Below are 115343 nucleotides of genomic sequence, written 5' to 3' on the forward strand. Positions count from 1 at the left end.
ATCAACCAAACAACGGCATACATGATGATTAGTCTCTACTTTTCATTTAGAATAAATTGCTGGATGGCTGGCAACAATTCTTTATGAAGTGGTAATATTGGGTCTGAATACGTCGCAAAATTTTTCGCGCGATCTGCTGGAGCATTTTTTAACACATGATTCATTTCGTCCATATATACAAGCTCGGCATCTGATTTTGCTTTCTTTAACGCTTCTGCATCAGTTACACCTACTTGTAAGTCGGTTGTTCCTTGGATAATTAATACTCGGCTATTCACTTTTGCTAATTCACTTGCAGGGTTATATTTTAACCATGAAATCATATACGGTTGAATGGAAGGACGGAAGAGAGACTGTAATTCTTGTGAAACGTTCTTAACTTGCTCACCTTTTTTCAACGATGCAAGAGCATTTGTTGATTCTTTTAGCAGCGCTGGTGTTAACTGAACTTTTAATTGCTCTAACAGAACTTCATCTATTGGTCTTCCAGTACCTGCTATGGAAACAAAAGATTCTACATTTGCTTTTTGTGCTGCTAGCAAACCGATCAGTGAGCCTTCGCTATGTCCAATAATATGAACATTTGAATATGCTTTATCCGCTAAAAGGGTATTAATTACTTGAACTGCGTCATCTACGTATTGGTCAAAAGTGATATCCTCTTCTTTTGTTAAAAGGGACTTGTTATCGCCAAGTCCACGTTTATCATAGCGGACAGTTGCAATACCATCTTTCGCCAACCCTTCCGCAATCATTTTTAAGCTATCATTTTTACCAGCCACGGTCGAATTTCCATTCTTATCAGTTGGACCAGAGCCTGCAATAATAAGTGCAACTGGAGATGGCTCGTTGCTTGCCTTTTGAAGGGCCACTGTTAACTCACCATTTTGAACGGGAACCTTCAACGTTTCATACGTAACGGGTTGCTCTTTGAATGGTTTTAAGATAAGTGGGAATTTGCCACCATTTTGTTGGAATATTGCGTCAATTTTCCCGTCTTTTAATGTTCCATTAATTTCAACAGCCGAGCCATTTAAGTTGATTGAAACATTCACTTGATCACCATTATATTTAATGCTTTTAAATGGATGATTGGTTAATCCTTGCGCTGGTACTGATAATTTCCCGCTATCTTTCTGCAAATCAACAATAATCGGAAGTGCTCCATTTGGTATCTCAATATTACCTTCCCATTTACCTACTAGCTGTTCATTCATTTTATTGTCCCCTTTCGTCTCTTTCTCTTTTACGTTATCTTCCTTCTGAGCACATGCTGCTAATAATAAGAGTGCGCAACATAAAAAGATTAGTTTTTTCATAAAATCTCTCCCTCTATTTGAAAATGACTAACAAGATTGGTAAAAATATGACAAGTATAATGATAAAGCTCCATTTATTTGCAAAATTCACAGTCCAACCAACACCGTATTTTTTTTGTACTAATAGTGAAGGATCATTTTTATTAAAATAAAAAATACCCCATTTCCAGTAGCGATCATCGGCTGAAGCTGTTTCGTTTGTATGTAAATCATCAAAGCGCTCATTACTTTTACTTAATTTCCAAATGAAGAGTATAAGTCCACCTAAAGAGACAATTATAAAAACAATAAAAAGAGGGAAGAAGTAAGGAGCTGTTTGATCTTCTAAAATCACTGTCGTGTAATGTAAAACAACAAGAAGAATGGTCATACTATAATTAATCACCGCTAAGTACCAGCTACCATATTTACGCTGTGCAAGCTCTCTATTGGCCGAAGCTTCTTTCGCCTGTGCGCTCAATTGTATTTTGGCACTTTTCATACCAATACTGATGATGAAAAAGCTAATTTGTGTCCCTAGTAAAATAAGCGGCATTACTATTACTGAAATCCAGGTTTTTTCAGTCCAACCGTCTACCTCACCTGCTGCATTCCAATGGGTAGCAAATACATCTGGGATGGCATTGTAATTCATGTAGGTAAAGGTAATCAATGCTAAAGTGATAATAATTGGTAATGTGAAAAATGTAGGTGAGAGCACTTCATCTCTATCTCGTATAGTTAAATCCGTCACATATACAGTTTTGACATGTGCTTCCCAATCTTCTTGTTTTTTTAGTTTTTTAGTTTTTATATGATAAGACATATAAAGAGCTGCTGATATGAGTAGCATGACATATAACAATATAAAGGATAGTAAAACAAATTTTTCTTTCTGAATGGACGTCAATAGTAGTAAAATTTGGCCTAAAAGAAATGTAGCTGCTATGCTCCCTACCAGCATGCAATAATGCTTTTTAAATAATTGTAATTGCTGATGTTGCACATAGGGCTCAGGAATTGAAACACCAAACACTGTTGTTTTTCTAGACAAAAATGGTGTTACTGTTTCCAGTACGCCTACAAAGATGAAGATGCTTATTATAAAAAGCATATTTCCCCTACTTCCATTGTTTTAAAATTCGATGAAACAAATTTGTCATCTGATCTTTTTCGAGGCCACGTGCAAATGCCTCTGCCATAATTGGCTTTAAAGCATTTTCTACTTTTTCAACTTCCGTCTCTTCCAGCTCTTTCTTTTGACCACCGATAATGAGAGCCTTTGCTTTCGGCTTTAATTCAATTAACCCTTTTTCTTCAAGTTCATGATAGCTTTTACTTACCGTACTAACATTAATCCCTAAATCTGCAGCCATTGAACGAACTGAAGGTAATGTATCACCATTTTTAAGCTCTCCCTTAGCAATCAACTCAATTAACTGATTTGCTAACTGTTTATAGAGCTGTAATTCACTGCTTGGATCTAAATGAATATTCATCTTACCCCTCCAATCTGTATCGCTTATCACCAAACAGAAATCTGTCATACTTAGAGTAAGACAGTTTTTCGAAAAAGTCAATTTTTTCTATAAAGTAAAAATTAATCTGTGGTTCTTCTTCATTACTCTGGCTTTATGACAATTATGCGAGATAAAAAAAGGACCCAGAAAAATTCTGGATCCAAGAACACTTATTTCTATTGATTTTATTTGTATCGGTTATTGCTTCTTCTTAAGATACAGCAAAACAGAATATCCTCTGCCTCACCTTTTCCTTAAGATTTTAGAAGCTCACCCTATACAGTTGTGGCGGACTTTCCTGAGATTCCTGGTCTTTGGGTGTTTGACTACTCATTCTACATCCTCCTAATCATATTAGATTAATAAGTGGTTCCGCTCTTAATATGAACCGTTTCACAGGAGTTTATTCATGTAATGCGTGCTTTTATTAAAGTGCCTTAAGATAGCATAAAACGCCAAGAAATCTAAGCTTCTTCTTTAAAGACCTGTTGAACTATAGTTAATGCATTTTGTACAAGCGGAAAACCTATGTAGGGCACTAATTGTAAAAGTGCTTCCACAATTTCTGTTTGAGTCAAACCTGCATGTAAACCTCGTTTAATATGTGTTTTCGTTTGTGGGGCAGCACCTTGAGTTACGACTGATGTAATGACAACAAGTGCACGTTTTTTTGCATCTAGCCCCGTGCGTGAATAAATATCCTCATAGGCAAATTCAATAATCATTTTTCGTAAATCTGGTGCGATGTCGGCTAGTGCATCCGCCTCAATCATTTTTACTGCTTCTTCCGTTGTCACATAATGCTTTATTGTTTCGAACCCCTTTGTAAAACGCTCATTCATTGAAAACACCTCCCATTATCATTTAATTACACAAAAACCCCAATTCCGCGTCTCCAGAATTGGGGATTGTCCTTCACCTATGTAAGGGGCTCTTTTACGTTTCACCCTCTGGCTCTAACGAAAAAGGAGAATGGTTTATCATAGTGCCTCACTGGACAGCTTTAATGAATATCTATGCAAAAGTCACAAGGACATGCACGCTAAAATAATTGTTAAATTAGACAAGCTTTTGCCTTTTGGATTTGGATGATTACTTGATCAAATCCTGTACCACCTAATGAATGACGACGACGAACGGCAGCTTCAGGTGCTAATACATCGTAAATATCCGCTTCGATAAGTTCACTTTCTTTTTTCATGTCTTCAAGCGGTAAATCTAATAAGTAGATGCCCTTTTGAATACATGTGAATACAAGTTTTCCAGTCACTTCATGTGCTTCACGGAAAGGCATACCTTTTGTTGCTAAATAATCTGCAAGCTCCGTAGCATTAGAGAAGTCAGAGTGTACTGCCTGCTGCAAACGCTCTGTATTGACAGTCATCGTGCGAATCATACCTTCAAAGATTTTTAGAGAACCAAGAATTGTATGGACTGTATCGAACATACCTTCTTTATCTTCCTGCATATCTTTGTTGTATGTTAACGGTGTTCCTTTAAGAACTGTTAATAAGCCCATTAAGTTCCCGTAAACACGCCCTGTTTTCCCACGAATTAACTCCGCCATATCAGGATTTTTCTTTTGTGGCATAATAGAAGAACCTGTTGAGAAGGCATCATCTAATTCGATAAATTTGAATTCATCTGTCGACCACAAAATAATTTCCTCTGCAAAACGAGATAAATGCGCCATTAATAATGATGAATTGCTTAAAAATTCAACGATAAAATCACGGTCACTTACTGCATCCATAGAATTCGCATATACCTCGCTAAAGCCTAAAAGTTCAGCGGATTTTAAGCGGTCAATTGGGAAAGTTGTACCCGCCATGGCACCTGCACCTAATGGCAGAATATCAATACGTTTAAGTGACTCCGTAAAACGTTGTTTATCACGCTCTAACATCCAGAAATAGGCCATTAAGTGATGCGCAAATGAGATTGGTTGTGCACGTTGTAAATGTGTATAGCCTGGAGCAATTGTTTCCACATGCTCCTCTGCCTTTTCTAGCAATGTCTTTTGGAATGTCTCTATTAAACCGATTGCTTCCTCCACACGTTTTTTCAAGAAAATATGCATATCCGTTGCTACTTGGTCATTTCGGCTACGGCCTGTGTGAAGCTTACCACCTACAGGACCAATTAAATCAATGAGCATTTTTTCTAGGTTTAAGTGAATATCCTCATTAGCAACTGTAAATTCAAGCTCACCTGCGATTGCTTTCTCTTGTAATTGTGCAAGTCCACCGAGAATTGTCTCTACGTCAGCTGCTGATAAAATTCCTGTTGCACCAAGCATCGTAACATGTGCAACGCTGCCTTCAAGGTCTTCTAGAACAAGCTGTTGGTCAAAGCCAATCGATGCGCCGAACTCGTCCACCCATGCTTCTGCTGATTTTTGGAAACGTCCGCCCCAAAGTTTTGTCATAACAGCTCACCTTTTCCTTCATTTCTTTTTGAACAGGTGCAGCACAGCACAAGTCTATACTACACCTTGCTTGTCAAAATTAATTTTTATTTATTTACAGAAGAGTTGACCACTGTTGGCAGACCCCATAGTTCGATGAAGCCTACTGCTGAAGCATGGTTGAATTGGTCTTCTTTAGAATATGTTGCTAGCTTTTCACTATAAAGTGAATTTGGAGATTTACGTCCTTCCACAATTGCATGACCTTTGTATAGCTTCACACGCACAGTTCCGTTCACAAATTTTTGTGATTCAGCTAGGAATGATTCCAGTGCTACACGTAATGGAGAGAACCATAAACCATCATAAATTAATTCAGATAATTTTTTCTCAATAACTGGTTTGAAGTGTGCTAACTCTTTTACAAGTGTTAAGTCTTCAAGCTCTTTGTGTGCCGTTAATAGCACTTTTGCTCCTGGAATTTCATATACTTCACGAGATTTAATACCAACTAATCGGTTTTCTACGTGATCGATACGCCCAACACCGTGTGCTCCAGCTACAGCATTTAGCTCTTGGATTAAATCAGCAAGCTTCATTTCCTTACCGTTTAAAGCTACTGGCTTACCAGCAACGAATTCAAGTTCTACGTATTCCGCTTCATCTGGAGCGTTTTCAACAGAAACTGTTAAACCGTATGCTTCTTCTGGTGGAGATACCCATGGATCTTCCATTACGCCCGCTTCATTTGCACGGCCCCATAAGTTTTGGTCGATAGAGAATGGTGAATCTAATGTTGCAGGAATCGGTACATTATGTTTCATGGCATATTCGATTTCCTCGTCACGGCTCCAGCCCCACTCACGTACAGGTGCTAAAACTTCTAAATCTGGATTTAACGCTTTGATGGAAACTTCGAAACGAACTTGGTCATTTCCTTTACCTGTGCAACCATGAGCTACTGCGTCCGCACCTACTTGATTCGCGATTTCCACTAATTTTTTTGAAATTAATGGACGAGAAAGTGCCGATACTAATGGATATTTTTGTTCGTACCAAGTATGCGCTTGTAATGAAATTAATGCATATTCTTCAGCGAATTCATCTTTCGCATCTACCATATATGATTCAATTGCTCCTACTTGAAGAGCTTTATTTTTTACGAATTCAAGATCCTTACCTTCACCAACGTCAAGACAAACTGCGATAACGTCCCAACCTTGTTCTTTTAACCACGGAATTGCTACAGAAGTATCAAGACCTCCTGAATATGCTAATACTACTTTTTTATTCGCCATAAGAAATGCGCCTCCATTTAATCTATAAGATATGTATGTTTATACATCCACTTAAAAGTTTATACACGAATAGTATCATGTTATAAAAATAAAAACAAGTGTATTTTTATAAATTAATAGACTTTTATGTTTATTGTAAAAAGTGTGTCATTCCAATACTTTAAGTGCTTGTACAAACGATCAATATTTTTACTCGGAAAAACGATTTTTTACTCGCAACATGAATGTATATAGTATTAATTTCCGTTTCGGATGTGCGCTTTCTTTAGGGTCGGAGCAACAGATGTTTTTTGCGCGATTGGGCACCATTGCACTTAGCTAGTGGTTCGCATATCCTAACGCCCACATACAAAAAAGAGTTGTCTCAGCGCAAGAGACAACTCTTTTCTTAATGTCGAGCCGCAAAACAGAATCGCTAAAGCTCCTTTCGTTCGTTTTATAGGAATACTTTGAAGATTTATCGAAACTATTTGAGCTTTTATCGAAACAAAATCTCATTTTATCGAAACTTTTTGGGCTTTTATCGAAAAACAAGCTCTTTCTATCATGTAGAGCCATAAAGTATGTTTACAGTTTGATTAATATTATTTAATTGAGTTTTTCGTTACTTCTTATTAAAAAATGATTTACCTAAAAATTCAACGGTTGCAGGTGCCATTGCATATAGCTTACTTGTTAACCCCATGATCCGCGGTAAATTTACCTCTCGCACAGGGCGCCCGATTGTTTTTATCGTAGCTTGAGCCACTTCTTCAGCTGTTAATAAAAACCTCCCTAAAGACTCTCGATAACCACTTTCATCACTCGCCTTGTCTAAAAAAGGTGTATCGATTGGACCTGGATGTATCGCTGTGACTGTCACATTATACGGAGCTAGTTCCATGCGAAGCCCATTTGTAAAGCCAACAATCGCATGCTTAGTAGCAGCATAAACACTTGCCTTAGGTGTCGCTACCTTTCCTGCCTGCGAGCCGATGAAGATGAGCTGACCTTGCTGACGTTGTATCATAGGCGCTGCTAGACGTTTTGCTAAATACATCGGTACACTAACATTTAGCTCTACCATTTGTCTAATAGCTTCATCTGTTAATTCAGGTGCAATACCGAATTTACCTACCCCAGCAGATAAAATAGCTACATCGAGAGGCGGTAGCTGTGCACATACTTCGTCGATAGTAGCTAAATCAGTTAAATCTGCTTGGATCACGTTTGCCCCTACGCGTTCTAATGCTTTCAATGCCACTGTATTGCGGCCTGTCGCATAAACGGAATGGCCTTGTGCTACTAATAATTCTGTTATTTTCAGTCCAACACCACTTGTTGCACCGGTCACGAAGATAGTCTTTTTATTCACGCTCATATTTACACCTACTTTCTATGAAATAAATAAATACCTTCTTCAGATTTTGTAGATGTAATCAAATTGTTGGCCTCTAAGTAATCTAAATAACCGAGCGTTTTAGACAGTGTCAGTCCAAGCTGTCGTTGAAAAACTGCTGGGTAAAAGCGCTTCGTTACTTGTACAGCAGTTAATGATTCATCACCAAATAATTCGCAAACCTTCAAAGCTTGCTGATGCTGACGTTCTAATCGTTTATCAATTAAATCAGGAATATTGTGCAACTCTGCGCCATGTCCTGTATACATTGTTTTAACTGGTAATCGTCGTAATATTTCTAGCGATTCATTATATTGTAGTAACGATTTCGTACGTCCTAATGTACGGTCTAGTGGTGGCTCAATTAACGGATTTGGTGTTATTTTTTCAAGCAATAAATCTCCACCAATTACATCGTGCGTTTTTTCATCCCAGAAGATTAAGTGACTTTGTGCGTGTCCTAAAGTTTCAATAGCCTTTAATCCAGGATGTCCTGGCACTTCATCCCCATCGTTAAGAATTTGTGTTAATGGTCGTTCACCTACAAGCTCTATTTCACGGCGGACATGTACACTCGGCTGGATATATTGTTGAGGAACACCGTGCTCAAATAAGCATTCACTGTAAAACTGCACATGGTAACGTAAAAAATCCTCGTCATGACGAAGCCATTTATCGTTATAGGCGTGCCCTAAAATTTCTGCGTTTGGAAAGGCATCCACCCAACCTGCATGATCTGGATGATGATGGGTTAACACAACCTGTTCAATATCTCGCATGTCAAAGCCCGCTGCGCGAATCCCCCATTTTAGCGCGTCATAGGCTTCCATTGTTTTTGGACCAACATCAAAAATTGTCAATGCATCGCCTTTGACAACAAATGCATTTACATCTCCTACATCATAGGGTGTTGGTATTTCTATTTTGTATGTAGACAAAAGCTGTTTCCCCCTTTATGCAACTAGTGAACACCGATTCATTCTATTTTACAAGTTTTTCTTCTTTTCGTCACCCTCCTGTTGACAGGTTGACGTCTTACCAATATAATTTTGAATAATCTAATTATTTTTATGCGTTGATGAAGCCAAGTACGTAATTGGTGAAGGTGTCTTAGAGAGTGTTACATTTGCTGAAAGTAACATCACCCACTCCCATTACCGAACCTACTTCTGAGCAGTTATGAAAACATAACCGTCTCCCTTGCGATAAAAGGGCTATGAGTTGTGCCAATTGGCAAACAAAGGTGGTACCGCGGAAACAACAGCGTTTTCGTCCTTCTTTATAAGGACGGGAGCGCTGTTTTTATCTTCATTCAGCAATTTTTTTAGTAGCGAAAGCGAAGCGACAGCTACAAATATCCAAACACCCGCTGAAATAGAGGAACTCAGTCTAAGAACGCCACGTCCTGTGGCAATTTATCTGTGCTAAAGCGAAGCGGCAGCAACACACGACTGAGTGACCAACATCTTGTTGGCCCAAAGCCTCCGGCGGATGTCACGGATTTTCAAAGGAATGAATATAAGGATGTTAGCCTAAAACCGTCGCTTCCTGCGACAATGGCTAACTGACCTGCGTCGTGCAGGCCTTAGCACAATTCAAAATCCTGACGCAGTTACGCCAAGGCGAAATTGAATTTGAACTGGAGGTTTTATCATGAAAAAAATACTATTTATAGGTGCAGGCTCTATGGCAGAGGCATTGATTCAGGGCTGGATAAAAGAAAAAGTATTTACAGCGCAAGAAATTTACGTCACCAATCGCTCAGACAAAGACCGCTTACATTTTTTACACGACACATATGGTATAAATTGCAATATTGACCATGATATTTACCAGCAAGCTGATTTAATTATTTTAGCGATGAAGCCTAAAGATGCCATTGCAGCGATGCGTGAGCTAAAGCCTAAAATTACAGAACAGTCAGCCGTTCTTTCTATCTTAGCCGGTATCGGTATTGCAACTATTATAGAACATTTAGGGGCTCGCCCAGTCGCTCGCGTTATGCCTAACACTTCCGCTACTATTGGGATGTCTGCAAGTGGAATTGCATTTAATGACAAAGTGACTTCGGAACAGCGCTCCATGTTCTTACAGCTTTTAGAGGCGGTCGGTTCAGTTATTGAGGTGGAAGAGGATCAATTACACGCTGTAACGGCACTTTCAGGGAGTGGCCCAGCTTATATTTATTATTTAATGGAGGCATTTGAACGAGTTGGTACAAAGGTCGGTCTCTCGAAGGATATAGTACGACTATTAATGACGCAAACGCTTGCCGGTACTGCAGAAATGCTGAAGCAATCCGTCGATGAACCTGATGTATTACGCCGTAAAGTAACAAGTCCAGGTGGTACAACAGAAGCTGGAATTAAGGCTCTTGAACAATATCAATTTAATGAAGCGATAGAAGCATGTATTAAAGAAGCAGAAGCTCGATCTCGTTTACTTGCAAATAGTAAATAATGGGTGCAAAATAAAAGTATATCACTAGGGATTAGGGGGCTTTATTTTGTCTAAATTACTCGAACCTTACCAATTACAAAATATCTTATTAAAAAATCGTGTTGTAATGGCACCGATGTGTATGTACTCGGCGCAGGAGGATGGGCTTGTCACACCATTCCATCAAGTACATTATGCAACCCGGGCTGCTGGTCAAGTTGGTTTAATTATCGTCGAAGCTACGGGTGTTGTTCCAGAAGGTCGTATATCTAGTAACGATCTTGGAATTTGGGATGATGCTCATATCGAAGGTTTACGTCAATTAGTTCAAGGAATGAAGGCATACGGAGCAAAAACCGGCATCCAGCTCGCACACGCTGGACGTAAAGCAACTGTAGATGGTGAAATATTCGCACCGTCAGCCATTGCATTTAGCGATGCTTATAAAACGCCTACTGAGATGACATTAGAAGACATTGAATATGTAATAGAAGCTTTTAAACATGCAGCTGTCCGAGCAGCTAAAGCAGGCTTTGATGTTCTCGAAATCCATGGTGCACATGGCTATTTAATTAGTGAATTTTTATCACCAGCAACGAATAAACGTAATGACCAATACGGTGGTTCCCAAGAAAATCGTTATCGATTATTACGTCAAGTCATCGATGCTATTCGCAGTGTTTGGGAAGGTCCTTTGCTTGTGCGTGTTTCCGCAGAAGATTATGCTGAAGATGGTACAACAATGGATGACTTTATCGTCTTCAGTCGTTGGATGAAATCACAAAGTGTTGATTTAGTGGATGTTTCTACTGGTGGTGTCGTGCAAGCACATATAAACGTTTTTCCAGGCTACCAAGTGCCTCATGCAGAAGCGATTAAGCATGGAGCTGATATTCCAACTGGTGCGGTCGGATTTATTACAACAGCCATTCAAGCAGAGGAAATTTTACAAAACAATCGTGCTGACTTAATTTTCCTAGCACGCGTTCTCCTTCGCGATCCCTATTGGCCACTTCATGCTGCTAAGGAAATAGGAGAAGCTGTTACACCTCCAGTGCAATACGTACGTGGTTGGTAAAAATAACGGGAGATAACCGCTATTCATCATAAAGTAAAAAACAGCTTGTTGATTTATGTTAACAAGCTGTTTTCATTCAATAAAGAGGATTTTGTATAATTTCTTGATCAATTGCCTTCACTAACGTCTCTGCATCATCTGCAGTAACGATTTCTCCATTGACAATGGCGAAGATCCCTTGCTCACAGATTTCACAATGTGATGTACAGCCCGATTCTTCTATTTCAATATCAGATCTTTCAACTAATACATCATAGGCATCTGCCGCACCTAGTGATAAGTTTGTCATACAAAACTCTACTCTATTTTTCAATTGCTGCGGCTCTTTCTTTTTCTTAAAAAAAGAAAATACCATCTTTTGATCTCCCCTCCTCTCTCAAACAAAAGTTTTCGAACTTTCCTGAAAAATAGTCGCTCTAATACTAAGGCTTATACACATCAGCTTCATTTGAGGGGACAAAGGTAATTCCCTTCAATTTAAGTTTTTCAGCCTCTTTTTTAAATTCTTCTGAACAAAACATCATACTGTATAGTCTAATATTATTAATTAGAAACACGTCAGGAAAAGTAATTGTACCTTTCAATTGTAAATCCCATATTTTTTTAAAACGTCCATTTTGCCTATAAAATTCAATATTTGATTTCTCCATATCTATTACATCTTCTAACTTATCAAAAAAACGCACATAAAAGTATTCCTTTGAAGATATACTTTCTTTATGCTTGTTCACCATATATACTTTAGTGTATTGAAAATTGTTAATTCCAAATTTCTGCAATAGGTTTAGAAATTCTAACGATACAAAAAATCCACCAACCTCACATCTTAAATCAAAATCATATTTTATATCTTTTGAAACAAACCATATTTCCTCTGGCAACTCTGTCACAATATTTCTTGAGCTCCTCCATTCCCCATCATCGGAGTCTCTTGCTTCAAAAGGATCTTTTTCAAAGAATTCTGTATGCATAATCCCCTCTAGGTAAGTAGGACAAAAAATACCTTCTTTTTTAAAAATCGCATATGTATTTCCCATATATAAAACGTCATTCCTTTCATTTAAGATAATCTACCACTCTACTACATGATGAGCAACAGCATTAATAAAGCAAATTATTGTCGTACTTTGTAATTAAATAAAGAGTTCATCAGCATTTTCTTTAACGCCTTCTCTTATTTAGATGGCATCTTTTTTTCACACCTATTAAACCATTCGTTAAAGGTTTCTCTTTGCCAGCCTGTCTTAAAAAAGAATGGCCGATACTACAATTAGAAGGTTTCGGAAGAAATGATCGGACTTTAAAGTTACTAAACACTTAAAAAATCAACGATCATTTTCTTTTCTAGATCTGGCATCATATGCATGTGTCCGCATCCTTTTAACATATGAGCAGTGTTATTTGGTATAATTCTTTTGGCTCTTGATAATACTTTTTTCGCTGGAAATAAACAATCTTTTTCTGCTGCCATAATAAGCGTCGGTGCTTTACACCGTTGCATTAATTGTTCACTCACATTGGATGGCATCCCTACTTTTGTTTTTACATGATCAAAACTATCTCTCACCATATCCAAAGTATCTTTATCAAGAACTTCTTCTCTAATAGCCATAAATAAAGCTGTTTTTTTTATATATTTTTCTTTCTTTGTTAGTTTATATTTGAGTAGTGGTATCATCATTTTTAGAGTACTGATTGGAAAGGCATTGTTAATACCTGATGGCACAATTAATACGGATTTTTTTATTTTCTCTGGTGCGGTACACATCAGTTTTGCCAGAACTCCGCCTCCAAACGAAACCCCAAAACAAGCTATTTTGTCAAATCCAAGCGCTGTTATCACATCATTTGCCCACTTTCCATAATCATCATTACGAGGAGAGAGATTAACCTCATCACTTTTTCCAGGGTGGCCAATAATATCAACCGCATAGATATGAAAATTCTTAAGCAGAAATCTGTACATTAATAAATTATAGGCAGTCGTACTATTCCCTCCATGAAATACTAACAATGGTTCACCCGATAGATTGCCAATTTCAATGATATGTGTTCTTCCAAAACGAGTATGAACGAAAACATCCTTATATGAATATTCCAATTTTTTCAATTGATTATCATAAAGCTTTAGTGACATTTCTCTTCCAAATTGTGTCTTGTATATACCCATATGACCCTCTCTTTTAAGTTATCTCATCCATTAATTTAATTACGATGCAGATGTTCCATTAAACGCTCCAACTACATCGGATGATTTTGAGACCACGTAATAGACTTCTCTATAATTTTTACATCCTTTGCTTGAATCCTATCACTTATAACAACTAGGAATATTGCCATCGCGCGTAATCATTCCCATCAACCTATTTTCATTTTTCGAAGGGCTGTTTATATAACGTTTCTATTTTTTTATGTAATCAAAGATCACGGCCCAACCGTCCCTAGGGCTACCATATCCCCATAGAGGTCCCGTCATTTCATCCAATTGATTGAGCTTTTCCTGATATTTTGTCACCATGGCTTGACGCTCTTCTTGCGTATACGCATTCAAACGTTCGTCACTTACCTTAAGTCGCATATTATGCAGGAAGTTGATCATGTCACAATAAAGTGAGTCATCCTCAAACGTAATGAAATCTGGGAAAATCGCAATAACTTCGTCAAAAGCATTCTGCAAATGCTGTAAACCAAATTTCGCTAAAACCTCGGAAATATACGGTACAAGATGCGGCTGATACGCGATGATACCGTCCCAGCCATCACACTGCCAGTTACCGATCGTATTGATGGCGATGTGAAGTTGAAATAACTCTGGCGACACCTTCTCTTGGATGGCATCCAGTTCGCCGATCTCCCATATTTTATCGGATAATTCTGCTAAATTCATTTCATCTGCTGGGATTTTTCCATCCCATATCTCATTCAATCCAATACTCATAGTTACACCTCTCTCGGAATTAGAATTCTGATTTCTCTTTCTTCGCTATTTCAATTGAGATTTTACATGTTTAGTTCTTCTAAAATCTCCTTGCATATCTTTGCAATTTCTCGCATATCATTTTCAGGGCAAAACTCCGCCAAATCATAACTTAAAGGGTAATGTATAAAATCTTCCAATACTCCCCTCAAAAAAGCCATTTCTTCTTTTTCTACTTTTAATGAAATAACAGCATTTTTGTCCATGATGCCGCCACCTAAATCCGTTAGAGGAACCTTACCGTTTTTTTGACATTCCAGAATAATAGCCGTAATATCGATCAACAAATTGATCACGCAGCCTATATCTTGAAAAAATTCTTTTTCTATAATACGGTAAATGTCTTTCGTTTGGCGTAAGTCTTTTATTTCCCTAGTATTATTCAGTTGAAAGTCTTGGAAAATATTTTTAACGTTTATTTCTGTTGGAATATCCGACTCAAATTCTCTGTCAACTAAATAGTCGATTAAAGTAAATGTATCATCGGTTCCTCCAATATAGTTACCCCACCATTTCTCAATGTACATCATCGCTTTTCTGGCCTCCTCAAAAATCTTGTTTGTTCAGCAAATTTGGAAAACTAGTTGTAATTGTTCCTCCATCCCCTTTATGTATCGCAGCAATATGATAAATTCTTCTTATTTATCTCGGCACTGTTCTCTAATGCCTTTAAAATATCTGTTATCTTCATCTTTTCCCTTTTTCCGAACCCAATGGGGCAAAACTGTAGCGCCTAAACTTTCAACAACTTTTACTTACTACTTTAAAAGATATATTAAGAATAAAATATTTCGAGATTTTCAAGCAAATAGAAATCTACTAGATTGGTACATTGTATCCGGTTTCCCCCAAGATCTGTCGTAGTTGCTGCAGAAGCTTAAGCCACTCTTTTATAAATAAATCTGTTTTCATCGTAATACTCCGATAGTCATCACGACTATTTTTTTTACCGATTAAATAGAAGTCGTTGGTCCAATAAAACATTATGTCTTTAGATTTATGTAGGTCATTGTACCATTCCGAAAGTGCTTGATTTAAAAGGGGAAGCTTACATTGTAATGTCACTTATGAACATCTCTTTTTCAAGCCCTTCAAAGTTGTGTTTTTCTAACGCCCTGTTTAGAAACTCTAAAAATAGATTCCCTAAATAATACCTTTGTCATGACACCTACCTCTTTCTAAACAGTGTATTTTATTGAAGTTACACACCCGGCTCACCAGACACTCAATTACTATGTTTCTACAACTATCCCGAGAAAGAACGAGCATCTCGTTTTCTATTGGTTTTCAGACACTTCATTTCCATATCCATAGATGAGGTGAACAAAATCCGGTTACAACATCTAATAATTCGAGTAGTAGATCTTCAGAAGAATCCTTCTTAAAGTCTCCTCTTAAACTTTCTAACACTACATATGCATCATTTTGCTTACCACCGGCATCTTTATATTCTTTAAGGATTTTATGTAAATCAAAAAATTTGAAATGATTGATTAAGCCATAGCGAATGCAGGTTTCCAATTTTTGATTATTACATTCTTTATTCACACTTTATCACTTTCCCTATTTACTTTGTATCTTAGATAAAGAATTTTGCTACTCACCTTAAATTACGTTCCAGCAGGAAATGTAGTGAGATATTATTTGTTTCTTTTAAATCTTTTTTCTAAACCAATTAATAATTATCTCTAATTTCAAGCGCAAAAAAAGCAGAAATTAACTCTGCTTTTCTATTGGAATACTAAAGACTTGGAATATATAATCTTTCTCTTGTTCTTTTGTAGAAATCCCAGTGGCTATACCACCTTCTTTTGTCCCTTGAATAAACCACATATCATTATGGTCTTTATCAACAGATTTAAAATCACCTTGTTTCCAACGATTTAATATATCTAAATATTTATTACTGTGTTCGTATCCATCTTTATTTTCCTCTACCATTTGTAGTAAAAGTTCAATTCTTTTCGGTGTAATCATAATGGATGATTCTTTCTCATCTGCAATAATCTTTTGATGTGACATTTCTTGAATAACTTCTTGCATTAGGTTATCAATAAAGGGTTCATCCCCACTTTTCCATTCATCAATCTTTTTGGAATACGTAGTATTTTCCCAACCAAAATTCGTATCCACTGTCGATACAAACTCTTCCTTAACATGTTCTTTTGAAATTGATTGACCGCTAGTTAAATCACTCTCGGCACTTTTAGAGTTTTCGCTTTCATCGTTCTTTTTCATAATCAAAAACGTCCCACTTACACTCAATAATGCGGTTAAAACAACCATACCTAAAACATGCATTCTCTTCATTTTTTTACCACCTTTATAAATAATTATCCCTAACATTATGTAAACATCAGCACAATAACAGACCAGATGGAGCCTTATCAGATGTCAACAAACGATACTTTTCTAAAACCCGTTGATACAAAAGGAATTCAAATCACATAAAAATTTTTCACCAATCTCGTTCTCTAAGAGCTTCTTCAATATCGATGTCAATCTCAAAATATTGTAAAATCTTTTCTACTGTTAATCCGATTGAATCTCGTGCAAACGTTTCAATTTCACTGTCATTTTCATAAAACTCATTTTGTAGCTCATTGATCGCTATAGTCATTTCGTCTAATTTTTCTTGAATCTCTTCTATTGTATAATTGTTCTCCTCAATAAAATGTACTACATTAACAATATGAGATTTAAGTTTATCGACTAAAAATGATGGAAAGAAAGAATCTTCATACATATCCTCTAGATAGTTGAATTCAGAATCAAGTTTCTTCACAATGTTTCCTCCTTTGAAAACTAAGCTATTTGTACCTATCTTATTATCTTTTCATACTATAAACCTTGCCTTTTCTGTATTTTGTAGATATAGAGACACATCTTAAACAAGAATTAAAATCGTTTATTTTTGCGGTTAAAGTCTTAAAAGCCCCAATCTGTTCAATTTGACCATCATTATTGATTGCCGTAATCATAACCACTACAACATATACTATAATTACCATAAATAGATATGGTTTTCCATAAGGATTATGTCATTGTTTTTTCCAGCTTTTCGATATAGACGTTTTAAGTAATATTAGTAGCCAAGATGCACTAAGCTTCTTGGCTACTAATATTACTTATTCTTTTTTAAGCACACTAAAAACTCAATCATGCCATCTTCTATTTTTGCTGTTGCACTTCCACCTAATTTTTCTGCTAGCAGCCTGACTATAGATAGCCCTAAACCAGTGCTTTTACGTCTGGAACTGTCTGTTGTATAAAATCGATCAAAAAGCTGGTTAGGATTTAGTTGAATATTTTCGTCAATCGGATTTTGAAAACAGATATAGGCATGTTCTTCTTCTAACCATAGCTTGATAGTTACGTCACCTTGCGCATGCATAATGCTATTTCGTACTAAGTTTTGCACAATACGTAAAAGCATTTCTTCATCAGAGTTTATAATGAGTGGCTCAAAATTAGGCAAATTGACGGCTATTCCTTTTTCTTCAAATTGTGCATAGGCACCGGCAATCTCTTCAAATACAATATTTGATATATTGATACGATTCTTTTTAGGTTGATCTTCATTACTATGCAAATAAGAATATTCAAAAAATGTTTCTACTAATTGCTCCAGTCTTCCAACATGTTTTTGTGCAACTTCAAGCTTTGCGAGCTGCTTTTCTGTTAAGGGTTCTTTTAAAAGCATTTGTTGATAGCCCTTGATTGCCGTTAGTGGGGTACGAAAATCATGAGAAATATTAGAAATCATTTCTTTATAGTATTTTTCTTCCCGTTTAATATACGACCTTGATTTTTGCGATTCTATTAAAATACGATTTATATTTACCACAAGTTGATTTACTTCTTTGTTTAAAAGTTCGACACTAATTGGCTGCGTATATTGCTCATGTAGACGTTGTGACAATTGTACATTTATCAATCGTAGTTGCCTTTGTATATAAAAAATATAAAACAGTAATCCTACAATGACTACAATTGCCACAATCCACATTTCCTACATCCCCTTATCTGATTTCTGCTTTTCTAAATGTCATGTATGTTAAATACAACACTACTACTATAAACATGGCACAAACGGAAACGGCCGAAATTATATCCCCTTTACTCATGCTTAAATTAAGCGTAATATACTCCACTGAATAGGGTGTAAAGGATAATATTTTATTCATCATCTCAAATGAATTTTGGAAGCTTGCCACCTGCCCAAAGAACATGGACATCATATAATACGCAGCTACTACAAGCACCGATTTTCTTAAGGCAAACGCAAGTAAAATACAAATCGTTAACTGAGCAAGGTAGACCATCATCATTGTGATCACTATTGTTACGTATTCACCAAAGATACCACTAGTAGTCAAAGTTAAAATGCTTAAAAAACCTGCTGCTTTCCCGCCCATACTAAACGTGCTGTCCATTGATAGCCCAATGATAGTCACGATGATATAAGGACTTACAAGAACAATAAGTAAGATCCAGAAAACAATCGCTTTACTTATGACAATTTGGATTCTTGCAAAGCCGCTTATAATAGGATGATGGATATTTTTTGTGTCAAAGTCTGAACAAATTAGTGTAGTGGCAAGTACTGCGCCTACTATGGACATCATATTCATATCAGATAATAAAAAACCTACGTTGCTGATGCTTTCATTAATTGCGTTATTGCCGATACCATAGGCAATACTAAACATTGCGATTGCAGAACATGTTGTAAGAGCCAGTAAGACCCAAAATATTTTAGATTTAGTTGTTTTATAGAGGTAAGCACGTACTAAATTAAACATGTCGCTCACCTCCAATTAGCGTAAGGAAGTAGTTCTCTAATGTATCTCCTTGTAGACTAAACTCCGTAAGTGTTATTCCATTTTCAAATAATGCTGTTGATACATCCCCAAGATCTTCTAAGAAATCATACAATTTAATCATTCTATTAGGCATGACTTGAAAGTTTTGTGTTTTAAGAATAGTTTCTAATACATGTGCACATTTTTCTGGAGCTGTACAACCAATGCGAATATAATGTCTACATTCTTCGTCGAGCTGTTGTTGAGTCATTTGTTTCATAATTTTCCCTTTATGAATAATGATATAATCAGTAGTTGTTTGATAAAGTTCCGGTAAATTATGACTCGAAATTAAAATCGTCATCTGTCGCTCTTCACAAAGACGTGTTAAAAGCTGACGAATTTCAACAACACCTATAGGATCTAACCCATTTACTGGCTCATCTAAAATCAATAGCTCTGGGTTCGTTAATAACGCAATGGCTATACCTAATCGTTGTTTCATTCCTAGCGAAAAATGCTTCGCTTTCTTTTTGTTTGTACTTGTCAATCCAACCAATTGCAGTATCTCATCCTCGAGCTCCTCATTCGGAATCCCCCGCATTAATCGATGATATTTAAGGTTACCTTTTGCAGTCATATCAGGGCTAATCGCTGGTTGTTCAATCATGCTGGCAATACGTTTTCGTTGCTGTTGGATCTCCTTGTCAGCTGATCTTCCAAATAACTCAAATGAACCTTCTGTTTGAAAACTAATACCAGAAATAATCTTCATTAAGGTTGATTTTCCCGCACCATTTTCACCAATAAGCCCATAAATACGTCCTTCTTTTAATTCGATTGATACGTCGTGAAGTACTGTTTGCTTTTTATATATTTTAGTTAATTGATTCGTTTTTAATATGGTTTCCCCCATATTTAGCACCTCCCTTTCATATTCATAGATTACTCATGAAAGGTATAGATAAAGTAAAGATGGCGTATAGATTACGGATAATTTATGGACGCAAACGGTACCCAAGCCCTCGAAGCGTCTCGATATAATCCGCCTGTGGATTTATTGTCTTTAATTTTTGACGAAGATTACTAATATGAATTTTAATAATATGTTCATCCCCTAAGTATTCTTCTTGCCAAATGGATTCATATAAATTTGCTTTCGTAAATACTTTCTCTTGGTTCGTCATAAACAATTCGAGCAATAAATATTCCTTTGCAGTTAGCAAGACCTCTACACCATTAACTTTAACTCGCTTAGCGATATCATCCAATACGATATCTTTATATTGGAGCTGCTTCATTGGTGTAGCTTGTTTTTTAACACGACGCAAAATAGATTCAACACGGGCAAGAACCTCGCCAAGGTCAAAAGGTTTCGTAATATAATCGTCCGCTCCTAAACGAAGCAAATCAATTTTTGTTGACACTAAATCTTTAGCTGAAATCATAACAACAGGTACATCCGAAATAGCGCGAATTTCTTTCAGTAATTCATCCCCGCTTTTATAGGGAAGCATGATGTCAAGAAGCACAAGATCAAACTCATTTTGCAGAAATGCCCGATGACCCTCTACCCCATCCATCACACTGGTTACCTGATAATCTGCTTGCTCAAACAATTCGGTTAGCATTGCATTTACATCTTCATGATCCTCAACCATTAAAATTCTCAATACAATCACACCTTTGTTAAATTATTCCTGTTCTTATTATATAAAACTTTATGTTATCCAGCATTAAACAATTTTAATAGCTATCATCATATCGTAGTTGATTTCCGTTCCGACTGGGCGCTTTGTTGCTAACGCTTCGCTTTCGCGCAGAGCAAAGCTTTCTGGGGGCAACTCGCTGAGTCACCCTTAGTTGCTAAAAACAGAAATTATTCCGATAAAAGTTATAATTGTTCCGATAAAACGAGATTTGGTTCCGATAAATCTTCAAAGTATTCATCTAGGATGTGATGGTTTTAGCCTTCACCTTCACTCCTCTATCGCTAATTCCAAGGAGTCGCCCAATCTCCACTCCAATCAACTTTACATAGCATATACAAAATGATTTCCTACTTTTGATATGAACCATTAATAAAGATACGACCTAGATAAATAATTACGAAATTGTTGACGATACTCACAAATAATCCCTCGTCTGAAATAAACATAATAACTCTTCTGGAACTCGGATCGATTCCTTATAAAAAAGGTATACAGGAACACTTGGTAAAGCTATCTCATCGAAGGGAACGATATTAAACCGACCTTCCATCCGCTCTCTTCTAACAATCATCCTTGGTAAAAATGACATACCCAGCCCATCTTTTATTAAGCGCTTTACCACATAGGATTGAGATATGGACACTTGCTTGGTAACTACATATTTTTCCTGTAGCTTATGTAATAATTCCTCCCAAATAGTTGGATGATGGTGTGTAAATAAAGTGTACGTTTGAAATAATTCCTCATAGTCAATATAAGCTCCCGTCTCATCATCAAAGGCATCTAGTGGAATAACCAATTCTAAAGGACTTTCTACAAGAAGTTCTTGGTTCCACTGCCGATAACGAGTTGGCAATAAAGAAATACCAATATGCGCCTGATCACGATTGATTAAATCCTCAATTTTTGCTGAATCCTCCACTAGAATCGATATTTCAATGGACGGGTGTTCATTGATAAACTGATAGATTACATGAGGTAATATCGTTTCCACCATTAAGGGAGTCATTGCAATAATTAGCTTTTCTTCAATTCCTTTTGTCGCTAACTGAAAACGTTCAATACTTTTATCCCATTGATGAATAATTTGCTGAGCTTCTACTAGAAAAAGGTGCCCTGCCTCCGTTAATTGCACACGTTTTTTTTCACGTTTAAATAATTTTACATTCAAAAATTGTTCTAAGTGATGAATATGAACAGTGATACTTGGCTGCGATAAATGTAGTTCTTCTGCTGCCATTCGAAAATTACAGGATTTAGCTGCAACTACAAAAGACTGTATCCATTTATAATCCAATATCTCATCCCCTTCAATTAATGTTTTTAATCAACTTCATTATCTATATTTAATTTACTAAATTATCCAATAATAATAAACTTAAAAATAGATCGATTACTTTTACACAAAGGGGAGAATCGTATGTTAGCTAAATTAAGGAAACAATTCCGTACTTTTGCAAAAAATGAATGTGAAAACTCAAGTCCACTGTACGAACATTTAGCGAATAAGATTGCTGATGACGATGAACTATTAAAAGTTGCGGCGTCTATACCTCAAGGACAACCCGTACCTAATTTTTTATTAGCTGGTGTTCAGTATTTACTGTCATCATCAAAGGACGATTTAGTTCATTTTTATCCATCTTTAACGACAGCACCCAAAGCAATAAGTGGAGTGTACCCAGTTTTTAAAGCATTCGTCTTGTCCCATTCAGACGAATTGAAGACTTTATTTCAAGAAAAACTTGTTCAGACAAATGAAATTCGCCGTTGTTCTTACCTTTATCCGATGATGACAGAAATTTATGAACACCACAAAAAACCATTAGCCTTCATAGAAATTGGTGCAAGTGCAGGGCTTCAACTTGGGATGGATCAATACAATTACTGCTACAATCAACAGCTTCACATAAACAATTCTAATAATGATTTCATTTTGTCATCAGAAAATCAAGGTCAGCTGCTTCCAACTTCTATTTCAAATGCTCCAGTTGTTTGTAAGCGAGTGGGCATCGATTTAAATCCTATTGATATTCATAATGAGGAAGAGCTACAATGGCTCCAAGCATTAATTTGGCCAGAGCATCAAGAACGTAGACTTTTGTTAAATCAAGCGCTCCCTATTTTAAAAGAGCTCGATTTACAACTGATAAAAGGAGATGCTATTAAACTTATTAAAGATATTAGTAGAGAAATTAAAGAAGAAGCGATGTTAGTTGTTTACCATACACATGTGGCCAATCAAATCCCAATGGAGTTACGCCTTGAATTAATGAAGCAATTAAAAGAGATTAGCATAGAACGACCTCTCTACCATTGCTATAACAATTTATTTGATATGCAACTGCATCAAGATTTCATTGAACAAGGAGAAATAGAATCTATACGGACAATGGAGCGCCCTGATGGCCATGCTCGATGGTTCAAGTGGTCCAACCAAAAATAAAAATATCACGAAAAAACGCTGTATAAGATTGCCCCCTTATACAGCGTCGAAATTTTATTAAATTAGTAATCTCTAAAAATCATATTCCGCATCTTTTTTAGCACGAATTTCTGCAAACGCATCACCTATCATCACTGTATCCTCAGCTAAACGTTCAAGGCGGAATAGGACGTCATCATTCACAATTTCCTTCCGTAAAAAATCCTTTTCCTCTATAAATACATACGTCGGAACGATATGAGCTTTCATATAAGCAAGAATTGGCTTTAACTGCTGCTCAATCATTAGATAGTGCTTCGATGTGCCAGCTGTAACAACCGTACTCACCACTTTATCGCGAAACGCATTGACAGGTAGTAAGTCAAAAATATTTTTCAACGTTGCCGGAATCGAAGCTTGAAATGTTGGCGTTCCAATGACAATTGCATCTGCAGCCATAATTGTTTCGGTCACATATTTCGTATCCCCATCATATTCAAAATAATTTCGTCCATCACTAAACTCCATTTTGTATTCAGCAAGATCTAGCAACACTACCTCATGCTCTGGATATTGATTTTGTATGATTTCAACCACCTTACTGATGGCTGTTTTTGTTTTTGAACCGACAATTGAACCAGCTAGTGCAACAATTTTCATGCTGAACACTCCCTATTTTACTGTATATTTTTTAATCGCAGGTAAAATATCGTCCCCTATAATTTCAATATTTTTCATTAATTTATCGAATGGCACACCGCCAAAATCAATTTGTGCCATAAATCGTTGCATGCCATAGAGCTCGTATTGATATAGTAATTTTTCAATAATCTGTTCCTTACTTCCGACCATTAAAGCGTCTCGTGTATCTGGCGCTTGTGCAAATTGTTGCTTTGGATAACCCGCGCCACGAATTGCTTGGAATCCACCATTTAAATGTGGATACATCCCTTGTAGTGCCTCTTTCGTCGTATCAGCAACATAAAATAGGCTTGTTGTAGCAATCGGTAAATCTTTCGGATCAAAGCCACTACGCTCTGCTGCTTCTCTGTAGGCATCTACTGATGGCTTAAAGTTCACAGCAGGACCACCTAATGTTGTTAACATCATTGGAATGCCCATATAGCCTGCTTTAATAGCACTGGCAGGAGGTCCACCGACAGCCCGCCAAATTGGCAAAGAGCCATTTTTAGGTTTTGGCATAATTTGCGCATTGTGAAGTGGCGCACGGAATTGCCCTTCCCAAGTGACAAGCTCATTGTCATTTATTTTTTTCAGTAGCTCTAGTTTTTCTTCAAAAATTTCTTCATAATCCTTTAAATCAATGCCTAGTAATTGATATGCACCTACTCGTGAGCCACGACCAGCAACTATTTCAGCGCGTCCATCTGAAATTAAATCAATCGTTGCAAAATCTTCATATACACGTACTGGATCAGAAACACTTAGTACCGTAGCGGAGCTTGTTAATTTAATGTTTGATGTAGCTTGTGCAATTGCTCCTAAAACAACCGTGTGTGCCTGTGTAGTAAAGTACGATTGATGGCTTTCGCCCACACCAAATACATCAATACCTGCTTGTTCTGCAAGCTGACTTGCTTCAACTAGCTCTTGGATTCGTTGCTGAGCTGAAACTCGTTCGCCTGTTAATGGATTTGGAATATGATCCCCTAAAGAATAGAGGCCAAATTCAATGCCTTTTGATTGGTCAATGCGGTATTTTTCCATAATTAAACCTCTCCTTAATCTAGTGGTTCTAAATTAGCTTCGATTTCTGCACGTCTTTCTTCTAAAAATGGTGGAAGATCAAGTTCTTTACCAAGATCCTCTACTGCCGAATCAACTGTAAACCCTGGACCATCTGTCGCCATTTCAAATAAAATTCCATTTCGGTCTCTAAAATAATGACTTTGGAAATAATAACGATCCACAACGCCAGTACTATCAAAGCCCCACTCTTTAATTTTGGCATCCCACTCTTGCAATTCATCCACTGTTCCAACACGTAGTGCAAGATGATGAATACTACCACGACCAGGTTTCTCACTTGGCCCTTCTAATTCTTTAACGACGATTTCTCCAAGTACTTCTCCAGGAATGGATTGCAATACTACCTCTTTTTCACTTTCTATAACAGCTGTATAATTAAATAGCTCTTTTAATAAGCTTACTGTCCGTTGTAAGTAACGAACTGTCATTTCAACTGTACCCATTCCTAAAATACGATGTTCCGCCGGGATATCAGAGCCGCCCCATGGTTGCCAATGCGCAGGTGTTTCGTGACCATGATTATTTAAAAGCACCATTCGTAACCCTTCATGGTCCTCAAAAAATAATGCATCTTTACCTGCATAAGTTGTTATTTCACTATGTTCAACTTCTAATTCTTGAAAACGATCTTTCCAATATTGCAGACTGTCATAGCTTGGCACTAGTAGTCCGATACGTGTAATGGCATTTGTTCCTCGAACTGTCCGTCCTGCTAGGGGCATTTCAAAAAAGGTTAATTCTGTACCTGCAGCTCCTGTTAGGTCTCCATAAAACAAATGATACATAGAAGGCGAATCTTGGTTGACTGTTTTTTTCACACGACGTAAGCCGAGAATTTTTGTATAAAAATCATTATTACGTTTGCCGTTTTTAGTTAACATTGATATATGATGATGTCCACTTAATTTGTTCATGAATGTTTCCTCCTCATTTTCACTTGACTAAGCAAGTGATGTTGCAAAAAAAATCACGCTGGGGGTAATTTTTTTCCACGACTATGCTTCTCTAATTTTGACATTAGTATATTTAAATTTTTCATTTCTTCTTCTGTTAATACTTCTTCAAAAAATGAAGATTGAAACTGTAGCTGACTTGGTGTTGCCTCATCAATCATTTGCTCGCCTTTAGCTGTGAGCGAAATTGTTTTAGTCTTCCAATTTTGCTTGCGTTCAATAAGTCCATCTTTTTCTAGACGAGCAAGCATTCGAGACATTCCACCTTGCGTCACTGTCACTTTCTCTGCTAACTGCGATTGCGTTAACGGTGCATATGTCTTTATTTGTATTAGGACATCAAACTGTGCAGTCGTTAAGTCAAAGCGCTTTAAAAACTCATTAGATAGCTGGTTGCTTTGATTGGTAAAGCGCATCATCCGAATCCATGTCAGTGATCCGAGTGTGTGTTTTCGCATGCTTCCTCCCCCTCTCAATCATCACTTTACCACGCAAGTGATAAACAAGCAAGGAAAATATCTCGAATCCAAGATATTATATAGTGTGAAGCTTCACACTATATAATGCCATGCGTCGTAATCGGATATAAGTTTCCTTTAAAGGCAAAAGAAATTCTCCCTGTTTCTTCAGACACTACCATAACAAGCGCATCACTTACTTCACTTAATCCTAATGCTGCTCGATGTCTAGTGCCTAATTTCTTTTCCCCCGTATGTCTGTCTGAAAGTGGCAAAACATTTGCTGCTGAATCAATTAGATTTTGGCTTATTAAAACTGCGCCATCATGCAGTGGATTTCCAGGAAAAAAAATAGATTCTATTAGGGAATGCGTTACTTCTGCGCCAATATGAATACCCGGCCGGATTAGGGTTGCTAGAGAATCCTCCCGTTCAATCACAATTAGTCCACCATGTCTCCTTGTAGACATATTTTGTACGCAATGCGAAAGCTCAGGATATTTTTCAGTAAACGGAGAAAGATAGCAATTTAAATAAAATGTTGCAGCTTTCATTTCAATCGCTACAAATTTTTCTTTAATTTTTTCAAAGTTCCCAAGAAGACAATTTGTATCAGTATCCATCGCTTCTACGCTTTGCTGTAATGAATGAATGACATGCAGAAGCTCTTCCTTTAAAGTTTGTTTCATTGGTGACATATCGCAATTAGTTGGATCCACAAAAACACCCCCCTTTTCAAATTTTTTATGTATTTTTTTAGTTTCTCTAGATGGAATTATTTTATTCGTCTTGGATTTCATTATGTCAATTTTTCTAAAATAATTGTTTCCGAAAATGTGATGAGGAATCGTGTAAATAACTTTACTTTTCAATTTTTTCAAATCTATTCAATATTCCCATTTTTTTATTTTATAATTAAATTAAAATGATTACTTATTGGAGGTGCTTTTTGAAACGAATTACGTTGTTGTCGTTTTTACTTTTACTTATGATTTCCCCATCTGTGCAAGCACTATCTTGGGCTTATCCTTTCGTCGTTTGGAAAGGAAACGTTTATGAAGTTAAAAGAGAAGAATTAATTGAAGATAATAAAATCGGTAAAATTATAGGAGAAGTAAAGACCAAGCCAAATAATATGACAGGAAATTATTACGGAAATTCCTCAAACTATTACCCAAAAGGGACAAATTATTATGAAATAAAAGGGGTATCCACTTCCAGCGCAATTGCAGTAAAAGAAGATCGTCACTGGGTGAAAGCTGTTTTTGTTCATAGAGCCCCTTTTCACATAATGAATATAATTTCTAACATTTACTTCATATCAATTGTTATTCTATTTGTAATTGGTGTTATATTATTCAGAAATAAAAAATTCTAAAAGTGTATCCATTAACTTATCTATTGAATACACTTTTTTTACCTTACATTTGTCCAGAACGAATTTTCTTAATAATGCTAAATGTTGTGTAGGCAGCAGCCGGCGCAAGCACAAAAATAAAAATAAGCCAAACATTTAAGTTGTCCGTAGCTTTTAGCGTGTCATAATTAGTGATAACAAAAAAGATAAGTCCAAATAATAATAAATAGCTCAGTACATTTGGAAAAATAACAATTAAACGCAATAGTGCTGGTGGCATTTTTTGCTGATTCATATTAATCCACTCCCCTTTAGTCAATTATACGAAAATCTACTACTTACTGCATCACTTTTCTCCAATATTCTAAATCTTCATATTATATTTTCCTCTACATTCTATTTGCTCTTTTTTCACTTGATAGGTTGAGACAATGTAAGTTAATTATAAAAATAGGCTGTTTTCGAAAAGGGTGTTGCTATTATTTTTTAGCAAAAAGAGGCTCCTTTATTGTTGCTTTGGAACAGTTATCTGAAGTAGTAATAAATGAAATTGGAAATGGCTCATTTAAGTTGAAATTTTTTAATGGGCAAGTTAAGGAATTTGAGTTTGAAGAAGAAACAAATTTGGAACAAGTTGCATTAATTTTTTATCCAATACAAGTGAAACATATCGATTTTTAGGGTAGTAGTGTTTCAACTAATGTGAGCGTTGATCTAAGAAGGATTAACGCTCTTTTTTTAACTATTATTATACTAACCAAGCAGGTAGTTCAAGAATGAGACTTGAATATCGAAATTAAAGAGGTGAAATTGTGAAGGTTAAACATTCTATTTTCATTATATTTATATTTTCTATTCAGGTTATTGCAGGCTGTTCTTCAAGTGCTGACTGGAATTCATCATTTGTTATTTGGGATGGATATATTTACGAAATCAGTGAAGAATATGTAATTGAAATAAATGAAGAGATTGGTCAAGTTACCAAGCATTCGGATAAGGAAGGGACTTACCCAGGAAACTTTTCAAATAAGTACAAGAAGGGGACTAAGTATTATTCGATAGAAGGCATTAATACGGATGAAGCGATTGCTATTGAGGAGGATGGAAAGTATCGAAAAGCAATTAGAAATGGAAAATATAGAGAAAAGTAATTTTTCTTCTTAAACAAAACGGGTGCTTTTATTTTAGAAAATAACGATACAAGAAGCAACCATCTTTGAGAAAACAGCCTGAAAATAAGAGCCTTGCTACATAATTGTAGTAAGGCTCTTTATCATTAGTATGAAATTAAAATGCAACAAGCCTCACCAAGTTGACTTCTGAAGTAAAACAACTAAACTCCATTCGTTGAAATATATACAATCACAAACTATTGTTTACTCTTTTTTTAGATGGAACAAATAAAGTTAAAACAAATGCGAGTATCGCTAAGATTGTCATGAAATAATAAGCATCACTTGAACCTAAAATGGAAGCAAGCGTACGTATACCTTCAGCCGTGGCATTCGGTGTTCCTACTAGCAATGTTTTTGCATGGTTTGCCGTTTGTGCTGTAAAAATTGTAATGACGACAGCAGATCCAATAGCACCTGCAATTTGTCGTAATGTATTATTCACTGCTGTACCATGTGTGACAAGTGTTTTAGGTAAGGCATTCAAACCAGCTGTGTTCAACGGCATTGTGATAAAACTCAACCCTATACGTAGAAAAATGGTACGTATCATTAAAAAGCTAAATGTTGTTGTTTCTGTTAAATCTGTTACAACCCACATGGAGGGAATGACAAAAATCAAACCAATAATAAATAACGGTTTTGCACCAAAGCGGTCATACATTTTCCCTGTCACTGGAGACATAAAGGCATTTACAAGAGCACCCGGTAATAATAATAAACCTGCATCTAATGCCGTAAACCCTCTTCCATTTTGTAAATATATCGGTAATAAAATCATATCCGCATACATCATCATTGTGACAATAATGTTGATGATGGACGTTAGCGTAAATACTTTATTTTTAAAAACGGATAAGTTAAGAAGTGGATCAGAAGATTTCATTTGTCGAAGACAGAATAATGCAGTAGTCATTATCCCCACAAGTATAGTGACGATTACAATGTTATCATCCCAGCCATGGCTACCTGCATTACTAAAACCATACAAAATAAGACCAAAGCCAATTGTTGATAAAATAACACTCATTACATCTAACTTCGTATTTGCAGTTTCTGAAACATTAATTAAATATTTCATTGCCATGAATATAACGATCACGACAAATGGAATTATCCCGATAAATAACCAACGCCATGAATAATAATCTATAACGAAGCCTGCTAAAGTTGGTGCAATGGCTGGAGCGAAAATCATAGCAAGCCCAATTAACCCCATCATACTGCCTCTTTTTTCAGGAGGGAAAATAAACATGACGATGCTCATTAGCAATGGCATAATAATTCCTGCTCCAACCGCTTGAATCATACGACCTATTAGTAAGGTTGTGAAGTTCGGAGCTACCGCACAAAAAATAGAGCCTACTAATAAAAACAGCATTGAACTGATAAATAATTGGCGAGTTGAAAAACGTTTCATTAAGTATGCTGTAATAGGGACTAGCACCCCGTTTACTAACATAAAACCAGTAGCTAACCACTGTACGGTTGTAGCAGAAACGGAAAAAACGCCCATTAAATTACTCAATGCAACGTTTAACAGCGTTTGATTAAGAGTAGATAAAAAACACCCGAAAATTAATACTGTTAATAATACTTTTTTATTTATTGATTCCGACATTTCATTCTGCCTCTTTCTACTTGTTTTATTAACACAATGTCAATAAAATAGATAATAACACGTTTATTTTTTCATTCCTATTTACAATTTTTCAAGAAGTGTCAATTAAACAACAAAAATAAAAATACTATTAATTAAATTTGTATTTAATAGATAAAGGAGAATGAAATTGACCATACAAAAAAAGCAAGACCCACGAGCAATTCGCTCTAAACGAGTCTTTAAAGAAGCTGTCGTAGATATATTAATTGAAAACCCCGATATTTCGAAACTTACAGTACAAAAAATAGCCCAACGTGCAGAGTTAAATCGAGCAACTTTTTATTTACATTTTGTCGATATAAATGATTTATTAAAACAAGTTGTTTACGATATTTTCGACGACTTGTTGTCGAAAATGTCTCCGTCTTTACAAATTGATAATTTGAATAATCAAGAACAACTAATTACGTTTTTAGATTATTTTTATAAGCATAGGAAAATTTTAGCTGTGCTATTTGAGCACCCTGGTTTCATTAAAAAAATGCATATGACATTAAAGGACTTGATTGTCATACAACGTAAAAGTGAAGGTGCTGATAGTACACTATCAATGGATATTCTCGCCTCTTCAATACTTGGGATCCTTATGTGGTGGCTCAGAAATGGGGTTCATTTTAGCTCCGAGTATATAGCAAATCAAATCGTTGAATTATATCGATAAAAAGGTCTCATTTAAAGTACACCTATTCTGCCCATGCTTTTGCAGAAAAAACTTTGCTAAATAAACATAAAAGTAGCTTTTAAATGAAGTGTCATTTAAAAGCTACTTTACGTTTTTGGATGAAAGAAGTTAAATTAACTTATTGTTATTCCATGTAAATACTGTTTGATCGGATGTAAGGAAGGTTTGTGGGAAAATCTCCTGTGCATCTGCTAAAAATTCCGGTAAATCATGTGGTAAAAAGCGTGCACTTAAATGGTTCAGAAGTAAATAGTTTGCGCCTGCTTGTTGTGCCACCTTAGCCGCTTCAACATTCGTAGAGTGTCCATAGCTCGCTGCTAAATCTGTCGTAGTGCCATCAAAGGTCGCTTCATGAATAACGATATCTGCTCCATTAGCTAATGAAACAGCCTCTGGACAGTATTTTGTATCGCCTAATATCGTGAGCGTAAAGCCTTTTTTCGGCGGAGCAACGACATCTTTTGCATAAACAATTGTGCCATCTGCAAGCCCAATATCTTTCCCAGCTTTTAGTTGTCCTAACATCGGGCCTTTAGGAACACCTAGAACCTGTGCTTTTTCCATTAACAATTCACCAGGTAAATCTTTTTGTTCAATACGGTAGCCAAAGCATGGAACTACATGTCGCAATTCACTTGCACTTACTGTGAAGTGTGCATCCTCATAAATAACACCTTCATGGACTTCAACAAATTGTAATGGATATGTTAAATGTGTCTTTGATAAGGCTAAGGTTTGCTCAATCCATTGCTGTAAACCTTGAGGGCCAAATATTGTTAATGGTTCATCCCCACCTTGAAATGAACGAGAGCTTAAAAAGCCAGGTAGTCCAAAAATATGGTCACCATGTAAATGTGTAATGAATATTTTCGTTACTTTACGTGGCTTTAACGATGTGTGCAAAATTTGATGTTGAGTTGCCTCTCCACAATCAAAAAGCCACATTTCCCCCAATTCATCTAAAAGCTTTACCATTAGGGCACTTGTATTTCGTTCCTTTGAAGGCATTCCTGCGCCTGTTCCTAAAAAATGTAGTTGCACATATGCCACCTCACTTCTATATCTATATCGCTTTATTGTACCCTATCGCTCCCAATAAAAAAAACCTTTGGTCACTAGTTTTGTCCAAAGGTTTAATAATTATTTCGGCTCCCATGTTACGAGTGCAGCATGGAAATCATGTCGATAATAATAACGTCCATTCTTTTCTTCAATAAACGGCATAAGCGACTCCTCGATATGCGCTCTATTAAAATCAGTATTTAATATTTTTTTACTTTGTGTTGTTACAAGCTGCTCATAGCTGTCATATTCATATACTCGTTCTAATGGGATGATTTTGCATTCGGCATAAATATCCATTTCATACAGCAAATTTAAAAATTCTATATAATCTCTTCGCGGAAATTTAATATCGTAGCCATACTTTTCGTATAAAATTTCATAATGGGGTTGAATCGGCCCTGTCGTCATGCCAATAATTGCACGCTTTTTAGCTAGACGATTCATATGGTAAAGTGCTGATTTGATGTCATACATACGATAAAAGCAATTGACACCGATGACGATATCGTGCGCTTCTACTTCATCTTCAGCAAGGTTTTCCCATTTTGCATGAAGATAAGAAACATGTTGCCTATCTTCCATGCAATTTTCTAGATAGCTAAGGATACTTGCTGAGCTATCTACACAAGTTAGCTTTCGCACATGATCAGCAAGCGGAAATGTATAATTACCCCAGCCTGGACCAATTTCCAATACCGATTGCTCGGGTTGAATACTTTTTTTAATTTCGTGAAAAATTTTTGCAGCATAAGGATCTGTTTGTCCAACCTTTTTACGGGCGATGGATTGCGCCCAAAACTGCTCCTCTAATTGATCATTGACCATTCTTTCAGGCATTTGGCCATGCCAGTCTTTCATACCTTCCTGCCATAACGCCTCATAATCAATGGCTAACGGACCTTTTCTTGTCATACAGGTACCTCTAAATTCATAATTTCGTATACTTTTTTCATATCAAGATTCGCACGCACATGCTTTGCCAGCATATTGTATGCGTCTTCTCTACGTTCTGCGTCACTTTTTACATCACTTGGTAAAGCAGCGAGGCCTTTTTTCAAGCGAATGTCGTTGATGAGCTGGCGTGTAAAGGTGCGATTATGGAATAAGCCGTGGAAATATGTTCCGACCACTAATTCATCTGCACTTACTGCCCCATCTACGCGCCCATCTGCAAGCTGTAAAAATGGTGATACTTCATCGCGTAAAATTTTTGTACGCCCAAGATGAATTTCATAGCCAGTAAACGTATCCTGCCCTCTTGTTCCTGTCATTTGAACTGTCTTTTTATCGCCAACAAATACTGTTTCCATTGGCAATAATGCTAGGCCTTGCCCTGACTCGCCATTTCCTTCTACTGCTTCAGGATCTAGCAACGTTTCACCAAGCATTTGGAAGCCACCACAAATGCCAATAATTTTTGTCCCTCGTGCACGTAAATTAGCGATCGCTTGATCGAAGCCCTGTGCCTTTAACCAAGCTAAATCATCCATTGTACTTTTTGTTCCAGGTAAAATAAGTAAATCGGGAGTACCAAGCTCATTGACATTGCCGATTAAACGTACACCAACCTCTGGCTCATCGAAAAATGGATCCACATCTGTAAAGTTTGAAATGCGCGGCAAGCGAATCATGGCCACATCCACTGCAAACTCTCCAGGCTTAGGCTTTTTAAAGCGTAATGAAGATAATGCTAGTGAGTCTTCAGCCTCTATATTGACCTCTACATACGGTACAACTCCAAGGACAGGAATCCCCGTTTCACGTTCTACCCATTCAATGCCATCATCAAGTAACTCACGCATTCCTCTGAATTTATTAATAATCAGACCTTTTACACGTGCGCGTTCTGCATCGTCAAGTAATGCGAGCGTTCCAACAATCGATGCAAACACGCCACCTCGATCGATATCTGCCACTAGCACAACTGCAGCATCCGCTAGATGAGCCATGCGCATATTGGCTATATCACGGTCTTTCAAATTAATTTCTGCCGGGCTTCCCGCACCTTCCAGGACAATAACATCATATGTATTTTGTAAAGTTCGCACCGATTTTTCAACGATTGGCATCGCTTCTTGGACGAATTGATTGCGATAGCTCTTAGCGTCCATATTTAAAAAATGCTTACCATGAACAATCACTTCCGATACCATATCCTGCTTAGGTTTTAGCAATATCGGATTCATATCCGTAGTAGCGACAACACGTGCCGCCTCTGCTTGTACACCCTGTGCACGACCAATCTCCCCGCCATCTTGAGTTACAAACGAATTCAGGGCCATATTTTGCGATTTAAACGGTACTACCTTTAGCCCATCATCAGATAAAATACGGCAGAGCGCAGTACATATCATGCTTTTCCCTACATCAGAAGCCGTTCCTTGAATCATGATAGATTTTGCTGGCATAATCTTCTCCCCTTCCTTATTTTTTGTTGAAGCGCGGGTATTCCGCTTCGTTCCGCGGGTATTTCACCCCAAATCGCGGGTATTCTTCCTCGTTCCGCGGGTATTTCACTTCAAATCGCGGGTATTCCGCCTCGTTCCGCGGGTATTTCTCCAAAGCGCGGGTATTCTGCTCCGTTCCGCGGGTATTTCACCCAAAATCGCGGGTATTCCGCCTCGTTCCGCGGGTATTTCTCCAATACACAGGTAAGCCTCCGACGCGCTGCGCATCAATTAAAACTCTAAACCTTTAACTGCTGGTATGCCTTCGTCATAATAGTGCTTTGATGCATCAATTGTTGATACTAAATCGGCCATGTCCACAAGTGCTGGGTTGGCGCTACGTCCGGTTACTACTAAATGCATGGTAGATGGGCGCTGCTGAATGGCTTCGATGACTTCGGCTATTGGAAGCACATCATCGATTGGAAATTTTGTAATAGCAAGCGCATTGTTGAGTTCATCTAATACGAGTACATCAATACTGTCGTCTTGCAGGGCAGCCTTTGTTTTTTCCCATGCCTTTGCTAACGCAGCACGATGCTCTTCTGGTGTTTTTGTCCAAGTGAAGCCGATTCCCATTTGCTCCATTTCTACGCCAAGCTTACGAAGAGCAATCTGCTCTCCGTATGTACGCTCTGGTGATTTAATAAATTGCATGTAACGTACATTAAGTCCTCGACCAACTGCGCGCAATGTGACGCCGAGAGAAGCCGTTGTTTTGCCCTTCCCTTCACCTGTGTAAACTAAAAACAAGCCTTTTCTAGCCATTTTTCAAGCCTCCCTTAAAGCCATGTTGTTTTTTCTTCAGATGGTGTACGTTTCTTGTCTTTAAGCTCTTGCTCTTCTGGATAGCCAATAAAGATTGTTCCTACTACCTTTTGTGATTCACTTGCGCCAATGAATGTATGCATACGTGGATCATGAACAAGCCCTACACCACGTGTACGCCATACAAAGCCAAGCCCTAGTTCCTCTGCTGCAAGCCACATGGACATGATGGCGCTACATACAGCAAAAACATTATCTGCTGTCGCATCTGCATCGTCTTCTACAATATCTGCTGTCACAACAATGGCCACTGGCGTTGTTTGAACAACCTTTAACGAGCTCTCTACTAAATTAGGTTTAGTTGGGAATCGCTCTTGCAAATAAGCACTTGCCATTTCTTCATAGCGTCTCATCGTATCATCTTGAATTACATAAAAATGCCATGGCTCACGCATACGGTCATTTGGAGCATAAGTTGCTGCTTGTAGAATTTGCTCGATTTTCTCTTTTTCAACAGGCTGCGTCGTGTAATTGCGAATCGCTCGACGATTTTTTAAAGCCTCGATTACTGTCATGGTCTATTTCCTCCTTATGCGCAAATACGTTTTATTCCCTTATGAAAGGGCTAGTCCCTGTTCTTCAAACCATTGAATTTTCTCGCGTACATTGACGACTTCCCCAACGACAATCATGGAAGGATTATGATAGCCTTCTCGTTCAATAATGCTTGCAATTTCATCAAGCTGTCCTGTAATGGTACGCTGTTGCTCTGTTGTTCCCCACTCAATAACGGCGACTGGAGTAGTTGCTTTGCGACCATTTTCGATGAGCTTTTTAGAAATATAAGCAATATTACCGACACTCATATAAAAGGCGACTGTATCGATCCCTGTTGCAAGTGCAGGCCAATTTAAAAAGTCTTGTCCTTTTTCCTCACGGCCATGTCCTGTTACAAGAGCGAAACTTGTCGCAAAATCACGGTGTGTTACAGGAATACCAGCATACGCTGGGGCAGCAATTCCTGCTGTAATACCAGGTACGATTTCATAAGCAATGCCATGATTTTTTAAAATTTCCGCTTCCTCTGCACCACGACCAAAGACGAATGGATCGCCACCCTTTAAACGTGTGACTATCTTGCCTTCCTGCGCTTTTTCGACAAGTAATGTATGAATCTCATCTTGAATTAAGTGATGCTTACCAGGTAATTTACCACAGTACACAAGTTCAGCATCTTTTTTCGCAAACTCTAGTAAATTCGGGTTCACAAGGCGGTCATATGCAATGACATCCGCCTTTTGAATACATTCGAGCCCGTACACTGTAATGAGCTTCGGATCTCCTGGTCCAGCTCCAACTAAATACACTTTTCCGTCTTTCATCGCGCTACTCCCATCAGTATTTGTTGTAAAAATGCTTCACGTCTATCAATCTCTCCATTGCGTGTCCATTCTAGTAAGCTTGGTTCCAGTAATGCTTGTAAAGCAGTACGTCTTTCTGGACCTTTTTCAAAGTTCGCAGCAATCATTAAACGTGCTTGCTGCAGGAAGCATACATAGTCATCATAGACTTCATCAAATTGCTCTTCGAGGTCATCTTTAATTTTACGCGCTAGCGCTGGACTGGCACCTGACGTTGAAACAGTTAACACTAAAAGACCTCGGCGCACTGTTGCAGGCGTTATAAAGTCGCTTTCAGCCTGTGCATCAGCGCGATTGATGAGCTGCCAATGCTGGGCTGCTTCTTGTACAGCCTCATTTACGGACGTATCATTTGTTGCCGCAATAATGAGCGATGCATCATCTAAATCACGCGGTTCAAATTCTTTTTCATGCCAAGTAATTTGACCGGATTCCGCAAGTGGCAACAATGAGTTATCTAGAGTAGGGCTTACAACGACAATATTCGCTTTAGCCGGTAGTAGTGATGCAACCTTCTGTGTTGCAACGTGCCCCCCACCAACAATTACTACGGTTTTATATTCAATGTTAATGTGAATAGGAAAATAATTAGTCATGATTTTTCACCTTCTTACAAGCTGTTAACCAATTGTCAACTAGCTTTGGGTTCGATACAAAATGAAAATGGGTGTAGCCAGCTACTAAATTTCCTGCTTGGTAGCCCTCTTGTTTGTTACCAAAACGTCCCTTCGTTTCATAGGCAGGCGTATTGTGTGAGCCGCTATATTTTGAATAGTGGAATTCATGCCCCTTCGCTTCTTCATCCGTACCTATTAAAAAATTTTGTTGTGTGCCAAAAATTTCACGGTAACCGAGAGCTGCTAGCTTTGTTTGCATCGCTACTTCTCCAGGAATAACACCAACCATGTCATAACGGTCACCATTACTATTCGTAATAGCCTCCGTCAAATACATGAAGCCTCCGCATTCAGCTAATGTTGGTAGACCTTTGGCAACCGCTTCACGAATAGACTTTTTGACATCCGAATTTTCCGCTAAAATATCTGCAAATTCTTCTGGGAAGCCCCCACCTATATACAAACCGTCTGCTTCAGCAGGTACAGGCTCATTTGCAAGTGGTGAGAAAAATTGAAGCTCTGCTCCTTTTGCACGTAGCAGCGCCAAATTTTCTTCATAATAGAAGTTAAACGCGGCATCCTTTGCTACGGCGATGCAAATATTTTGAGATGGTTGTTCCGCAAATAGTTGCCCTGATTCTTGTAGAACAGGTGCCTTTGTTAATTCAAGCAATTGATCTAAATCAATGGTCTCTGCCATTAAAGAGCCTAGCTTATCAAAAAATGTATCGAGTTCTCCTCGTTCGATTGCAGGGACTAATCCTAAATGTCGACTAGGAATATCAATCCCTTGTTCACGCTTCAAATAGCCAATCACAGGAATACCGCACTCCTGCTCAATAGCAGCCTTTGCAATTTCATAATGACCGACACTACCGACTTGGTTGGCAATGACACCAACGATATTCGGTTGATCTGACAACATTTGAAAACCTTTCACAACTGCTGCTACACTTCGCGCCATACTTGCACAATTGACAATTAAAATAACCGGACTTTCTGTTACAACACTAATGTCTGCTGCAGAGCCAGCATCCGATAGTGGACTTTTGCCATCATAAAAGCCCATTACTCCTTCAATAATGGAAACATCAGCATCTTCACTTGCGCGCGCAACTATATCACGCACTGCTTCATGTGAAAACATCCAGCTATCGATATTGCGTGATACCCGTCCTGTAACAGCAGTATGATAAGTAGGGTCAATATAATCTGGACCACATTTAAATCCCTGCACAATTTTGCCCTTTTCTTGTAATGCTTCCATGAGTCCAATAGTAAAGGTTGTTTTACCAACTCCACTGCCAGTACCTGCAAGTACAAAACGATTTGTTTGCATAGGCTTCCTCCTTAAAATGTTAATCTAGCAACAGAAATAGTAGCATTGCCTGATTTTTTCTTTTCTAGCACAAGCGACTCCACTTGCGCATAACGCATTGCAGCAGGCTCACTCACTCCGTATGCTCCGGTATATTTAAAAACGGTTTCCGAAGGTGATGGGAAATCAATTTCATTTAATTCCGTCGGCGAATATGTAACAAATTCCCAATCGTATCTCTTCGTTATTTCAAGGAAACATTGCTCGTCTTTCTTTAAATCAATCGTACATAACGCTTTGACACTTTTTTTCGAAAGCTTCAGCTCTGCAAGGGTTTCATCAATAACTTGCTCAATTTCTTCCACAGATGTCCCACGATTACAGCCCATGCCAAGCACGACGGATTTTGGTCGATAAATAACACCATTTTCAAGAAGCACTTCTTCCTCTTGTTCAATGATGCGGTCAGTAATGAGCAATGTCGCATGTGGTTTCACTTCAATCGCTGCATATGTTGATGGATAAATCTTAATTTGCTCTGGCATCGCTGTATCACGCATCCACCAGTCACGTTCCCCTGTTTCCTGAACGATTGCGACGTGCTCCTCGTTTACAACAGAGGCACTTACAGGTGTCAGTTTATCGGCACTATCCCATACCCATCCAAAACGTGCCCCAAATAAATCAACCGGAATCGTTTTTTGCACATCTGAAGCTGTCGTAATAATTGGATTTGCTCCAAGCGCTGCGGCAACTTCATGTGTCAGCTCATTTGCGCCACCAAGATGTCCCGATAAAACACTAATTACATTTTCACCACGATCATCAATAACAACTACGCCTGGATCTGTCTTTTTATCCTTTAAAATCGGTGCTATCATGCGGACAACTGCACCGAGTGAGATGATTAAAATTAAGCCTTTATATTGCTTAAAAAGAGTAGGGAGCAGTAAACGCACAGTACCTGTAAACATTTGAATATGCTTTTCTGCTTCATCCCCCTGCTCAAATTTGCTCATGTAATATAAGTCGCTCGCAGCAAAAGTATGCTGCAAGCGACGTCCAATTTGAACACCATGCTTTGTAATGGCGACAACTGCATAAGGATTTCGTTGGTCAACCTCTGGTAAGACGCCCTCTTGTAACTCAATCACTTGTCTTCACACCTTTTCTAAAGCCATGTGTGAAAGTAGCATCATATAATTTCGAACGATATTGATCTTTATCATGAATAGTCGGATCTAATGCCCAGCCAGCTAAAATCATCGCATGTTTACGAATACCGTTCACACGCATAGCTTCATCCAGTTCAATTAATGTTGTACGTACGATTTTTTGATCTGGCCAAGAAGCTCGTTGAATAACAGCTACTGGTGTATCATCAGCCCAGCCAGCACTTTGTAGTTCTTTTACTATTTTCTTCGTTAGCGTTGCACTCAGGAACAATGCAATCGTACAGTGATGACTCGCTAAATCGCGTAGCTTTTCGAATTCCGGTACAGGGGTACGTCCTTCGGCACGCGTTAAAATAAGTGTTTGTGTTAAGTCAGGAATTGTTAATTCTGCCCCGATTGCCGCTGCAGAAGCAAAGACCGAGCTTACACCAGGAATAACCTCATAACCAATGCCTTCTTTTTTTAATAGGGCCACCTGCTCCATGATCGCGCCATACATAGCAGGGTCTCCCGTATGCATACGAGCTACTACTTTACCAGCGTTAACACGATCTACCATGACCGCTACCATTTCCTCTAAATGCATACCCGCTGTACGAATAACTTCTGCATCTGGTTTTGCCTTTGCAATCAGGTCTTCATTCACTAAAGAATCTGTATACATAACAACGTCTGCAGTTTGCAGCATATGTAAGCCTTTAACTGTAATTAAATCTGGATCACCAGGACCCGCACCAACAATATATATTTTCTTCATTATTTACGCACCACCATTAACGTTAAATATTCTAGATCGACACCGTCTAGTTCGCGTACATCCCAAATGATTTCCTCATCGGATGTTACCTTCGTTACGACTGACGCTTTATCAAGTAAATCTAAATCACGTAGTACTTCAAGCATTAAATCAATAACCTTCGCTACTTTTATGAACACTACTGCATCGTGACTTTCAATCGCTTCACGCATAGCCTCATAGTCGTCATGAGCAGGTACAATGGCAACACGGTCATCGCCATCTGCGAGCGCAATTCCAAGTCGTGATGCTGAACCGTTGAACGAAGAAATACCAGGAACTGTTCGAATTTCAACTTCAGGGTGCATGTCCTGCATTAGCTTCATCATATGGATGAACGTACTATATAATAATGGGTCTCCTTCTGTTACGAATGCGACGTCCTTACCTTCTTTTAATTTTTCATAAACAAGTTGAACTGATTTCGTCCATTCACGTTCTAATACAGCTTCATCCTTTGTCATTGGAAATACTAAGCCAAGCATATCCTTTTCTTCTGGGTTAATGTAGACATCTACGATACGATGTGCGTAGCTTTTACTGCCTTTTAATTTTTTCGGATACGCGATAACAGGCGATTCCTGAATGACACGGAATGCCTTAACTGTAATTAACTCTGGATCGCCAGGACCTACGCCCAAGCCATATAAAATACCAAGATTACTCATGATTTTCTTCCTTTCGATATGCAGAAATAATGTAAATCGGATTTAATGGGACAAAACGTGTCATATCTAATATTGGTTTGCTGCGTGCAAGTTGTGCCTGCAATATGTCAACAGCAAAGCCACAAGATTTAAACGCTTCGACTGCCTTATATAAATTTTCAATAGTTGCAGCATTCAATACAATACGACCGTTTGGCTTTAAGCGTGAACAGCATAATTGTAAGAGCTCCACCATTTCTCCTCCTGTACCGCCGATAAATATCGCATCCGGATCAGGGAAGTTTTCAAGTCCTGCTGGCGCTTTACTATGAATAGCTGTAATATCTACACGAAACTTTTGCTGATTTTGCAAACAATTATCCAAATCAGGTGCGTTTTTTTCTACGGCAAATATTTGACCTTCTGGGGCAAGCTTTCCGGCCTCAATAGCCATCGAACCAGTACATGTACCAACGTCCCAAATGATACTATCCTTTTGTAGCTGCATCGCTTGTAAACTTAAGACACGAATTTCTTTTTTCGTAATTAAACCTTTATCGGGCTTACGCTGCGAAAATTCTTCATCATCAATACCGAGTGCATAGCGTCTCGGTACTGATGTTTGCTGTAAAATGACTACATTTAAAGGAGAAAAATCAGTCATTTCTAATTCATCAAGCGAATACCAGCCGATTTTTTCATTTGTGCCCTGTAAATTTTCTGCAACAAATGCACGGTATTCTGTCATGCCGAAATGTTTTAAATAACGTGCTAACACATTCGGATTATTCTCAACATCTGTTAGTAATGCCACTTTCTTTTTACCGTCAATACGTTGTGCTAAGCCTTTCATGGAGCGCCCATGAATACTTGTAACATAAGCATCCTGCCAGCTTTCCCCCATCTTTGAAAAAGCAATCTGGACTGAGCTCATATACGGATAAACTTCAATGTCTAGCTTTTTCGCTAAATAACCTCCGATTCCGTAAAATAACGGATCACCAGACGCTAAAATAACTGTATTTCTTGTTTCTGCAGATAATCTCTCAACAAGAGCAGATAGACCACCTTTAATCAACATTTTTTCACCAGTAAAGTTCGGGAAAAATTCTAGAACACGCTCTCCACCAACAAGCACCTCACAGTCGTCAATCCACTGTACATATTGCGGTAGTAAGCTATCTTGTCCGTTATCCCCGATCCCAATTAATTTCATCGATCGATGCAATGTCATCAGCCCTTCCTAATAATTGTCCCTGCATCGAATAGATCGATGTGGAAAGCGTTAAACCGCCCCTAATGTGATGTATTGATGAATAGCAGCACGCCTCACATAAGCGGTTGAAGAATGCATCATAGCCCTTTTCTGCCATAATTTCTCCGACCTGTGACGCAGTGTTTGCCTCTCGTACGTTTGTAACGGTTTCTTCATCTGCACCTATATCCACTGCTAATTGAGCTAAAAAGTTAAAATCAATAGGAGCACTTTTGGAGTGCACCATCATGACACCTTGTGCCACCTTCGAGAATTTCCCCATCATACCGACAAGCGATACTTGCTTCATACCAAGACGTTTACAATGCTTTAATGTAAAGCCTACAAAATCGCCCATTTCTATAAATGCTTCCTCTGGCAAATTAGGGTATTGTGCCATCGCATACTTTTCACTACGTCCACCAGTCGTAACAACTAAATGCTCACAACCAGCCTCTTTCGCAACACTAATCGCTTGAACAATACTAGCCATATAAGCGGAACTCGAAAAAGGCACGACGGTTCCCCTTGTGCCTAAGATGGAGATGCCTCCAATAATACCAAGTCTCCCATTTAACGTTTTTTTAGCAATTTCCTCACCTTTAGGGACGGAAATAACTACGTTAACGCCTCGTTTAATTTGAAATTCATCAAGTACGCCTTGTACAGTACTATGAATCATCTTTCGTGGTACTGGATTGATAGCTGCTTCTCCGACAGGTACTGGTAAGCCGGGCTTTGTTACGCGCCCGACACCAATTCCACCGTCTAGATGAATACCTGGACTATCCGCCCAGCTTACTGTGCCAACAATGAGTGCTTTATGGGTTGCATCTGGGTCATCACCAGCATCTTTAATCGTTTCACAGCTTACAGCTTCGTTCTGAAATGTACATTTTTCTATCGTAAAGGTTGCATCTCGCCCAATTGGTAAATGAATGGTACTTGTTTCTTGCTCTTCATTTGTAATTAAGGCAAGTAATGCAGCCTTTGTAACTGCAGTCGCACAGGATCCCGTTGTATAACCGTGACGCATGTCTTTTGGATCCTTTTTAGGCTTCCGCTCCATTATTTTTTCGCCTGTTCATCCGCTAAAAGTGAGACAGCATTCAATGCGGCAACCGTCACTGTACTACCGCCTTTACGACCAACATTTGTAATGTACGGAATACCTTCTATTTTTAATAGCTCTTCCTTCGATTCAGCAGCAGAAACGAAGCCAACTGGCATACCAATAATTAAATCTGGTTTCGCTAAACCTTCTTTAATTAAACGAATTAATTCAAGCAATGCTGTCGGCGCATTACCAATTGCGTAAATACCACCTTCATGTAATTTAGCAGCCTTTTGCATAGAGATAATCGCACGTGTTGTGTTTTGTTTTTTCGCTTCAATTGAAACGTCTTCATCTGCAATATAGCAGTGTAAATCGCCACCATGCTTTTGGAAACGTTTTTTCCCTGAACCACTTTCAATCATTTGCACATCTGCAATGACATGGCGACCTGCAAGAATTGATTTAATACCTGCTTCAATCGCTCCCGGTGTAATAATAACGCTACGTCCTAATTCAAAGTCAGCAGAAGCGTGAATGATGCGGCGTACAATTTTCCACTCGTCTTCTGAGAAATTATGCTCGCCCATTTCCTCTGCAATAATTGAGAAACTGTAATCGTAAATTTTATCCGGGTCTACTGTTAATGGTTTGAAATCTGTTTTAAAGTCCATCTAAAATGCCTCCTAATGTGTGTTTTGTACAGCTTGCAATACATCTTCAAATGTAGAATATTGCTGTCCGTATTTGATATTTGGTCTTGCAATTAAAATCGTTTCAATGCCACATGCAAGGGCAGCGTCCAGCTTTTCATCCACCGAGCCAACCTTGCCGCTTTCTTTCGTAATCATCAATGTCACATCATATTGACGAAACAGTGCTTCGTTTAATTCCTTTGAAAACGGACCTTGTATGGCAACAATATCTCTTTGTGCCACACCGAGTGCTTCGCATTTTTCCATATTATCGAGTCGAGGAAGCATGCGCGCGATCACTCGCGTATTTTCTAAGCCATGTAATACCTTTGTAAAGGACGCTAGCGTTTTACTGCCCGTCGTTAGCATAATTACACCACGTTTTTCAGCTGCTAAGTGGGCAGCCTCCTCGTAATCTTTCACAATCGTAATAAGTGGATGTGCATAATGCTCGTGGGCACGTTCATAGCGAATATACGGTACATTTGCTTGCTCGGCTGCTGCCATCGCATTTTTTGAAGCTTCTTCAGCAAATGGATGAGAGGCATCTACAACTAAACGGTTTCCTTGCTCCGTAATAATCGTCGCCATTTCCTCAGCCGTTAATCGACCGACTAAATGTGGTAGGCCTACTTCTGCAAGGCTTGAGGCTGCTGAATCAGTAACGACCGTTGCTGTCACAGCGTAACCTGCTGACTGTAATTCAAGTGCTAGATTCCTTGCATCGCTCGTCCCCGCTAACATGAAGATCATTGCACTGGCTCCTCTTCATGGTGATGGTGCTCATGGTCATGGTGGTGATGATGATGCGCATGTCCATGTGCTGCCGCATAAGCACGATAGTTCTCTAAATCTTGCATACCTGTTGATGTACCATTCACAGCTTGTTCAATTCGCTCTAATAACACATTTTGTAAACGCTCATGATAGCCAAAATAGTTGGCAATTTGAATATCACAGTCAGGATATTTTTCGTTAAATTGCTTACACATCCCATTCATTCGTTCCATTAAGATACCCGTGAATAAAAAGTACGGTAGCATAATGATTTTTTTAGCACCAAGCTTCACACAGCGCTCAATTCCTTCTTCAACACGAGGATCTGTAACCCCCATAAATGCGCTTTCTACATATTGAACCGGGAGTTTCTCCCATAACAGGCGTGTAATTTTATAAAAATCACCATTTGCATATGGGTCACTGCCACCTCGTGCAATTAATAAAACCGCGGTATCTTTATGTTCTTCTTCAGCATTAAAGCCTATTTCTGCTAAACGATCTTCTAAAATCGCAAATATTTCTTCATGGATACCGATTGTTTGACCATATGTGAACGTAATATTTGGATAATGCTCACGCGCATGTTCGATTTCTGCTGGAATATGCATTTTTGAATGTCCAGCATGAAGAAGAATAATCGGAATAACATGCACCTCTGTAGCGCCCTTCTTCACACAGTTCGTAATACCTTCTTCAATGCTCGGCGAGGCAAACTCTAAAAAACATGTTTCTACTAAAAAATTCTCATCAATACGAGGTTTCATTTGCTCGATAAACGTGCGTACCTCTTCATTTCCTGCTTCTAAACGGCTCCCGTGGCCGACAAATAAAATTGCTTTCATCTCATTACCCCTCACTAGTCGCCGCATGGAGCTGGCTCAACTTTTATTTTTGAAGACATATCCTGATACGTAAAATGTAGGATCTTTTTCACACGCTTGAAGTATTTAAACAAACGTTCATTTGGATGTGCATTTGCTTTATATTCTTCGATAATGTCGGTAATAAGCGGTATTAGCTGTTCAGGCTCTAATCCTTCAACAACAGGCTGAGCCGCATGTGCTGTCCGACCAACCGGCTTGGCACCAATAAAAACATCGAATTTACTTTTACGATAAACAATGCCAATATCATCAAATACGGCTCGATAACACGCCATACCACAGCCATTAAAACCAATATTCAATGTTTTCGGTAACGACATACCACCAAGCTTTTCTTGAATCTCTTCCGCATATGGAATCGAATCAGTTTTTTCTCCATAACAGAAATCACAAGCCTTTAACGAAAGTACGTCACCAATTGGTGTTAGTAAAAAGCCTACTTCGCGAAGCTTTGCTGTAATCTCTCCTGGCTCGGACGTAGGAATTTTCAAATGAATTTGGTGGTCTGGTGTATACTCCATCGTTCCTTCCTCACCAACTACCTCAGCTAATGTCATCATTTGTTGAGGCGTAAAAAACTTATTGGCTACCCCAGGACTAACAGCTAATTCAAAAACCGATTCGATTTTTTGTTGAACGAGCTTAGGTGTTACTTTCACAGCGCTAGTTCCCTTCACCTTTGCCAGAGCTGCTGTTGCCATTTCAAGCGATGACTTTTTAGGCTTTGGTTGTGATGTTATAGCTAAACTGGGCTTTATACGATTGGCATTCGGATCTGTTGCAAAATCATTTCGCGCTGCCCCGGTTTCTTGATTCATTGCCCATGGTTCATTTTCTTCCTTCAGTCGTTGATGTGGTCGTAACGGCTGTTTTTCTTCTCCAAGTGTATATTTACGCTGATAACCACGTGGTGTAATCATTTTATTGTCATAGAAAAATGTTGATGAATTCCCGATAATAACGGTTGTTAACATGCCGATATCATGTTCAAGCATTTCTGCTAAAGTCGTCATCGTAATTTCCTGACGGTCACGATACGCGCTTTTCACAAGGCCAACCGGTGTATCGGGCGAACGATATTCTAATAAAATTCGTTGAGCCTCTACGATTTGTCTCGTACGACGTCCACTTTTTGGGTTATAAAGCGCAATAACAAAATCCGCCATTGCCGCTGCTTCTACCCGCTTAGCAATTAAATTCCAAGGTGTTAAGTGGTCACTCAAACTAATAGTACAAGCGTCGTGCATAATAGGAGCACCTAGTAAACTTGCACACGAATTAATAGCAGAAATACCTGGAACAATTTCTACTTCGATACCAGTGGCTTCCGTCCAGCCTAGCTCGATTAATACTTCATACACTAATCCTGCCATCCCATAAACACCGGCATCACCACTAGAAATAACCGATACGATACTTCCAGCCTCTGCTTGACGTACAGCTTCCTGTGCACGTGAAACTTCCTCTGTCATACCAGTACTAATAATCGACTTTGCACTAACTAAATCTTGAATAAGCTCAACATAGGTTTTATAACCAATAATCATATGACTTTGTTGTAGTGCCTCTACAGCACGAGTCGTAATATGTTTAAAGTCTCCAGGGCCAAAGCCAACTACGAAAATCTTACCTTTTTGCGCCATTTTGCTACCCCTCTTTCACCTTTTCAATACCTTTAATGGCTGTTGTTTGTGCTGTACGCTGTAAAGATCCTTCACGTAAAGTAAAGACATGCTCATTATGTAAAGATTCATGATTTAAATCTTGTACGAGTGCCTTCGCATGCTCTGTTGTCGGCACGCGGTACCAATTCCCTTGAGGATAAGCAATGACAACACAAGCATCTTTACACCTACCATTACAGCGAGTCCTTGTCGTATGTATTTCCTTATCAAGTTCCAGTACCTGTATTTCATCACGAATTGCCTGAGTAATGTCCTCAGCATCTTTTTTCATACAGCTACTACCATTGCATATAAAAAGATGTGTTTTCATCCCTTCTAAATTCCAAGTTGTCATAGTTTTTCTCCCCTCATTTACTTTTAGGAAAAAGAAAAACCTTTACTCTAGACGAAGAGTAAAGGTTTAGTAGAAGCCAAATAAAAACGAATATATACAGGTACTCGCTCTCGCTTCAACTTCTCCCTCCGAAAAGTTTGCATGCATTATCACATAAGCAGGTTTCCTGACTTAAGCTTCCTTTTACTTTCGCGCCTTCCTAGTTCTCACTAGTGGCATCCGCGATTTCATCAGCTATTACAGTAGCGGGGGCTGTATCGGATTCTCACCGATTTCCCTATTATCTTGAAAATATTCAAGCACTTATGGATGTTTTATATGAATTTATTTTTTTGTAAAATTAAAAACTGTTTCTATCATAGCTTATTTTTTTAAAATTTCAATATTTCTTTCTAAATTTGTGACATTTTCAGTAATTTTTTAATGAAAAATATGACATTCCTTTTCTATTTATCCGAATTTTCGACATAGACACTCAATTAAAAATTTTTTCTTAAAAAGTATAGCATATATATGGAAATTCATGTTACACTTTGTCGTGAAATCACAACTTCATCTTTTTTCGGTGCGAATTGTTCATCATTTCGCTTAAAAGGGAAGCCGGTTTAAGTCCGGCGCGGTCCCGCCACTGTACTAGGGAGTTTTATAGATAATGTCACTGTCCAAAGGATGGGAAGGCCTATAAAACGTTGAACTAAAGCCAGGAGACCTGCCGAAAAATATGTGATCGTTTGAACCTACGAGGATAGGTGTGCGGCTGAGCAAATTAGAATTTTATTTGCATTTTTAGCTATGCACTTTTCCACAATTGGAGAAGTGCTTTTTTGATTTCGTATCGCATACTATTCGAACTATTTTAATGTGAGGAGGAGAAATTTTTGAAATTCTCAGGTTGGAAGCTTAGTTATTTCTTATTGGCATTTTTATTCGTACCAGACCGTGCATTTGCGATGCACATTATGGAGGGCTTTTTGCCAATTGAATGGGCGATTTTTTGGTGGGTCTTATCGATTCCATTTATTATTTTAGGATTACGTTCTATTCGTAAAACTATTGATGAAAATCCTGAAATAAAAATGATTTTAGGCCTATCTGGTGCCTTTGCCTTTGTACTATCAGCTTTAAAAATCCCTTCTGTAACAGGTAGTTGTTCACATCCGACAGGGGTTGGTCTTGGGACAGTTCTTTTTGGACCATTAGCGATGAGCGTTATCGGAACAATCGTATTATTATTCCAATCTTTACTTTTAGCACATGGTGGGCTGACAACTTTAGGTGCTAATGCCTTTTCTATGGCAATTGCTGGTCCTATTATTGCTTATTATGTTTTTAAGGGTTCTCAAAAAATGGGATTATCATTTTCAGTAGCCGTCTTTTTAGCAGCAATGCTTGGTGACTTAGGTACATATATTGTCACTTCTGTACAATTAGCGCTTGCCTTCCCTTCTGAGGTCGGAGGCTTTATGACTTCATTCACAAAGTTTGCTAGTATTTTTGCGTTCACGCAAATTCCTCTTGCTGTTAGTGAAGGCATTTTAACAGTGATCGTTATGAATTTCTTGAAAAAATACAATGTGAGTGAATTAAAAGCTTTACGCGTTTTCTCGGCAAAGGAGGCTCACTAACATGAAAAAAAATTTACTGCTCTTAGCAATTGTTGTGTTGTTAGCAATCATTCCCCTCTTCATTCAAAAAGGCGCAGATTTTGAAGGTGCTGATGGTGAAGCGGAGGCAGCAATTGGTGAAATAGATGCTAACTACGAGCCTTGGTTTGAAAGCTTATGGGAGCCACCAAGTGGTGAAATAGAAAGCTTATTATTCGCACTACAAGCTGCTATTGGAGCCGGATTTATTGGCTATTTCATCGGCTTAATGCGTGGTAAACATAAAGAGGGATAAGTGATGTTACTCATTGATAAGTATGCTTATATGAATAAACTAGCGTCTGTTCATCCGCTGGAAAAAATGACGTTATCCCTAGGATTGCTTTTATTGTCGCTTATCATGAGAGATGAACGAATTTCACTCATTACATTTATTGTGATGAGTGATTTTATCATTTTAGGTGCAAAAATCCCAGCTAAATATTACGCAAAATTACTATTGCTACCCGGATTTTTTTTACTTTCGAGTCTAGCATCCATTTTAATTTCTATAGCGCCAGCAACAAGCACACTACCTCCAACTATTTGGTCATTTTCTTTTCATCATTGGACAATATTTGTTGGCAGTACGAGCTTAGTGACAGCGCAACAGCTTTTTTTCATCGTCCTTGGCAGTATAAGCTGTTTGTATTTTTTAATTCTTACGACATCAGTCCAATCTATTTGTTATGTCCTGCGACAATGGCGACTGCCCACTCTATTCATAGAGCTAGTAGAACTAACGTATCGTTTTATTTTTATCTTTTTAGATAGTATGCAAAAAATTCATCTTGCTCAGCAGGCTCGTCTAGGGTACAGCTCCCCTATACAGTGGCTTCGCTCGGTCTCCATGCTGATTGCCGCTTTATTTGTCGAGATGTTCCAACGTAGTCTTGAACTAAACAATGCGATGGAAGCACGTGGTGGCGAGACGGTCTATTGGCAGGAGGAGATTACCTATAACATGAAAAATTGGCTAGGTATTGTTGCAATTTTTATACTCCTCATCATTTATGGAGGTTTTTTCTCATGACAGATTTGTACTTTGAATTAACACATTTATCCTACACTTATGTAGACGGAACTCATGCTTTAACAGACATTACACTCCAAATTCCAAAAGGGAAAAAAATAGCTTTACTTGGTCATAATGGAGCTGGAAAATCAACTTTATTCCAGCATTTAAATGGAATTTTGAAGCCTACAGCTGGAAGTATATCCTTTCAAGGCAAAGCACTTAACTATAGTAGAAAAGCATTAAAAGAATTACGTCAACAGGTTGGTATTGTTTTTCAGGATGCAGACAACCAGCTTTTTTCTGGCACTGTTAAACAAGATATTGCATTTGGACCTCTGAATCTTGGCTGGACAACTGAAATAATTGAAGAAAAAATTGCATGGGCTATCGCTCAAACCGAAGTTGAAGCATTGCTCGATAAACCGATTCATTTTTTAAGTGTTGGACAGAAAAAACGTGTCGCAATGGCAGGAGTACTTGCAATGGAACCTTCTGTTTTATTATTAGATGAACCGACCGCTGGACTAGATAATTATTATAGTGCACAAGTTTTACAATATTTAGCTACGTTAGAAAACGGTGAACGAACCATTTTACTAGCAACTCATGATATCCCGTTAGCCTATGAATGGGCAGATCAAATAGTCGTCATGGAAGCTGGGAGAATTATTTATAATGGCGATCCAGTTGAACTGTTCTTTCAAGCAGATTTGCTTGAAAGAGCCCATCTTGAACGTCCATGGGTCTTCGAAACGGCCATTGCTTTACAAAACAAAAAACTATTTGAGAAAAGCATCAAAATGCCTCGTTCTAAGGAAGATTTACACAAACTTATAGAGCAGCTTTAAAGTAATTTTTCCATAGTTTTATTTTTCTCACTATGGCTAATACACTCTTCTACTCAAATAAAACAGATCGAGTAGAAATGGTAGCCGTTATCTGGAAAGGATATGATTTTTCTTTAGTAATCCTAGGGAGATTCCATCAACTTCCTACAAATCTTTACGATGAGTAAAATATAATGGTAAAATATAGATTGGTAACTTTGAAAAATATATCCTCAATTATGAAACTTTTCTATTACTTATTCGTAATAGTATAGATGTCACAAATAATTAACGACCCAAGGAGGGAAAACAGTTGAAAAACTGGACGAAAAAATCAGTTGCTCTAGTAGCATCTGCCGCACTAATGGTTCCTGCTGCTTCTGCCTTTGCTGAAGCTCCACAAAAAACAGCAAAGAACCAAGATGTAGTGAAAGTAGCTAGCAATAAGGACCAAGCATTCAAAAATCAAAAAGAATGGATTAGTAAGGATACGATTATTGTTAAACATTCTGGTCTTGATAAGAGTGTGCATAACAAAATTGGAACAAAAGTGATCCGCTCTATTCCTTCTTTAGGTTACGATGTTATCCAACTTAACAAAGGTACAAATTTAGAAAAAGCAGTTTCATATTACGCTCAGCAAAAAGGGGTTAAAAGTGTATCCCCAAGCTATGTGTATCATTCCTTTGGTACGAAAACAGATCCAAAGAAACAGGATATGTACCATTTAAATCTACTTCAAATTGATAAAGCTCTACAATTAGCAGGTAAAAATGATGTAAAAGTAGCAGTTATCGATTCTGGTGTGGACTTTAAACATCCAGATTTAAAATCTCAAGTACTACCTCCATATAATGCTGCAGCACCTGCCAATACTTCTTATCCTGGTGACCATGGTACACATGTAGCAGGAATTATTGGCGCTGCAAAAGATAATGGTATTGGAGGACACGGGATTAATCCTAAGGCCAAGCTGCTTCCGATCGATGTATTTAACGGAAAAGATGGTGCTAATGATTTCGTCATTGCACAAGGCATCCTTTATGCTATCGAGCAAGGCGCTGATGTTATCAATATGAGTCTTGGCGGCTATGGTGAATCTCCATTAATGGAGGAAGCCGTTCAGAAAGCGATTGAAAATGGAGTTACAATTGTAGCTGCTGCTGGGAATGAATCGACAGATAATTACTCCTTCCCTGCTTCTTACGAAGGCGTTATAAGTGTAGGTTCTACGAATGATCGAAACAAATTATCAAGCTATTCAAACTATGGTCCATCAGTTGACCTAGTAGCTCCAGGTGAAGATGTTTACAGTACAGTTCATGATGAGAAAAAAGGATCATCCTTTGTAAAATTTAGTGGAACATCGATGGCATCCCCTGTTGTTGCCGGTGTAGCATCACTTTTAAAATCAAAATATCCAGATTTAAAGCCTTTTGAAATAGAAGCTATTCTTGAAAAGACTGCAAAGGATTTAGGTGAGACAGGCTATGATCTTACATATGGACATGGTCTAGTAGATCCTGTGAATGCATTACAGTTTAATATAAAAGATTTACCAAAACAGTATTCAGAAACAAAAGAAGAGAGCTTGAAGAACGCTAAAGTCCTAAAAAAGGATACATTAAATACTGAAAAAGGTTCATTCAGCCAACCGGACGAAAAGAAATGGTACAAGGTTGATCTTGATGAAAATGACTATGCTCAACTGACATTAAAAGGTGCAGACAAATATGATTATGCATTTGATTTGTACTTCTACCCTGAAGGTTCTAATAAAAAAGTAGAACCAATTAACGTCAATGATGTTCGTGTAGGCAAACAAGAAGGATACCTATTTAATGCAGATCAAAAAGGAACCCTTCTAATTGGAGTTAAAGACCATAATGGCAACTATAGCTCAAAAGGTGCTTCTAACTATGTCTTCACAGCTCAAACGACTAAAGAATTACCAATTGATTCATTAGATATGGAGCATATGGAGAACATTGAAAAATTCCCATTCAGTACAGAAGGGAAAAACTATACCCTACTTTCTAAAGATCATCTAGGTGACAAAGATTATTTTACATTTTCAGTAAATGAACCAACGACACTGAAATTTGATTTAACTGGGATTCCAGGTGTTACTGCATCCATGGAGCTTTATTTAAAGGAAGACTTCCCAACAGAGATAGACGATGCTGAAGAATTAGATGGGGCATATCCAATCCGAGCGTCTTACGGCACGGATACAGGCGATGGAGTAAGCTTAGTTGTCGATGCTGAGCCTAATGAAAAGTATGTAATCGGCGTCTCTAATGAAAACAGTAACAATTCTACACTTGAAATGTTCTATAGCGGCGGTATTGATACTGAAGCAACTGTTAGTGAATCCATCATTCCTTACACATTAAAAGGTGAAGTCGTTACCCTTCCTGAAGATGAAGACGGCCTTTCATTAGAAGGAATGCTAGAAAGCAGCGTAGAAGACGATGACGATCTTTTATCTTTTAATGAATATACAGCAAAAAAACGTAATCAAAAGAATGATTTTATGAATATGTTCATGAATCCAGATGCTATGGATCAGCCGGAAAACGTTGAGCAAATTATGGAACAAGCGATTGGTTTTAATATTGGTCAAGATCAAAAAGCATACTTCCAAACTGAAGATGATGAAGATTACTTCAAATTTACAGCTAAAGAAAATGCCGTTTATGGTTTCAACATTCAAAAAGGTATAAACCAATCACCAGCTGGTACTATATTTGAATACGATGAGGAAACAAAAGAATTAATCCCAGTTTCTTCATTAACTAACGATATGGGGTTACTTAGTCTACTTCTTGGGTCATCAATTGATGAAAACGAAGCGAAGACAATTGCATTGAAAAAGGATAAAACCTATATTGTAAAAGTAATGAATCTTGGTGACCGTTCTTCTGAACCGTATACACTTAAAACAAGTAAAATGGCAGCTATTCCAAAAGAGGATAATATCAATAATAATACACCAAAGACTGCTATTAAGATTCAACCTGGTACAACTTACAAAGATCATCTCATTTATCAAGATAATACAGATTTCTACTATTATAAACAATATGGCAAAGATGAAATCATAAGCCTTCTTATTTCTTCTGTACCATATACAAAAGAACAGCTAGATAAATTACCAAAAGAACTTCAAAATGACTTGAAGTTTTCAGGCTCCATTATAGAAGATACGAATGGCAATAAAAAAATTGATCCAAAAGAAATGGCAACAGAAATTCAATTTGGACAAGGTGAAGATCTCATCCAAATGCTACTCGGTCTTGGCGGGACAACAGATGTAAATACTTCTTTTAAAGCAAAACAGGCTCACGGGTATTTTATTGTTCTTAACGGAAGCAATAATGGACAATTATCAATCCAACCGTATAATTTAACATTGTTTGATCATAAAAAAGCTGATGAAGATGCAGATTCCAAGATAGTTAACGGTGTACCGACAAAACCGACTGTACTTACGAAAAAAGACGGTAAATGGGTAGCTAATCAATATTTAAATGCCGGTGTTCAATTTGGTGATAAAGACTATTTCGAATTTAAAAACGACAGCAAACGCGATGTGTCCTTCTCTCTTAAAACAGAAAAAGCACTAGATGGCGTCATCCGTATTATTGATGCAAAAGGAAAAACAGTAGAAACTTTTGATTATTACGGAGCTGGAGATGCTGAAGTAGGTACAATCACACTGGATAAAGGAACTTACTTTATTGAAGTAAGTGAATATTACGGCAAAGCTAGTTCTCAACCATATACACTTGAAATCAAATAAAATACACCATTGAACTGAGAAAAATAGAATTTTCAGTTGAAGAAAGTGTAAAAGAATTATCCCCTAGATGATGAAAAATCTAGGGGATTTTTTATGAAGCATTCGTGTTTTATTCACAATAACATGGGTTTATTTCCGCTCCAACTAAACACTCTTTTCAAGGGGTACTTATTTAAAGGTGTTGGTCACGAAGAAGCGTGCTTTATTCCCCTTCTAGCGACGAATGGTCGCACTGTTCTCGTTATATACTCCTCTTATTCGATTGGCTTTTCCTCTAAATATTCGGCTACTTTTTGCACAATATGTTTCCAATTTAATTCCGCTCTTGCGAAAGTCTGGAGGTGTTCACATGCATCTGCCAATAACCCTTCCTGTTTCGTTACTTGCTGTAATGTCCGCCCAACACTTTGCCAATCATGAGTCGGATGAATTATCCCGAAGCGCTGATTATGGGTAATATCTGCAGCCCCATCAACATCAGTCGTAACGATATAACAACCATTCTTTGCGGCCTCAGCAAATACATGAGCGTAGCATTCTACTAAAGAGGTAAGGCAAAAAATTTTAGCCTTTCTATACTCCTCTTCCAATTGCATCTTATCATAAATCGGTCCCAACATTATGACCTGTGCTGCAAATGGATTTCCATCCAGCACGTTCAATAGCTCCTGTCTAAACGCCTCTGACATTGGACCTATTAACCGAAACTCCCAATCTGCAAGCTGTGCTTCTAAAAATGCTTTGACTGCTAAAAGAATTTGTTTTTCAGGAGCATCTAAACGACCTACCGTTACTATTCTATTTTTTTTCTCTTGAAATGGAACAGGCTCTGTTTGAAACAGTTCATAAAAGCCATTAGGAATACGTTTAATATCCAAATTGGTAAATTCATGAATAGAGCTTTGAATGGATTCACATTCAGAGGAAAGCACATCACAAAGCTGGAGTAACTCCGAAAAATATGGATAGGTTTTTAATCGACTTAACCAAAACCGATTAACATCTAATTTCATATAAATTTTTCCGTTTGGATTAAACTTTTTATAAGTTTTTAAGATCGATAAATACGATGGATAAGGCCCTATCGCAAATGCAATATCTATGTCCTTCGCATGCTCTATTAAATAACTATTCATATTAGCAACATAGTCATCCTCAAACGGAATATGTTGAAAAGTGACAGAAGGAAAGGTTTGTTTCAATAATGCTTCATTCATTTCAGTCGTTAAAATTGTGACATCATAGCCTAAGTATTCACCTAACAAAATAGGAACAAGGCATAAATCTTTGAAAATATGTGCGTCGGAGAGCTTATACGATTCCACACTACATATGAAGGCTATCTTTTTTGACATAACATCCCCCTTTTTTAAATGAAGCGTTTCATTAAATTATGATTTCTTGTTCAATAATGTGAAAAGATTAGTATAAGTACTGTTATCACACTAGTAAAATCACCTTATTTTAAAGTGCTTTTCTCTCTTTTAAATAACTAACGAATGTAAGCAATTGCCTACAGAACCACTCTTGCAACGCATATTGTAATAAAGAATCCTTTATGTCAATCAAAGTAAAAAGTATAGACTTTATAAAACTTCTACTTACGCCTATTGAACATTTCTACTAACAATAAAAGAATCGAGGTTTTATATGAAAATCAGTTTTTTATCACCAGCCTACAATAGTGACGAATGGATATTGACATTGTTAGAAAGTATTCCTAAAGAATACGCCTATGAAATTATCGTTTGTGATGACGGCTCAACCGACAATACTTTAGCCCTATTAGAGGACTATCAAAAAAACTGTCCTGCCTTAAAAATAATTACTCATCCAACTAATTTGGGTGCTAGTGTAGCCTATAATCGATGTATCGCAGAAGCTACTGGTGACTATGTAGCTATCATAGATAGTGATGATCACTACTTACCCGCTATTCGAAACGTCTTAGCCCAAGTAGATGGTCAGTTTGATATTTACTACTACAACATGCTTACAAAGGCAGGCTATGCATTTATAAAAGATGAATCAAACCGATACACATTACCTGGACAATTTAAAATTATTCGAAGAAGTTTTATTGGTGATGCAACCTTTACCATAAGAAAAGATATTGCCGGGGATTGGGATTTTAATTGTGCTTTAATGGATAAGAACCCGACAAGTAAATATACAAATGAATTGGCATACTGGTATAACTTCCCAAGGGAGAATTCTGAATATGATTTACATCGAAGAGGATTAAAATAACGCCCTTATTTCCATGCATGCAGGAGGTGTAATTAACAATACAATGTTTAAAGATAAAGTTCTTCTCATTACTGGCGGCACCGGCTCTTTTGGTAATGCAGTATTAAAGAGGTTTTTAAATACCGACATTAAGGAAATACGCATCTTTTCAAGAGATGAGAAAAAGCAGGATGATATGCGGAAACTCTATCAACATCCTAAAATTAAATTTTTTATAGGCGATGTACGTGACATCCAAAGCATTCATAATGCGATGTATGATGTCGATTTTGTTTTTCATGCAGCCGCTCTTAAGCAGGTCCCCTCTTGCGAATTTTTTCCACTAGAAGCAGTTAAGACGAACATTCTAGGCACTGATAATGTTTTAACCGCGGGTATTCGAGCTGGTGTTAAAAAAATTATTTGCCTGTCTACAGATAAGGCTGCTTATCCAGTAAACGCAATGGGAATTTCGAAGGCTATGATGGAAAAAACGTTTATTGCTAAGTCTAGAATGGTTCATCCAGATAAAACATTGATTTGTGGAACACGATACGGAAATGTCATGGCTTCAAGGGGCTCTGTTATTCCTTTATTTATCGAACAAATTAAAGCTGGCAAGCCCTTAACGATTACCGATCCTAAAATGACACGCTTTATGATGAGCCTTGATGAGGCAGTAGAATTAGTTTTATACGCCTTCTCACACGCTGACAACGGGGACATTATGGTGCAAAAATCACCAGCTGCTTATATTGAGGATTTAGCACAGGCATTACTAGAAATTTTTCAAGCTCAAAATAAAATACAAACTATCGGAACACGGCATGGCGAAAAGATTTACGAAGTGTTATTAACAAAGGAAGAAGCTGCGAAGGCCATTGATATGGGGAATTTTTATAGAATCCCTGCAGATAACCGTGATTTAAATTATGGAAAATATCTTGATGAGGGCTCTCCTAAAATTACGTTAACCGACGAATACAACTCTACTAATACGAAAATACTATCCGTCGCTGAAATAAAAGAAAAATTATTAAAGCTTCCGCTCATTCAAGAAGAATTACAAAATTGGATGGGAGGAAAACCTTGAAATTTTTAGTACTTGGAGCTACTGGAATGGCTGGCCACACGATTTCACTCTATTTGTACGCCCAAGGGCATGACGTAACAACCTATTCGCGATCAGCCTTTTCTTGCGGAAATAATATTACGGGAGATATTACAGATACAAATTTTTTAAAAGCACTAGTTTTAGATCACGACTATGATGTTGCGGTCAATTGTATCGGTGTATTAAATGACGCCTGTGAAACAGACCGCGAGAAAAGTGTATATCTCAATAGTTATTTGCCTCATGCCATTGAATCTTTATTAACAAACAGTAACACTAAGCTTATTCATTTAAGTACAGATTGTGTATTCTCAGGAAAAGCCGCTCCCTATCATGAAAAAAGCCTTCGTGATGGGGAAACCTTTTACGACCGTACGAAGGGGCTAGGAGAAATTGAAAGCACTCAACATCTAACGTTTCGTAATTCTATCATCGGTCCTGATTTGAAGGAGGATGGTATTGGCCTTTTTAATTGGTTTATGAAACAACATAATACTATTCGCGGCTATACGGGTGCAATATGGACCGGAGTTACGACCCTAACATTAGCAAAAGCAATTGAACGTGCAGCACTTGAAGGTACAACAGGCCTCTACCACCTCGTCAACAATAGCAGTATTTCAAAATTTGAGTTACTGCAATTATTCAATACGCATTTCAAGGAAAATAAAGTAACGATCCAGCCATATCCCCCCGTAAACATTGATAAAACACTAGTCAACACAAGAAAAGATTTTTCATTTACCGTACCGAGCTATGAAGAAATGATCCTTGAGATGAAAAACTGGATATGGCAGCATAAAGATTTGTATCCCCATTATTTAAAATGAGTTTGGAGGTTCAGTATGCTTAAAAGAAAGTTCGGTGACCGTTCGGAATGGTCGCGGGTTATCGAAAGAAAGTATAGTCAGTCATACCTTGACACTAGAGAATTCAAGGGTTTTATAACTTTATTGAAAACAGTCCTAGTTACTGAACCTTTATTCGTGAATTATGGAGAGAAAAAACTATGTATTGTTGATAACGGTTATATATGGTTACAACAATTTCCCCTCGAAAAAAACCATTCTGTAACAACTATGTTTAATGCTAACGGAGAAATAATTCAATGGTATATCGATATTTGCCATAGAAACGCAATAGAAGATAATGTTCCTTATATGGATGATCTATTTTTAGATCTTATTTTGTTACCATCAGGAGAGTTGATTGAGAAAGATGCTGATGAATTAGAAGAAGCTTATTTGAATGGCATCATTGATAAATCTTTGTATGATTTGGCTTGGAACGAGCTAAACAGCATCAAAGGTGATATACGCAAAGCTGAATTTAAGTTAGTTAACCTTGCTATACAACATAAAAATATTTTAATAAATGAATCATACGCGAACAAGATGCTTAAATAAGCACAACATCCGGAACGACCAAAGGCTGTATTGTAAAAGGTATCTACATTTCAACATTGTATGAAGCTAACATCTTAAAGGTTAAAAAGATGGTATCCCTCCCCTCACTTACAATTGGAAATGGGATTATGAAGCAAAAAAGACACCTGCTACGGTGTCTTTTGGTCATGAAACTAGTATTTGATTTTGAGAGTATCCCCATCGACATAAACTGCCTCGGAACGGGAAATCGGTAGCTTTTGCTCTGCTGAGAAGCCAATCGTTTCTCCATCCCTTAAAGTGACATTCTCTTCTACAATATATCCGGAAATCGTAATCAAAAAATCACGCAGTTCGGCAGGAGTTGCTTGACTATCCAAAATTTCAATTTCATCCTTGCCAAAGGCTTTTAACCCATAAGTATATCCATCTACCCCTTTTTCCGTTCCGACCAGGCCGAAATAAACAAGATTCAGTAAAGGAAACATGTCGTCATTTTTCATGACTTCAGCCATATCCTGAAAAAGTTCAGGCTGGAATACGGTGCCAGATGTATAGATCCCTATTGCGTTAGGAAGCTTTAAACAACTTGCCGCCAGCTTAGTGTATAACCTGCCACTGTCCAGTGGGGAGCTGGAGCGGGTAAATGCAGCTAGGATGATTTGAGCTACATGCGTTTGAGTAACCTCCACGGCTTCCTTCCACATGTAATTTCCCTGTGCATAATATTCAGCCTCACCATCTGGTACGGGAGCTTCGACAAAGCTAACCGCTAACATGCAGTCGTCTACTTCAAAGACCAAGGTTCCTTCCTCTGTTTCTTCGGCGTTTTCCTCATCATCTACTGACGAGCAAGTGATGTTCCAATCATTCAAAAGGTTGGTCTTTATCTGATCAATATCACATTCTGCAGAGTTAAGCAGAACAAACCCGTTAAAAATACCAGAACCATTATCTTGCGTTTCCGTCTCATCCTCCATGGATTGAGCAGCTTCATATGCTGCAGCCTGCTGCATCCAGTATTCTCGGATTAATTCTACCATCTTTACAGCTTCTTGCTCTGCAGTCGCAGGGTCATAAGGTTGCATCTCGCTGAATACATGGCCGCAATGCTCAGTGTCAGACGGATCCTCATAGCCTCCGCATACGCCAAGGAGCCATTTTCCTAGAATAGTTTTTTTATACTTGAATATATAGTAGTGGATATCATATAAATCAAATTCTGCTGCAATTTCTATTTTCTTGGGCTCTTGCCCAAGTTCGTGTTCATCTGCTAGCCAGTCGATCATGGATTGCATTGCTGCCTGTTGTTGAGCTGTCATCAATTTCTCTCCTTTATGAATGTATGATTCTACAATTATACTACCAACTTTAGGAAGATGAATAATGAATCGAAAATTATCCCAAAAATTAGTGTTTTACTTCTATTTCTGCTTCTATTCCCCATGGGCTTTAGGCCAACAAATGTCTTACATGCGAAAGCGAAGCGGCAACAACAACAATAACAGTACGATGTTAAGTTCTTAGCCTGAGATTCCTCTATTTCAGCGAGTGTTTAAACACCCGCTGAGAAGAAGCTTAAATCCGCATTCATCTACAGCTCTTAACAAAGAAATAAAACCCTAATTTGTTGATATAGAAGTATTATTCAATGCTTTCATTTGGTTCCGTTTTTGTGAAAATACCTGCAATGATTACGATCATTCCACCTAACAATATAAGAAGATGAAAAACAATTAAAGAAGCGGTTCCTTCTAAACCATGAATCACCTTCGTTTCGTGTAACAAAGGTAAAGTAAGTGGATACGTCAAAACCGATAACAACAAAACGATTCCCGTTATTATTCTTTTTTTCTTTTTCCTTGTAGTTAGGCTTAAAGAAAACGTAACAATTGCAAGTGCTACAACGATAAAAATGATTAATATCATTTTAGGAAGCCTCCCTTTACTTTAATACGTTCCAGACTAAATTTTATTCCAATTATAAATAAATTTACCATTTCAAATCAAACTTCATCTGCCTATCACTTCGGTAGCTGGACCTTAAACTCTTGCCTTGGCTTGCATGAGGGACGACACAATTTCGGTTTATTCGGTTTGCCTTAGGTCGGAGGATTTTAAAAATGCAGGTCAGATTGCCGTTATCGCATGGATGCGAAGGTTTTAGACTAACATCCTCTTAGAACTTTTTTACGAACATTTGCTAAAAGAAGTTTAAGGAAGTTTTTCATCAAGTATTAAGTGCTAAGATGAGTAGTAATATAATCCCGACTTTTTTGTAATAAAAAAATCCTCCATTCAATTGAAGTGGAAGATAATTTCGACGTAATGTTCAGGGTATTAAAAAGGGATTCTACGTCAGTGACCGAATCCCTAATTTTTTAATGATTTGCATTTGTAGTTAAAGCTGCGAAATTTTGTAGATGTTCAGAACTAATACTATATGAAACAACCTTCTCCTTGTACTTCTTGACTACATCAACATGATTGTCGTAACTAAAAACAAAGAAATTAACATCTTTTTTGCCTCTTTTTACGTTCATGATAAATGGGGTAACATTAGTCTCTGGTTGTAAAAATAATTTTTCATTACCTGGAAATATATAATGTTTTTTCAAAAAGGAAGCTTTATTAAAATAGTCTGTAAATCTATTTTTTTCTTCCTCATCTAAATTATTTCCATTAAATGTTACCGTAACATCTTTTGAATCAAGTTTTTTATGAAGTTCAAATTTACTTACCCCCCATCCCACAGCTATACTGGGAGGGCTCATTATCAATTTAAGAATAGATCCAATCACTAGCGTAATAATCATACCTGTTGTCATATCATATCAACTCTTTCAATAATTTAAACATTTTAGTAGCAATTACTATATTATTATCTTAATTGCACATTGTTTCATAAAGAATAATTAGTAATTAAGCTATATCGATGCTTTAACATCCACCTCTTCATGATAAGGGATTACTATTTTTTATAACCATCCAATTCGATGTTTTTTTGACCATCCATTTACCGTAGGGATAAAAATATCTGGTGTGTTGATTTGCCATTTTTATACACCCGAAGAGACTGATTTCCGCTACGGGCTACTCGCTTTCCTACGGGAGTCGAGTAGCCCTACGCTACAATCAGTTAAAATGAAAATATATTAGCAAATAGGTAACAAAAAATCCTTTTACCGCTCAATAATAAACCTATTTTTTCCAAACAAACACACCTGTAAATATTTTAGCCATCCAATCTAACACATTTTTAGTCATCAAATTGTCTATATACTATTAAGGACTTCTGCAAACCTTTTGATTCCTTCATCGATTGAATCTTCATCTTCCTTCGCGAAAGTAAAACGAACAAAACCATCTTTGGATCCCAGTGTAGAACCAGGAACATAAATGACGCCTCTTTTAATGGATTCTTCAAGCAATTGGGTTTCATTATAATTTTTAAGTATTTTGCACCATATATGAATACCACCTTGAGGAATAGAATATTCCACCTGATTTTTTAAATAAGTATCGAGGCTTTCTATAATTTTATCTCTCCTTTTCTCTAATTCCTTAATTAAACTTTTTATATGAATTTGAAAATTTTCTGATTCTAAAAAATCATTCGCTACCCATTGTGTATAGCTAGAATGACCGAAGTCGATTTGTTGTTTCGCATCGGATAACCTTTCAATCACCGATGTTGGGCCAATAATCCACCCTATTCTTAATCCTGAGGCAACAATTTTGGACAAAGAACTAATGTATAATACGTTGCCATTCCTATCCATTGATTTTAGGGTAGAGATTTTATCTCCTGAAAAAGCTGTTAAACTATAAGGATCATCTTCTACTACTGGAATTCCAAGCTTTGAGGATATGTCTAAAATCGCTTCTTTTTTCTTTTTATTCAATAAGGAGCCCGTTGGATTTTGAAAATATGGATTTAAAAAAATCATTTTGATTCGGTGTTTTTTATATAATAACTCCAAATCTTCTGGGTTTATTCCATCCTTATCGACAGGTAGATAATGTATTTGTATACCTACTGATTTGAAAATTGGAAGATTATAATTGTAGGAAGGATCTTCTATTGCTATTGCATCTCCAGGCTTTAACAAACATTGCACAATTAAATGTAATGCTTGTTGCGCTCCTGATGTTATAAGTATTGAAGAAGGATTAGTTTCGATCCCTCGACTTTTTTTCACGTGTTTTGCAATAGTAGTTCTAAGGATTTCATTCCCCTGTGGATGATCGTATCCAAGGCTTCCAATAAAAGAACGTGTTGACGTTATCTCGCTTAAAATTTTTTTTGGGAAAAGCTCTTCTGACAATTCACCGGAAGCTAAATTTATTATTTTATGTTCAACAGCTTCTTTTCTTATTTTTTGCGTGACAGGTTGACTCGGCAGAAAAGAACCCGCCTCAATATACCTATTCCAACTAGGAATCCGCTTTTTTGTTATACCCCATATATCTTTACTAATGGTAGTACCGCTTCCTCTAGTCCTTTCAATTAGCCCCATCGATTCTAATTCGTCATATGCATGAACGACAGTACTTCTATTTAAATTTAAAGCACTCGCTAAATATCTCTCTGATGGTAATGGTTTATCAGGTGGAAATGTACCATCTGCAATGCCCTTTTCAATATATTCTGCGAGTTGTTTATAGATCGCCTTTTTCGCTTTTCTATCAGGTTTCCAATCCATATATATACACCTCATTAGTTCCTTAAAACTTGCATTTTCTTCTTATAACAGTGTTACTCCTGATAAAAAATTATATATTAATATTATTTCAATTGTAATGTACCATCCACTTTTTTGTTATTTTAGCCATCCACTAAAGAAATCAATCCTCATTTTCGTTTATGTTGATATTTGAATAAAACGAACCTTCGTTCTATAATGGTTATATAAAAAAGGACAAAAGTGCCAAGTTATCCTAATCGAATACCCTTTGTACAGATACTTAGCGGGCTTTCAAAACCTATGCAAAAGATAAAGGGTTAGAGCATTATCCCTCCAAATCGGATGGAAAGGAACGAGTAAAAGGACTTTACCATTTCCAAAATGCCAATAACTATCATAGCCGTCTGAAAGGCTGGATGAACCGTTTTAATGGTGTGGCAACAAAATACCTCAACCATTATTTGAGTTGGTTTCAATTCCTAGATGTAATCAGATTCCGTAATGATTCTATTTCTGTAAGCAAAAAGGGTGATTGATAGTTGCCTATTCTCAACAGATGCAACTTATAAAAAGCTCAGATTATTGAGATTTACTGTTTAAAGGGGTGATAAAATGATTGAAATAACTTATGATTTAAGTACCTTGGAAGACAATTGTTATATAGAGATTCTTCCTGATAAGTATAAAGTAAAATGTTGGAATACATCTTCAATTTTCTTTACAGAAGAAAACTTTGGCTATATTATGCCTGCCTTCGAAAAGTGCTATAAGAAATTCGATTATTATGATGCCAATGAAATAGATATAGAAACTTGGAAGTTAATTATTTGGGAATTAGAAAAAATGAAACAATATCTATCTGATAATCCTAATCCACATTCACTGAAGGATGTTATAGGGTTTCTGTTCCTCAATTCCGAGGAAGAATTTTTGAAAAACTATGATACAAACTTGAAGCAGCTTATCTCGATGATTACCGAATTTCATTCGTGGATAAATGAAAAAAGTGTCTCAACTAAGTTCATTACCGTTTTAGGAATGTAATTTATTGAGTACAAAGGACTTCTAAATACTGAAGTCCTTTGTAAATATTAAAAATCAACAATATTATTTAACAGAGCCTTATAAAAAAAATCAAAGCTGATGGAATTTTACTCGTCGTAAAACTTCACCAGCTTTTTAGATTTCAGAAATTGGTTTTGTCCCATCCCCTTGACGCTTACTATAAATAGACGTCCTCGATCATTCCTTAAAGTATGCTCAAACTTGTTTCCTTTATATCAGTGATTAGCATATGACCCGGTGCATGGGTAATTATAATAGAAGGTTTACTTTCCATTGCTACTGCCTGAGGTGTTACGCCACAAGCCCAAAATACTGGTACTTCCCCTGACTTAATGGACACGGCATCACCGAAATCTGGTTTTGAAATATCCGTAATACCTATCTGTTCTGGACTACCAATATGAATTGGTGCACCGTGTACATTTGGAAAGCGCGAAGTAATTTGGATTGCACGAATGGCATCCTCTGGAGTCATAGGGCGCATACTGACAACAGTTGGTCCTTCAAACACACCTGCTTTCTCACACGCGATATTTGTTTTATACATTGGCACATTACCATTCTCTTGAATATGTCTTATTGGAATACCAGCTTCAAGAAGAGATGTTTCAAATGTAAAGCTACACCCTATTAAAAAACCTACCATATCCTCCTCCCAATAATCTGTAATATCTAATACTTCTTCAGTTAAAATACCATCCCGATAAATACGATATTTCGGAATGTCCTTGCGAATATCTGCATTTTTTGCAATTTTTGAAGGTATAAATGATCCAGGTTCTGTCACGTCTAATAATGGACATGGCTTTGGATTTCGCTGACAAAATAGTAGAAAGTCAAAGGCATGCTCCTTCTTCAAAATCACTAAATTTGCTTGGGTAAACCCAATCGACATGCCAGAAGTTGGTCCAGAAATTTCTTGATTGCGAATTAGTTTTCGGATTTCATTCGGCTCTAAAGCACTATATGTTGTCATCATCAATTCACTCCTTATCAATTATGCCTTGGCGTAATTGCGTCCGGATTTTGAATTGTGCCAGCACAATTCATTCCTTTGAAAATCCGTGACATCCGCCGGAGGCTTTTATTTTTATTCAGTAGGTGTTTGGATACCCACTGAAAAGGTACAAAAATCGCATTCATCTCACCAACTATAGAGGTGGGAGTCTTCTGCTGAATAAAGATAAATTAACCATCCATGAAAAGATGCTCATGGATGGTTGTTTGGTTGTTAGATTAACTAAGAACTTTTGGAATTTCTTCAAATAATGTAACAATGCTGAGATATCCCATAAGAACAACTACCATTGCTCCAGTGACAGTTAACCAACGTGGATGCCTATATGTACCAACAATTTCTTTTTTGTGTGCAGCAACTAATATAATACCAAGTGATAATGGTAAAACTAGTGCATTTAATGCACCTACCAAAATTAACACATTAACAGGCTTTCCAACCAAGGCAAAAGTTGTTGTTGAAATGACGATAAATGCTATAATCACCCAATTATGATATTTTTCAATGTTAGGGTGGAATGAACGAATAAATGAAACGGATGTATAAGCTGCACCTACAACAGAAGTAATCGCTGCAGCCCACATAATCATACCAAACATACGATAACCGATATTACCCGCAGCTAATTGGAATACAGATGCAGGTGGATTGGCAGGATCAATAACTAAACCTTTTGAAACAACACCAAGAACAGCTAAAAATAAAGCAATACGCATTACGCCAGTAATCAATATCCCTGTCACAGAGCTTTTTGTTACTTCTGGCAAGGATTCTTGTCCTTTGATGCCAGCGTCCAAAAGGCGGTGACCACCAGCAAAAGTAATGTAACCCCCAACTGATCCACCAACCAAAGTTACAATCGCAAACCAGCTAATTTCTTTAGGCCAAACGGTGTTTACAATCGCATCTCCTACAGGTGGTGAAGTTTTAAAAGCAACGAATAGCATGAGGAGAATCATGACACCGCCAGCAATTTGCGCAACCTTGTCCATTGCCTTTCCTGCTTCTTTATAGATAAATATAAAAATAGCAAAAAGTGCACTTACAATGGCACCCATAATTGGATTTACGCCAAGCATTGCATTTAACCCTAATCCAGCTCCAGCAACGTTCCCAATATTAAATGCTAAACCACCTGTAACAATCATAATTGCAAGGATAACACCTAATCCAGGTAACACCTTATTGGCAATTTCTTGCCCACGCAAGCCAGAAACAGCAATGATTCGCCAAACGTTTACCTGTGCGACAATATCTAGAATTAATGAGATTAAAATTACAAATCCAAAGCTAGCCGCTAATTGCTGTGTAAATACTGTCGTTTGTGTTAAAAAACCTGGTCCAATAGATGAGGTAGCCATTAAAAAGGCAGCTCCTATTAACACACTTTTACTTGCTGTTTTCTTAACAAATTTACCTTTTTTCTCTTGCTCGATTCCCGCTTCACTAACTTCCGATTTTTTTGCTACCATTGGCTTACCCCTCCTTGATTGCACGTACTGATATTTGATGATCTGCTAATCTTGAATGAATATATTCTGCAAATTCTACAGCATGTTCCCCATCCCCATGAATACAAATAGTATTTGCCTGTAATGGGACATCGATTTTCTGTTGTGACAGCACAATTCCCTCTTTCACCATTCTCACAACTTGATTCACAGCTTGTTCTTTATCGGTAATCAATGCATCAGGTTGTTTACGAGATGTTAAAGAACCATCCTTCTGATAGGTACGATCTGCAAACACTTCATGGGCTGTTTGAAGCCCTACTTTTTCTCCGGCTTTTGTTAATTCACTACCTGAGAGACCGAATAACACAAGTGAAGGTGAAATATCATAAATGGCTTGTGCGATTGCCTCAGCAATCGCTGGATTTTTAGCAGCCATATTATAAAGTGCTCCATGTGGTTTAACATGCTGCATCGTTTCATTGTAAGTCGTTAGAAAACCTTGCAATGCTCCAACTTGATAAATGACCATATCATAGGCTTCCTGTGGTGTGATGTTCATCTCACGTCGTCCAAAGCCATTTAAATCCGGTAATCCTGGATGTGCCCCGATTTTCACACCATTAGCGATGGCTAGCTTAACTGTCTCTCGCATGACTGTTGGATCTCCAGCATGGAATCCACAAGCAATATTAGCAGAAGTTACATATTTTAAGATTTCTTCTTGCTCTCCAAGTCGATAACGACCAAAACTTTCCCCTAAATCACAGTTTAAATCAACTCGAAACATCTTCTTCCCCCATTTTCTTCCCACTAAAATAGTTACACTGAATACGTTTACAAACATTCTGTACCGATATTCGGAACTTAAGTTTTGAAATTTAAAAAAATCTTATCATATTTTATTATTACTGAAAAGTATAAATTTAAAATTTTGAGAAAGAATTTTTTTTTTGAAATTTTCATTTAAATTAAACTTGTTTTCGTTTATTGTTTAAATATAATATTAATAATCCGTTATTTAAAACTTACATACCGAATTACGAAACTTCAGGAGATGGTTTTTATGATGAATTTAAAAGAGAATGTACAGATAAGACCTTTGAGTGATTCTGCACTAGTTATACATGTAGGTGAAGGAATCAGTGAGGCAAATCACAACAAAGTTAAAAATATATTGAACTTATTAGAGAGAAATCCATTTAAAGGATTCATCGAAGTTGTACCTGCCTATAATAATGTGACGGTTTATTACAATCCGATTGAAGTATACTTTTCAAATATAGGAAAAGAAGGCGAAATGCCTTACGAAAAGGTGAAAGCAACAATTCTTTCTTTAATGAATCAATCTCACATAGTTGAAACAACGAAGGCACGTGTCGTAAAAATCCCTGTAGTATATGGTGGTGAAATGGGACCAGATTTAGAATTTGTAGCCTCTTATCATGGTTTAACACCTAATGAAGTGATTAACATTCATTCTTCTGTGGAATATCTTGTTTACATGATAGGCTTTGCTCCAGGTTTTCCGTTTATGGGAGGAATGGACAAACGGATAGCAACACCTCGTAAAGAAACTCCACGGTTATCGATTACTCCGGGGTCTGTTGGAATTGCGGGAAATCAAACAGGTATTTATCCATTAGAAACTCCAGGGGGATGGCAAATTATCGGACGAACACCTTCTCGTTTGTTTCTACCTGAACAATCTCCTCCAACCTTATTACAACCTGGTGATCGAATTCAGTTTGTACCAATTTCGTTGGAAGAATATAAGAGCGACTGGGAGATGAAAACATGGGCATAAAAGTATTACAGCCAGGTATGCTGGCAACCATTCAAGACCTAGGAAGATATAGGCTACAAAAGTTTGGTATTATCGTCGGAGGAGCAATGGATTCAAATTCCTTACGAATTGCGAATTTACTTGTTGGTAATTCGGAAGGAGAAGGCGCTCTTGAGGTGACACTTTATGGAACATCCCTTTTATTCGAAACGGATGAACTGATCGCTATTACAGGTGGTAATTTGCAACCTACAATAGACGGCAAAGAAGCACCAATGTGGCGACCACTTTTAATTCAAAAAGGATCTGTTTTGAAATTTAATACTGCGATTAGTGGTTGCCGAGCTTACGTATCAATTAGTGGCGGAATTCAAGTGCCCGAAGTGATGAACAGTAAAAGCACCTACATACGTGCTGGAATTGGAGGATTTCAAGGAAGAAAATTACTGAAGAATGATGTCTTTGAATTAGTTAGACGATCAGAGTTAGGAGAGGCTCTTTTTGAACAATTAAAAAAAGAACCAACGTACCTTCCTTGGTCCGCTGATTACACATCCTTTGTTTCATTAAAAAAAACACAAACAATCCGCTTTATAAGAGGCTCTGAATATGAGCATTTCGATGAGGAGAGTTTAAAAAAATTTCTTTCAACACCTTACACCATCACAACACACGCAGATCGAATGGGCTATCGATTAGAAGGAGAAGCTATTCAATTAAAAGAGCCATTTGAATTATTATCGGAAGGAGTTACATTCGGAACGATTCAAGTGCCCTCCAATGGGCAACCAATTATTTTAATGGCAGATCGTCAAACAACTGGTGGATATCCTAAAATAGCTCAAGTGATTGCTGCCGATTTACCATCATTAGCACAAATGCAAACAAATGGTCGAATCTATTTTAAAGAGGTCACTCTTGAAGAAGCTCAATTGGCATTAATTCATCAAGAAAGAAAACGAAATGAATTAGCATTTGGGCTCCGTTTAAAAAGGTTATAGCATATTTAGATAATAATATTTTCTAAAAATCAGCAACTCCAACACAAAATGGGTAATCTCAAATAACTTTTGAGACTACCCATTTTTTAAAGCTGTTCATACCCTAATTGTTTAGAAATTTGTGCGGTAGCCTTTTTAAGTTTATCGACGAAAATTTCAACGTTTTCCCCTTGATAATTGGTTTCTAGTCCCGCAATACTCATTGCCGCAACGACTTCCCCTTTATGATCGTAAATCGGTGCTGCAACAGCAGATGTATAATTTTCTAATTCTGAATGGCTGATTGTATAACCAAGTTCTCTAGCCTGCACAATCGTTTCAAAAAGCCTTTCCTTTCCCGTGATCGTCCCCATTGCAAATGATTTAAGTTCTACCGATTCGAGATATTCCTTTATGTCTGTATCCGGTAAAAAGGATAATACAGCACGAGGGCATGCTCCTGCATAAAGAGGACTTTTTCTACCAATAGCTGTGTAGAGTCGAACTTTTTGCTTCGTATCTATTTTCTCGATATAAACAGCATCGTCACCATCACGAACGATTAAATTTATCGCTTCTTTTACATCATTATGTAACTCATTCATAATTGGTTCTGCAATTTTCCGCACATCTAGGCGCATAGATACTAGATGTCCAAATTTAAGGAAGAGAACACCTAACCTATATTTTGAATCAGTTCCCTTCTCTAAAAATTTCATTTCCTCAAAAGATTTCAACATGCGGAAAGCAGAGGTTTTAGGAATTCCTGATAGCTCAATTACTTCTTGAAATGACAGTTCAGTATGATCGATAAATAAATTTAATATATCCATAGAACGAATAACCGTTTTATTATTATTTGTCAATTTAAGTTTTCTCCCCCTTCTATACTAGATTTAATCTAATCACAATTTTTCTTTTCTTAAATAATAATTATACCTAATATCTTACTGTTTTTATATACCCTGGCTCTTCATCAAAACGTGTGGTTGATTTCTTTGATAGAAAGAGCTTGTTTTTGATAAAAGCCCAAATAGTTTCGATAAAATGAGATTTTGTTTCGATAAAAGCTCAAATAGTTTCGATAAAGATCGATTTTGTTTCGATAAATCTTCAAAGTATTCCTATAAAACGAACGAAAGGAGCTTTAGTGATTCTATTTTGGGGCTCGACACGAAAACATTCACAAAGATTACCTTGATCATTTTGTTTTTCAATACTAAGAAAAGAGTTGTCTCTTGCGTCTGAGACAAACTCCTTTTTTGGCTCTTCCGACTGGGCGCTTTGTAGCTAACGCTACAGAAAACATTCGTTGTTGCTGTCGCTACGCTTTCGCACAGAGAAAGATTCCTGGGGGCGCCCAGCCGGAACGAAGAGCAAGTAATACAGGGCATATATTTTAAAAAATGTCATCCACAACTTTGGTGATAAGCCTCTACCCTATAAATCAGGTTGATAAAGGAATAAAAAACAAGAGCAAAAGAATGGTTGCTTTGCTTCATGCTCTTTACCCCTGTTTATTATTCTTATTAAAGCTCTGACGTTTTTCCTTAAATAAAATCACGCCAATCAAACCAACGATGGAGAAGATAACCGGCGTGATGAAACCATAGTAATATCCATCAAATAGATTTCCTGAAGTTGATTGAAAATGATCCAATATATAGCCAAAAATGATGGGTAGCAATACAGCACTTAGAAAGCCACCCGTATTCGCAATCCCTGAAACAATTCCTGATTCTTCAAGTTTAAAAGATTGACGTACAGCTGCAAAGGTTAATGCACTTGCCCCATATCCAAAGCAAATGATAAAGAAAATAATAATTAAAAAGCACCTCCTTTAATTGTTACGTCTATCGTACCGGAGGTGCCTGGTTGTTTATATTCGTTATTTGATTACGGTCTTACGCATAATCTAGCTCTTTCATGTGTTTTGAAAATTATCGAAATTTAAAAATAGAAAAGAAGGTGAAAGCTTGGTAGATTACGTACGTTCCCTACCAATTTTCACCTTCTGTTCATATCAAATAACATTATTTCTCTTATTCTATTTAACTGCTAACGCCGAAGTTGAATCTGCTGCTAATTCTACTTGTAGATCCGTATATGGTAATCCATGTGCATCAGCTACCGCTTTATATACTATTTTTCCATTTACTACGTTTATCCCCTTCGCTAAAACAGGATTATCTAAAGCAGCTTGGCGATAGCCTTTATTAGCTATTTGCAAACCGTATGGAACAGTTACATTTGACAAGCCCATTGTTGAGGTACGCGCGCAAGCACCTGGCATATTCGCAACTGCGTAATGCACAACCCCGTATACTTCATAAGTAGGATTACTATGAGTAGTAATTCGATCAATTGTTTCAATAGAACCCCCTTGATCTACCGCTACATCCACTACAACAGACCCCTTTTGCATCGTTTGAATCATTTCTTTTGAAACTAATTGTGGTGCACGTGAACCTGGAATTAGCACAGCACCAATTAACAAATCTGCTGTTTTCACTGCTTCAGCGATATTGTAGGTATTTGATGCAAGTGTACGAACACGTCCTTGGAACATATCATCTATTTGACTTAAGCGTGTAATATTAACGTCTAAAATTGTTACGTTTGCACCTAATCCTACTGCCATTTTCGCAGCATTCGTCCCGACAACTCCAGCACCTATAATCACTACATTTCCAGGTGCAACACCAGGTATACCACCTAAGAGAACCCCTTTTCCTCCTTTGGAATTTTCTAAAAACTGTGCACCAATTTGTACAGACATTCGGCCTGCAACTTCACTCATTGGCGTTAATAACGGTAAGGCACCTGAATCTAATTGAATTGTTTCATAAGCAATTCCAGTAACTTTACTTTCAAGCAAAGCTTTCGTTAATTCTGGCTCTGGAGCTAAATGTAGGTATGTGTAGAGAATTAGATTCTCTTTAAAATATTTGTACTCCTCCTGAATCGGCTCCTTCACTTTAATCACCATATCAACATCCCAAGCTTCCTTAGTCGATTTAGTAATTTGAGCGCCTACATCTAAATAATCTTGGTCTGTAAATCCACTACCTAGCCCTGCACTCGATTCAATTATTACTTCATGACCACCTTTTTTGTAAGCCACAACACCTGCTGGAGTAATTCCTACTCGATTTTCATTATTTTTTATTTCTTTAGGTACACCAATTATCATTATATTTCCTCCTACCTATTTTTTTATTAGTTTTGGTTTATAACTACAAGTTTCATTTCTGTCATTTCCTCAATTGCATACTTCAGCCCTTCTCTTCCCATACCACTTTCCTTTACGCCACCATATGGTAGATGATCTAAACGGAATGTAGGAATATCATTTATAATGACACCACCTACATGGAGTTTTTGCGTTGCCTGTAAAGCAACATGGATATTATTTGAATAAACACCAGCTTGCAAACCATATTTGGAGTCATTTACTTGTTCAAATGCCTCTTGAATAGATGAAAACTTCATAATAGATACGATTGGTGCGAATACCTCCTGACAGGAAACCTTCTGCTCCGGTTTTACATTTAATAGTACGGTAGGTTGTAAGATATTCCCTTCAGATTCTCCACCAGTTGCAATAATTGCCCCTTGCCCCTTTGCTTCTTCAATCCAACTTAATGTTCGTTTTACATCTTGTGGACTAATTAAGGCTGAAACATCCGTTGTAGGATCTAGGGGATCACCAAGTTTCAACTCTTTTGTAGCTGTTACAAATTTATCTACAAACAAATCATACATTTTTTCGTGAACATAGATTCGTTGAACTGAAATACATACCTGCCCTTGGAATGCAAATGCACCGGAAACGACACGTGGAATTAATTTATCAATATCAACATTTTCATCGATAATAACAGCCGCATTAGAACCCAATTCAAGCGTTACTTTCTTAAGACCTGCTTGATTGCGTATGCCAATACCTACAGCGGGGCTACCTGTAAAAGAAATCTTTTTCACGCGATTATCCGTGACTAATTTGTTACCAATTAAAGAACCTGCACCAGTAACGATATTTAACGCACCCTTCGGTAATCCTGCCTCTTCTAATAATTCACCAATAAAATAGGAAGTTAATGGTGTTTGACTTGCAGGTTTTAATACAACCGTGTTACCTGATGCTATTGCTGGCCCTACTTTATGAGCTACTAGATTCATTGGGAAATTAAAAGGTGTAATAGCTGCCACGATACCTAATGGTTCACGAACCGTATAGGCAATGCGCCCGTCTCCACCGGGGGCAGCATCCACAGGAATTGTTTCTCCGTGTATTCGCTTTGCTTCTTCAGCAGCAAATTTATACGTTTGAATTGTACGCTGAACTTCAGCTTTGGCGGTTGAAATAGGCTTGGCTGCTTCTAGTGCTATTAGCTCTGCTGCTTCTTCAGCACGTGCTTCTAATAAAGAAGCTAATTTTTCAAGAATAATCGCACGCTTATACAAAGGCATATTCGCCATCGTTTTACGTGCAGCATCGGCAGCTACTAAAGCTGCTTCTACTTCCTCGACATTTGCCTTCGGTATTTCTGCAATGACTTCGCTACTATATGGAGAGCATAATTCTGTATACTCTGCTGCTTCCACCCAATCCCCATTGATAAATAAATTTTTCCTCATTATAATTACCTCACCTTTCGTATTACAACTTATTTGCCAATACCTGATTCTCTACTTCTTGAATCGCCTTTTCTAGAATATCTAATAAATCTCTTAACTCCTTTTGGCTTATTGATAATGGTGGTGAAAATACAACAATATCTTGAGCATCTAGTACAACAGAGCGACATATTAATCCCAACTTTGCTGCCTCTGTCACTATTTGCGGAGCGAGGAGCCTTCCTTCATAAGAGATTTCTATACCTGCCATTAAACCTAAACCTCTTGCATCTACAATAAATTGATACTTCGCTTGTAATACTTTTAACCCTGCTAATAGCTCTTGACCACGAATTTCTGCATTTGCTACTAAATTATCTTTCTCTATAATTTCAATGTTTTTCAACCCAACTGCACAAGCCATTGGATGACCACTATAAGTGTATCCATGCAATATAGTTCCTTCTGATAACTCAGAAAATTCTTGGTGTATTTTCTCTGAGATCATTACACCACCTAATTGTGCATATCCACTAGTAACACCTTTTGCAAAGCACATCATATCCGGTACCACATTAAAATGTTCCATCGCAAAGAACTTACCCGTCCTACCAAATCCTGTGATAACTTCATCAGTTATCATCAAAATACCGTACTCATTGCAAATTTCACGAATTTCTTTGAAATAATTATCCGGTGCAACATGCACGCCCCCTGCACCTTGTACTGGCTCGGTGATGAAAGCAGCTATTGTTTCTGGACCTACAGTTTCAATCAAATCACGTAAAGCCTGTATGGAAAAATGATCTACGAATAGAAAATCCGGTGCATTCGAATTTGTAAAATCACGAAATCCTTTTAAACCCGTCGCACTTGTAGCACCGATTGCCACCCCGTGATAAGATCTCGATCTTGAGATAATTTTTTTTCGAGAAGTTTCCCCTTTTAATATCCAATAATGACGAGCCAATTTATAGGCGCTATCATTGGATTCGGAACCACCGGACGTAAAAAATGTAGTATTTAAATCACCAGGTGCTAATTCTGCTAACTTTTTTGCTAATAGAATAGCAGGCTCATTACTAAACGTTGCAAAACAAGAACTGAAGGCTAATTTATCCATTTGTTCTTTCGCTACTTCACCGAGTTCTGTTCTACCATGTCCGATATTCACATTCCAAAGTGAAGACATACCATCAATAACTTTTTTACCTGTAATATCATACAGATAAACACCTTTTCCTTCTGTAAAAATAAATCCCGGTCCATTTTCCGTCTTTACTGGTGAAGTAGGGTGTAGAAAATGCTTTTGGTCTAACACTTTAAGTTCTTCAACAGAATAATTTCTTTTCATAAAAATACATCCTCTCTTTTAAATGTTTTTAAACAATACACTCACAATTAATAAACAATAAGCTAGCCAACTACTAAAATGTGATTTACTTACATCTCGAAAATGAATTTATTTAATTTTCAATTAATTTTGAATACAGGAATTGTTTCGTCGATTTAATTGTTAAGAGAGATTTGTTTTATCAAATCATTTTCCACACTAATCCCGATTAAAAGTTTTTTTAGTGTAATTGCATTAACCCCCTTTTTCCATAACATTCCTAATCATTCAGCTACCCAAGTTAGAAGCATTACGAGAGATACTATATTAGTTTGAAATGGATATTCCCAAAAGTTAAAGATGATTAACTCTCGCTCCACTTAATAATATAATTTGCCAAAACATTAGCTACTTCTACTACGCTATCTAAATGAACACATTCATCTGGTCCATGCATATTTTCTCCAATTGGCCCAAAGCACAATCCTTGTTTTCCGTAATACTGAGTAAATCGTGCATCATTTCCTCCAGCTCTCCCAACCATTATTACTTTATGTCCCATAACATCTTCTGCATTTTCGATGAATAACTTTACAAAAGGGTTCTCAGGATCTTGGTACCATGGCTCCGTTGACCATCCAAACCACTCTATAACAGGTGGATTTTTATCCATCCACTCATCGCCTAAGACAGATTTCATAATCGTGTCTTGTACTAGTTGCTTAATTTCTTCGCGAGTTTCCCCTGGGATAAAACCAATTCTTCCTTCGAGGATCGCTTCCCCTGGAACTGTCGATACCCAGTCCCCAGCTTTTAGTACACCTAAGTTTAAGTGAACGGACTGTCCAGACCCCTTTTCAAATAAATCAAACTTAACATTTTTAGCACGCCATTCACTTAATTCATCCAGCGCACTAAGGATTTTCATCATTTTTGAAATAGCATTTATGCCTTCATGCGCTAAACCAGCATGCGCTGTTCTTCCCTTTACGTACACTCGGAAATACATAATCCCACCATGACTTATTGTCATATTCAAATTATGTGGCTCTGTCGAAATGTACCCATCTGTTACGAAGCCTTCCTCCAAACATGCTAAAGCTCCGCCTCCACCACCAGCTTCTTCTTCTATTACTGAATGTAGCTGAACATCTCCAGCAATTGGATAACCTAAATCAATTAATGTTTTCAATGCGAACCAATTTGAAATAAGTCCTGCTTTCATATCGGCAGAGCCTCGACCGTATAACTTGTTTCCAATAATATCTCCACTCCATGGGTCCATCGTCCAGTTTGAATATGGTTCTGGAGAAACAACATCTACATGCCCATGAATCGTTAATGACTTACCATTGGAGACACCTTTATGTATTCCAATAATATTTTTTCGGTCTTCAAACGGAATACCTGAATCAATAAACGCTTCATGAGCTGAAACCTTCTCATATTTTGGTTCAATCTCATGCAAAATCAAGTTAAGTTCTTCATATTTTTTTTTCATGTATACTTGCATCTCTTGTTCATTACCAACAACGCTTTTTATACGTACGACATCTTGAATTGTTTTAAATAATTCTTCTTTATTTTCTTCTATATACAGTCGAATTTTTTCTTTCAAAGCAATCACTCCTTTATTTACTTCTTGTGTCATTAAAAAGAGGAAGATTATCTAAGAGATTCTCATCCTCTAAATAGTTAATTCAAGACTTTAATCTTATCTTCATTAAAAATCTCTTTATCTAATGACTCCAAGTCATCAATAGAGTCCATGCTTCCAAGTTCTTTTTTAAAGAATCTTGTTATAAACAGCATGTAAATGATTCCGATTATAAGCCAAACGATTCCACCTATAAATGCATCAGCGTGTAAATGATACCAAAGAACTCCAGTAGCTAATGCTCCGAAAGAAGGCATAATTAAGTACTTAAAGGTTTCACTGCCTGATCTCCTTTTCTGACGAATATAGAAATGAACAATAACAGAAAGGTTAACGAATGTGAATGCAATTAATGCCCCAAAGTTAATGACTGAAGCAATTAATTCTAAATTTGGTCCTATTGCAAATAATGATACGATTCCCGTCAAAACAATCGTAAAAACAGGCGTTCTAAATTTAGGGTGTAAGTATCCGAAAGTTTTTTTAGGAAGTACACCATTTCTGCCCATAACAAACAGCAAACGAGATGCACTTGCGTGAGATGCAAGTCCTGAAGCTACAGTAGCAGCGAAAGCTCCTGCAATGAAAAGCAGTTGGAATAACTTCCCTCCTACATATAAACCAATTTCCGGCAATGTATCATCTACATTTTCGAACACAGAAACATCCGGGAATAATGCTTGTGTAAAATAAGAAGCAATAAAGAAAATACCCCCACCGATTAAAACAGTTAGAAGGATTGCTCTAGGAACTGTTGATGTATCCTTTGCTTCTTCCGTATACATTGTTATTGCGTCGAAACCGATAAACGAGAAAGCTACTACTGTTGCCCCAGTTAAAACTGCTATTAATTTCACATTTTCATGTGATAGTGGATGAATCGTGAATAAAGTACCATTTCCCATACCTTGATAAAGTTGTACAGAAGCAAGTATTATGAAGATACCTATTAAACAAATCGTGAAAACAACGAGTATAAAGTTTAAGCTGGATGTTGATTCCATACTATAAGCATTAATTGCAGTAACTACAATGACATAAGTAAATACCCAAATCCAAACAGGTACATTCGGAAACAGAGATTCCATATATATTCGAATAATTAATGCATTAACTAACGGTAATAATAAATAATCTAATAACGATGCCCATCCTACGAGGAATCCTAGGTGAGACCCCATTGTTTCCCGGGTGTATGTATATGCTGAACCAGCAGCCGGGAATACCTGTACCATCTTTCCATAACTAATCGCTGTCAATACCATCACTAACAAGGCGACTAAATACGCCATTGGTACTACACCATTTGTTAATTTTGATACAATTCCAAACGTATCAAAGACCACTGTAGGCGTCATATATCCTAATCCCAGTGCAACAATTGACCAAACACCTAATGACCTTTTGAGCGTAGTGTTATCTGTCATTCATCCATCCCCTTTACATATTTTTAGCTGCTTCATTAATGTTTTAAATTGCGACTAATTAATTTGATCTGTATTGAGCACTGGTGGTTTATGCTTAAGACCTTTTGTCATAAATAATAAATAAATAACACCAATTCCTAACCAAACACTACCAAGAGCAATCGAATAAACATCTAGGTTGAAAAGCAAACAAGTTGTAAGTACTGCTCCGATTAATGGAAAAATCAAATAGAAGATAATCCCCTTTAAGGAGCGTTCTTTTCGCTTACCGTAATATAAAAAAACAACGGATAGATTCACAGCAGTAAATGCAAGTAGGGCGCCAAAGTTAATGAAAGACGCGACAATGGTTAGACTTAAAAACAATGAAGATAATGATAAAAGACCAATTAATAAAATGTTGTTAACCGGGGTTCTCGTTCTTTTATTTAGTTTTCCAAAAAATTTTTCAGGTAATTGTCCATCTCTTCCCATTGCGTATAATACACGTGCGGCACTTGCTTGAGATGCGGACGCGGAACCAAATACAACCACTGCAGTTTTTGCTAGGAATGCTGCTTGTAGGGCATTCCCGCCTACTAGGAAAATAATTTCATAGGAAGCAGAATCAGCATCTTTAAAACTCGTATAATCTGGCCAAACATTATGTGCAAAATAAGATACGACTACAAAACATAATCCACCAATTATTGTTACTAAAGATATTGCACGCGGTATGTTTTTCTCCGGATTTTTTACTTCTTCTGAAAAAGTAGAAACTGCATCAAAACCGAGGAAAGAGAAACATAATAGTGCAGCACCAGCAACTATATACTTAAATGACTCCTCAGTATTAATAAAGGGATCAAGGTTAAATAAAATGCCAGTCCCGGTTCCAGTTACTATTGATTTAACTGATAAGATGCAAAAGACAATTAGAAATAATACCGATAAGCCTACTACAATCATGTTGATATTTGCGCTTAACTTTACACCTCTAACATTTACAAACGTCACAAGAACTACTAATGTAAGTATCCAAACATACTGTGGAACTTCAGGTATAGCAGCTGAGAAGAAAATACCAAATAGTAAAAAGTTAACCATTGGGATCAAGAGATAATCCATTAAAATTGCCCATCCCACTAAGAAACCAACATGAGAATTAATAGCTTTTTGCGCATAGGTATAGGCAGATCCCGCAATGGGGTACGCTTTTGCCATTTGACCATAACTATGAGCCGTAAACATCATCACAATTAATGCAATTACATACGATCCAGCGACCATACCATGAGATATTTTAGAGGCTATGCCGTATGTGCTAAACACTGTAGTTAAAGCCATAAAGGCCATCCCAGTAACAACAACAGACGTTAAAGAAAGCGATCTAGACAAATTAACTGGATGTTTTATTTTTTTCACTCCTCGAATAGTAATCAATTACGCCTTGGCGGAATTGCGTCCGGATTTTGAATTGTGCCACCACAATTCATTCCTTAAAAAAATCCGTGACATCCGCCGGAGGCTTTGGGCCAACAAGATGTTGGTCACTCAGTCGTTGCCACAGGACGTGGCGTTCTTAGACTGAGTTCCTCTATTTCAGTAGGTGTTTGGACACCCACTGAAAAGGTACCAAAATCGTATTCATCTCACCGCCTATAGAGGTGGGAGTTTTCTGCTGAATAAAGATAAAAAAATCTTCCCAGTAAAATGATCAATTAACTAAAATAGTAGGATAGTAGACTGATTCACTATAAACAACTTCACCATCCATAATTGTTAACAAAACTTTCGTTTGAAGAATTTCTTTATTTTCTACTTCAAAGAGGTTTTTATCTAGTACAATAATATCTGCTAATTTTCCAACTTCTAATGTACCCAAATCTTTTTCTCTGAATGTGCTGTATGCTGAGCCTTTTGTATACGCTTTCAACGCTTCTGCGAGTGTTATCTGCTCTTGACTATTCCACTCATAATCACCAGTAAAGTCTAGTCTCGTAATCGCATGAAAAATTTCTTTAAAAGGATCTAATGTTGCTATTGGATAGTCTGTACCAAGAGCAATATACTCGACTGCATCGTATAACGTTTTACATAAATACGTATAAGGGTCTTTCTCTTTACCGACACGCAAAGTATGACTTTCTTTTGGCATCAACGCTAGATGAGAAGGCTGTACAGATGGAACAACCCCCAATTCTTTAAATCTCTTAATATCTGTCGGATGAATCACTTCAATATGCTCTAGCGCATGTCGTGAATCTCTCACACCATTATCCATCCTTGCTGCTTCAAAAATATCTAGAGCAAGCCTAACTGCACCATCACCAATTGTATGGAAGCGAATTTGAAATCCTTCTTTGTCCGCTTTTGTCACCCAGTTTTTGATCGTTTCTACAGGAAAAGCAGTACTCCCTCGTGTTATAGGTTTGTCTAAGTAAGGATCTAACATGTATGCGGTATGTCCAGTTACAACGCCATCAATAAACTGCTTAAGTCCTGCAAGCTGTAATTTTTCGGAATTGTACTTTTCACGCAAGCTTATCGCTCTATCTATATCATCATTTAACTCAGGGTAAAGATGAATTCGAGTCGTAAGTTTTCCAGCTTCATCATATGCCTTATACATATCGAAACTATTTAACTTATCAAAACTACTTGCAAACAAATCATTTACTGATGTAATGCCTAATTGAGCTGATTTTTTTAAGAACTCTTCAAACAATTCTTCTTTCCGTTTATCCGGAAATGCGAGAGCAATATCCACAACTAAATTCATTGCTGTTTCAAGAAGAATTCCTGTGATTTCATTATTTTCATCTTTTTGAATCGTACCATTAGGAGGGTCTTCAGTTTCATTTGTAACCCTAGCATTTTCAAGTGCTAAACTATTAACCCACGAATAATGACCTTCAGCGTGGAAAAGAATAATCGGGCGATTAGGAACTACTTTGTCTAAAGAAAAACGTGTCGGCAGGCATTTCTCTGCCCAATTTGTATGATCCCATCCATAGCCTATAATCCACTCATCAGCATGCACGTTTTCCGAGAATTGCTTTACTAAACTAGCAACTTCTTCTTCCGAATGAGCATCCGATAAATTGATACTTGCATGCGAGAAAAGACTACCAAACATGAGATGAAGGTGCGCATCATGAAATCCTGGCATAATGAGTTGGTTGCCATAATGATATTCCTTCGTGTCTAAACCTATAAATGGTTTTATTTCCTCCATCGAACCTACCGCAATGATTTTGTTACCTTTAATCGCAATAGCAGCTGGCTTTGCTTCATTTTCTAAACCTGTAAATACTGCTTCACTCGAAATAACTTTATCAGCGATAACCATTTATAACTCCTCTCTTTACCTAAGATTTACTTCTAATGGAACTCTTACAACAATCTTTTGAAAGCGCTTACACAACTAAAGAAGTTAAATAATCTCAAAAAACAATGGGCATCCACTGTTCGCCTATTAAAATAGGCGAACATAACGGACAAAAGACTCATACTAATTTAAGCTTGTAAACTGGATTTTTCCATTCCAAAAGTGTTGCATATTCTAACGACTCAACATCCCCAGGTAAATAGCCTGGCATTACTTTATTTAATACGTATCCGTTTTTCATTTGGAATGTTAATACAGGATCATATATTTTCCCTTTCATTACCTCTAGTGCATACTCATCTGCACTCATCTGCTCAGCATATTTATAGTAAAAAGGTATACGACCACCTACTAAGATACTTTCTAAGTTAAGTTTCTCACATATTCTTTTTCGGCCATCATACAAATAACGCCCCAATTGTAACCCTCTAAAATCTTCGTGTACTCCAATTTCAATACCATATAGGTTTCTACCATTAGGGTTATGATTTCGAATAAATCCTAAATCACAGATTTGAAAATATGAGTGACTATCTCCGTAATCTTCAAAATTTACAATTAGACTTAAAGCGGTTCCTACAATTTTACCGTTATATTCTAGACAAATTTGACCTTCTGGAAACAACTCAATCTGACTTTCAAAATGCTCATATTTTAATGCCATATCAGGTCCAAAACACTTCATAGAAAGTGAGGCAACTTCAGCAAGATCCTCTTTTAAAATATTGCGGACAACTATTTCTTGTCCATTATTTTTTAAATTTACTTGAGACATAATAAATTCACCCTCTTATTTTATTGGAATTAAATTAAAGTTTATTACTTTATTAATTGTGTAGATTGTCTCCCATACATTCTTTAGAAACTATGTATGGGAGACATGGAGAATGTAGATAAGTCTACTACAATATAATTAGTTACCTAGATTAGTAACATTTTTTATTATTTTAAATAAATCGATACAAACTTCTTCTCCAAGTACTCCTCAAGTCCGTACCAACCGCCTTCTTTCCCCATTCCACTTTCCTTCATACCACCAAACGGAGCTTGTACAACCACTGGAGCTGGATCATTAATACCAACAATTCCGAACTCTAAAGCACGCATCATTCGTAAGCCTCGCCCAATGTCTCGCGTATAACAATAAGCTGCAAGACCATATTCAGGATGGTTTGCTCTTTCAACTACCTCTTCTTCCGTCTTAAATGTATAAATTGGTGCAACTGGTCCAAATGTTTCTTCTGTTGTAATCTTCATATTATCGCTTGCATATTGAATAACTGTGGGCTCAAAGAAGTAACCGCTACCATTATTTAATGTAAATACATTACCACCTGCAATTACTTTACCATCATGTTTCACAGCGTCTTCTACTTGACTTTTCACTTTTTCAAGAGCCACTTTATTAATTACTGGACCGACATTTACGCCATCTTCTAATCCATTTCCTACAACTAATTTAGATACCTTTTCAGCTAACTTTCCCGAGAATTCATCAGCTATAGTTTCTGCTACGTAAATCCGGTTGGTGCTGATGCAAGTTTGACCTGAGTTAATAAACTTAGACACTAAGATACCATTAACTGCTGCGTCAATATCAGCATCCTCAAACACAATATACGGTGCGTGTCCACCAAGCTCCATTGATATTTTCTTCACTGTATCAGACGAATCACGGATAAGTTTTTTCCCCACACGCGTCGAGCCAGTAAATGTGATTTTACGAACGTCTGGGTTACTCGTCATCTCGTTTCCAATTTCTTCAGCTGGGCCAATTACCAGGTTTGCAACTCCAGCAGGTAGTCCAACTTCATGAAAGCATTCGAATACTTTTATCGCCGAAAGAGGAGTTAAGTCAGCCGGTTTTAAAACAATCGTACAACCTGCAGCAAGTGCAGGTGCAATTTTTCTTGTAATCATCGATAACGGGAAATTCCATGGTGTAATAGCTGCACATACCCCAACAGGTTCGCGAATGACCATTAAGTGTTTATCAGCTGCAGATGCAGGAATTGTTTCCCCATAAATTCTCTTAGCTTCCTCTGCATACCATTCTAGATAGCCGATCGCACCTGCTACTTCACGAGTAGCATCTGGTAAAGGCTTACCATTTTCAAGTGTAATTGTTTCAGCTAATTCTTTTGTTTTTTCTTTCATCAATTGAACCACTTGAAACAGGTAGTTGCTGCGCTCATTTCCAGTTGTCTTACCCCAGAATTCAAATGCTCTCTTCGCACTTTCGATTGCTTCTGTAGTTTCAGTTTTACCACCTGTAGCAACAGTTCTTATTATTTCTCCTGTCGCAGGATTTGTTACATCTAATTTATTTCCTGTATCTCGCCATTCACCATTTATATAAAGCACTAGAGAACCTCCCCTTTTTTAACTATAACCACCACTACTCAACTTACTTTATAGGAATAGTTTAGTTGCGTGTATTTTTAAAAGCAGTAATCGAATCGTCTATAATTTGAATCATTTTTTCAATTTCTTCTTTGTTAATAATAAGCGGTGGTGCAATTGCCACAATTTGGTTATACGCTCCGAGCGCTCTTACTATTAATTGGCGATTGAAACATGCGTCAACTACCGCATTTGCTGGGAAAACAGTTGGATCAAACAATTTTCCACTTGTTGGATCTTCATAAAGTTCAAATGCAGCCAACAGACCAATTACTCTGCAATTTGTTACAATACTATGTTTTTCAGCTAAGTAATCTAAACCTTTTTTAAGTTCTTTCTCCATTTCGTTTACGTGGTCAATAATATTATCACGCTCTAGTATTTCAATGTTTTTCAGTCCAATTGCACAAGCAGTCGGATGGCCACTATATGTGAAACCATGTGGGATAACAGCATCGAAGTTAGCAATTGTTTCTCTAATTTCATCATTCATCATGACCCCGCCAAGTTGCGAATAACCACTCGTAATTCCTTTTGCAATTGACATCATATCAGGGACAACATTCCAGTTGTTTACACCAAACATTTTCCCCGTACGACCAAATCCACAAATAACTTCATCTGCCATGAAAAGGATATTGTGCTCGTCACAGATTTTACGAACTGCTTCTAAGTAACCTTCTGGTGGAATATTAACTCCGCCCGCACCTTGCACAGGTTCAATAATAATTCCGGCAATCGTCTCCGCACCTTCTCTTTCAATTGTTCCACGGATAGATTCTGCATAGTTTGGATCACTTTTATCACCTAACTCGCTGTTTAATAGGTGGGCTGTTGCACGAACAACTCCGTCTATATTTGATGATGCGAACTTGTGGTATGCTGCAAGACCAGTAGCTGTTTGCGCTCCTATCGTTACACCGTGATAAGCATTCGTTAGCGCAATAATCTTTCTTTTTTCTGATTTCCCTTTAAGCTCCCAGTAGAAACGAGCTAATTTAATTGCTGTATCATTTGATTCTGACCCACCAGAAGTGTAGAATACACTATTTAAATCTCCTGGTGCTAACTCAGCTAATTTTTCAGCAAGTAGAATGGATGGTTCATTTGAGAATCCTTTAAATGATGATGCATACGCGAGGGTAGATAATTGACTATTACCAGCATCTGCAAGTTCTTGATTCCCATGTCCTAAGTTCACGTTCCAAAGCATTGACATCCCGTCGATGTATTCCACATCATCCGTACTTGTAACTGTAACGCCTTTACCTTTAACAAAGATGATAGGCGGTCCATTGTCAATTAAAGCCTTCGGATTTGTAGCTGGATGTAGAAAGTGCTTTTTGTCCAGTTTAGCTAACTCTACAGTTTTTGATTGTTGAGTAATTTTAGTTGTCATTGATAAAACCTCCATTTATAAATTAATAATTTGCGATTGGATGGACACACTCTGGTATCAACTAACTTAAAACTAAAATACAGTTTAAAACCAATTTTTGAACTATTCTTAATTATGGAAATATTATATCTTTACATTTTTATAATGTAAATTATAATATTTATATGACTTCCATATATTTTATGAATACTAAAAGGAGGAGTTATCACAATGAACCTTCATCGTTTACATTGTTTTATTACAGTAGTTGAGGAAGGTAGCATTACAAAAGCTGCTACTGCACTGCAAATGACTCAACCCCCCTTAAGTATTTTAATTAGAAAATTTGAACAAGAATTAAATGTCACTTTGTTTAATCGTTTAGGTAGATCTCTTGAATTAACACCAAGTGGAGTATTTTTATATGAAAAAGGAAAAGAATTACTTGATTTATCTGAGAATACGGAGAAGCAATTAGTCGAGTTTCATGAAGGAATTAGAGGTACTGTGAAATTGGGTTGTACTACTTCAGCAAATCTATTTATTTTGCCAAATGTCTTAAAAAAAATTCAAAAGGAAACTCCTAACATAGTTACACATGTTCGCGAGGGTAATACATCATATATTTTAGAAGAACTAAGAAGTCATAAAATAGATATTGGAATTGTCCGAACTTCAGTGAGAGCGGAAGACATCCATACTTCAACACTACTAACAGAACCTTTACTTTTAGCTCTTCCCCCCAACCATCATCTATGTGAAAAAGATTCTATTGATATTGCAGACTTGAAAAACGAGCGATTTCTTTTAAATACAACATCTTATGGATCAGGTGTTGCTGATGATGTGATCGAGGCATGCCAAAAAAGTGGATTTACGCCTAATGTCGTTTACTGGGGGACAGAAACATTACCAACACTTATGATGGTAATGAAAGGCGCAGGAGTTTGTTTTGTACCTAGCTGTTTCAAGCTACTTAATTCTCCTGATTTACCGGTACTTAGACCACTAGCAAATCCAGTGTTACAAACAAAACTTAATATAATTACACTTAAGGATCGTTACATGACATCAATTTCCAAACGATTTCTTGCGATTACCGAAGAGGTTGCAGAGAAAATGACAAGCATTTTTAATGATTAATCTGACTACTCCCACAGCTAAAGCAGTGGGGGTTCTTATATACTTAAGAGAATCCTTACAAAGCTCTCCATAGATGGTGTTGCCATGCCCTGTGTACAACATCTTTGATTTATTTTCTGTTCTATAAGACTTTCTTATTTACACAACCGATGTTGTGTTAGCAATAAGTTTTAACGAAGGCAGGTAGCTCTATCTACGGAGGAATACTCCTCACTTGATTTGTTTGATATCCATGATAAGAGATTGCGTCCGGAATCGACCGAATGCTTTAACTTCTTTCAGTTGGTATTTGAACATCCGCTGAAAAGTAGTTTAAATCTGCACTCATCTCACCACTTAAAGAGGTAGGAGACTTATATAGCTGACGCTTTGCTTTCACTACAATAAACATTTGCTGAAAGAAGTTAAACTCCTATTTCATAAACTACATTCCTCTACTATTCTATCGATGTACCACCATCAAGGAAATTCTAGGGTGAATAGACAAAAAAACGAGGTGCTCAGTGTTCGGATTAGGATTTTTATATGCCCATTGTGCCTAATGTTTTGTACATGGCGGATCAGGTCATTATGTGTTACTTAATAGGTATGGCCAGACCAATACATGGAACATGGAGCCCAGAAAGAAAAAAAGCACCTCCACATACAATCCATTAGTACAGAACTTCGACTGACCGAGTACTGTAAAATTGAATCATAAGCGAAAGTGCTTATTTCTCTAAGTATAACGTTATACGTCCCAATTAAAACATCAGCATTTCCTTCACCATGGTTGCTTTGCTTCCATGCTCTTTACCCCTGCTTGTTATTTTTATTTACGTTCTGGCGTTTTTCCTTAAATAAAATCACTCCACTCAAACCAACGATGGAGAAGATAACCGGCGTGATGAAACCATAGGAATAGCCATCCAATAGATTTCCTGAAGTTGATTGAAAATGATCCAATATATATCCAAAAATGATGGGTAGCAATACAGCACTTAGAAAGCCGCCCGTATTCGCAATCCCTGAAACAATTCCTGATTCCTCCAGTTTAAAAGATTGACGTACAGCTGCAAAAGTTAATGCACTTGCCCCATATCCAAAGCCAATGCTAAAGAAAATAATAATTAGAAAGAAAAAGGAAGGATGCCCATTACATAAAAGGAAAGATAACCACCCTAATAAAACAACAATATGAACGATAATATACGGTTTTTTAATTGTTTCTAACCGACTTGAAATCCAACTAGCTAGAGGTGCCCCAATAAGAGCCCCAATAAGACCGATCATAATCAGCTGGCTCGCATCTGAACGAGTCATTTCATATATATTCATCCCATATGGTACTGCCCACGAACTGATAAATCCTACATAACCGCCGACTACCCCAAAATGGCAAAAGAATAGAGCCCACGCTTGCGGATTTGAAAATATTCTTCGCAGTAAAACTGACGTTTTTTCACGTTGCACTTCTGCTGTAGCTACTTCTTGCTCATCTCCAAAAACTTGTTTTGTTTTTTTTACAAGTACAAAATAAAGGAGAATGCCACATAAACATAATAGTAGTCCTACTGAGAAAAATGTTACCCTCCAACCAAATAAAAGTATCCATGTAGAAAAAGGTACTGTCGCCAATAAGAAACCAAGACTTCCTGTCATACCCGCCAGGCCAATTAATCGAACAAATTCCTTTGTATGAAACCATTGAGCCAAAATTAGCACCATGTTCACCCATATGGTCGCATCCCCTACCCCAGTTAGTATTCTGGCAAAAAACAGGACAAATTCATGTGTACCCATACTATAAATAATCGTCCCTAAACCTGTAAGGGTAGCACCAATAATTAGAAAAAAATTCGGCCCAAATCGATCAGCTAAAATCCCCATCGGAATTTGCAAACTCGTGTAGACAAAAAATTGTATACTCGTCAATAACCCAATCGTTGATGCTGTTACATTAAAATCATGCATCAATTGGTCTGTAATCAGTCCTGGGGCGGTGCGTTGACTCGCCATTAACAAATAAGTAAATAATACAGAAACAAATACAACCCATCTATATCTGCTATTTTGTTTGTCCAATGATTTCTACCCCTATTAGCTTTTACTCTATATATATATGAATTATAGGTAACGTTAAAAACCTGTTTTCTAAAGTAGTTTTATGATTCGAGTTTGGTTGAAAGTGAAGTTCTCAATGTTATAAGGCTTAAATTCTTTTTGAGTTTCAACATGTCTCCCTACACTTTTATGAACATACTTTTTTGGAGCTACAATGCGTTTTTTACTTAAACAAACAATCCATAAACCCTACTACTTTTTCTAAATCAATTAGAGCAGGTGCTTCTTCTTCAATTGTTTTATGAAAATTTAATTTTTCTAAGATAAGTTTATAATTTACTATATACTGAAAATGCATCCTCTATATTAAATTGCACAGTCTGAGAACTCCCTTCAGCTCCTACTGTCACAAGGATATATTCTTGTCCATTTATCTTAGCCAAACTCGCTAAACATAAAGCGGCTTCTTCTGTATAGCCAGTTTTACCGCCCAAGATTTCTCCTCGAGGCAATGCACTTGAGTTCATATTATGAAACATTTTATTCGTCAATACGATACCTTCTGGATGAAGATTTGTTGGCCTTATAAAATATCTTTCTGCTGTATAAACATTTCGAAACTCATTATCTTTTAACGCATATTGTAAGAGTAAAGAAAGGTCTTTGACAGTCGTAAAATGATCTGGGTGATGCAGTCCAGTTGTATTCATAAAGTGAGTATTTTCCATTCCTAGCTTTTTAGCCTTATCGTTCATAAGTTTTACAAATTCCCGTTCTGAACCAGCAACATATTTAGCTAAGCCGATTGTTGCCTCTGCACCTGATGGTAACATGGAACCGTACAATAAATCCTTTAAAGTAAGCTTCTCATTAGGGAGAAAACCTGCCACTGAAGCATTTTCTTTGTATAAATCATTAAATATTTCTCTTGGTAAAACTACATCGTCTTGCAAATTTTTAATATGTTCAATGGCAACTAATACCGTCATCATTTTTGTCAAAGATGCAGGATAAATAATTTCCTCGCTATTTTTATCCAATAGAACTTTGTTTTCATCCAAATTAACTAAAATCGCGTTGGAACTACGTAAGTCGACATCGATCATCCCATCACTATTTGTTGGTACGACTAATTTTGAAGAGGTAACGATCTCCTGGCGTAAAGACATAGGGGTTTCTTTGGACAGTATAAAATAAACAAATAACAAGATTAATATGGACAATATACTATAAATACTTTTTCTAGTGAAAATAAATAACAACTCCTTTTCTGTATGCTTCTATTCAAACATAAAAAAAGGAGCTTTATTTTAATTAACTATTAGTAAAATCTTAAGGTTTCTTAAGATTTGGTTGGAATCATGACAGTGAACACTGTTTTATCATTACTAGAAGTGGCTGAAATCGTCCCTCCGTGGGCTTGTACAATTTCATTTGAAATGGCTAAACCGAGTCCCGCACCACCTGTTTGTGTTGACCTTGCACTATCTAAACGGTAAAATTTCTCAAATATCATATCCAATTTTTCAGTGGGTATCGTTTTCCCCGTATTACTAAACGAAATAAACGTCTGATTATTTTCGCTTTTAGCACTAATTTTAATTGTACTATTTGGGTCACTATATGCAATTGCATTTTTCAAAATATTATTAAATACTCTTGCCAATTTATTTCCATCTGCATAAATATTGATTTCTCCATCTATATGGACAATTGCTTTTTGACCCTTTGGCACTAACAATGGGTAAAATTCATCGGCTACTTGCAATAGCATATAGTTTAGAGGGATAAGCTCTTTCTCTAAAATAATGGATTGTAAATTAAATCTTGTTATTTCAAAGAACTCATTAATTAATTGTTCAAGTCTATATGATTTTTCCAATGTAATCGTTACATATTTATCTTTTTGATCAGCAGGCATATCCTTTGCCTCATCTAAAAGGCTTAAGTAACCAATAATTGATGTTAACGGGGTTTTAATATCATGGGCTAAATAAACAACAAGATCATTCTTTCTTTGCTCAGCTTCTTGTGCATCCCTCGCTCGTTTTTCTAATTTATTTTTCACATTATTTAAATGCTTCTCCAAAAAGTCTAGCTCAGCAGGAAGGTGAATTTCCTTATCTGACTCATCTGAAAGCATACTAATACTTGTACTAATAAGATTAAAATAACGAGTAAAACGAGATAGGGCAATATAAAAAATGATAAGAAGTAATAGAATGAATCCTACAGCTAGCCAAAGAGATTTATTCTGTTGAAATATTATCAAATAAATTTTTTGTGCTGTGTACCAATCTAATTGCAGGACATTTTCACAAAAGGCAACGAAGGCATCCGCAAAAGGAGCTTGTAATATACCATCAAGTAAAGCAATACTAATTAAATAACCAATAACTATTGCTATCACTAAAATAAAAATAATTTGTACAATCATTTTCCTCTTCAGTCTGCCAAACTCATTTTTCAATTGTATACCCCACTCCCCAAACCGTTTTAATAAACTTTGGGTTTTCCGCAGAATCTTTCATTTTTTCTCGTAAATGTCTAATGTGAACCATTACGGTGTTATTGCTGTTAAAATACCTTTCTCCCCAAATTTCTTGGAATAATTGCTCTGAACTAATGACCTTCCCTCGATTTGAACATAAATACCATAGAATAGAGAATTCAGTTGGAGTAAGGGATAATTGCTTTTCATTTAAAAAGACTTGGCGTGTATCCTTATTCAAAACTAAACCTGAAAAGTCTATAATACCTTCATTTTGCTTAGAATCCTGATTATACAATGTAAATCTCCGTATTTGGGCTTTTACGCGAGCAACCAGCTCCAATGGACGAAAAGGCTTTGTTATATAATCATCCGCTCCTAGAGTAAATCCGTTTATTTTATCTATCTCTTCTTCTTTAGCAGTAAGCATAACAACAGGAAAATTATAATTTTCTCTAATTTTCCTTAAAATTGTAAAACCATCAATTTCAGGCATCATAATATCCAAAATAGCTAAATCTATATTTTCACTTTCAATACATTTTAGGGCATCTTTAGCTATGTAATACTTAAAGACATTATAATTTTCATTTTTTAGATAAAGCTCTACTAAATCAGCAATTTCCTTTTCATCGTCTAAAACTAAAATATTCAAATTCAATAATTGACCTCTCCTTACTATAAAAACCAAAAAACTTCTAATTGCAATAAAATTTTATAACAATCAGAATTAACCCGTCTATCTAGGCAATCAGGAGCATTCGCAACACTAAATGGGGACATAAATTTGCTTCAGTTCCTCTATTTGATTAGCGCCTTCTACTTCGTTTGACTTCAAATGGTTCTTTAATTTTTCTTATTGTGTAATACCAGGTTGTCTGTTGAAATCCTCAATTGCATCTTCCCATAGAATGTTACCCTTGTCCATTAAGAGTCTCAGTGCAGTACCTGTTCATACTATGCTTCATTTAATATACGAAAGCTCCATTTGACCGTATGCAATGAAGTCAAACACTTGCATAAATCTTGCATGATACTGCTCATTATGGCAACTAAAACCGTCAAAAAAGTTGAATTGTTTAGTATGAAGAAAGAAAAAATCACCAAAGAAGATAAAGTGAAGGTCATCTATGAATTAAGGCACAAATATTCGATGAAGGCGCTTGTAGCATACGCACAAATTCCACGTAGCAACGATTTCATAAAGAAGATAAACCGTCCAAATCCAAATGCCGATTTTTGAGATTTAAGCGATTTATGGAACATGAAGGTCGTTACGGATATCGCCGTATTCGCAATGAGCTGGACGACCGTGGGGAAAGCAAATCAAAAGAAGGAATAAACGTATTATGAAAAAGCTTAATTTAAGTGTGTTGTGCGATCAATTGTATGAAAGGACAGTGAGTAAAATTGCACCAAATATTTTAAACCGTCAATTTACAGCAGATAACCCAAATCAAAAATGGGGACTGATATTACTGTTGTGTTTAATTGCGAAATCATTATATATCCGATTGGCTCACGTCGAACATATTCTCTTGTATCAATAAGGTTGGAGAAAGTTTTAACATTCTTGAAACCACCAGCTACATGGAGGAATTCTTTGGCATCATGAATCAGAGTTTATATATCTTAAAAAATCTGAGAATGTGGAACATAAAAAAAAGTATAGAACGTATTAAAGAAAATAAAGGCATGAGTCCGACACAATATCGGACTCCCCATTCCTATCAACTTAAAAATATGACATTAGTTTTACAAATATCTTCCCTACTTTTATAGACAATAGTCAAAAAGTAAAAATAACTTCTTTTTTGCACTATGCACTAATTGATAACCTTCCCTTCTGGTAACTTACCATCCTTAATCCACTCTTCTACAAAACGGTTAAAGAACTCAGGGTTGGCTAATGAGACACCGTGGCCGATGTTAGATAGCACAATACCTTGACTATCGGGATTGCTATTCACAAGATGGAGAGCAGATTTTTTCATGTTGCCTTTCTCTTTTTTCACCGACAGTTACTAAAATATTACATTGCACTTTCGAAAAATCACGCGGGATAGCAAACGACATATTTTCTTTCAGTATTTTAATAAGTGTATCTACTTTCATCTTCGAACTATCTTCATAATATTGTTCAAAATATTCTTGATCGACATATAACGTTTTAGCTTGAAGCTTGGCGAATGATTTATTTTTTATTAAGGGAAAAGTTAGTTTTATCAATGGTCTAATCCATTTTTCTGCAATAGGGGAAGGTGTCACTAAAGCACTGTTGATGATGGCTGAATCTATTAATTGCGGCTTTAAGCTAACCATTTGAATAGTAATAGTAATTTGAGCTCCTAGTGAAAATCCGACTACTATGACTCGTTTATTTTTTGCTTTTTCTTCTATTAAACTTAGAAGCTTTTTTGCACTATCTTCAATTGAAAAATCAGATGTATTATTAGCCTCGTTATCTATTAATTCTGGTACAACGCAATGATAATCGGAAAAGTATTGGACTTGTTTATCCCACATCCACCCTCCAACACCACCTCCATGAATTAATAATATGAGTGGCTTATGTAGATTACCGTACTCCTTATAATGCATTACCACACCTTCTTTCTTTGATTTTGTATTCCCTGGGAAATACACAGATTATTCTTACATATTTTAAATCATCACCAAAAGTTGTGGATAACTTTTGTTAAAGTGTATGCCATATATATAAGTTGATTGGAGAGGAGACTGGGCTACTCCTAGGGTCAGCGATATAGAGGAACGAAGGCTAAAAACATCACGTCCTGTGATAACGCCTTCGTGACCAACATCGGTGCTGTTGTTGCTGCCGCTTCGCTTTCGCACAGTCCAAAACCTGTTGCTGTCGCTGCGGTTCGCACAAACAAAACCAAAACCCTCTGCTGCCGCTACGTTAGCACTACGCTTTCACACAGAAAACATTTGCTGCCCCAAGCGGCTCATCGGACGCCCCCCTGGCAGTCGAAACGGAAATCAACCACTCGTTAAGGTTATTAGCTATACTTTTACACATTGTATTTATTTTACCAATTTATAGTGTTTATGTGTCATATTTATATTTACTGTTGCATATATAATATTTGAAACACATTTAGCATTTTTGATGAAACATTGTAGCTCTTGGGATTGAGGAAGAAAGACAAAAAATAATAAACATGGAGGTAATAAAGATGGATCAAAACAAAACGAACGAAGCAAAAGAATTAGAAAAAGCCATTAGCCCTTCCAGTTTAGGAGAATTTCCCCTCGCACCAATTAGTGGCTTATATGCATGGAGTGAACAGCAAATCAGTGAGGAACTTCGTATCGATGTAGACGGATACTACCCACAAATGGTAGCAAGCGGAACTATTATTTCAAATATGTCTTCTACTATTCATTGGATTGCCAAGTTAACAGCTAACGGTCCAGATACTTGGACAGGCAATATTCGAAATAAATACTTAGATGACATACAATCATTTCCTTATACAAATGTAAAAATACAAGTAACACGCGGTTCAATCCCTGAACAGCATACTGCAGAAGTCGCATTTCTGATTGGAGGAGAGACAGACAAAACTAGCTCGTTCAAGTTTCAATCTCCTTACTTCCATCCTGTGGAATTTGAATTTGATGGTGAAGAAGGGACAACACCAGTCACAACCTATCAAACACACGCGCATCCAGACAAACCAGCATCTTTGCCGGATGAAACTTTGTCAATTTCAGAAGTTTTCAAACGCACTGGGTTTGATGTGAAAATATCAGACGGTAATAATATGGTTTCCAAAGACCATACAGGAACTGATAAAAAGTGGAACACCCAAGAGATGCATGATGCCATGCAGGTATATTGGTCACACTTTGATAATAAACCCCAATGGTCCATGTGGACATTCTTTGCAAATTCGGAAGCTGAAGAAGGCCATGGTCTGGGCGGTATTATGTTTGATAGTATAGGTCCGAATCATCGTCAAGGGACGGCCATTTTTAATAATTCATTTATTTCAGATCCACCTAAAGGTGACCCTTCCCCAGAAGCTTGGGTACAGCGATATCGTTTTTGGTGTGCTTGCCATGAGATGGGACATGCTTTCAATCTTCTGCACTCTTGGCAAAAACACTTAGGTCATCCTTGGGAACCGTTGGATCGCCCTCTTACCCCAGAACCTAAGGCTCTAAGCTTTATGAATTACCCTTTCAAATTTGATGGCAACCAACAGGAGTTCTTCAAAAACTTTGAGTATCGTTTTAGCGATCAAGAGCTTTTGTTTTTGCGCCACGCTCCTGAGCGCTTCGTACAAATGGGTAATGCTGATTGGGCTGTAGATCATGGTTTTGAGCAACCGGCCGTTTCTATTCACCCTTCATTTAATCTTGAATTGAGGGTTAACCGTAAAACATCTATATTCCAATGGTTAGAACCTGCAGTTATTGAAATCAAATTAACAAATACTTCGAATCAACCTCAGTCAATCAATAAACATATATTGTCCGATTTATACGGAATGACTGTAATGGTTAAAAAAGATGGAAAACAAGGACGTCGATTACTACCTCATGTTCAATATTTATGGAACAAAGAGAATAAGGTAATAATGCCTGGTGAATCACTGTACGAAACTTTTTTCGCGTCCGTAGGGAAAAATGGCTGGTTAATTGATGACCCAGGATTTTATAACATTCAAGTGGCTATGCAAATAAACGGCCATAACATCGTATCAAATAACTTAAGACTTCGAGTTTTACCACCTACCGGATACGATCAGGAATTCCTTGCTCAAGACTATTTCTCTGAAGAAGTCGGCCGTGTTCTTGCATTCGATGGCAGTCGTTATCTTGACAAAGGAAACGATATCCTTCGTGAGATAACTGAAAAACTTCCTGACCATGCTGTTGCTCTTCACGCCCATATCGCTCTTGCTAAACCATTGGCGTTCGATTATCAATTCCTTGACTTCACAGGAGACTCAGATACAAAAGGTAAAATCAAACTAATACCTGCCCAACCATATGAGGCACGTAAACAGTTTACTTGTGCGTTAACAGAGCACAAACAAGTAGCTGCTAAGACACTTTCCAATATAGATTATCATGATTATATGGGAACATTCAGTGAATTTCTAAGTAATCAAGAAGAAAACAAGGAAGCCGCACAGGTTCAAAATGTCCTTTATCAAACGCTAGCTGAACGGAATGTGCTAAATAGTGTATTAGAAAAAATCAAAGATCGCCGTGATAACTATGAACAAAAGGAAAATGAATTGTCTACGAACATATAGTATTTCCACTTAAATAAGCCGCTTTCAATCTGAATACAATTAGAAAACCGTCATTTCGAAAAAAGGTTGATCGAAATGACGGTTTTCTATTTGATTGTAAAGTTTGATCATTTATTCTACTTATGTTCGTCCCAAAAGTCCTTACTAAAACTCGTATTGGCTTGATATTTCCCAGCTGGTTTGGCAATATCTGAACCTCGCAAAATTGTTCCTTTTCCAAACTTTTGCTCGATTTGATCAACCAGTTTGATGATTGGCTCATCTTTTACATGCTCTTCAAAATTAAATAACGTTAGTTGTTGTGTCGTTTCTTTAATATCATTGACATTCGATACAGTAACACCCAGTAATCGTACTGGCTCCTCGTCCCAATGCTTATTAAAGAGATACCAGGCATGCTCAACGATATCTTCTTTTGAATGAATTGCGTTATTGATAGACTTACTTCGTGTACATGTTTCCCAATCAGCTGAACGAATCATGATACTTACAGTAACTCCAGCAAGTTTCTTGGCCTTTAATCTTTCCGCTACCTTTTCAGAAAGTGTTGCGATTACTTTATATAGTTCATCTCTATCTGTCGTATCACGGGAAAGTGTTGTTGAATTCCCTACACTTTTCGTATCATATATTGCTCCTGGATCAACTGGTCTGTCATCTTCACCATTTGCCTTTTGCTTCATACGCAGACCATTAATGCCAAAGTTTTGCTTTAATACATATTCTTCAGCTACAGCTAGTTCTCCAATTGTTTTGATACCTAATTTACCTAATTTCTCCGCCGTACTTTTACCTACTCCATGCATCTCAATGACTTTCAATGGCCACAATATTGCGGGAACATCGCGCTTTCGGAGTATGGTAATACCCATTGGTTTTTTCATATCACTTGCCATTTTCGCTAAAAATTTATTCGGTGCAATGCCGATTGAACAAGGAAGTTGCAGTTCGTTCCAGATTCTATCTTGCATATTTTGTACGTGTTGCAATACATGTTGGCCTTCAACTATAGGAAGTTGCAAATATCCTTCATCGATTGAAACTGGTTGGAGAATGTCGCTATACTCTTTTAACAAATTAAAAAATGACTTGGAGGCAGCTCTGTATCGTTCAAAATTAGGAGGAAGTACAATTAGCTCTGGACACTTTCGACGTGCCTCTCCGACATTCATCGTTGTAAAAACACCACTTGCTCTTGCTTCGTAGCTACAAGTAATAATAATACCTCTACGCTCTTTTGGATTACCTGCGATTGCCACAGGTTTCCCTTTTAATGAGGCATCGTAAATTTGTTCAACAGAGGCATAAAAGCAATTAAGGTCAATATGTAAAATGATTCTTCCTTTATTCATATTCTATCTCCTCATTTACTTTGGCTTACCCTGTATGCGCTATCGAATCGCCACATTTCTTTACATAACTTTATTATAAACCTTCCTTAGTTTAATCAACAAATGTATAATCCCCATCACTTTCAAGTAAATCCCTCAAAATAATGAGTGCTTGTTCAAGTTGGTTTTCAGGTGCCGTGATAGCCAAACGGACTGCATTTACTAGCTTCGCATTTCCTACGGCAAAACGTTCAGCTGCGTACACTTGCACACCCGCTTTCGCTGCTAGCAATTCAAACTGGATGCTAGTGAATTTTTCGGGAAGTATAAGCCATCTGAAAATACATTCCTCTTCTCCTAAAATGTTATATTCCCCTAAATATTGATTGACAAGGGCATTTTGTTGCTTAGCATACAAACGGTGCTTCTCTAAAATGGTTTGCACGACGCCATCATGAATCATCCTTGCCGTAAGCTCCACCATCATTAAAGACACTGAAATATTTATGTTATACAAAGTTTCCATTATTTTTTTTCGCAGTGCTGGCGGTGTAACGATATAGGATAGTCGTAAGCCCGGTGAAATAGTTTTTGAAACACTGGCAATATAAATGACCTTTTCTGGTGCGTAGGAGGCAATTGGTGCAAGTGGTTTCTCTTTAAGAAAACTATAGATCGCATCCTCAATAATGATTAAGTCTTTTTGCCTCGCAACTTCCGCTATCATTTTCCTTGTTTCCATCGACATTGTATGGGTTGTTGGATTATGAAAATCAGGAATAACATAAAGACCTTTTATATGCTCATTTTTACAAGCGTATAATAGCCCCTCTCTTGTCATTTCTCCGTTTCTTTGTTGGATTGCTACTAGTTGGATACCAAGCATATTTGCTGCTGTTTTTATACCTGCATAAGTAATGGGATCTGTACCAATTCGATCTCCTGGCTGAAACAATGCCGCTAGCGTACCAACAATGGCATTTTGTCCCCCTGCCCCAAGTAATACTGGTTGATCCGTTTGAAAGTTGACCTTTTCCAAAAGCTTCATGGCTGCTTCCGTTTGCCTCGCATTTCCTTCTGGTCGTCCGTATTGAAATAATTTGCTAAAATTAGGGTCATTCATCATCTTTTTCATATAACGTGTAATATCCTCATTCGCATGATTTTCTGGCAGCACAGAGCCCATTTCGATTATCTGAGTAGAATTACTTGTCGGTAATAAAATTTTATTCGTCGCCGCATCTGATGAAACGAATGTTCCACTTCCGATAGATGCATATATAAGCCCCTTCTGCCCACAAAGTTTAAAAGCTCTTGTTATCGTGCTTAAGTTAACATCTAAAAAATCTGCTAGCTCACGCTGAGGAGGCAGCTTTGTGCCTGGCGGTAATTTCCCATTTTTTATATCTTGTTCCAGTTGTTCAGCTATTGCTATATATAATGGAGCCGAACTTTCGCTAATATTCGGCTTCCAACTCATTGGATATTCTTCGAACGAATTAACTGGCATATTCTAAGCTAAGCTCCTTCTCTCTCATTTTTTGCATACAATATTTAATTGTCTTGCATACAATGATAATATTGTATGCATATGATGACAATGATATAATTTTTAAAAAATCAGAAAAAAGGAACGATAAATTATGGAATTTTCAGAAAAGATACTAAATACGCCATCTTCATTCATCCGAAATATTTTGAAAGTAACTGAATCAGAGGATGTCATCTCATTTGCAGGGGGGCTTCCAAACCCAATTTCTTTCCCAGTTGAAGCGTTAAAGGCATCTGCGAACAAAGCGATTTCGGAAAACGGTAGTCGTCTATTCCAATACTCAGGTACACAAGGTTATGCGCCTTTACGTGAGTACATTGCTGCAAAATACCGACGAGTACACGGACTAGATGTCCATGCTGACGATGTATTTATTACAACAGGATCACAGCAGGCTCTTGAACTAATTGGGAAAGTACTTATTAACAAAGGCGATGGTATCGTCATCGAGGAGCCTGGTTACTTAGGTGCTATTCAAGCCTTCACATTAAGTGAGCCAACCTTCTATGGTGTAACACTCGAAAATGATGGGTTAAACTTAGAAGAATTAGAGAATGCACTACAACAACCAAATGTAAAATTCGTGTATACAGTTCCAAATTTCCAAAACCCAACAGGTCTTACGTATTCTAAAGAAAAACGTCAGCAAATTTTCGAAATCCTATCAAAATATGATGTAGCGTTAATTGAGGATGATCCGTATGGAGAGTTACGCTTCCAAGGTGAGCCACTACCATACATTGGTGCTGGTAAATTAGAAAATAGTATTTTGCTAGGTTCTTTCTCTAAAACAGTCACACCAGGAATGCGTCTTGGCTTTATCATTACAAAAAATAAAGAATTATTGCAGCATATCGAAACTGCGAAGCAAGCAACTGACTTACACACAAATATTTTCTCTCAATATGTCATTTATGATTATTTAGCAAACAATGACTATACGGAGCACGTTCAGAAAATTATAGCGTTATATAGAAATCAAGCCGATGCTATGCTAAATGCAATGGAGGAGTTTTTCCCAGCACATGTGGACTACACACGACCAGATGGCGGAATGTTCATTTGGGCTACAATGAATAATGGAACTTCATCATTAGACGTCTTCCAAAAAGCGATGGAGCAAAAAGTTGCCTTCGTACCAGGCGATCCATTCTACACATCTAAAACAGGTGTTAATACAATGCGCTTAAATTATACAAATGCAACACCTGCAGTAATCCGCGAAGGTATTAAACGCTTAGGTAGCATTTTATAAAGTGAAACTTTAATCAGTGGGGATATTCTTTATCCCCACTGATTATTAGTTTTCACCAATCGGGCTTTTACGGGCAGTTCATCCTCTAGCTAATGCATTCGCTTTGAGGTTTGTACCTGATTCAGTGTAAATAAATTACTGCCCGTTAATGCGAGTTAAGTAGAATAAAAAGCCGTATGAGCACTTTTTATGATGTGTTCATACGGCTTTCCCATTTATACATTTAGTTTGGATAATAGATAGTCATACTTAATTTTGTTAACGTATCACCAGGATTCCTGTAGATATGTGGACGATCTGCTTTAAATCGAATGGAGTCACCACGCTTTAAGTGATACTCGTCTTCATTGACTCTCATCACTAGCTCACCATCAAAAACCATGATAAACTCCTCTGTGCCATCTTTATGAGCCTCAGCGCTTAATGTCCCTTCCCTTTCAATCTCCACCGTGTATATTTCAAAGCGGCTATCCTCTTGAAAAGGAAAGATTGGATACACTCTATATCTTCCATCATCTTCAGATAATAGTTGAACATCTTCTCTAATAATAATTTCAGTATCAGGCTGAGGATTATTAATTAACGTAGTAAAAGAAACCTTTAACCCATTCGCTATTTTCCAAATAGTTGTAAGAGTTGGACTGGACTCTCCCCTTTCAATTTGTCCTATCATCGTTTTACTTACTCCGCACAATTGAGAAACTTTCTCCAAACTTAATTTTTCTTTCTCTCGAATCATTTTTAAATTTTTTGCAAAAATAAGCTGAATTTCTTCCATTAAATATCTCCTCTTCAAAATGTACAATATAACGACCGTTATGTATAATAAAAAGACGTACGTTATATTGTTTATTTCAGACATTATAACAAACAAATTCAAAGGGGGTCCACAAATGCCTTTATTTTCTTTTTTAGTATTTGTAGTAATTACTAGCTTTACTCCAGGTCCTAACAATATTATGGCAATGGCATTTGCAAACAAACATGGATTAGCAAAAACTCTTCAATTTTGTATAGGTGTTGGGGTTGTTTTTTTTGCGATTACGGGCTTGAGTAGTTTATTTAATAGGGTCCTTACAAATATTATGCCAATGATCGAATTTCCTTTGACCATTCTTGGTGTGGGCTATATGTTATATTTAGCTATTAAAATACTAACGAGCACAGAGAATGAGACTGATGAAGAAGAGGATAACAAACGGAGCTTATTTTTAGTAGGCGTCTTATTACAATTCGTAAACCCTAAAGGTATTTTGTTTGGCATTACAGTAGTGGCAACTTACATTCTTCCCTATTATTCTTCCTATGTCAGCTACTTGCTTTTTTCGTTATTTTTAGGAATGGTCGGTATAATGAGCACATTCAGTTGGGCCCTATTTGGTTCAGCTTTTCAAAAAATTTTACTACAGTATCGTCAAACATTTAATATCGTGATGGCTCTTTTATTAGTATACAGCGCGATTTCAATTCTCCTTCATTAACAGGATAAAAAGCAACCCTCTTCGTGCGCTATAGCGCACGAAGAGGGTTGCTTCAATCAAACTTGCAATTATTTTGTGTATGTTAAAACGGCATGTTTCTTAAATTTCTCTAAAGCCTTTGTTGCCTCATCTTTGTTAGCATACTCAAAAATTCGAACGTCCTTTTTATCAAATACTGTAATAACCCACATCATAAAAACTCCCTTCCAATTTGTTTTTGTAATATAACAACCACCAAAAACCGTGATACTTTTCTAACTGTTTTATAACAACCCCTTACTTGATTCTTATTTTACGCCGATTTTTTATAAAATTAAAGCCTTATGTGAAGCCCTTCACAAACTGTTCAATTTCAAAACGCTTTCATTGAACAATTTGTGAAAACCGGATTTTTCAAGGCATAAATACAATCTTCATACCGCCCCGCCGCATTCCTACATTCAATACGAAAAGCCGTATGTACGCCTTTTCCACGACGCACATACGGCTTTTCAAATTCGATGATAATTAAGTAGTAGTAGTAGATTTTATTTCATAAGGTGAAACTTTAATCAGTGGGGTTTCTTATCCCGCACTGATTATTAGTCTTCACCAATCGGGCTTTTACGGGCAGTTCATTACCGCCCGTTAATACGTAGATAAGTTTTACTTAGCAGAATGCTGCTTCTTGCTTCTCTGATAATTCAATTTCAAAGCCTAAATCCTCAAGCATACGATAATCACTGTTTGCTTCTTGACCTTCAGTTGTTAAGTAATCCCCAACAAAGATACTGTTTGCTGCATATAAGCCTAGTGGCTGAAGTGATCCAAGATTAATTTCTCGTCCACCAGAAATGCGAATTTCCTTTGTTGGATTCATATAACGGAACAACGCTAAAACTTTTAAGCAATAACGTGGATTTAATTCTTTTGTCCCTTCTAGTTTCGTACCATCAATCGCATTTAAGAAGTTGACCGGAATCGAATCCGCGTCTAATTGATGAAGTGCACGCGCAATATTCACGACATCCTCTTTTGTTTCCTTCATACCAATAATGGCCCCTGAGCAAGGTGAGATTCCATGCTTTTTCGCAATTTCAACCGTATTCACACGATCTTCATACGTATGGGACGTAGTAATATAAGAGTGATGGCGTTCAGATGTATTTAAGTTATGGTTGTAACGATCCACCCCCGCTTCTTTTAATTGCTGTGCTTGTTCTTCTTTTAGTAAGCCAAGACAAGCACAAACTTTTAAGCCATACTTCTCTTTAATTTCTGTAACCGCTTCACTAACTACATTGACATCTTTTCGAGTCGGCCCACGACCACTTGCCACGATGCAATAAGTACCGATTTTATTGTCAAATGCACGTTTGGCCCCCGCTAAAATTTCCTCTTTCGTAATGAAAGGATATTTTTCAATCGGTGCTGTAGATTTTGATGACTGAGAACAATAGCCACAATCCTCTGGGCAATAACCGCTCTTAGCATTCATAATCATATTTAATTTTACTTTTTTTCCATAGTAGTGCTTACGAATAGCAAAGGCACTGTCCATCAACTTTAATAGCTCATCATCTTCACTATGTAAAATGGCAAGAGCCTCCTCATTGCTAAGGACTTTCCCTGCAATAACTTCCTCTGCTAACTGTAACCAATTCATCTAGACATTCTCCCTCTCTACTTGATAATTTATCAATGATGCCTCAGCATAATTGCGTCTGGAATCGGCTTTGTACAAGCACAAAGAACTCCTTTCCGATTCCGTGACATCCGCCGGAGGCTATCACTTTTTTCAGCTGATGTGTGATCAACCGCTAAAAAAACAATTTAAATCTGCATTCTTCTCACATCTGTAGTGGTGGGATACTTTACTTCAGCTGAAAGAAGTTATTGTTCTTGTTGAATGAAAAACTTTGTAAAGACGCTCGGCCAAAAATGCAGAAGCTATCGCTAAGCAAAAATCGGCAACAATGCTGTTTAAAAAGCCAACTACGAAAATATGTGACCAGCTGGTTTTCATATGTAACCAGAAATTCAATGCTACATATAAATACGGAACCGCCACCCCATAAATAATAATAAGCCCGACAATATTTGCACCAATAAAATGCTTTTTCGTCGGCGTATCCACTCTTTCAATCATGAAACCAATGACTAAGGCGGCCAGTGCAAAGCCAATCAGGAAGCCAAATGTTGGTTGCAATACATAGGTGATCCCCCCACCTTGTGTAAAAACTGGCAAACCAACTAAACCAACCCCTATGTAGACGAGCTGACTTTGTAATCCATTACGACTACCGAGCAAGCTTCCTGCTAAAAAAACAAAAACAATTTGTAATGTAAAGGGTACTACTGGTAGCGGTATTTTAATAAATGCACCGATTGCGGTTAAAGCGGCGAACATCGCAATCATCACAAGTGACAGTGTTGATTGTCGTTTGAACAACTTGCTCCCTCCCGCTCCTCGAAAAATTGCATGATCGTCTCTTTTGTTGTATCAATCATAAAATCCATTTCATCATCAGATATAATGTATGGAGGCATGAAATATAATATATTGCCAAGAGGACGAATGAGTAAGCCCTTTGCTAATGCACGTTTAGATAGTTGATAACCGATACGTTCCTCACTTGGAAGTGGCTCCTTTGTTTCACGATTGGCGACTAATTCAATAGCTCCAACTAGTCCCACCTGTCGATATTCGCCAACAAACGGCAACTCTTCAAATGCCTGCTTAGCTAGCTTTCGCATACGTTCACCTTTGTGTTTTATCATGTCGATCACTTGCTCTTCTTCAAACATCGTCAAAACTTCTAGGGCTACACGACAAGCAAGTGTATTACCGGAATAGCTATGGGAGTGTAAAAAAGCTTTCATTGTACCGTAATCATCATAAAAAGCTTTGTATACATCATCATTCGTTAAAACTGCGGATAGTGGCAAATAACCACCCGTTATACCTTTTGATAGGCACATAAAATCTGGAACAATACCTGCTTGCTCACAAGCAAACAAAGTACCTGTACGTCCGAAGCCTACTGCAATTTCATCTGCGATAAAATGAACATCGTATTTTGTACAAAGCTCTCGTAATCGCTTCAAATATATTGGAGGATACATTTTCATGCCAGCGGCTGCTTGTATGAGTGGCTCAATAATAACAGCTGTAATTTCTTCATGGTGCTGACGAAGCTCGTCTTCAACAAATTGTATACATTGGGCTTGACAACTTTCAGGATTTTCCTTAAATGGACATCTGAAGCAATCTGGTCCTTGTGCACGTACAGTATCCAACAACAGTGGCTGATACACTTCGTTATATAGCCCTACCCCACCAACAGATAAGGCACCAAGTGTTTCACCATGATAAGCATCCGTTAAAGCTAAAAAACGTTTTTTCATAGTTTTTCCCGTCTGCATATGATATTGAAAACTCATTTTGAGTGCCACTTCTATCGCCGACGAGCCGTTATCTGCAAAAAATACTTTATTCAAACCGTCTGGCGTTAAGGCAACTAATTTTTCTGCCACCTTAATAGCAGGTTCATGTGAAAAATTCGCAAAGATCGTATGCTCCAATGTAAATGCTTGATCGCTTAATGCTTGACTTAGTCGTGGATTCGCATGTCCAAATAAATTTACCCACCAGGAAGATACGGCGTCTAAGTAGCGATTATTATGTTCATCGTACAGCCATACACCTTGTCCTTTTTTAATAACAATAGGCGGATATTGCTCATAGTCCTTCATTTGTGAGCAAGGATGCCAAACATGCTGTAAATCTCTCGTCTGCAATTCAGTTAAAGATTGTTTCATATTTGACCAACCTTTCAAACAAAGATGTGTGTGAAATAGAGAAGTCAACAATCTGTGAAATATCCCGAAGCTTTGGAATCGTCGCATATGGCAAATCATGACGTTGTAAAATCATTTTCACATTATCTTGTTCCATCTGACTGCCTGTATCTCCATTAAATACAAGGCCAAGAACATCAATATTACGAGCACGTAATGCCTCAAGAGTAAGTAATGTATGGTTAATTGTTCCAAGTGTTGTTCGTGTGACAAGAACGACCGGAAGCTTACTTTGAACGATGACATCAAGCAGTGTTTGCTCTCCATATGTATCTATCGGAACAAAAAGTCCCCCTGCTCCCTCACAAATCACGACATCGTATACTTGCTGTAACAACTGAATTTGCTGTAATAAATACTCTACATTAATTTGCTGACCTTCCAGCTGTGCAGCAAAATGTGGTGATGCAGCTTCCTTAAACGAATAACCATTTAAATTTTCCTGCTTTAGGCTTTGTAATGAATACTTTTCATACATTGCTGTATCGTAGTAATAGCAATACCCATTCTCACAAACTTCGCCAGTTTGCACAGGCTTATAAGGCGTGACTTGTAGATCCTGCTTTTGTAATTGACGCATTAGCAATGTAGTGACAAGTGTTTTGCCGACATCTGTATCTGTCCCTACAACCCAAAAATGTTGCATCGTTAACCTACCCCCTATTTTTAAGTTAACTGTTTACAGGTTTTAAGTTAACACATTTAATTTTATTTTGTAAATGCTATTTCTCAAAAACAGTCTATTTCTTTACGAAAAATAGGGAATTTTGCGATAACTCGACAACTTTTTTCTTCAGCAAAAAACACTAGATTTTTACCTAGGTAAAAACTAGTGCGAATGAGTATATATTTTTTTAGATGGTCAATTCATCATTTTGACGTTTTTATTAATTAGAAGGCGCATTACCATAACGTGGAATTACTTACTATTTCGGGCGCTTTTTAGAGGAGTCCGAAAAGACGCTTTGGGAAACACATGTTTCCTGTACGAAAGCGAAGCGGCAGTAACAACATGTTTTCTGTTCGAAAGCGAAGCGGCAGTAACAACATGTTTTCTGTGCGAAAGCGAAGCGACAGCAACAACAAGATGTTGGTCACTAAGCATTTCACAGAACGTGATGCCCTTAGCTTCGTTCCCCTACTCACTTGCACTCCATGCACTATCTGAGAGAATGTGAATTTCTATTTATTTTTTCAACAATTCGAGCTTGTATTATAGCTAGATTTCTAAAAATCTTTGGGGTATTTTTTTGCTTCATTGACTTTTCCGAATATTATCAAAAATTTAAAGGGTTTTACTCTTCGTTCGTAGTATTAAACTAAACGGGGGTGGCTGTATGTTTGGTATTTTTAAAGAGTCAGAGAAGGTTATAGATACTTTTGAGCATGTTAGTTTTATTTTAAAATCCTTGCTCACATACGAGCTAAAAGACTTACCTATTCGCTATGAATTTTGGTATCGAGTAGCTATTCGTCAGGAAGAATTGCGCACATTAAATACCGAGCATCGAGCAAAGATCTCGATGACTACAGCAGTAGGACGCTTTCATCAAACACAATACGAGGAAACGAAACAAAAGTTAGCAAAGCTTGAACGTCTCGCAGATACGTATAAATCGTTTTGTATCGAGGAAGAACGTGAGGCATTAAATCATCGACTTCTTTTTCATAAAGAAGCAATTTCTGAGCTATATGAGCATGTCCAAAATAAAGACCTATATATGTATTGTGATGTTGTACAGCAACATTTTTGGGATGCAGTGAGTGAGGACGTAATAAATGCAATTGCCCACCTAGATTAAGTAGGTGAGCAATTGCAAGAGTCTATTCTTTCATAATTTGCTTTAATTCCTTTTCAAGGATTTCCTCCTTATCCATCGGTACAAAGCCCCTTATTACATGAAGCTAAAAACCTAAAGGCATTTAAATGGTCTGCATTTGCGATAGTCACCTTTCTTTCCCTATTATTCACTATTATTGGCATAAATCTATTTTTAATAAGTTTGTATTAATTAAGAATGCGTGGTCCTTTTTAACAGATATGTTGAATAAATTTTGGAGGTTTTTTATGATTGCATGGATTATTACTGCAGAAATTTCCTTTTGGATTGTTATTATTATTGGGCTTATTTGCAGATATGTTTTTAATATGCCGAAACTGAGCATTTTCTTTTTTGCACTAACACCTGTTATTGATTTGTTCCTTGTTATCCTTACTGCTATGGATTTAAAAGCTGGTACACCTGCGTCTACATCTCACGGGATAGCGGCGATTTATATTGGTGTCTCTATAGCTTTTGGTAAAACAATGATTACATGGGCCGATGAAAAATTCCAAAAATGGTTTTTAAAATCTAATCAAAAAAATGAGCCATTAACCGGAGTAAAAAAAGGTAAGCATGAAATAAAAATGCTTAGTCAGCATATTGTTGCCTTTATAATTGGTGCTGGATTATTGTATGCCATGTCTCTTTTCGTTGGTTCAAATTCTGATACCTCTCCCCTATTTCAATAATGAAATATTGGGGTATTGTACTTGCGATTGATGCCGCAACTAGCATCTCATATGTTATATTTCCAAAAAAGTAATAGGTCAGAACTTGAAACATTTTCCTCTTTCGTTCGTAAATAAACAAAGAGAGGAAGTGAATGACAATAGATATTAACATACATAAAGGTGGCTATGTAGAAGGTGAAGCCATTATTTCAAACATTCAATTTCAAGTAAATAGTGGTGAGCTCGTTGGATTAATCGGTTCCAATGGGGCAGGTAAAAGTACAACGTTGCAAGCAATGATGGGTGTACTACCAATAGTGGATGGTCAAGTAACAATAGAAACTTACGGCTACGTACCTGAAAGACCAATTTTGTATGAGTATTTTACATTATGGGAGCATATAGATTTTTATTTGCGTGTTACTGGTAAAGAAGATTCTTTGACAAAGCGCGCGAAAGATTTACTAGAAATTTTCCATTTGGACCATAAGCTACACGATTATCCAACAACATTTTCCAAAGGGATGCAGCAAAAAGTAATGCTTATTTTAGCATTTCTTGATAAGCATTCTACCTATATTTTAGATGAACCATTTATGGGTTTAGATCCACAGGCAATGCGTAAGCTTCTAACGATTTTAGAAGAATTAAAAGCGCAAGGTGCCGCCATTTTAATGAGTACACATGCACTTGATACGGCAGAGAAAATATGTGATCGTTTCATCTTGATTGATCACGGGCGAATTTTACAGCAAGGTACACTCGCATCGTTACGTTTAGCGGTGAAACAGGACAAAGCGTCTCTTCTTGATATTTTCGACACACTGCTTGAGGAAAATCGCCATGACTAATATAGTGCAGCACAGAAGAAAATTAGAGCGCTCCCAAAATGTTAAGATACTGGCAAGCGTTATCGATTGGACAGTCGCCTTATATGTTGTTGTGCCTGCTCTAGTCATTGGCTTTTTCCTTTATAAAGACTTTATCATAAATATAAGTACCTCTTGGATCGTACATATACCGCTAGTTTTGTTTATTGTACTATTATTTATTATTACACGTATTGGAACTATTCGTACTTACTTGCAGCGAGCCGATTGTCTTTTTTTAATCCAAAACCGAAAACAAATGAGACGCTTAAAACGAGCTGGCCTTTATTGGACGTTAAGTAAGCACCTAATTTTACTAGGTTCTGGCCTTACTCTATTAGCGCCAATCTTTATAATCGTTCATCATGTAACGGTATTAGAATTGTTTTCTTTACTATTGCTACTATTTGCGACTAATTTTATGAAGTTACTTTTACAATTAAAGCTTCGTAAATGGCAGCAACTAGTAAGCACCATTTTCATGTGCATTCTCGGTACAGTTTGCTTTTTATATGTACATATTATTATTACTTCACTTATTTATCTAATTCTTCTTGCTTATTGCACTAGCTATTATAATAAACATTATATCTATAGCACTAAATTTTTTGATCAACAAGTGGAGCTCGATCAAGCAGCATTTTATAAATGGCAAAGTCTTTTATTCCAAATTGCTCCTGAGCTTCGAAGTCAGCTAGTACCAAAATTAAAAAAGCCTCGCCTATTATGGAAAAATTCAAAGAGCATGTTTCGACGTTCCGATTATTTTATAGAGGAATTAGTATGCAAAACGATGCTTCGCCAAAAACAGTATCGCTTAGGCTACCTTCGTTTTTTATTGAGTGGTATTGGGCTCATCATTCTTGTGCCAGCATGGGCGAAAATAATCATGCTTGGAATTCTTTATTTTACTTTACGGTCAATGATGCAATCGGTAATCCAGCAAATTTTAGAGCACAAAATTTGGTCAATCTTTCAAGTATCCAATGAACAAATTCATGCAGCTAGCAGGCGATTACTTAAGGGATTTGTAGATCTGCCGTTATTGTGTATCCTTATTATTTTTATTATTAGTCTTGTAAATTAAGGCTCATAACATGAGGTTAATTTCCGTTCAGACTGGGCGCTTTGTAGCTGTCGCTACAGAAAACATTTGTCGTTGGTCACGAAGGCGTTATCACAGGACGTGATGCTTTTAGCCTTCGTTCGTCTAGATCGCTGATTCCCAAGGAGTCGCCCAGTCGTAACGAAGATCAACTTTTATATAAATGGTATGTGTTTTAACAAATATCATCCTCTTTTTTTGATTGTCCAAATGAAACAGGTGCCAGCTTAGTTTGCTCGCACCTGTTGTTTATTATCTATTATCTTCCATTCCTTGTAGAAGCATTTTTCTAAATTCCTGTGCTTGGTCAGCTTTAATGGCTACTTTGTTAAAACGTTTTTTAATACCCAGCATAAAAGTCACTTCCATAGGCTCCTTCATTTTTAATATAAACTGTGGATATACCGCTTCAAAATCACGTGCTATAAAATCAATTGTATCTTTGGATAATTTTCGTTCCAACTGTTCCTTATCCTCAATAAGCTCCTCAATCTGATCAAAGCGAATTTCTGCTCGTTTCATCAACCCTAATGACAAATACAGTTTTTCAGGTGTTACATGAACAGGATTTAAACGAATGGCTTGCATATCCGCTATAAAAAAGAGGACAGAGTATACATTTAAAATAAGCAATAGAATAGAAAGAACAAGTGATTTCTCATGTAACCACCAATGAATCCCTATTGTTTCAATGGCGATTCCATGGATTAGCATAATAATAAAGGCAATATAGCTCGAATTTTTATGCAAGGTTAATCCAGGTCGCTCTTTTCTTTTCCAGCTTGCAAAAGCGTAATAAAACACTAAAAAATCTGTGCAAAGTAGTTGGATAATAGGATGCTTCGGTGCATGTTTTTCAACTGCTTTTGGAAATGAAAACAAATCTGGTAAAGTAGTTGATCGTACATCCGCTAAAATTCTTGGCATATAGCGAACAAGCGTTGCAATGATTAAAATTTCTAATAGAATAATCGTACCTTCAATCGCAAACCCAGCCCAAGTCACCGCAACAAATGGCTGTAGATGTTCTATTGGAATAATAAAACGGGCTGCAATACAACCAGATGCTGCTAAAAGCACTGCTTGTTTTATAGAAAACTTTCGTTTATAAAGCAGAAATAAAGCAGGCATAATAAGGACAAAATCAATTAATGAGCCCAAAACAACGCCATTTGTTTCAGGTGGTAAAATGGATGCGCCGAGCCCAGTGTTATAAAGCGCAAAATTACTGGCAAGTACGACTAACAAAAATGCTAGCCAAATATTTTGCTTTTTCTTTAATGCAATCATGTTAAATCTCTCCCTTATCATTTATTTCATGTATTATTCCTTCCTTTAATACAATTTGGTTTAACTTCTGAACAATCTCTTTTAATTGCACGATCTCATTTATCTCTAGTTTTGAATAATACCTCGAGATAATAAATCGTTTTATTTCTTCCTCTCTTTCAAAATACTTAATGCCTGACGTCTCAAGGCTCACAAATATTTCACGTCTATTTTCCGGATTAATGCTCCGGGATACATAGTGCTGTTCCTCAAGTTTACTAACTAGCTGTCCGACCGCACTAGAAGTTATATTCATATAACTCGCAATTTGCCCAATCGTCACGAGCCTATTTTTGTTAATAAAGTCTAATAAAATTATTTGTTTAGGAGAAAGTTCATCACTGATTAGATTTTGATGTAGCTTTATGAAATGACTATCCATCGAATAAATAGCATCATTTATCTCCTCCACAAGCTTATAAATAAATTCTTCATCCTTTGCCAAAACTCATTCATTCCTTTAAGTAAAGTTAATAGTAAAGGTATCTTTACTATTAACTTTACTTTATTTTATATGGTTATTATTGTCAATAGATTCAGCAATAAAGTGAGGGAGCTAATCCTTTAATTTTCAAAAACTTTTCACATGTCTTAACAGAACCAGATGCTTATTCCAACTATCGAGACATTAAGAATGGCAAAATAAAAGACCTCCTGATTTAGAGGTCTAGTTTTAACATCCTTATTTTTCTTCGATATCTAATTGTTCGTAATAATTCTCTACAATTGGATAAATATCTGGGTTTGAGTCGTAATAGGTATTTTCAATTTTACTAAGCGTAAATATAAATTCTTTTTCGCCATCATAAAGAGCAAGTCCATATCGCCAGCCTGTTCGTTCTTCTTGATTATCTTGGGGAGTAAACTTTATATCTTTAATCAAATTTAGCAATTCACCAATTTGTTCTTGCTTTGTAATCGTTTTAGAATAACCAGTTGAACCATCTTGAATGATTGCTTTATCTACATTTTCAATTTTTGCATCCTTATAAAATTCTTCTAATGTTTGCGTTTTTGCAATTGAGCAAGAAGAAAGTAAAACTAGTAATGCGAATAAAAACAGGAACATAGATTTTTTCATTGAGCCACCTCCAAGTTTATTCTATTCACTATTATTAAATTACAAATAGGTACATTAAGAAATAGATATCCCTATTTCATTAAATTAAGATGAAGCGATTCATTGCAAGAGCGCGTATTCAATACTGTTCCAATTCAATACTATCCTTTATCAAAAAACTGTTTACGATAAACATATGGGGAGTATCCTGTATATTTTTTAAATTGTTCAATATAGTAACTTACTGTACTGAAGCCTGTAGTTGTAGCAATTGTAGTGATGGATTGCTCACTATCACGTAATAGCTCCATACTTTTACGAAGACGATAGTGTAATAAATATGTGAATGGTGTCATACCGACCATTTTTTTGAAAAAGCGACTACATTCTGCACGACTTAAAAAAACATGTGCAGCTAAACTTTCTAAAAATATCTTTTCCTGATAATAAGTATGTAAATAATCAAGCATATCCTTCGCTCGTTCATGCTGGACAATAATTGCTGGATCCAGTATTTCTTCTG

At 37.1% G+C, this 115343-nt stretch carries 111 protein-coding genes, 3 pseudogenes and 2 riboswitches (2 of these 116 cut by a window edge); of the genes and pseudogenes, 29 read left to right on the forward strand and 85 right to left on the reverse strand.

Features of this window, described 5'->3' with window-relative positions; all coding sequences use genetic code 11:
• The 9 genes from AC3WSK_RS07595 to AC3WSK_RS07635 all read right to left on the reverse strand — a co-directional run.
• On the reverse strand, positions 1 to 9 hold the 5' portion of the coding sequence (locus tag AC3WSK_RS07595; protein WP_492412215.1) for a DUF3784 domain-containing protein. Its footprint begins 120 nt before the window's first position; 9 of the gene's 129 nt are visible here — the first part of the coding sequence; its start codon is at positions 7 to 9; the stop codon falls past the left edge of the window.
• Positions 10 to 35: 26 nt separating this feature from the next.
• Entirely contained in the window at positions 36 to 1319 is a 1284-nt protein-coding gene (locus AC3WSK_RS07600) for an alpha/beta hydrolase (protein ID WP_427483736.1), read from the reverse strand.
• A gap of 13 nt (positions 1320 to 1332) precedes the next feature.
• Complete coding sequence (locus tag AC3WSK_RS07605; protein ID WP_492412213.1) at positions 1333 to 2412, reverse strand: DUF1648 domain-containing protein; 1080 nt, start codon at positions 2410 to 2412, stop codon at positions 1333 to 1335.
• A 7-nt stretch (positions 2413 to 2419) separates the two neighbouring features.
• Complete coding sequence (locus AC3WSK_RS07610) at positions 2420 to 2797, reverse strand: GntR family transcriptional regulator (protein ID WP_079562028.1); 378 nt, start codon at positions 2795 to 2797, stop codon at positions 2420 to 2422.
• Positions 2798 to 3282: 485 nt separating this feature from the next.
• Entirely contained in the window at positions 3283 to 3660 is a 378-nt protein-coding gene (locus AC3WSK_RS07615; protein ID WP_492412210.1) for a carboxymuconolactone decarboxylase family protein, read from the reverse strand.
• 212 nt (positions 3661 to 3872) lie between these two features.
• Positions 3873 to 5246 (reverse strand): argininosuccinate lyase, encoded by a 1374-nt coding sequence (argH, locus tag AC3WSK_RS07620; protein ID WP_079562026.1) that lies wholly within the window; start codon positions 5244 to 5246, stop codon positions 3873 to 3875.
• Between the two features lie 86 nt (positions 5247 to 5332).
• Positions 5333 to 6523, reverse strand: coding sequence for an argininosuccinate synthase (locus AC3WSK_RS07625; protein WP_079562025.1), 1191 nt, complete (start codon positions 6521 to 6523; stop codon positions 5333 to 5335).
• A 604-nt stretch (positions 6524 to 7127) separates the two neighbouring features.
• A complete protein-coding gene (locus tag AC3WSK_RS07630; protein WP_079562024.1) occupies positions 7128 to 7883 on the reverse strand; it encodes an SDR family NAD(P)-dependent oxidoreductase in 756 nt (251 codons plus the stop codon).
• Positions 7884 to 7891: 8 nt separating this feature from the next.
• A complete protein-coding gene (locus AC3WSK_RS07635) occupies positions 7892 to 8839 on the reverse strand; it encodes an MBL fold metallo-hydrolase (protein WP_427483741.1) in 948 nt (315 codons plus the stop codon).
• 715 nt (positions 8840 to 9554) lie between these two features.
• Between AC3WSK_RS07635 and proC the strand changes: the two genes are divergently transcribed.
• Both proC and namA read left to right on the forward strand, forming a co-directional pair.
• Positions 9555 to 10361 (forward strand): pyrroline-5-carboxylate reductase, encoded by an 807-nt coding sequence (proC, locus tag AC3WSK_RS07640; protein WP_492412207.1) that lies wholly within the window; start codon positions 9555 to 9557, stop codon positions 10359 to 10361.
• Positions 10362 to 10407: 46 nt separating this feature from the next.
• On the forward strand, positions 10408 to 11418 hold the full coding sequence (gene namA, locus AC3WSK_RS07645) for an NADPH dehydrogenase NamA (RefSeq protein ID WP_427483742.1): 1011 nt from the start codon (positions 10408 to 10410) through the stop codon (positions 11416 to 11418).
• A gap of 76 nt (positions 11419 to 11494) precedes the next feature.
• Here namA and AC3WSK_RS07650 read toward each other — a convergent pair whose 3' ends face one another.
• The 14 genes from AC3WSK_RS07650 to AC3WSK_RS07715 form a co-directional block, all read right to left on the reverse strand.
• Positions 11495 to 11773: a YuzB family protein gene (locus AC3WSK_RS07650; RefSeq protein ID WP_427483743.1), complete on the reverse strand. Its 279-nt coding sequence runs from the start codon at positions 11771 to 11773 to the stop codon at positions 11495 to 11497.
• Between the two features lie 67 nt (positions 11774 to 11840).
• Positions 11841 to 12455, reverse strand: a complete 615-nt coding sequence (locus AC3WSK_RS07655; protein WP_492412204.1) for an Imm43 family immunity protein — start codon at positions 12453 to 12455, stop codon at positions 11841 to 11843.
• 272 nt (positions 12456 to 12727) lie between these two features.
• Positions 12728 to 13588 (reverse strand): alpha/beta fold hydrolase, encoded by an 861-nt coding sequence (locus AC3WSK_RS07660; RefSeq protein WP_492412202.1) that lies wholly within the window; start codon positions 13586 to 13588, stop codon positions 12728 to 12730.
• A 231-nt stretch (positions 13589 to 13819) separates the two neighbouring features.
• The gene (locus AC3WSK_RS07665; RefSeq protein WP_079562017.1) at positions 13820 to 14356 is read right to left on the reverse strand and encodes a hypothetical protein; all 537 of its coding nucleotides are present in this window, start codon (positions 14354 to 14356) and stop codon (positions 13820 to 13822) included.
• 62 nt (positions 14357 to 14418) lie between these two features.
• A complete protein-coding gene (locus AC3WSK_RS07670; protein ID WP_079562016.1) occupies positions 14419 to 14925 on the reverse strand; it encodes an imm68 putative immunity domain-containing protein in 507 nt (168 codons plus the stop codon).
• Positions 14926 to 15214: 289 nt separating this feature from the next.
• Positions 15215 to 15460, reverse strand: a complete 246-nt coding sequence (locus AC3WSK_RS07675; RefSeq protein ID WP_079562015.1) for a hypothetical protein — start codon at positions 15458 to 15460, stop codon at positions 15215 to 15217.
• A gap of 231 nt (positions 15461 to 15691) precedes the next feature.
• Entirely contained in the window at positions 15692 to 15943 is a 252-nt protein-coding gene (locus tag AC3WSK_RS07680; protein WP_079562014.1) for a hypothetical protein, read from the reverse strand.
• A gap of 168 nt (positions 15944 to 16111) precedes the next feature.
• A complete protein-coding gene (locus AC3WSK_RS07685) occupies positions 16112 to 16705 on the reverse strand; it encodes a DUF6241 domain-containing protein (protein WP_079562013.1) in 594 nt (197 codons plus the stop codon).
• A gap of 148 nt (positions 16706 to 16853) precedes the next feature.
• Positions 16854 to 17180 (reverse strand): DUF5713 family protein, encoded by a 327-nt coding sequence (locus tag AC3WSK_RS07690; RefSeq protein WP_276207760.1) that lies wholly within the window; start codon positions 17178 to 17180, stop codon positions 16854 to 16856.
• A 339-nt stretch (positions 17181 to 17519) separates the two neighbouring features.
• Positions 17520 to 18404, reverse strand: coding sequence for a sensor histidine kinase (locus AC3WSK_RS07695; RefSeq protein WP_492412198.1), 885 nt, complete (start codon positions 18402 to 18404; stop codon positions 17520 to 17522).
• Positions 18405 to 18417: 13 nt separating this feature from the next.
• Positions 18418 to 19200 (reverse strand): hypothetical protein, encoded by a 783-nt coding sequence (locus tag AC3WSK_RS07700; RefSeq protein ID WP_079562011.1) that lies wholly within the window; start codon positions 19198 to 19200, stop codon positions 18418 to 18420.
• Entirely contained in the window at positions 19193 to 20116 is a 924-nt protein-coding gene (locus tag AC3WSK_RS07705; RefSeq protein WP_079562010.1) for an ATP-binding cassette domain-containing protein, read from the reverse strand. The genes AC3WSK_RS07700 and AC3WSK_RS07705 overlap by 8 nt, the downstream gene beginning before the upstream one ends.
• A gap of 82 nt (positions 20117 to 20198) precedes the next feature.
• Complete coding sequence (locus tag AC3WSK_RS07710) at positions 20199 to 20873, reverse strand: response regulator transcription factor (protein ID WP_492412195.1); 675 nt, start codon at positions 20871 to 20873, stop codon at positions 20199 to 20201.
• A 454-nt stretch (positions 20874 to 21327) separates the two neighbouring features.
• Positions 21328 to 22209: a LysR family transcriptional regulator gene (locus tag AC3WSK_RS07715; RefSeq protein ID WP_492412193.1), complete on the reverse strand. Its 882-nt coding sequence runs from the start codon at positions 22207 to 22209 to the stop codon at positions 21328 to 21330.
• 123 nt (positions 22210 to 22332) lie between these two features.
• Between AC3WSK_RS07715 and AC3WSK_RS07720 the strand changes: the two genes are divergently transcribed.
• Positions 22333 to 23358 (forward strand): DUF2332 domain-containing protein, encoded by a 1026-nt coding sequence (locus AC3WSK_RS07720; RefSeq protein WP_079562008.1) that lies wholly within the window; start codon positions 22333 to 22335, stop codon positions 23356 to 23358.
• Positions 23359 to 23430: 72 nt separating this feature from the next.
• On the opposite strand, the gene AC3WSK_RS07725 is transcribed toward AC3WSK_RS07720, so the two are convergent.
• From AC3WSK_RS07725 to cdaS, 5 genes are all read right to left on the reverse strand, one after another.
• Entirely contained in the window at positions 23431 to 23997 is a 567-nt protein-coding gene (locus AC3WSK_RS07725) for an NADPH-dependent FMN reductase (protein WP_079562007.1), read from the reverse strand.
• Between the two features lie 12 nt (positions 23998 to 24009).
• Positions 24010 to 25065, reverse strand: coding sequence for an LLM class flavin-dependent oxidoreductase (locus AC3WSK_RS07730; RefSeq protein WP_079562006.1), 1056 nt, complete (start codon positions 25063 to 25065; stop codon positions 24010 to 24012).
• A 14-nt stretch (positions 25066 to 25079) separates the two neighbouring features.
• Positions 25080 to 26021, reverse strand: a complete 942-nt coding sequence (locus AC3WSK_RS07735; RefSeq protein ID WP_492412190.1) for a ring-cleaving dioxygenase — start codon at positions 26019 to 26021, stop codon at positions 25080 to 25082.
• Positions 26022 to 26074: 53 nt separating this feature from the next.
• Positions 26075 to 26518, reverse strand: a complete 444-nt coding sequence (locus AC3WSK_RS07740; protein WP_079562004.1) for a MarR family winged helix-turn-helix transcriptional regulator — start codon at positions 26516 to 26518, stop codon at positions 26075 to 26077.
• A gap of 98 nt (positions 26519 to 26616) precedes the next feature.
• A complete protein-coding gene (gene cdaS / locus AC3WSK_RS07745) occupies positions 26617 to 27237 on the reverse strand; it encodes a sporulation-specific diadenylate cyclase CdaS (protein ID WP_427483755.1) in 621 nt (206 codons plus the stop codon).
• 230 nt (positions 27238 to 27467) lie between these two features.
• Between cdaS and AC3WSK_RS07750 the strand changes: the two genes are divergently transcribed.
• Positions 27468 to 27896: a hypothetical protein gene (locus AC3WSK_RS07750; protein ID WP_492412187.1), complete on the forward strand. Its 429-nt coding sequence runs from the start codon at positions 27468 to 27470 to the stop codon at positions 27894 to 27896.
• 43 nt (positions 27897 to 27939) lie between these two features.
• On the opposite strand, the gene AC3WSK_RS07755 is transcribed toward AC3WSK_RS07750, so the two are convergent.
• Positions 27940 to 28170, reverse strand: coding sequence for an acyl-phosphate glycerol 3-phosphate acyltransferase (locus AC3WSK_RS07755; RefSeq protein ID WP_492412185.1), 231 nt, complete (start codon positions 28168 to 28170; stop codon positions 27940 to 27942).
• 517 nt (positions 28171 to 28687) lie between these two features.
• Here AC3WSK_RS07755 and AC3WSK_RS07760 point away from each other — a divergent pair.
• Entirely contained in the window at positions 28688 to 29026 is a 339-nt protein-coding gene (locus AC3WSK_RS07760) for a hypothetical protein (RefSeq protein WP_427483757.1), read from the forward strand.
• A gap of 211 nt (positions 29027 to 29237) precedes the next feature.
• On the opposite strand, the gene AC3WSK_RS07765 is transcribed toward AC3WSK_RS07760, so the two are convergent.
• The gene (locus AC3WSK_RS07765) at positions 29238 to 30668 is read right to left on the reverse strand and encodes a DHA2 family efflux MFS transporter permease subunit (protein WP_427483758.1); all 1431 of its coding nucleotides are present in this window, start codon (positions 30666 to 30668) and stop codon (positions 29238 to 29240) included.
• 169 nt (positions 30669 to 30837) lie between these two features.
• On the opposite strand from AC3WSK_RS07765, the gene AC3WSK_RS07770 reads away from it, so the two are divergent.
• Positions 30838 to 31371 carry a TetR/AcrR family transcriptional regulator gene (locus AC3WSK_RS07770; RefSeq protein ID WP_427483759.1) on the forward strand — a complete coding sequence of 178 codons (534 nt, stop codon included), beginning with the start codon at positions 30838 to 30840 and terminating at the stop codon, positions 31369 to 31371.
• 129 nt (positions 31372 to 31500) lie between these two features.
• Here the strand turns inward: AC3WSK_RS07770 and rnz are convergent, their stop codons facing one another.
• The 18 genes from rnz to AC3WSK_RS07860 all read right to left on the reverse strand — a co-directional run bounded on the left by rnz (position 31501) and on the right by AC3WSK_RS07860 (position 48333).
• Complete coding sequence (gene rnz, locus AC3WSK_RS07775) at positions 31501 to 32433, reverse strand: ribonuclease Z (RefSeq protein ID WP_427483760.1); 933 nt, start codon at positions 32431 to 32433, stop codon at positions 31501 to 31503.
• A 99-nt stretch (positions 32434 to 32532) separates the two neighbouring features.
• Positions 32533 to 33369 (reverse strand): class I SAM-dependent methyltransferase, encoded by an 837-nt coding sequence (locus AC3WSK_RS07780; RefSeq protein WP_492412179.1) that lies wholly within the window; start codon positions 33367 to 33369, stop codon positions 32533 to 32535.
• On the reverse strand, positions 33366 to 34865 hold the full coding sequence (locus AC3WSK_RS07785; protein ID WP_492412177.1) for a cobyric acid synthase: 1500 nt from the start codon (positions 34863 to 34865) through the stop codon (positions 33366 to 33368). Before AC3WSK_RS07785 ends, AC3WSK_RS07780 begins: the two co-directional genes overlap by 4 nt.
• A gap of 270 nt (positions 34866 to 35135) precedes the next feature.
• Positions 35136 to 35672 carry a cob(I)yrinic acid a,c-diamide adenosyltransferase gene (locus tag AC3WSK_RS07790; protein WP_492412175.1) on the reverse strand — a complete coding sequence of 179 codons (537 nt, stop codon included), beginning with the start codon at positions 35670 to 35672 and terminating at the stop codon, positions 35136 to 35138.
• Between the two features lie 14 nt (positions 35673 to 35686).
• On the reverse strand, positions 35687 to 36247 hold the full coding sequence (locus AC3WSK_RS07795; RefSeq protein WP_492412173.1) for a nitroreductase family protein: 561 nt from the start codon (positions 36245 to 36247) through the stop codon (positions 35687 to 35689).
• Positions 36248 to 36286: 39 nt separating this feature from the next.
• The gene (cobA, locus tag AC3WSK_RS07800) at positions 36287 to 37054 is read right to left on the reverse strand and encodes a uroporphyrinogen-III C-methyltransferase (RefSeq protein WP_492412171.1); all 768 of its coding nucleotides are present in this window, start codon (positions 37052 to 37054) and stop codon (positions 36287 to 36289) included.
• Positions 37051 to 37689, reverse strand: coding sequence for a precorrin-2 dehydrogenase/sirohydrochlorin ferrochelatase family protein (locus AC3WSK_RS07805; RefSeq protein WP_492412169.1), 639 nt, complete (start codon positions 37687 to 37689; stop codon positions 37051 to 37053). Before AC3WSK_RS07805 ends, cobA begins: the two co-directional genes overlap by 4 nt.
• Entirely contained in the window at positions 37682 to 39049 is a 1368-nt protein-coding gene (locus AC3WSK_RS07810; protein WP_492412167.1) for a cobyrinic acid a,c-diamide synthase CobB, read from the reverse strand. Before AC3WSK_RS07810 ends, AC3WSK_RS07805 begins: the two co-directional genes overlap by 8 nt.
• An 11-nt stretch (positions 39050 to 39060) precedes the next feature.
• Complete coding sequence (locus AC3WSK_RS07815) at positions 39061 to 40182, reverse strand: cobalt-precorrin 5A hydrolase (protein WP_492412165.1); 1122 nt, start codon at positions 40180 to 40182, stop codon at positions 39061 to 39063.
• Positions 40175 to 40960, reverse strand: coding sequence for a precorrin-4 C(11)-methyltransferase (cobM, locus tag AC3WSK_RS07820; protein WP_285396191.1), 786 nt, complete (start codon positions 40958 to 40960; stop codon positions 40175 to 40177). The genes AC3WSK_RS07815 and cobM overlap by 8 nt, the downstream gene beginning before the upstream one ends.
• Positions 40960 to 41667: a precorrin-2 C(20)-methyltransferase gene (gene cobI / locus AC3WSK_RS07825; RefSeq protein ID WP_079561987.1), complete on the reverse strand. Its 708-nt coding sequence runs from the start codon at positions 41665 to 41667 to the stop codon at positions 40960 to 40962. Before cobI ends, cobM begins: the two co-directional genes overlap by 1 nt.
• On the reverse strand, positions 41660 to 42880 hold the full coding sequence (cbiE, locus tag AC3WSK_RS07830) for a precorrin-6y C5,15-methyltransferase (decarboxylating) subunit CbiE (protein WP_492412162.1): 1221 nt from the start codon (positions 42878 to 42880) through the stop codon (positions 41660 to 41662). Before cbiE ends, cobI begins: the two co-directional genes overlap by 8 nt.
• Positions 42837 to 43970 (reverse strand): cobalt-precorrin-5B (C(1))-methyltransferase, encoded by a 1134-nt coding sequence (locus AC3WSK_RS07835; RefSeq protein ID WP_492412160.1) that lies wholly within the window; start codon positions 43968 to 43970, stop codon positions 42837 to 42839. The genes cbiE and AC3WSK_RS07835 overlap by 44 nt, the downstream gene beginning before the upstream one ends.
• The gene (locus tag AC3WSK_RS07840; protein ID WP_386827171.1) at positions 43970 to 44629 is read right to left on the reverse strand and encodes a precorrin-8X methylmutase; all 660 of its coding nucleotides are present in this window, start codon (positions 44627 to 44629) and stop codon (positions 43970 to 43972) included. The genes AC3WSK_RS07835 and AC3WSK_RS07840 overlap by 1 nt, the downstream gene beginning before the upstream one ends.
• 12 nt (positions 44630 to 44641) lie before the next feature.
• The gene (gene cobK / locus AC3WSK_RS07845; RefSeq protein ID WP_492412158.1) at positions 44642 to 45403 is read right to left on the reverse strand and encodes a precorrin-6A reductase; all 762 of its coding nucleotides are present in this window, start codon (positions 45401 to 45403) and stop codon (positions 44642 to 44644) included.
• The gene (locus tag AC3WSK_RS07850; protein ID WP_492412156.1) at positions 45400 to 46272 is read right to left on the reverse strand and encodes a sirohydrochlorin chelatase; all 873 of its coding nucleotides are present in this window, start codon (positions 46270 to 46272) and stop codon (positions 45400 to 45402) included. The genes cobK and AC3WSK_RS07850 overlap by 4 nt, the downstream gene beginning before the upstream one ends.
• 14 nt (positions 46273 to 46286) lie before the next feature.
• A complete protein-coding gene (cobJ, locus tag AC3WSK_RS07855; protein ID WP_079561981.1) occupies positions 46287 to 47957 on the reverse strand; it encodes a precorrin-3B C(17)-methyltransferase in 1671 nt (556 codons plus the stop codon).
• 4 nt (positions 47958 to 47961) lie between these two features.
• Entirely contained in the window at positions 47962 to 48333 is a 372-nt protein-coding gene (locus AC3WSK_RS07860) for a (2Fe-2S) ferredoxin domain-containing protein (protein ID WP_079561980.1), read from the reverse strand.
• Between the two features lie 139 nt (positions 48334 to 48472).
• Positions 48473 to 48655, reverse strand: a riboswitch (cobalamin riboswitch).
• Between the two features lie 224 nt (positions 48656 to 48879).
• A riboswitch (cobalamin riboswitch) is annotated at positions 48880 to 49064 on the forward strand.
• Between the two features lie 147 nt (positions 49065 to 49211).
• On the opposite strand from AC3WSK_RS07860, the gene AC3WSK_RS07865 reads away from it, so the two are divergent.
• The 5 genes from AC3WSK_RS07865 (at position 49212) to AC3WSK_RS07885 (ending at position 55626) form a co-directional block, all read left to right on the forward strand.
• Positions 49212 to 49958: an energy-coupling factor ABC transporter permease gene (locus tag AC3WSK_RS07865; protein WP_492412153.1), complete on the forward strand. Its 747-nt coding sequence runs from the start codon at positions 49212 to 49214 to the stop codon at positions 49956 to 49958.
• A gap of 1 nt (position 49959) precedes the next feature.
• Complete coding sequence (locus AC3WSK_RS07870; RefSeq protein ID WP_079561978.1) at positions 49960 to 50232, forward strand: energy-coupling factor ABC transporter substrate-binding protein; 273 nt, start codon at positions 49960 to 49962, stop codon at positions 50230 to 50232.
• A 3-nt stretch (positions 50233 to 50235) separates the two neighbouring features.
• A complete protein-coding gene (cbiQ, locus tag AC3WSK_RS07875) occupies positions 50236 to 51009 on the forward strand; it encodes a cobalt ECF transporter T component CbiQ (RefSeq protein ID WP_492412151.1) in 774 nt (257 codons plus the stop codon).
• Positions 51006 to 51842 carry an energy-coupling factor ABC transporter ATP-binding protein gene (locus tag AC3WSK_RS07880; protein WP_492412149.1) on the forward strand — a complete coding sequence of 279 codons (837 nt, stop codon included), beginning with the start codon at positions 51006 to 51008 and terminating at the stop codon, positions 51840 to 51842. Before cbiQ ends, AC3WSK_RS07880 begins: the two co-directional genes overlap by 4 nt.
• A 292-nt stretch (positions 51843 to 52134) precedes the next feature.
• On the forward strand, positions 52135 to 55626 hold the full coding sequence (locus tag AC3WSK_RS07885; protein WP_492412147.1) for a S8 family peptidase: 3492 nt from the start codon (positions 52135 to 52137) through the stop codon (positions 55624 to 55626).
• A gap of 254 nt (positions 55627 to 55880) precedes the next feature.
• Here AC3WSK_RS07885 and AC3WSK_RS07890 read toward each other — a convergent pair whose 3' ends face one another.
• Positions 55881 to 56981 carry a glycosyltransferase family 4 protein gene (locus AC3WSK_RS07890; RefSeq protein WP_492412145.1) on the reverse strand — a complete coding sequence of 367 codons (1101 nt, stop codon included), beginning with the start codon at positions 56979 to 56981 and terminating at the stop codon, positions 55881 to 55883.
• Between the two features lie 295 nt (positions 56982 to 57276).
• On the opposite strand from AC3WSK_RS07890, the gene AC3WSK_RS07895 reads away from it, so the two are divergent.
• Genes AC3WSK_RS07895 through AC3WSK_RS07910 form a run of 4 tightly spaced genes read left to right on the forward strand, consistent with a single transcriptional unit; the run spans position 57277 to position 60375 of the window.
• On the forward strand, positions 57277 to 57876 hold the full coding sequence (locus AC3WSK_RS07895) for a glycosyltransferase family 2 protein (RefSeq protein ID WP_492412143.1): 600 nt from the start codon (positions 57277 to 57279) through the stop codon (positions 57874 to 57876).
• A gap of 43 nt (positions 57877 to 57919) precedes the next feature.
• Entirely contained in the window at positions 57920 to 58948 is a 1029-nt protein-coding gene (locus tag AC3WSK_RS07900) for a polysaccharide biosynthesis protein (protein WP_079562096.1), read from the forward strand.
• Positions 58945 to 59799 carry an SDR family oxidoreductase gene (locus AC3WSK_RS07905; RefSeq protein WP_492412140.1) on the forward strand — a complete coding sequence of 285 codons (855 nt, stop codon included), beginning with the start codon at positions 58945 to 58947 and terminating at the stop codon, positions 59797 to 59799. The genes AC3WSK_RS07900 and AC3WSK_RS07905 overlap by 4 nt, the downstream gene beginning before the upstream one ends.
• A gap of 15 nt (positions 59800 to 59814) precedes the next feature.
• Complete coding sequence (locus AC3WSK_RS07910) at positions 59815 to 60375, forward strand: ribonuclease FAU-1 family protein (protein ID WP_427483779.1); 561 nt, start codon at positions 59815 to 59817, stop codon at positions 60373 to 60375.
• A gap of 173 nt (positions 60376 to 60548) precedes the next feature.
• Here AC3WSK_RS07910 and AC3WSK_RS07915 read toward each other — a convergent pair whose 3' ends face one another.
• The 4 genes from AC3WSK_RS07915 to pdxR form a co-directional block, all read right to left on the reverse strand.
• Entirely contained in the window at positions 60549 to 61676 is a 1128-nt protein-coding gene (locus AC3WSK_RS07915; protein ID WP_492412138.1) for a DUF4261 domain-containing protein, read from the reverse strand.
• A gap of 322 nt (positions 61677 to 61998) precedes the next feature.
• Positions 61999 to 62283, reverse strand: coding sequence for a hypothetical protein (locus tag AC3WSK_RS07920; protein ID WP_427483781.1), 285 nt, complete (start codon positions 62281 to 62283; stop codon positions 61999 to 62001).
• 452 nt (positions 62284 to 62735) lie between these two features.
• On the reverse strand, positions 62736 to 63182 hold the full coding sequence (locus AC3WSK_RS07925; protein ID WP_079561968.1) for a YfmQ family protein: 447 nt from the start codon (positions 63180 to 63182) through the stop codon (positions 62736 to 62738).
• A gap of 447 nt (positions 63183 to 63629) precedes the next feature.
• On the reverse strand, positions 63630 to 65060 hold the full coding sequence (gene pdxR, locus AC3WSK_RS07930; RefSeq protein WP_492412135.1) for a MocR-like pyridoxine biosynthesis transcription factor PdxR: 1431 nt from the start codon (positions 65058 to 65060) through the stop codon (positions 63630 to 63632).
• A 242-nt stretch (positions 65061 to 65302) separates the two neighbouring features.
• Here pdxR and AC3WSK_RS07935 point away from each other — a divergent pair.
• Together AC3WSK_RS07935 and AC3WSK_RS07940 are read left to right on the forward strand one after the other, a co-directional pair.
• Positions 65303 to 65642, forward strand: a pseudogene (locus AC3WSK_RS07935) (IS1595 family transposase); the annotation flags it as partial.
• Between the two features lie 12 nt (positions 65643 to 65654).
• On the forward strand, positions 65655 to 66086 hold the full coding sequence (locus AC3WSK_RS07940) for a hypothetical protein (protein ID WP_427483784.1): 432 nt from the start codon (positions 65655 to 65657) through the stop codon (positions 66084 to 66086).
• A gap of 205 nt (positions 66087 to 66291) precedes the next feature.
• On the opposite strand, the gene AC3WSK_RS07945 is transcribed toward AC3WSK_RS07940, so the two are convergent.
• The 3 genes from AC3WSK_RS07945 to AC3WSK_RS07955 form a co-directional block, all read right to left on the reverse strand.
• Positions 66292 to 67083, reverse strand: coding sequence for a putative hydro-lyase (locus AC3WSK_RS07945; protein ID WP_079561834.1), 792 nt, complete (start codon positions 67081 to 67083; stop codon positions 66292 to 66294).
• Between the two features lie 260 nt (positions 67084 to 67343).
• Entirely contained in the window at positions 67344 to 68597 is a 1254-nt protein-coding gene (locus AC3WSK_RS07950; protein ID WP_492412132.1) for an NRAMP family divalent metal transporter, read from the reverse strand.
• A 4-nt stretch (positions 68598 to 68601) separates the two neighbouring features.
• Positions 68602 to 69366 (reverse strand): LamB/YcsF family protein, encoded by a 765-nt coding sequence (locus AC3WSK_RS07955; protein ID WP_079561703.1) that lies wholly within the window; start codon positions 69364 to 69366, stop codon positions 68602 to 68604.
• A 276-nt stretch (positions 69367 to 69642) separates the two neighbouring features.
• Here AC3WSK_RS07955 and pxpB point away from each other — a divergent pair, with 276 nt between their 5' ends.
• Together pxpB and AC3WSK_RS07965 are read left to right on the forward strand one after the other, a co-directional pair.
• Positions 69643 to 70383 (forward strand): 5-oxoprolinase subunit PxpB, encoded by a 741-nt coding sequence (gene pxpB, locus AC3WSK_RS07960; protein WP_079561704.1) that lies wholly within the window; start codon positions 69643 to 69645, stop codon positions 70381 to 70383.
• Complete coding sequence (locus tag AC3WSK_RS07965; protein ID WP_079561705.1) at positions 70374 to 71363, forward strand: 5-oxoprolinase subunit C family protein; 990 nt, start codon at positions 70374 to 70376, stop codon at positions 71361 to 71363. The genes pxpB and AC3WSK_RS07965 overlap by 10 nt, the downstream gene beginning before the upstream one ends.
• Before the next feature lie 86 nt (positions 71364 to 71449).
• On the opposite strand, the gene AC3WSK_RS07970 is transcribed toward AC3WSK_RS07965, so the two are convergent.
• The 8 genes and pseudogenes from AC3WSK_RS07970 to AC3WSK_RS08005 all read right to left on the reverse strand — a co-directional run bounded on the left by AC3WSK_RS07970 (position 71450) and on the right by AC3WSK_RS08005 (position 81705).
• On the reverse strand, positions 71450 to 72208 hold the full coding sequence (locus AC3WSK_RS07970; protein WP_492412129.1) for an IclR family transcriptional regulator: 759 nt from the start codon (positions 72206 to 72208) through the stop codon (positions 71450 to 71452).
• Positions 72209 to 72849: 641 nt separating this feature from the next.
• Positions 72850 to 73170, reverse strand: a pseudogene (locus AC3WSK_RS07975) (MFS transporter); the annotation flags it as partial.
• A gap of 219 nt (positions 73171 to 73389) precedes the next feature.
• Positions 73390 to 74535 (reverse strand): alanine dehydrogenase, encoded by a 1146-nt coding sequence (gene ald / locus AC3WSK_RS07980; protein WP_079561707.1) that lies wholly within the window; start codon positions 74533 to 74535, stop codon positions 73390 to 73392.
• Between the two features lie 26 nt (positions 74536 to 74561).
• Complete coding sequence (locus AC3WSK_RS07985; protein ID WP_079561708.1) at positions 74562 to 75983, reverse strand: aldehyde dehydrogenase family protein; 1422 nt, start codon at positions 75981 to 75983, stop codon at positions 74562 to 74564.
• A gap of 22 nt (positions 75984 to 76005) precedes the next feature.
• Positions 76006 to 77316 carry an aminotransferase family protein gene (locus AC3WSK_RS07990; protein ID WP_492412126.1) on the reverse strand — a complete coding sequence of 437 codons (1311 nt, stop codon included), beginning with the start codon at positions 77314 to 77316 and terminating at the stop codon, positions 76006 to 76008.
• A gap of 343 nt (positions 77317 to 77659) precedes the next feature.
• Entirely contained in the window at positions 77660 to 78913 is a 1254-nt protein-coding gene (locus AC3WSK_RS07995; protein WP_492412124.1) for an ArgE/DapE family deacylase, read from the reverse strand.
• A gap of 77 nt (positions 78914 to 78990) precedes the next feature.
• Positions 78991 to 80379: an APC family permease gene (locus AC3WSK_RS08000; RefSeq protein ID WP_079561711.1), complete on the reverse strand. Its 1389-nt coding sequence runs from the start codon at positions 80377 to 80379 to the stop codon at positions 78991 to 78993.
• A gap of 54 nt (positions 80380 to 80433) precedes the next feature.
• Positions 80434 to 81705, reverse strand: coding sequence for an APC family permease (locus tag AC3WSK_RS08005; RefSeq protein WP_240518282.1), 1272 nt, complete (start codon positions 81703 to 81705; stop codon positions 80434 to 80436).
• Positions 81706 to 81888: 183 nt separating this feature from the next.
• On the opposite strand from AC3WSK_RS08005, the gene AC3WSK_RS08010 reads away from it, so the two are divergent.
• Positions 81889 to 82023 carry a hypothetical protein gene (locus tag AC3WSK_RS08010; RefSeq protein WP_492535006.1) on the forward strand — a complete coding sequence of 45 codons (135 nt, stop codon included), beginning with the start codon at positions 81889 to 81891 and terminating at the stop codon, positions 82021 to 82023.
• A 52-nt stretch (positions 82024 to 82075) separates the two neighbouring features.
• Here AC3WSK_RS08010 and AC3WSK_RS08015 read toward each other — a convergent pair whose 3' ends face one another.
• The 4 genes from AC3WSK_RS08015 to AC3WSK_RS08030 form a co-directional block, all read right to left on the reverse strand.
• Entirely contained in the window at positions 82076 to 83710 is a 1635-nt protein-coding gene (locus AC3WSK_RS08015) for an amidohydrolase (RefSeq protein WP_079561712.1), read from the reverse strand.
• A gap of 157 nt (positions 83711 to 83867) precedes the next feature.
• Positions 83868 to 84524 carry a GNAT family N-acetyltransferase gene (locus AC3WSK_RS08020; RefSeq protein ID WP_079561713.1) on the reverse strand — a complete coding sequence of 219 codons (657 nt, stop codon included), beginning with the start codon at positions 84522 to 84524 and terminating at the stop codon, positions 83868 to 83870.
• 167 nt (positions 84525 to 84691) lie between these two features.
• A complete protein-coding gene (locus AC3WSK_RS08025; RefSeq protein WP_079561714.1) occupies positions 84692 to 86113 on the reverse strand; it encodes an NAD-dependent succinate-semialdehyde dehydrogenase in 1422 nt (473 codons plus the stop codon).
• Positions 86114 to 86174: 61 nt separating this feature from the next.
• A complete protein-coding gene (locus AC3WSK_RS08030) occupies positions 86175 to 87551 on the reverse strand; it encodes an aminotransferase family protein (RefSeq protein ID WP_427483792.1) in 1377 nt (458 codons plus the stop codon).
• Positions 87552 to 87761: 210 nt separating this feature from the next.
• Between AC3WSK_RS08030 and AC3WSK_RS08035 the strand changes: the two genes are divergently transcribed.
• Positions 87762 to 88673, forward strand: a complete 912-nt coding sequence (locus AC3WSK_RS08035; RefSeq protein WP_079561716.1) for a LysR family transcriptional regulator — start codon at positions 87762 to 87764, stop codon at positions 88671 to 88673.
• A 792-nt stretch (positions 88674 to 89465) separates the two neighbouring features.
• On the opposite strand, the gene AC3WSK_RS08040 is transcribed toward AC3WSK_RS08035, so the two are convergent.
• The 4 genes from AC3WSK_RS08040 to vanR all read right to left on the reverse strand — a co-directional run bounded on the left by AC3WSK_RS08040 (position 89466) and on the right by vanR (position 93868).
• Positions 89466 to 90737, reverse strand: coding sequence for an MFS transporter (locus AC3WSK_RS08040; RefSeq protein WP_079561717.1), 1272 nt, complete (start codon positions 90735 to 90737; stop codon positions 89466 to 89468).
• 308 nt (positions 90738 to 91045) lie between these two features.
• Positions 91046 to 91885: a D-alanyl-D-alanine carboxypeptidase family protein gene (locus tag AC3WSK_RS08045; RefSeq protein WP_240518283.1), complete on the reverse strand. Its 840-nt coding sequence runs from the start codon at positions 91883 to 91885 to the stop codon at positions 91046 to 91048.
• 173 nt (positions 91886 to 92058) lie between these two features.
• The gene (locus AC3WSK_RS08050; protein ID WP_492412283.1) at positions 92059 to 93153 is read right to left on the reverse strand and encodes a sensor histidine kinase; all 1095 of its coding nucleotides are present in this window, start codon (positions 93151 to 93153) and stop codon (positions 92059 to 92061) included.
• A 22-nt stretch (positions 93154 to 93175) separates the two neighbouring features.
• Positions 93176 to 93868, reverse strand: coding sequence for a VanR-ABDEGLN family response regulator transcription factor (gene vanR, locus AC3WSK_RS08055; protein WP_079561719.1), 693 nt, complete (start codon positions 93866 to 93868; stop codon positions 93176 to 93178).
• 384 nt (positions 93869 to 94252) lie between these two features.
• On the opposite strand from vanR, the gene AC3WSK_RS08060 reads away from it, so the two are divergent.
• On the forward strand, positions 94253 to 94450 hold the full coding sequence (locus AC3WSK_RS08060) for a hypothetical protein (RefSeq protein ID WP_139376968.1): 198 nt from the start codon (positions 94253 to 94255) through the stop codon (positions 94448 to 94450).
• A gap of 583 nt (positions 94451 to 95033) precedes the next feature.
• On the opposite strand, the pseudogene AC3WSK_RS08065 reads toward AC3WSK_RS08060, so the two are convergent.
• Positions 95034 to 95814 (reverse strand): annotated as a pseudogene (locus tag AC3WSK_RS08065) (alpha/beta fold hydrolase).
• Between the two features lie 593 nt (positions 95815 to 96407).
• On the opposite strand from AC3WSK_RS08065, the gene AC3WSK_RS08070 reads away from it, so the two are divergent.
• Positions 96408 to 98501 (forward strand): hypothetical protein, encoded by a 2094-nt coding sequence (locus AC3WSK_RS08070; RefSeq protein WP_492412118.1) that lies wholly within the window; start codon positions 96408 to 96410, stop codon positions 98499 to 98501.
• Positions 98502 to 98617: 116 nt separating this feature from the next.
• Here AC3WSK_RS08070 and AC3WSK_RS08075 read toward each other — a convergent pair whose 3' ends face one another.
• Positions 98618 to 99853: a DNA polymerase IV gene (locus AC3WSK_RS08075; RefSeq protein WP_079561723.1), complete on the reverse strand. Its 1236-nt coding sequence runs from the start codon at positions 99851 to 99853 to the stop codon at positions 98618 to 98620.
• 91 nt (positions 99854 to 99944) lie between these two features.
• Positions 99945 to 101342, reverse strand: a complete 1398-nt coding sequence (locus AC3WSK_RS08080) for an aminotransferase-like domain-containing protein (RefSeq protein ID WP_079561724.1) — start codon at positions 101340 to 101342, stop codon at positions 99945 to 99947.
• Between the two features lie 133 nt (positions 101343 to 101475).
• Here AC3WSK_RS08080 and AC3WSK_RS08085 point away from each other — a divergent pair, with 133 nt between their 5' ends.
• On the forward strand, positions 101476 to 102639 hold the full coding sequence (locus tag AC3WSK_RS08085) for an aminotransferase-like domain-containing protein (protein WP_492412115.1): 1164 nt from the start codon (positions 101476 to 101478) through the stop codon (positions 102637 to 102639).
• Positions 102640 to 102862: 223 nt separating this feature from the next.
• Here AC3WSK_RS08085 and AC3WSK_RS08090 read toward each other — a convergent pair whose 3' ends face one another.
• On the reverse strand, positions 102863 to 103417 hold the full coding sequence (locus tag AC3WSK_RS08090) for a helix-turn-helix domain-containing protein (RefSeq protein WP_079561726.1): 555 nt from the start codon (positions 103415 to 103417) through the stop codon (positions 102863 to 102865).
• 115 nt (positions 103418 to 103532) lie between these two features.
• Between AC3WSK_RS08090 and AC3WSK_RS08095 the strand changes: the two genes are divergently transcribed.
• Complete coding sequence (locus AC3WSK_RS08095; protein ID WP_492412112.1) at positions 103533 to 104120, forward strand: LysE family transporter; 588 nt, start codon at positions 103533 to 103535, stop codon at positions 104118 to 104120.
• Positions 104121 to 104188: 68 nt separating this feature from the next.
• On the opposite strand, the gene AC3WSK_RS08100 is transcribed toward AC3WSK_RS08095, so the two are convergent.
• The 5 genes from AC3WSK_RS08100 to bioD form a co-directional block, all read right to left on the reverse strand.
• Positions 104189 to 104314 (reverse strand): hypothetical protein, encoded by a 126-nt coding sequence (locus AC3WSK_RS08100; protein ID WP_276207757.1) that lies wholly within the window; start codon positions 104312 to 104314, stop codon positions 104189 to 104191.
• Between the two features lie 455 nt (positions 104315 to 104769).
• Positions 104770 to 105765, reverse strand: a complete 996-nt coding sequence (gene bioB / locus AC3WSK_RS08105; protein ID WP_492412110.1) for a biotin synthase BioB — start codon at positions 105763 to 105765, stop codon at positions 104770 to 104772.
• Between the two features lie 213 nt (positions 105766 to 105978).
• The gene (locus AC3WSK_RS08110; protein WP_079561729.1) at positions 105979 to 106551 is read right to left on the reverse strand and encodes a biotin transporter BioY; all 573 of its coding nucleotides are present in this window, start codon (positions 106549 to 106551) and stop codon (positions 105979 to 105981) included.
• Positions 106518 to 107921 carry an adenosylmethionine--8-amino-7-oxononanoate transaminase gene (gene bioA / locus AC3WSK_RS08115; protein WP_079561730.1) on the reverse strand — a complete coding sequence of 468 codons (1404 nt, stop codon included), beginning with the start codon at positions 107919 to 107921 and terminating at the stop codon, positions 106518 to 106520. The genes AC3WSK_RS08110 and bioA overlap by 34 nt, the downstream gene beginning before the upstream one ends.
• Positions 107902 to 108606 (reverse strand): dethiobiotin synthase, encoded by a 705-nt coding sequence (gene bioD / locus AC3WSK_RS08120; RefSeq protein ID WP_079561731.1) that lies wholly within the window; start codon positions 108604 to 108606, stop codon positions 107902 to 107904. The genes bioA and bioD overlap by 20 nt, the downstream gene beginning before the upstream one ends.
• A 691-nt stretch (positions 108607 to 109297) precedes the next feature.
• Between bioD and AC3WSK_RS08125 the strand changes: the two genes are divergently transcribed.
• The 4 genes from AC3WSK_RS08125 to AC3WSK_RS08140 all read left to right on the forward strand — a co-directional run bounded on the left by AC3WSK_RS08125 (position 109298) and on the right by AC3WSK_RS08140 (position 112413).
• Entirely contained in the window at positions 109298 to 109762 is a 465-nt protein-coding gene (locus tag AC3WSK_RS08125; protein ID WP_079561732.1) for a hypothetical protein, read from the forward strand.
• 266 nt (positions 109763 to 110028) lie between these two features.
• Complete coding sequence (locus AC3WSK_RS08130) at positions 110029 to 110475, forward strand: hypothetical protein (protein ID WP_492412107.1); 447 nt, start codon at positions 110029 to 110031, stop codon at positions 110473 to 110475.
• Between the two features lie 134 nt (positions 110476 to 110609).
• Positions 110610 to 111308: an ABC transporter ATP-binding protein gene (locus tag AC3WSK_RS08135; protein ID WP_079561734.1), complete on the forward strand. Its 699-nt coding sequence runs from the start codon at positions 110610 to 110612 to the stop codon at positions 111306 to 111308.
• Positions 111301 to 112413, forward strand: a complete 1113-nt coding sequence (locus tag AC3WSK_RS08140) for an ABC transporter permease (RefSeq protein WP_492412105.1) — start codon at positions 111301 to 111303, stop codon at positions 112411 to 112413. The genes AC3WSK_RS08135 and AC3WSK_RS08140 overlap by 8 nt, the downstream gene beginning before the upstream one ends.
• A 270-nt stretch (positions 112414 to 112683) precedes the next feature.
• Here the strand turns inward: AC3WSK_RS08140 and AC3WSK_RS08145 are convergent, their stop codons facing one another.
• The 4 genes from AC3WSK_RS08145 to AC3WSK_RS08160 all read right to left on the reverse strand — a co-directional run.
• Positions 112684 to 113721 (reverse strand): beta-carotene 15,15'-monooxygenase, encoded by a 1038-nt coding sequence (locus AC3WSK_RS08145; RefSeq protein WP_079561736.1) that lies wholly within the window; start codon positions 113719 to 113721, stop codon positions 112684 to 112686.
• A gap of 1 nt (position 113722) precedes the next feature.
• Positions 113723 to 114205 carry a MarR family winged helix-turn-helix transcriptional regulator gene (locus AC3WSK_RS08150; protein ID WP_079561737.1) on the reverse strand — a complete coding sequence of 161 codons (483 nt, stop codon included), beginning with the start codon at positions 114203 to 114205 and terminating at the stop codon, positions 113723 to 113725.
• Between the two features lie 237 nt (positions 114206 to 114442).
• Entirely contained in the window at positions 114443 to 114841 is a 399-nt protein-coding gene (locus AC3WSK_RS08155; protein ID WP_492412103.1) for a hypothetical protein, read from the reverse strand.
• 140 nt (positions 114842 to 114981) lie between these two features.
• On the reverse strand, positions 114982 to 115343 hold the final stretch of the coding sequence (locus tag AC3WSK_RS08160) for an AraC family transcriptional regulator (protein ID WP_240518286.1). The gene runs 523 nt beyond the window's last position; only the last 362 of its 885 coding nucleotides appear in the window; its start codon lies beyond the right edge, outside the window; the stop codon is at positions 114982 to 114984.

The sequence above is a fragment of the Lysinibacillus sp. EB271-A1-10B genome (assembly GCF_058791335.1).

Excerpts from the sequence above, each read along its gene's own strand:
- AC3WSK_RS07600 (WP_427483736.1), bottom strand. The coding sequence starts at position 1,319 with ATGAAAAAACTAATCTTTTTATGTTGCGCACTCTTATTATTAGCAGCA.
- AC3WSK_RS07605 (WP_492412213.1), bottom strand. The coding sequence starts at position 2,412 with ATGCTTTTTATAATAAGCATCTTCATCTTTGTAGGCGTACTGGAAACA.
- AC3WSK_RS07610 (WP_079562028.1), bottom strand. The coding sequence starts at position 2,797 with ATGAATATTCATTTAGATCCAAGCAGTGAATTACAGCTCTATAAACAG.
- AC3WSK_RS07615 (WP_492412210.1), bottom strand. The coding sequence starts at position 3,660 with ATGAATGAGCGTTTTACAAAGGGGTTCGAAACAATAAAGCATTATGTG.
- argH (WP_079562026.1), bottom strand. The coding sequence starts at position 5,246 with ATGACAAAACTTTGGGGCGGACGTTTCCAAAAATCAGCAGAAGCATGG.
- AC3WSK_RS07625 (WP_079562025.1), bottom strand. The coding sequence starts at position 6,523 with ATGGCGAATAAAAAAGTAGTATTAGCATATTCAGGAGGTCTTGATACT.
- AC3WSK_RS07630 (WP_079562024.1), bottom strand. The coding sequence starts at position 7,883 with ATGAGCGTGAATAAAAAGACTATCTTCGTGACCGGTGCAACAAGTGGT.
- proC (WP_492412207.1), top strand. The coding sequence starts at position 9,555 with ATGAAAAAAATACTATTTATAGGTGCAGGCTCTATGGCAGAGGCATTG.
- AC3WSK_RS07650 (WP_427483743.1), bottom strand. The coding sequence starts at position 11,773 with ATGGTATTTTCTTTTTTTAAGAAAAAGAAAGAGCCGCAGCAATTGAAA.
- AC3WSK_RS07655 (WP_492412204.1), bottom strand. The coding sequence starts at position 12,455 with ATGGGAAATACATATGCGATTTTTAAAAAAGAAGGTATTTTTTGTCCT.
- AC3WSK_RS07660 (WP_492412202.1), bottom strand. The coding sequence starts at position 13,588 with ATGGGTATATACAAGACACAATTTGGAAGAGAAATGTCACTAAAGCTT.
- AC3WSK_RS07665 (WP_079562017.1), bottom strand. The coding sequence starts at position 14,356 with ATGAGTATTGGATTGAATGAGATATGGGATGGAAAAATCCCAGCAGAT.
- AC3WSK_RS07670 (WP_079562016.1), bottom strand. The coding sequence starts at position 14,925 with ATGATGTACATTGAGAAATGGTGGGGTAACTATATTGGAGGAACCGAT.
- AC3WSK_RS07685 (WP_079562013.1), bottom strand. The coding sequence starts at position 16,705 with ATGAAGAGAATGCATGTTTTAGGTATGGTTGTTTTAACCGCATTATTG.
- AC3WSK_RS07695 (WP_492412198.1), bottom strand. The coding sequence starts at position 18,404 with ATGTGGATTGTGGCAATTGTAGTCATTGTAGGATTACTGTTTTATATT.
- AC3WSK_RS07700 (WP_079562011.1), bottom strand. The coding sequence starts at position 19,200 with ATGTTTAATTTAGTACGTGCTTACCTCTATAAAACAACTAAATCTAAA.
- AC3WSK_RS07705 (WP_079562010.1), bottom strand. The coding sequence starts at position 20,116 with ATGGGGGAAACCATATTAAAAACGAATCAATTAACTAAAATATATAAA.
- AC3WSK_RS07720 (WP_079562008.1), top strand. The coding sequence starts at position 22,333 with ATGTTAGCTAAATTAAGGAAACAATTCCGTACTTTTGCAAAAAATGAA.
- AC3WSK_RS07725 (WP_079562007.1), bottom strand. The coding sequence starts at position 23,997 with ATGAAAATTGTTGCACTAGCTGGTTCAATTGTCGGTTCAAAAACAAAA.
- AC3WSK_RS07730 (WP_079562006.1), bottom strand. The coding sequence starts at position 25,065 with ATGGAAAAATACCGCATTGACCAATCAAAAGGCATTGAATTTGGCCTC.
- AC3WSK_RS07735 (WP_492412190.1), bottom strand. The coding sequence starts at position 26,021 with ATGAACAAATTAAGTGGACATCATCATATATCAATGTTAACTAAAAAC.
- AC3WSK_RS07740 (WP_079562004.1), bottom strand. The coding sequence starts at position 26,518 with ATGCGAAAACACACACTCGGATCACTGACATGGATTCGGATGATGCGC.
- AC3WSK_RS07755 (WP_492412185.1), bottom strand. The coding sequence starts at position 28,170 with ATGAATCAGCAAAAAATGCCACCAGCACTATTGCGTTTAATTGTTATT.
- AC3WSK_RS07765 (WP_427483758.1), bottom strand. The coding sequence starts at position 30,668 with ATGTCGGAATCAATAAATAAAAAAGTATTATTAACAGTATTAATTTTC.
- AC3WSK_RS07780 (WP_492412179.1), bottom strand. The coding sequence starts at position 33,369 with ATGACAAGAAAAGGTCCGTTAGCCATTGATTATGAGGCGTTATGGCAG.
- AC3WSK_RS07785 (WP_492412177.1), bottom strand. The coding sequence starts at position 34,865 with ATGCCAGCAAAATCTATCATGATTCAAGGAACGGCTTCTGATGTAGGG.
- AC3WSK_RS07790 (WP_492412175.1), bottom strand. The coding sequence starts at position 35,672 with ATGGCTAGAAAAGGCTTGTTTTTAGTTTACACAGGTGAAGGGAAGGGC.
- AC3WSK_RS07795 (WP_492412173.1), bottom strand. The coding sequence starts at position 36,247 with ATGACAGTAATCGAGGCTTTAAAAAATCGTCGAGCGATTCGCAATTAC.
- cobA (WP_492412171.1), bottom strand. The coding sequence starts at position 37,054 with ATGAAAGACGGAAAAGTGTATTTAGTTGGAGCTGGACCAGGAGATCCG.
- AC3WSK_RS07805 (WP_492412169.1), bottom strand. The coding sequence starts at position 37,689 with ATGACTAATTATTTTCCTATTCACATTAACATTGAATATAAAACCGTA.
- AC3WSK_RS07810 (WP_492412167.1), bottom strand. The coding sequence starts at position 39,049 with ATGCAAACAAATCGTTTTGTACTTGCAGGTACTGGCAGTGGAGTTGGT.
- cobM (WP_285396191.1), bottom strand. The coding sequence starts at position 40,960 with ATGAAGAAAATATATATTGTTGGTGCGGGTCCTGGTGATCCAGATTTA.
- cobI (WP_079561987.1), bottom strand. The coding sequence starts at position 41,667 with ATGAGTAATCTTGGTATTTTATATGGCTTGGGCGTAGGTCCTGGCGAT.
- cbiE (WP_492412162.1), bottom strand. The coding sequence starts at position 42,880 with ATGACATTGCATCGATCGATGAAATTAATTGGGATCGGGGATAACGGA.
- AC3WSK_RS07835 (WP_492412160.1), bottom strand. The coding sequence starts at position 43,970 with ATGGAGCGGAAGCCTAAAAAGGATCCAAAAGACATGCGTCACGGTTAT.
- AC3WSK_RS07840 (WP_386827171.1), bottom strand. The coding sequence starts at position 44,629 with ATGGACTTTAAAACAGATTTCAAACCATTAACAGTAGACCCGGATAAA.
- cobK (WP_492412158.1), bottom strand. The coding sequence starts at position 45,403 with ATGATCTTCATGTTAGCGGGGACGAGCGATGCAAGGAATCTAGCACTT.
- AC3WSK_RS07850 (WP_492412156.1), bottom strand. The coding sequence starts at position 46,272 with ATGAAAGCAATTTTATTTGTCGGCCACGGGAGCCGTTTAGAAGCAGGA.
- cobJ (WP_079561981.1), bottom strand. The coding sequence starts at position 47,957 with ATGGCGCAAAAAGGTAAGATTTTCGTAGTTGGCTTTGGCCCTGGAGAC.
- AC3WSK_RS07860 (WP_079561980.1), bottom strand. The coding sequence starts at position 48,333 with ATGACAACTTGGAATTTAGAAGGGATGAAAACACATCTTTTTATATGC.
- AC3WSK_RS07870 (WP_079561978.1), top strand. The coding sequence starts at position 49,960 with ATGAAAAAAAATTTACTGCTCTTAGCAATTGTTGTGTTGTTAGCAATC.
- cbiQ (WP_492412151.1), top strand. The coding sequence starts at position 50,236 with ATGTTACTCATTGATAAGTATGCTTATATGAATAAACTAGCGTCTGTT.
- AC3WSK_RS07880 (WP_492412149.1), top strand. The coding sequence starts at position 51,006 with ATGACAGATTTGTACTTTGAATTAACACATTTATCCTACACTTATGTA.
- AC3WSK_RS07890 (WP_492412145.1), bottom strand. The coding sequence starts at position 56,981 with ATGTCAAAAAAGATAGCCTTCATATGTAGTGTGGAATCGTATAAGCTC.
- AC3WSK_RS07895 (WP_492412143.1), top strand. The coding sequence starts at position 57,277 with ATGAAAATCAGTTTTTTATCACCAGCCTACAATAGTGACGAATGGATA.
- AC3WSK_RS07900 (WP_079562096.1), top strand. The coding sequence starts at position 57,920 with ATGTTTAAAGATAAAGTTCTTCTCATTACTGGCGGCACCGGCTCTTTT.
- AC3WSK_RS07910 (WP_427483779.1), top strand. The coding sequence starts at position 59,815 with ATGCTTAAAAGAAAGTTCGGTGACCGTTCGGAATGGTCGCGGGTTATC.
- AC3WSK_RS07915 (WP_492412138.1), bottom strand. The coding sequence starts at position 61,676 with ATGACAGCTCAACAACAGGCAGCAATGCAATCCATGATCGACTGGCTA.
- AC3WSK_RS07920 (WP_427483781.1), bottom strand. The coding sequence starts at position 62,283 with ATGATATTAATCATTTTTATCGTTGTAGCACTTGCAATTGTTACGTTT.
- AC3WSK_RS07925 (WP_079561968.1), bottom strand. The coding sequence starts at position 63,182 with ATGACAACAGGTATGATTATTACGCTAGTGATTGGATCTATTCTTAAA.
- pdxR (WP_492412135.1), bottom strand. The coding sequence starts at position 65,060 with ATGGATTGGAAACCTGATAGAAAAGCGAAAAAGGCGATCTATAAACAA.
- AC3WSK_RS07940 (WP_427483784.1), top strand. The coding sequence starts at position 65,655 with ATGATTGAAATAACTTATGATTTAAGTACCTTGGAAGACAATTGTTAT.
- AC3WSK_RS07945 (WP_079561834.1), bottom strand. The coding sequence starts at position 67,083 with ATGACAACATATAGTGCTTTAGAGCCGAATGAAATCCGAAAACTAATT.
- AC3WSK_RS07950 (WP_492412132.1), bottom strand. The coding sequence starts at position 68,597 with ATGGTAGCAAAAAAATCGGAAGTTAGTGAAGCGGGAATCGAGCAAGAG.
- AC3WSK_RS07955 (WP_079561703.1), bottom strand. The coding sequence starts at position 69,366 with ATGTTTCGAGTTGATTTAAACTGTGATTTAGGGGAAAGTTTTGGTCGT.
- pxpB (WP_079561704.1), top strand. The coding sequence starts at position 69,643 with ATGATGAATTTAAAAGAGAATGTACAGATAAGACCTTTGAGTGATTCT.
- AC3WSK_RS07965 (WP_079561705.1), top strand. The coding sequence starts at position 70,374 with ATGGGCATAAAAGTATTACAGCCAGGTATGCTGGCAACCATTCAAGAC.
- ald (WP_079561707.1), bottom strand. The coding sequence starts at position 74,535 with ATGATAATTGGTGTACCTAAAGAAATAAAAAATAATGAAAATCGAGTA.
- AC3WSK_RS07985 (WP_079561708.1), bottom strand. The coding sequence starts at position 75,983 with ATGAGGAAAAATTTATTTATCAATGGGGATTGGGTGGAAGCAGCAGAG.
- AC3WSK_RS07990 (WP_492412126.1), bottom strand. The coding sequence starts at position 77,316 with ATGAAAAGAAATTATTCTGTTGAAGAACTTAAAGTGTTAGACCAAAAG.
- AC3WSK_RS08000 (WP_079561711.1), bottom strand. The coding sequence starts at position 80,379 with ATGACAGATAACACTACGCTCAAAAGGTCATTAGGTGTTTGGTCAATT.
- AC3WSK_RS08005 (WP_240518282.1), bottom strand. The coding sequence starts at position 81,705 with ATGGCTTTAACTACAGTGTTTAGCACATACGGCATAGCCTCTAAAATA.
- AC3WSK_RS08015 (WP_079561712.1), bottom strand. The coding sequence starts at position 83,710 with ATGGTTATCGCTGATAAAGTTATTTCGAGTGAAGCAGTATTTACAGGT.
- AC3WSK_RS08020 (WP_079561713.1), bottom strand. The coding sequence starts at position 84,524 with ATGTCTCAAGTAAATTTAAAAAATAATGGACAAGAAATAGTTGTCCGC.
- AC3WSK_RS08030 (WP_427483792.1), bottom strand. The coding sequence starts at position 87,551 with ATGACAACTAAAATTACTCAACAATCAAAAACTGTAGAGTTAGCTAAA.
- AC3WSK_RS08035 (WP_079561716.1), top strand. The coding sequence starts at position 87,762 with ATGAACCTTCATCGTTTACATTGTTTTATTACAGTAGTTGAGGAAGGT.
- AC3WSK_RS08045 (WP_240518283.1), bottom strand. The coding sequence starts at position 91,885 with ATGTCTTTACGCCAGGAGATCGTTACCTCTTCAAAATTAGTCGTACCA.
- AC3WSK_RS08050 (WP_492412283.1), bottom strand. The coding sequence starts at position 93,153 with ATGATTGTACAAATTATTTTTATTTTAGTGATAGCAATAGTTATTGGT.
- AC3WSK_RS08060 (WP_139376968.1), top strand. The coding sequence starts at position 94,253 with ATGGCAACTAAAACCGTCAAAAAAGTTGAATTGTTTAGTATGAAGAAA.
- AC3WSK_RS08070 (WP_492412118.1), top strand. The coding sequence starts at position 96,408 with ATGGATCAAAACAAAACGAACGAAGCAAAAGAATTAGAAAAAGCCATT.
- AC3WSK_RS08075 (WP_079561723.1), bottom strand. The coding sequence starts at position 99,853 with ATGAATAAAGGAAGAATCATTTTACATATTGACCTTAATTGCTTTTAT.
- AC3WSK_RS08080 (WP_079561724.1), bottom strand. The coding sequence starts at position 101,342 with ATGCCAGTTAATTCGTTCGAAGAATATCCAATGAGTTGGAAGCCGAAT.
- AC3WSK_RS08085 (WP_492412115.1), top strand. The coding sequence starts at position 101,476 with ATGGAATTTTCAGAAAAGATACTAAATACGCCATCTTCATTCATCCGA.
- AC3WSK_RS08090 (WP_079561726.1), bottom strand. The coding sequence starts at position 103,417 with ATGGAAGAAATTCAGCTTATTTTTGCAAAAAATTTAAAAATGATTCGA.
- AC3WSK_RS08095 (WP_492412112.1), top strand. The coding sequence starts at position 103,533 with ATGCCTTTATTTTCTTTTTTAGTATTTGTAGTAATTACTAGCTTTACT.
- AC3WSK_RS08100 (WP_276207757.1), bottom strand. The coding sequence starts at position 104,314 with ATGATGTGGGTTATTACAGTATTTGATAAAAAGGACGTTCGAATTTTT.
- bioB (WP_492412110.1), bottom strand. The coding sequence starts at position 105,765 with ATGAATTGGTTACAGTTAGCAGAGGAAGTTATTGCAGGGAAAGTCCTT.
- bioA (WP_079561730.1), bottom strand. The coding sequence starts at position 107,921 with ATGAAACAATCTTTAACTGAATTGCAGACGAGAGATTTACAGCATGTT.
- bioD (WP_079561731.1), bottom strand. The coding sequence starts at position 108,606 with ATGCAACATTTTTGGGTTGTAGGGACAGATACAGATGTCGGCAAAACA.
- AC3WSK_RS08125 (WP_079561732.1), top strand. The coding sequence starts at position 109,298 with ATGTTTGGTATTTTTAAAGAGTCAGAGAAGGTTATAGATACTTTTGAG.
- AC3WSK_RS08130 (WP_492412107.1), top strand. The coding sequence starts at position 110,029 with ATGATTGCATGGATTATTACTGCAGAAATTTCCTTTTGGATTGTTATT.
- AC3WSK_RS08135 (WP_079561734.1), top strand. The coding sequence starts at position 110,610 with ATGACAATAGATATTAACATACATAAAGGTGGCTATGTAGAAGGTGAA.
- AC3WSK_RS08140 (WP_492412105.1), top strand. The coding sequence starts at position 111,301 with ATGACTAATATAGTGCAGCACAGAAGAAAATTAGAGCGCTCCCAAAAT.
- AC3WSK_RS08145 (WP_079561736.1), bottom strand. The coding sequence starts at position 113,721 with ATGATTGCATTAAAGAAAAAGCAAAATATTTGGCTAGCATTTTTGTTA.
- AC3WSK_RS08155 (WP_492412103.1), bottom strand. The coding sequence starts at position 114,841 with ATGAAAAAATCTATGTTCCTGTTTTTATTCGCATTACTAGTTTTACTT.